At 75.0% G+C, this 113774-nt stretch carries 112 protein-coding genes and 3 tRNA genes (1 of these 115 running past the window's edge); 55 read left to right on the forward strand and 60 right to left on the reverse strand.

Translation table 11 applies throughout. The features are described 5' to 3' along the window. Positions 1–296 precede the first annotated feature (296 nt). Together BLR12_RS12900 and BLR12_RS12905 are read right to left on the reverse strand one after the other, a co-directional pair. Positions 297–941: a LysE family translocator gene (locus BLR12_RS12900; RefSeq protein WP_091378645.1), complete on the reverse strand. Its 645-nt coding sequence runs from the start codon at positions 939–941 to the stop codon at positions 297–299. Positions 942–1283: 342 nt separating this feature from the next. Then, entirely contained in the window at positions 1284–2489 is a 1206-nt protein-coding gene (locus BLR12_RS12905; RefSeq protein WP_091378649.1) for an FAD-dependent monooxygenase, read from the reverse strand. A gap of 106 nt (positions 2490–2595) precedes the next feature. Here BLR12_RS12905 and BLR12_RS12910 point away from each other — a divergent pair, with 106 nt between their 5' ends. Beyond that, on the forward strand, positions 2596–3078 hold the full coding sequence (locus BLR12_RS12910; RefSeq protein WP_143018768.1) for a MarR family winged helix-turn-helix transcriptional regulator: 483 nt from the start codon (positions 2596–2598) through the stop codon (positions 3076–3078). 267 nt (positions 3079–3345) lie between these two features. Then, on the forward strand, positions 3346–3981 hold the full coding sequence (locus BLR12_RS12915) for a dihydrofolate reductase family protein (RefSeq protein ID WP_255363539.1): 636 nt from the start codon (positions 3346–3348) through the stop codon (positions 3979–3981). Positions 3982–4115: 134 nt separating this feature from the next. Here the strand turns inward: BLR12_RS12915 and BLR12_RS12920 are convergent, their stop codons facing one another. Then, the gene (locus tag BLR12_RS12920; RefSeq protein ID WP_091378653.1) at positions 4116–4604 is read right to left on the reverse strand and encodes a hypothetical protein; all 489 of its coding nucleotides are present in this window, start codon (positions 4602–4604) and stop codon (positions 4116–4118) included. Between the two features lie 447 nt (positions 4605–5051). On the opposite strand from BLR12_RS12920, the gene BLR12_RS12925 reads away from it, so the two are divergent. Continuing rightward, positions 5052–5942 carry an alpha/beta fold hydrolase gene (locus tag BLR12_RS12925; protein ID WP_091378656.1) on the forward strand — a complete coding sequence of 297 codons (891 nt, stop codon included), beginning with the start codon at positions 5052–5054 and terminating at the stop codon, positions 5940–5942. 505 nt (positions 5943–6447) lie between these two features. Here BLR12_RS12925 and BLR12_RS12930 read toward each other — a convergent pair. Together BLR12_RS12930 and BLR12_RS12935 are read right to left on the reverse strand one after the other, a co-directional pair. Further along, positions 6448–7023 carry an HXXEE domain-containing protein gene (locus BLR12_RS12930; protein ID WP_091378658.1) on the reverse strand — a complete coding sequence of 192 codons (576 nt, stop codon included), beginning with the start codon at positions 7021–7023 and terminating at the stop codon, positions 6448–6450. After that, positions 7020–7982 carry a cation diffusion facilitator family transporter gene (locus BLR12_RS12935; RefSeq protein WP_255363473.1) on the reverse strand — a complete coding sequence of 321 codons (963 nt, stop codon included), beginning with the start codon at positions 7980–7982 and terminating at the stop codon, positions 7020–7022. The genes BLR12_RS12930 and BLR12_RS12935 overlap by 4 nt, the downstream gene beginning before the upstream one ends. Positions 7983–8155: 173 nt before the next feature. Between BLR12_RS12935 and BLR12_RS12940 the strand changes: the two genes are divergently transcribed. After that, the gene (locus BLR12_RS12940) at positions 8156–8524 is read left to right on the forward strand and encodes an ArsR/SmtB family transcription factor (RefSeq protein WP_218120655.1); all 369 of its coding nucleotides are present in this window, start codon (positions 8156–8158) and stop codon (positions 8522–8524) included. Positions 8525–8657: 133 nt separating this feature from the next. Here the strand turns inward: BLR12_RS12940 and BLR12_RS12945 are convergent, their stop codons facing one another. Continuing rightward, entirely contained in the window at positions 8658–9008 is a 351-nt protein-coding gene (locus BLR12_RS12945) for a hypothetical protein (RefSeq protein WP_143018769.1), read from the reverse strand. 638 nt (positions 9009–9646) lie between these two features. Continuing rightward, positions 9647–10057, reverse strand: coding sequence for a RidA family protein (locus BLR12_RS12950; RefSeq protein ID WP_091378668.1), 411 nt, complete (start codon positions 10055–10057; stop codon positions 9647–9649). Positions 10058–10136: 79 nt separating this feature from the next. Here BLR12_RS12950 and BLR12_RS12955 point away from each other — a divergent pair, with 79 nt between their 5' ends. After that, on the forward strand, positions 10137–10505 hold the full coding sequence (locus BLR12_RS12955; protein ID WP_218120656.1) for a winged helix-turn-helix transcriptional regulator: 369 nt from the start codon (positions 10137–10139) through the stop codon (positions 10503–10505). Between the two features lie 485 nt (positions 10506–10990). Here the strand turns inward: BLR12_RS12955 and BLR12_RS12960 are convergent, their stop codons facing one another. From BLR12_RS12960 to BLR12_RS12970, 3 genes are all read right to left on the reverse strand, one after another. Beyond that, positions 10991–12448: an MFS transporter gene (locus BLR12_RS12960; protein ID WP_218120657.1), complete on the reverse strand. Its 1458-nt coding sequence runs from the start codon at positions 12446–12448 to the stop codon at positions 10991–10993. 125 nt (positions 12449–12573) lie between these two features. Further along, positions 12574–13182 carry an NADPH-dependent FMN reductase gene (locus BLR12_RS12965; RefSeq protein ID WP_091378671.1) on the reverse strand — a complete coding sequence of 203 codons (609 nt, stop codon included), beginning with the start codon at positions 13180–13182 and terminating at the stop codon, positions 12574–12576. Further along, positions 13179–13499 (reverse strand): hypothetical protein, encoded by a 321-nt coding sequence (locus tag BLR12_RS12970; protein WP_091378673.1) that lies wholly within the window; start codon positions 13497–13499, stop codon positions 13179–13181. Before BLR12_RS12970 ends, BLR12_RS12965 begins: the two co-directional genes overlap by 4 nt. Before the next feature lie 86 nt (positions 13500–13585). Between BLR12_RS12970 and BLR12_RS12975 the strand changes: the two genes are divergently transcribed. Next, a complete protein-coding gene (locus BLR12_RS12975) occupies positions 13586–14200 on the forward strand; it encodes a TetR/AcrR family transcriptional regulator (RefSeq protein WP_091378676.1) in 615 nt (204 codons plus the stop codon). A gap of 194 nt (positions 14201–14394) precedes the next feature. On the opposite strand, the gene BLR12_RS12980 is transcribed toward BLR12_RS12975, so the two are convergent. From BLR12_RS12980 to BLR12_RS12990, 3 genes are all read right to left on the reverse strand, one after another. Beyond that, entirely contained in the window at positions 14395–16701 is a 2307-nt protein-coding gene (locus tag BLR12_RS12980; protein WP_091379846.1) for a SpoIIE family protein phosphatase, read from the reverse strand. Continuing rightward, the gene (locus tag BLR12_RS12985) at positions 16698–17303 is read right to left on the reverse strand and encodes a biliverdin-producing heme oxygenase (RefSeq protein WP_255363474.1); all 606 of its coding nucleotides are present in this window, start codon (positions 17301–17303) and stop codon (positions 16698–16700) included. Before BLR12_RS12985 ends, BLR12_RS12980 begins: the two co-directional genes overlap by 4 nt. An 86-nt stretch (positions 17304–17389) precedes the next feature. After that, entirely contained in the window at positions 17390–18520 is a 1131-nt protein-coding gene (locus tag BLR12_RS12990) for a PucR family transcriptional regulator (RefSeq protein ID WP_091378682.1), read from the reverse strand. 115 nt (positions 18521–18635) lie between these two features. On the opposite strand from BLR12_RS12990, the gene BLR12_RS12995 reads away from it, so the two are divergent. Together BLR12_RS12995 and pruA are read left to right on the forward strand one after the other, a co-directional pair. Further along, positions 18636–19571 (forward strand): proline dehydrogenase family protein, encoded by a 936-nt coding sequence (locus tag BLR12_RS12995; RefSeq protein ID WP_091378685.1) that lies wholly within the window; start codon positions 18636–18638, stop codon positions 19569–19571. Between the two features lie 61 nt (positions 19572–19632). Then, positions 19633–21258 (forward strand): L-glutamate gamma-semialdehyde dehydrogenase, encoded by a 1626-nt coding sequence (gene pruA / locus BLR12_RS13000; protein WP_091378688.1) that lies wholly within the window; start codon positions 19633–19635, stop codon positions 21256–21258. Positions 21259–21351: 93 nt separating this feature from the next. Here pruA and BLR12_RS13005 read toward each other — a convergent pair whose 3' ends face one another. Together BLR12_RS13005 and BLR12_RS13010 are read right to left on the reverse strand one after the other, a co-directional pair. Next, the gene (locus BLR12_RS13005; RefSeq protein ID WP_091379853.1) at positions 21352–21879 is read right to left on the reverse strand and encodes a DUF488 domain-containing protein; all 528 of its coding nucleotides are present in this window, start codon (positions 21877–21879) and stop codon (positions 21352–21354) included. A 25-nt stretch (positions 21880–21904) separates the two neighbouring features. After that, positions 21905–22573: a class I SAM-dependent methyltransferase gene (locus tag BLR12_RS13010; RefSeq protein WP_255363475.1), complete on the reverse strand. Its 669-nt coding sequence runs from the start codon at positions 22571–22573 to the stop codon at positions 21905–21907. 122 nt (positions 22574–22695) lie between these two features. Between BLR12_RS13010 and BLR12_RS13015 the strand changes: the two genes are divergently transcribed. Beyond that, positions 22696–23850: an MFS transporter gene (locus BLR12_RS13015; RefSeq protein WP_091378691.1), complete on the forward strand. Its 1155-nt coding sequence runs from the start codon at positions 22696–22698 to the stop codon at positions 23848–23850. Between the two features lie 52 nt (positions 23851–23902). Beyond that, complete coding sequence (locus tag BLR12_RS13020) at positions 23903–24340, forward strand: nuclear transport factor 2-like protein (RefSeq protein WP_218120658.1); 438 nt, start codon at positions 23903–23905, stop codon at positions 24338–24340. Between the two features lie 3 nt (positions 24341–24343). Here BLR12_RS13020 and BLR12_RS13025 read toward each other — a convergent pair whose 3' ends face one another. The 4 genes from BLR12_RS13025 to BLR12_RS13045 all read right to left on the reverse strand — a co-directional run bounded on the left by BLR12_RS13025 (position 24344) and on the right by BLR12_RS13045 (position 27765). Continuing rightward, positions 24344–24682: a hypothetical protein gene (locus BLR12_RS13025; RefSeq protein WP_091379859.1), complete on the reverse strand. Its 339-nt coding sequence runs from the start codon at positions 24680–24682 to the stop codon at positions 24344–24346. A gap of 96 nt (positions 24683–24778) precedes the next feature. After that, entirely contained in the window at positions 24779–25591 is an 813-nt protein-coding gene (locus BLR12_RS13030) for an ABC transporter permease subunit (protein WP_091378695.1), read from the reverse strand. Then, on the reverse strand, positions 25588–26493 hold the full coding sequence (locus BLR12_RS13035) for an ABC transporter ATP-binding protein (protein WP_091378698.1): 906 nt from the start codon (positions 26491–26493) through the stop codon (positions 25588–25590). Before BLR12_RS13035 ends, BLR12_RS13030 begins: the two co-directional genes overlap by 4 nt. A gap of 219 nt (positions 26494–26712) precedes the next feature. After that, positions 26713–27765 (reverse strand): NAD(P)-binding domain-containing protein, encoded by a 1053-nt coding sequence (locus BLR12_RS13045; protein WP_255363476.1) that lies wholly within the window; start codon positions 27763–27765, stop codon positions 26713–26715. Between the two features lie 140 nt (positions 27766–27905). Between BLR12_RS13045 and BLR12_RS13050 the strand changes: the two genes are divergently transcribed. Beyond that, positions 27906–28526, forward strand: coding sequence for a hypothetical protein (locus tag BLR12_RS13050; RefSeq protein WP_091378706.1), 621 nt, complete (start codon positions 27906–27908; stop codon positions 28524–28526). Between the two features lie 353 nt (positions 28527–28879). Here the strand turns inward: BLR12_RS13050 and BLR12_RS13055 are convergent, their stop codons facing one another. Then, positions 28880–29446 (reverse strand): TetR/AcrR family transcriptional regulator, encoded by a 567-nt coding sequence (locus tag BLR12_RS13055; protein ID WP_091378709.1) that lies wholly within the window; start codon positions 29444–29446, stop codon positions 28880–28882. Positions 29447–29604: 158 nt separating this feature from the next. Between BLR12_RS13055 and BLR12_RS13060 the strand changes: the two genes are divergently transcribed. From BLR12_RS13060 to BLR12_RS13070, 3 genes are read left to right on the forward strand one after another with little or no spacing between them, the layout of a single operon-like run. After that, positions 29605–30225 (forward strand): TetR/AcrR family transcriptional regulator, encoded by a 621-nt coding sequence (locus BLR12_RS13060; RefSeq protein WP_143018770.1) that lies wholly within the window; start codon positions 29605–29607, stop codon positions 30223–30225. 57 nt (positions 30226–30282) lie between these two features. Continuing rightward, positions 30283–30669: a DUF6394 family protein gene (locus BLR12_RS13065; protein WP_091379861.1), complete on the forward strand. Its 387-nt coding sequence runs from the start codon at positions 30283–30285 to the stop codon at positions 30667–30669. Positions 30670–30682: 13 nt separating this feature from the next. After that, a complete protein-coding gene (locus BLR12_RS13070) occupies positions 30683–32527 on the forward strand; it encodes a potassium channel family protein (protein WP_091378715.1) in 1845 nt (614 codons plus the stop codon). Positions 32528–32542: 15 nt separating this feature from the next. Here the strand turns inward: BLR12_RS13070 and BLR12_RS13075 are convergent, their stop codons facing one another. Then, positions 32543–33508 carry an aldo/keto reductase gene (locus BLR12_RS13075; protein ID WP_091378718.1) on the reverse strand — a complete coding sequence of 322 codons (966 nt, stop codon included), beginning with the start codon at positions 33506–33508 and terminating at the stop codon, positions 32543–32545. Positions 33509–33656: 148 nt separating this feature from the next. Between BLR12_RS13075 and BLR12_RS24530 the strand changes: the two genes are divergently transcribed. Both BLR12_RS24530 and BLR12_RS13080 read left to right on the forward strand, forming a co-directional pair. Continuing rightward, the gene (locus BLR12_RS24530; protein ID WP_176832498.1) at positions 33657–33827 is read left to right on the forward strand and encodes a hypothetical protein; all 171 of its coding nucleotides are present in this window, start codon (positions 33657–33659) and stop codon (positions 33825–33827) included. Further along, positions 33824–34540, forward strand: coding sequence for a hypothetical protein (locus BLR12_RS13080; protein WP_091378719.1), 717 nt, complete (start codon positions 33824–33826; stop codon positions 34538–34540). Before BLR12_RS24530 ends, BLR12_RS13080 begins: the two co-directional genes overlap by 4 nt. Here the strand turns inward: BLR12_RS13080 and BLR12_RS13085 are convergent. From BLR12_RS13085 to BLR12_RS13115, 7 genes are all read right to left on the reverse strand, one after another. Next, positions 34525–34938, reverse strand: a complete 414-nt coding sequence (locus BLR12_RS13085) for a VOC family protein (RefSeq protein WP_091378722.1) — start codon at positions 34936–34938, stop codon at positions 34525–34527. The two genes, BLR12_RS13080 and BLR12_RS13085, sit on opposite strands and share 16 nt — an antisense overlap. Then, positions 34935–35762 (reverse strand): AraC family transcriptional regulator, encoded by an 828-nt coding sequence (locus BLR12_RS13090; protein WP_218120659.1) that lies wholly within the window; start codon positions 35760–35762, stop codon positions 34935–34937. Before BLR12_RS13090 ends, BLR12_RS13085 begins: the two co-directional genes overlap by 4 nt. 111 nt (positions 35763–35873) lie before the next feature. Continuing rightward, positions 35874–36524: a phosphatase PAP2 family protein gene (locus BLR12_RS13095; protein WP_091378727.1), complete on the reverse strand. Its 651-nt coding sequence runs from the start codon at positions 36522–36524 to the stop codon at positions 35874–35876. Next, entirely contained in the window at positions 36524–37132 is a 609-nt protein-coding gene (locus BLR12_RS13100) for a phosphatase PAP2 family protein (RefSeq protein ID WP_143018771.1), read from the reverse strand. Before BLR12_RS13100 ends, BLR12_RS13095 begins: the two co-directional genes overlap by 1 nt. Positions 37133–37143: 11 nt before the next feature. Then, complete coding sequence (locus BLR12_RS13105) at positions 37144–38226, reverse strand: flippase-like domain-containing protein (protein WP_091378732.1); 1083 nt, start codon at positions 38224–38226, stop codon at positions 37144–37146. After that, positions 38223–38816 carry a hypothetical protein gene (locus tag BLR12_RS13110; RefSeq protein WP_091378735.1) on the reverse strand — a complete coding sequence of 198 codons (594 nt, stop codon included), beginning with the start codon at positions 38814–38816 and terminating at the stop codon, positions 38223–38225. Before BLR12_RS13110 ends, BLR12_RS13105 begins: the two co-directional genes overlap by 4 nt. Continuing rightward, entirely contained in the window at positions 38813–40450 is a 1638-nt protein-coding gene (locus BLR12_RS13115; protein ID WP_255363477.1) for a phosphatase PAP2 family protein, read from the reverse strand. The genes BLR12_RS13110 and BLR12_RS13115 overlap by 4 nt, the downstream gene beginning before the upstream one ends. A 185-nt stretch (positions 40451–40635) precedes the next feature. On the opposite strand from BLR12_RS13115, the gene BLR12_RS13120 reads away from it, so the two are divergent. Continuing rightward, positions 40636–41553, forward strand: a complete 918-nt coding sequence (locus BLR12_RS13120; protein ID WP_091378742.1) for an ABC transporter substrate-binding protein — start codon at positions 40636–40638, stop codon at positions 41551–41553. 79 nt (positions 41554–41632) lie between these two features. On the opposite strand, the gene BLR12_RS13125 is transcribed toward BLR12_RS13120, so the two are convergent. Together BLR12_RS13125 and BLR12_RS13130 are read right to left on the reverse strand one after the other, a co-directional pair. Next, positions 41633–42028, reverse strand: coding sequence for a DUF805 domain-containing protein (locus BLR12_RS13125; protein WP_091378744.1), 396 nt, complete (start codon positions 42026–42028; stop codon positions 41633–41635). Positions 42029–42263: 235 nt separating this feature from the next. After that, positions 42264–42336: transfer RNA gene (locus BLR12_RS13130), tRNA-Lys, on the reverse strand. Positions 42337–42512: 176 nt separating this feature from the next. On the opposite strand from BLR12_RS13130, the gene BLR12_RS13135 reads away from it, so the two are divergent. The 4 genes from BLR12_RS13135 (at position 42513) to BLR12_RS13150 (ending at position 45703) form a co-directional block, all read left to right on the forward strand. Further along, on the forward strand, positions 42513–43691 hold the full coding sequence (locus BLR12_RS13135) for a L,D-transpeptidase (RefSeq protein WP_091378747.1): 1179 nt from the start codon (positions 42513–42515) through the stop codon (positions 43689–43691). 66 nt (positions 43692–43757) lie between these two features. Continuing rightward, on the forward strand, positions 43758–44207 hold the full coding sequence (locus BLR12_RS13140; protein ID WP_255363478.1) for a hypothetical protein: 450 nt from the start codon (positions 43758–43760) through the stop codon (positions 44205–44207). 63 nt (positions 44208–44270) lie between these two features. Then, a complete protein-coding gene (locus BLR12_RS13145; protein WP_091378750.1) occupies positions 44271–45356 on the forward strand; it encodes a WD40/YVTN/BNR-like repeat-containing protein in 1086 nt (361 codons plus the stop codon). Continuing rightward, a complete protein-coding gene (locus tag BLR12_RS13150) occupies positions 45353–45703 on the forward strand; it encodes a ubiquitin-like small modifier protein 1 (protein WP_255363480.1) in 351 nt (116 codons plus the stop codon). Before BLR12_RS13145 ends, BLR12_RS13150 begins: the two co-directional genes overlap by 4 nt. An 82-nt stretch (positions 45704–45785) precedes the next feature. Here BLR12_RS13150 and BLR12_RS13155 read toward each other — a convergent pair whose 3' ends face one another. After that, entirely contained in the window at positions 45786–46031 is a 246-nt protein-coding gene (locus BLR12_RS13155; protein WP_091378755.1) for a hypothetical protein, read from the reverse strand. A gap of 164 nt (positions 46032–46195) precedes the next feature. Between BLR12_RS13155 and BLR12_RS24860 the strand changes: the two genes are divergently transcribed. Next, a complete protein-coding gene (locus tag BLR12_RS24860) occupies positions 46196–47512 on the forward strand; it encodes a methyl-accepting chemotaxis protein (RefSeq protein WP_255363481.1) in 1317 nt (438 codons plus the stop codon). Between the two features lie 74 nt (positions 47513–47586). Here the strand turns inward: BLR12_RS24860 and BLR12_RS13165 are convergent, their stop codons facing one another. From BLR12_RS13165 to orn, 3 genes are all read right to left on the reverse strand, one after another. Further along, entirely contained in the window at positions 47587–49203 is a 1617-nt protein-coding gene (locus tag BLR12_RS13165) for a peptide chain release factor 3 (RefSeq protein ID WP_091378759.1), read from the reverse strand. 285 nt (positions 49204–49488) lie between these two features. Then, positions 49489–49564 (reverse strand) — tRNA-His (locus BLR12_RS13170). A gap of 68 nt (positions 49565–49632) precedes the next feature. After that, positions 49633–50301 carry an oligoribonuclease gene (orn, locus tag BLR12_RS13175; RefSeq protein ID WP_091378762.1) on the reverse strand — a complete coding sequence of 223 codons (669 nt, stop codon included), beginning with the start codon at positions 50299–50301 and terminating at the stop codon, positions 49633–49635. A gap of 147 nt (positions 50302–50448) precedes the next feature. Between orn and BLR12_RS13180 the strand changes: the two genes are divergently transcribed. Beyond that, a complete protein-coding gene (locus BLR12_RS13180; RefSeq protein ID WP_091378764.1) occupies positions 50449–51648 on the forward strand; it encodes a hypothetical protein in 1200 nt (399 codons plus the stop codon). Between the two features lie 106 nt (positions 51649–51754). Continuing rightward, positions 51755–53536, forward strand: coding sequence for a hypothetical protein (locus BLR12_RS13185; protein ID WP_091378766.1), 1782 nt, complete (start codon positions 51755–51757; stop codon positions 53534–53536). 107 nt (positions 53537–53643) lie between these two features. Here BLR12_RS13185 and BLR12_RS13190 read toward each other — a convergent pair whose 3' ends face one another. Then, positions 53644–54240: an SACE_7040 family transcriptional regulator gene (locus tag BLR12_RS13190; RefSeq protein WP_091378770.1), complete on the reverse strand. Its 597-nt coding sequence runs from the start codon at positions 54238–54240 to the stop codon at positions 53644–53646. Positions 54241–54297: 57 nt separating this feature from the next. Between BLR12_RS13190 and BLR12_RS13195 the strand changes: the two genes are divergently transcribed. Next, positions 54298–55911 (forward strand): carboxyl transferase domain-containing protein, encoded by a 1614-nt coding sequence (locus tag BLR12_RS13195; protein WP_091378772.1) that lies wholly within the window; start codon positions 54298–54300, stop codon positions 55909–55911. Positions 55912–55948: 37 nt separating this feature from the next. On the opposite strand, the gene BLR12_RS13200 is transcribed toward BLR12_RS13195, so the two are convergent. Further along, positions 55949–56473: a ferritin gene (locus BLR12_RS13200; protein WP_091378774.1), complete on the reverse strand. Its 525-nt coding sequence runs from the start codon at positions 56471–56473 to the stop codon at positions 55949–55951. 98 nt (positions 56474–56571) lie between these two features. Between BLR12_RS13200 and BLR12_RS13205 the strand changes: the two genes are divergently transcribed. The 12 genes from BLR12_RS13205 (at position 56572) to BLR12_RS13260 (ending at position 70117) form a co-directional block, all read left to right on the forward strand. Beyond that, positions 56572–56757, forward strand: a complete 186-nt coding sequence (locus tag BLR12_RS13205) for a hypothetical protein (RefSeq protein WP_091378777.1) — start codon at positions 56572–56574, stop codon at positions 56755–56757. A 28-nt stretch (positions 56758–56785) separates the two neighbouring features. Beyond that, complete coding sequence (locus BLR12_RS13210; protein ID WP_091378779.1) at positions 56786–58780, forward strand: ATP-binding protein; 1995 nt, start codon at positions 56786–56788, stop codon at positions 58778–58780. A 4-nt stretch (positions 58781–58784) separates the two neighbouring features. Further along, complete coding sequence (locus BLR12_RS13215) at positions 58785–59939, forward strand: acyl-CoA dehydrogenase family protein (RefSeq protein ID WP_091378782.1); 1155 nt, start codon at positions 58785–58787, stop codon at positions 59937–59939. A 174-nt stretch (positions 59940–60113) separates the two neighbouring features. Then, a complete protein-coding gene (locus tag BLR12_RS13220) occupies positions 60114–60773 on the forward strand; it encodes a GntR family transcriptional regulator (RefSeq protein WP_176832499.1) in 660 nt (219 codons plus the stop codon). Between the two features lie 256 nt (positions 60774–61029). Then, the gene (locus BLR12_RS13225) at positions 61030–62454 is read left to right on the forward strand and encodes an MFS transporter (RefSeq protein ID WP_091378783.1); all 1425 of its coding nucleotides are present in this window, start codon (positions 61030–61032) and stop codon (positions 62452–62454) included. Positions 62455–62475: 21 nt separating this feature from the next. After that, on the forward strand, positions 62476–63351 hold the full coding sequence (locus BLR12_RS13230) for a transketolase (RefSeq protein WP_091378786.1): 876 nt from the start codon (positions 62476–62478) through the stop codon (positions 63349–63351). Then, entirely contained in the window at positions 63348–64403 is a 1056-nt protein-coding gene (locus BLR12_RS13235; RefSeq protein WP_091378789.1) for a transketolase family protein, read from the forward strand. The genes BLR12_RS13230 and BLR12_RS13235 overlap by 4 nt, the downstream gene beginning before the upstream one ends. Positions 64404–64418: 15 nt before the next feature. Next, positions 64419–65180, forward strand: coding sequence for an SDR family NAD(P)-dependent oxidoreductase (locus BLR12_RS13240; protein WP_091378792.1), 762 nt, complete (start codon positions 64419–64421; stop codon positions 65178–65180). A gap of 251 nt (positions 65181–65431) precedes the next feature. Continuing rightward, the gene (locus BLR12_RS13245; protein ID WP_176832500.1) at positions 65432–66916 is read left to right on the forward strand and encodes a GntP family permease; all 1485 of its coding nucleotides are present in this window, start codon (positions 65432–65434) and stop codon (positions 66914–66916) included. Positions 66917–66919: 3 nt separating this feature from the next. Then, the gene (locus BLR12_RS13250) at positions 66920–68245 is read left to right on the forward strand and encodes a four-carbon acid sugar kinase family protein (protein ID WP_091378795.1); all 1326 of its coding nucleotides are present in this window, start codon (positions 66920–66922) and stop codon (positions 68243–68245) included. Between the two features lie 34 nt (positions 68246–68279). Further along, complete coding sequence (gene pdxA, locus BLR12_RS13255) at positions 68280–69317, forward strand: 4-hydroxythreonine-4-phosphate dehydrogenase PdxA (RefSeq protein ID WP_091378798.1); 1038 nt, start codon at positions 68280–68282, stop codon at positions 69315–69317. 14 nt (positions 69318–69331) lie between these two features. Next, a complete protein-coding gene (locus tag BLR12_RS13260; protein WP_091378801.1) occupies positions 69332–70117 on the forward strand; it encodes a DeoR/GlpR family DNA-binding transcription regulator in 786 nt (261 codons plus the stop codon). A 75-nt stretch (positions 70118–70192) separates the two neighbouring features. Here the strand turns inward: BLR12_RS13260 and BLR12_RS13265 are convergent, their stop codons facing one another. The 4 genes from BLR12_RS13265 to BLR12_RS13280 form a co-directional block, all read right to left on the reverse strand. Beyond that, on the reverse strand, positions 70193–70555 hold the full coding sequence (locus BLR12_RS13265; protein WP_091378804.1) for a hypothetical protein: 363 nt from the start codon (positions 70553–70555) through the stop codon (positions 70193–70195). Between the two features lie 116 nt (positions 70556–70671). Then, positions 70672–71793 (reverse strand): glycerate kinase, encoded by a 1122-nt coding sequence (locus BLR12_RS13270; RefSeq protein ID WP_091378807.1) that lies wholly within the window; start codon positions 71791–71793, stop codon positions 70672–70674. Positions 71794–71817: 24 nt separating this feature from the next. Continuing rightward, positions 71818–72831: an NADPH:quinone reductase gene (locus BLR12_RS13275; protein WP_091378809.1), complete on the reverse strand. Its 1014-nt coding sequence runs from the start codon at positions 72829–72831 to the stop codon at positions 71818–71820. A 39-nt stretch (positions 72832–72870) separates the two neighbouring features. Then, complete coding sequence (locus tag BLR12_RS13280) at positions 72871–73266, reverse strand: VOC family protein (protein WP_091379869.1); 396 nt, start codon at positions 73264–73266, stop codon at positions 72871–72873. Between the two features lie 201 nt (positions 73267–73467). On the opposite strand from BLR12_RS13280, the gene BLR12_RS13285 reads away from it, so the two are divergent. Both BLR12_RS13285 and BLR12_RS13290 read left to right on the forward strand, forming a co-directional pair. Further along, complete coding sequence (locus BLR12_RS13285; protein WP_091378812.1) at positions 73468–74277, forward strand: alpha/beta hydrolase; 810 nt, start codon at positions 73468–73470, stop codon at positions 74275–74277. Positions 74278–74640: 363 nt separating this feature from the next. Further along, positions 74641–75474 carry an ATP-grasp fold amidoligase family protein gene (locus BLR12_RS13290; protein ID WP_176832502.1) on the forward strand — a complete coding sequence of 278 codons (834 nt, stop codon included), beginning with the start codon at positions 74641–74643 and terminating at the stop codon, positions 75472–75474. A 64-nt stretch (positions 75475–75538) separates the two neighbouring features. Here BLR12_RS13290 and BLR12_RS13295 read toward each other — a convergent pair whose 3' ends face one another. From BLR12_RS13295 to BLR12_RS13325, 7 genes are all read right to left on the reverse strand, one after another. Further along, on the reverse strand, positions 75539–78142 hold the full coding sequence (locus tag BLR12_RS13295; RefSeq protein WP_091378816.1) for a bifunctional FO biosynthesis protein CofGH: 2604 nt from the start codon (positions 78140–78142) through the stop codon (positions 75539–75541). A 215-nt stretch (positions 78143–78357) separates the two neighbouring features. Then, on the reverse strand, positions 78358–79206 hold the full coding sequence (locus BLR12_RS13300; protein ID WP_091378820.1) for an ABC transporter permease subunit: 849 nt from the start codon (positions 79204–79206) through the stop codon (positions 78358–78360). After that, positions 79203–80183, reverse strand: a complete 981-nt coding sequence (locus BLR12_RS13305) for an ABC transporter ATP-binding protein (protein WP_091379872.1) — start codon at positions 80181–80183, stop codon at positions 79203–79205. Before BLR12_RS13305 ends, BLR12_RS13300 begins: the two co-directional genes overlap by 4 nt. Before the next feature lie 19 nt (positions 80184–80202). Beyond that, positions 80203–81273: a hypothetical protein gene (locus BLR12_RS13310; RefSeq protein ID WP_091378823.1), complete on the reverse strand. Its 1071-nt coding sequence runs from the start codon at positions 81271–81273 to the stop codon at positions 80203–80205. After that, positions 81257–81769, reverse strand: a complete 513-nt coding sequence (locus BLR12_RS13315) for a sigma-70 family RNA polymerase sigma factor (RefSeq protein WP_091378828.1) — start codon at positions 81767–81769, stop codon at positions 81257–81259. The genes BLR12_RS13310 and BLR12_RS13315 overlap by 17 nt, the downstream gene beginning before the upstream one ends. A 131-nt stretch (positions 81770–81900) precedes the next feature. After that, positions 81901–82413 (reverse strand): flavin reductase family protein, encoded by a 513-nt coding sequence (locus tag BLR12_RS13320; RefSeq protein ID WP_091378831.1) that lies wholly within the window; start codon positions 82411–82413, stop codon positions 81901–81903. A 124-nt stretch (positions 82414–82537) separates the two neighbouring features. Beyond that, positions 82538–83065: an NUDIX domain-containing protein gene (locus BLR12_RS13325; protein WP_091378834.1), complete on the reverse strand. Its 528-nt coding sequence runs from the start codon at positions 83063–83065 to the stop codon at positions 82538–82540. 58 nt (positions 83066–83123) lie between these two features. Here BLR12_RS13325 and BLR12_RS13330 point away from each other — a divergent pair, with 58 nt between their 5' ends. Continuing rightward, on the forward strand, positions 83124–83918 hold the full coding sequence (locus BLR12_RS13330) for an SGNH/GDSL hydrolase family protein (RefSeq protein WP_091378838.1): 795 nt from the start codon (positions 83124–83126) through the stop codon (positions 83916–83918). A gap of 32 nt (positions 83919–83950) precedes the next feature. On the opposite strand, the gene BLR12_RS13335 is transcribed toward BLR12_RS13330, so the two are convergent. Then, a complete protein-coding gene (locus BLR12_RS13335; RefSeq protein ID WP_091378841.1) occupies positions 83951–85906 on the reverse strand; it encodes a putative bifunctional diguanylate cyclase/phosphodiesterase in 1956 nt (651 codons plus the stop codon). A 216-nt stretch (positions 85907–86122) separates the two neighbouring features. Between BLR12_RS13335 and BLR12_RS13340 the strand changes: the two genes are divergently transcribed. Together BLR12_RS13340 and BLR12_RS13345 are read left to right on the forward strand one after the other, a co-directional pair. Further along, positions 86123–87160 (forward strand): LLM class flavin-dependent oxidoreductase, encoded by a 1038-nt coding sequence (locus tag BLR12_RS13340; protein WP_176832503.1) that lies wholly within the window; start codon positions 86123–86125, stop codon positions 87158–87160. Positions 87161–87222: 62 nt separating this feature from the next. Further along, a complete protein-coding gene (locus BLR12_RS13345; protein WP_143018772.1) occupies positions 87223–87843 on the forward strand; it encodes a hypothetical protein in 621 nt (206 codons plus the stop codon). Between the two features lie 189 nt (positions 87844–88032). Here the strand turns inward: BLR12_RS13345 and BLR12_RS13350 are convergent, their stop codons facing one another. Together BLR12_RS13350 and BLR12_RS13355 are read right to left on the reverse strand one after the other, a co-directional pair. Further along, positions 88033–88701, reverse strand: a complete 669-nt coding sequence (locus BLR12_RS13350) for a DUF4333 domain-containing protein (protein WP_091378851.1) — start codon at positions 88699–88701, stop codon at positions 88033–88035. An 89-nt stretch (positions 88702–88790) separates the two neighbouring features. Beyond that, a tRNA-Arg gene (locus BLR12_RS13355) sits at positions 88791–88863 on the reverse strand. 241 nt (positions 88864–89104) lie between these two features. Here BLR12_RS13355 and BLR12_RS13360 point away from each other — a divergent pair. The 5 genes from BLR12_RS13360 (at position 89105) to BLR12_RS13380 (ending at position 94305) form a co-directional block, all read left to right on the forward strand. Further along, on the forward strand, positions 89105–89611 hold the full coding sequence (locus tag BLR12_RS13360) for a single-stranded DNA-binding protein (RefSeq protein ID WP_091378854.1): 507 nt from the start codon (positions 89105–89107) through the stop codon (positions 89609–89611). 102 nt (positions 89612–89713) lie between these two features. Next, the gene (gene ettA / locus BLR12_RS13365; RefSeq protein WP_091378858.1) at positions 89714–91384 is read left to right on the forward strand and encodes an energy-dependent translational throttle protein EttA; all 1671 of its coding nucleotides are present in this window, start codon (positions 89714–89716) and stop codon (positions 91382–91384) included. 140 nt (positions 91385–91524) lie between these two features. Continuing rightward, a complete protein-coding gene (locus BLR12_RS13370; RefSeq protein WP_218120660.1) occupies positions 91525–91941 on the forward strand; it encodes an acyl-CoA thioesterase in 417 nt (138 codons plus the stop codon). Between the two features lie 154 nt (positions 91942–92095). Next, complete coding sequence (locus BLR12_RS13375; RefSeq protein WP_176832504.1) at positions 92096–93133, forward strand: AMP-binding protein; 1038 nt, start codon at positions 92096–92098, stop codon at positions 93131–93133. After that, positions 93130–94305 carry a thiolase family protein gene (locus BLR12_RS13380; RefSeq protein WP_091379876.1) on the forward strand — a complete coding sequence of 392 codons (1176 nt, stop codon included), beginning with the start codon at positions 93130–93132 and terminating at the stop codon, positions 94303–94305. Before BLR12_RS13375 ends, BLR12_RS13380 begins: the two co-directional genes overlap by 4 nt. Positions 94306–94319: 14 nt before the next feature. Here the strand turns inward: BLR12_RS13380 and BLR12_RS13385 are convergent, their stop codons facing one another. The 8 genes from BLR12_RS13385 to BLR12_RS13420 all read right to left on the reverse strand — a co-directional run bounded on the left by BLR12_RS13385 (position 94320) and on the right by BLR12_RS13420 (position 102482). Continuing rightward, complete coding sequence (locus tag BLR12_RS13385) at positions 94320–94850, reverse strand: MOSC domain-containing protein (protein ID WP_091378868.1); 531 nt, start codon at positions 94848–94850, stop codon at positions 94320–94322. Continuing rightward, complete coding sequence (locus BLR12_RS13390; RefSeq protein WP_091378871.1) at positions 94850–95491, reverse strand: energy-coupling factor transporter transmembrane component T family protein; 642 nt, start codon at positions 95489–95491, stop codon at positions 94850–94852. The genes BLR12_RS13385 and BLR12_RS13390 overlap by 1 nt, the downstream gene beginning before the upstream one ends. Further along, complete coding sequence (locus BLR12_RS13395) at positions 95488–96228, reverse strand: energy-coupling factor ABC transporter ATP-binding protein (protein WP_176832505.1); 741 nt, start codon at positions 96226–96228, stop codon at positions 95488–95490. Before BLR12_RS13395 ends, BLR12_RS13390 begins: the two co-directional genes overlap by 4 nt. Then, a complete protein-coding gene (locus tag BLR12_RS13400) occupies positions 96225–96788 on the reverse strand; it encodes a biotin transporter BioY (RefSeq protein ID WP_091379884.1) in 564 nt (187 codons plus the stop codon). Before BLR12_RS13400 ends, BLR12_RS13395 begins: the two co-directional genes overlap by 4 nt. 84 nt (positions 96789–96872) lie before the next feature. Next, positions 96873–98465 (reverse strand): glycoside hydrolase family 13 protein, encoded by a 1593-nt coding sequence (locus BLR12_RS13405; protein ID WP_091378874.1) that lies wholly within the window; start codon positions 98463–98465, stop codon positions 96873–96875. 53 nt (positions 98466–98518) lie between these two features. After that, positions 98519–98944, reverse strand: coding sequence for a globin (locus BLR12_RS13410; protein ID WP_091378876.1), 426 nt, complete (start codon positions 98942–98944; stop codon positions 98519–98521). Continuing rightward, positions 98941–100257, reverse strand: coding sequence for an MFS transporter (locus tag BLR12_RS13415; protein WP_091378879.1), 1317 nt, complete (start codon positions 100255–100257; stop codon positions 98941–98943). Before BLR12_RS13415 ends, BLR12_RS13410 begins: the two co-directional genes overlap by 4 nt. A 155-nt stretch (positions 100258–100412) precedes the next feature. Next, positions 100413–102482 carry a prolyl oligopeptidase family serine peptidase gene (locus tag BLR12_RS13420; protein ID WP_091379887.1) on the reverse strand — a complete coding sequence of 690 codons (2070 nt, stop codon included), beginning with the start codon at positions 102480–102482 and terminating at the stop codon, positions 100413–100415. A 215-nt stretch (positions 102483–102697) separates the two neighbouring features. Between BLR12_RS13420 and BLR12_RS13425 the strand changes: the two genes are divergently transcribed. From BLR12_RS13425 to BLR12_RS13445, 5 genes are all read left to right on the forward strand, one after another. Continuing rightward, entirely contained in the window at positions 102698–103234 is a 537-nt protein-coding gene (locus tag BLR12_RS13425) for an HNH endonuclease (RefSeq protein ID WP_091378880.1), read from the forward strand. Positions 103235–103349: 115 nt separating this feature from the next. Further along, the gene (locus BLR12_RS13430) at positions 103350–104213 is read left to right on the forward strand and encodes an SCO6745 family protein (protein WP_091378883.1); all 864 of its coding nucleotides are present in this window, start codon (positions 103350–103352) and stop codon (positions 104211–104213) included. A 254-nt stretch (positions 104214–104467) separates the two neighbouring features. Next, on the forward strand, positions 104468–105607 hold the full coding sequence (locus tag BLR12_RS13435) for a hypothetical protein (protein WP_091378886.1): 1140 nt from the start codon (positions 104468–104470) through the stop codon (positions 105605–105607). Beyond that, positions 105595–106266, forward strand: coding sequence for a class F sortase (locus tag BLR12_RS13440; protein WP_091378889.1), 672 nt, complete (start codon positions 105595–105597; stop codon positions 106264–106266). Before BLR12_RS13435 ends, BLR12_RS13440 begins: the two co-directional genes overlap by 13 nt. 57 nt (positions 106267–106323) lie before the next feature. Beyond that, positions 106324–107418 carry a hypothetical protein gene (locus BLR12_RS13445; RefSeq protein ID WP_091378891.1) on the forward strand — a complete coding sequence of 365 codons (1095 nt, stop codon included), beginning with the start codon at positions 106324–106326 and terminating at the stop codon, positions 107416–107418. Between the two features lie 57 nt (positions 107419–107475). Here the strand turns inward: BLR12_RS13445 and kynU are convergent, their stop codons facing one another. Next, a complete protein-coding gene (gene kynU, locus BLR12_RS13450) occupies positions 107476–108732 on the reverse strand; it encodes a kynureninase (protein WP_091378893.1) in 1257 nt (418 codons plus the stop codon). A 33-nt stretch (positions 108733–108765) separates the two neighbouring features. On the opposite strand from kynU, the gene BLR12_RS13455 reads away from it, so the two are divergent. The 3 genes from BLR12_RS13455 to BLR12_RS13465 all read left to right on the forward strand — a co-directional run bounded on the left by BLR12_RS13455 (position 108766) and on the right by BLR12_RS13465 (position 111186). Continuing rightward, a complete protein-coding gene (locus BLR12_RS13455) occupies positions 108766–110199 on the forward strand; it encodes an amidase (protein ID WP_091378896.1) in 1434 nt (477 codons plus the stop codon). A gap of 38 nt (positions 110200–110237) precedes the next feature. Continuing rightward, on the forward strand, positions 110238–110651 hold the full coding sequence (locus BLR12_RS13460) for an aa3-type cytochrome oxidase subunit CtaJ (protein WP_091378899.1): 414 nt from the start codon (positions 110238–110240) through the stop codon (positions 110649–110651). A 61-nt stretch (positions 110652–110712) separates the two neighbouring features. Next, entirely contained in the window at positions 110713–111186 is a 474-nt protein-coding gene (locus tag BLR12_RS13465; RefSeq protein ID WP_091378901.1) for a DUF5130 family protein, read from the forward strand. Between the two features lie 59 nt (positions 111187–111245). Here the strand turns inward: BLR12_RS13465 and pepN are convergent, their stop codons facing one another. Further along, positions 111246–113774, reverse strand: partial view of an aminopeptidase N gene (pepN, locus tag BLR12_RS13470; RefSeq protein ID WP_091378904.1) — the 3' portion only. The gene runs 24 nt beyond the window's last position; only the last 2529 of its 2553 coding nucleotides appear in the window; its start codon lies off the right edge, out of view — the gene reads right to left on this strand; the stop codon is at positions 111246–111248.

The raw sequence follows: 113774 nt of genomic DNA on the forward strand, positions 1-113774 counted from the left end.
TCGGCTGGCTCACCCCCATAGAGTTCGAGAACCGACCATCCATGACCGTGGCATGAAGTCCAGCCAAGCGACTCCACGGAACGCGGGGCACACCACCTCACCTGTGAGGCTGCGGCCTCGCTGGGAGGGCCAGCATCGTGCCCAAGCCGTTCCCCCGAGGAGTTCTCCGGCGGGACGTGATCGCGGTTGCCCGGCAGGGTGATCAGTCGATCACGAAGGTCGCCCAGAGCTTCGGGTCCCACTCGTCCGACGCCTGGGGCCGTCGGACCGAGGCGGCTCCAGCAACACCGTGACCCTCAGGCCGGAGCCGGGCGCGCCCTGTCGGTGGCGAGCTTCACCGCGAGGACGCCGAGCACGCCGCCCATCAGGTAGCGCTGGGCGCGCATCCAGGTCGGCCTGGCCGACAGGAACCGAGCCAGGCCACCGGCGAAGACGACGATCAACGCGTTGACGCTGAGCGCGATGGCGATCTGCGTGCCGCCGAGCACGAGGCTCTGCAGCGCCACGGGCGGACCGCTGGGGTCGATGAACTGCGGCAGCAGCGACACGTAGAGGATCGCGATCTTGGGGTTGAGCAGGTTCGTGAACAGCCCCATGGCGAACAACCGACGCGGCCGGTCCACGGGGAGCTCGCGTGGCGCGAAGGCGTTCGTGCCGCCGGGCCGCAGAGCCTGCCAGGCCAGGTAGAGCAGGTAGGCGGCACCGGCGAACTTCAGCGCTGTGTACGCGGCGGGAACGACGACGAACACCGTGGCGAGTCCGGCCGCGGCCGCTGCGAGGTACACGAGGAAACCGGCCGCCACCCCGAGCAGTGAGATCAGACCGGCCCGCCGGCCCTGGGTGATGGACCTGGACGCCAGGTAGATCATGTTCGGCCCTGGAGTGAGGACCAGACCCAACGCGACGAGCGTGATGCCGAGCACCGCCGACATGGAGACCATGAACTCCCGTCCTCCCGGAGCTGTTGACCCGCGTCGACGGGGACCCTGCCACACGGCCGGTGGGACAACCGCACACGACCAGCCCGAACGCCACAGGCACCGCCAGGCCCCAGGTGTCGGCCATGTCCCTCACCACTGAACATCGAGCACGGCCGTCGCGTCGTCTGCAGCCTGCAGCGGCCCCGCCAGACCGGACTAATCGCTAGGAGCCCACGACGGAAACCTCGCGTCCGGCCGAAGGCCCCTGAGTGTGGCGGCCGTGTACCCCACGGTCAGATGGCTTGGTCTGATCAGAGCCGTCTCGTCGGGAAAGGGATGTCAGGCGGTGGACTGCTGGTCGGCTCAGGGCTGTGTGAGCGCTGAGGGCGAGTAGTCGGGCAGCTCGATGCTGTTCACCGGCGGCGGGGTGACCAGGGGGACGACTCGACTCACGGCGCGGCCGATCGGCCCGCCGATGAGGCGGAGGTTCTGGCGCATCACCTTCCGGCGCCATTCAACGCGGGGGTGTCCGTGATGTGGGACGAAGGTCTGTGCGCGATCGGTCTGGGGGCGCAGGATCTGCTCGTAACGGGTGAACGCTGCCGGGATGTCATCTGGGGTCGCGCCCAGTTCCCCGGCCAGCACGTAGGCGCCGGCCAGCGCGCTGGTCGTGCCGGTGCCGAAGGGGCCGGCACACCAGGCCGCGTCACCGAGCAGGGCCACCCGCCCGGAGTGCCAGGTGGGAAGGCGGATCTGGGCGATCTGGTCGGTGTAGAGCGGGGCGTCGTCGAGTGCGGCGAGGATGCGTGGGGTCTCCCACTCGAGGTCGCCGTACGTTGCTCGCAGGACCCCGACGACGGTGTCCCGGTCGAGGCGGTCCAGCCCCCGGATGTCGGTCTTCAGGCTCAGCATTGCCCGGGTGGTCCCGACGTTGTCCGGGCGCAGGTGGACCAGACGCCCGTTGCCACCGACGTGGATCCGCCACTGCCGGTCGTCGTCCTCGGCGCGGGGGATGGTGAGGTAGGCCGCGAAGAGCCCGAGCTCGTGCACCCCGGTGTCGGGGAACAGCAACCGGCGGGTCCGGGACCGCGAGCCCTCGGCGACCACGACGGCGTCGAACCGGCGGACAGGTGCCTGGTCGAACTCGACATCGACACCGTGCCCGTCGTCGTGCAGGGCCGTGATGTGGTCCCCGAAGACGTACTGCGACGAGCTCGCGGAGTGGTCGTAGAGCACGCGGGCCAGCTGCCCGCGCAAGACCTCCAGCTCTGCGGTGGGGCTGCCGTCGGAATCACCGGCGCCGGCGGGGAACGAGGCGTAGGTGCTGCCGTCCTCGTCGACGAAGGCCATGCCGGTCTCGCGGGTGTGATGGCTCCGGATGTCGTCCTCGAGCCCCATCCTGCGCAGCACCTCGCGCCCGGTGCCGCGCACGTCGACGTTCTGGCCCTCGTCGCGCAGGTGGTCGAAGCGCTCGACCACGGTGACGTCCCACCCGGCTGCGGCCAGCCACGACGCTGCGGTGGGTCCGGCGATGCTCGCACCGGAGATGAGGATGCTCGGCCTGCTCATGGTGGTCCTCTCGACGATCCGGTGTGGTCGGTCCACCACCCTTACCCCGGTCGGTAAACAAGTTAACGATCAGCGGTGATTAGATGCGCGCGTGAGCGAGGAGACGGTGCGCGAGGCCGACGCCGCGGTCCGGAGAGAACCGGCGTTGTCCGATCTGGACGACACCACCCTGGCGGTCCGCCGCCTGATCAGCGCCGCACACGACCTCACCATCCGCACGGCCCACCGCACGGGGATGAACGTCAGCGACATGACTGCGGTCATGCAGCTGAGTGAGCACGGGCCCATGGGCGTCGCCGAGCTCGCCCGGCGGCTCGGGGTCTCCTCGCCGGCCGTCAGCGTGCTGGTCGACCGCCTCGAACGGGCCGGTCACGTCCAGCGGGTCCGCGACACCGTCGACCGCCGCCGGGTGCGCATCACCGACACCCCGGCGGGACGCGCGGCAACGACAGACGCCTGGTTGCCGGCAATCAGAGAGATCGACCAGGTCGGGCGGTCGCTGTCGGACGCAGAACACGTCGCGGCACGTGAGCTGCTCGACCGGCTGACCGCCGCAATGCTCCGCGAGGACCATGCCCCCGGCGCGTGACCGCCGACCCGGGACCGCCCGGTACGAGGCGATCGCACGCACGCGGGGCTGAACGAGGTCCTGACCCGGAACCTCGTGCGGGTGGCGCGCTTCGCCGGGCAGCGCCTGGCCGGCCACGGCTTGCACCCCGCCCTCAGCGCGGCATGATCACCACACCCGACGTGTCCGGGAGACGGGGTCAGGGTCCGTAGCGCGATGAGTCCGTCCTCGCGGCGCAGTCGAACTCATCAGACGAATGCAACCGATGAGGGGTCAGCCGTGACGCAGATGGTCCGAGTGCACAACTTCATGCTCTCCAGTGACGGCTACGGCGCCGGTGAGGGACAGAGCCTGGAACGCCCGTTCGGCCACGCCGACCCCATGCAGCTCGGCGCCTGGGCCTTCGCGACGGCCAGCTGGCCCAACCGGAGCGACCCGGGAGGGAGCCGCGGTCTGGACGACTACATGGTCCGGGACTTCCACCGCAACATCGGCGCCGAGATCATGGGCCGGAACAAGTTCGGCCCGCAGCGCGGTCCCTGGGCCGACCACGAGTGGCGGGGCTGGTGGGGCCAGGAGCCGCCGTTCCACACGCCGGTCTTCGTCATGACCCACCACGAGCGGCCCTCCTTCAGCCTGTCCGACACGACCTTCCACTTCATCGGCGGCGACCCGGCCACCGTGCTGCACCGAGCGTTCCAGGCGGCCGAGGGCAAGGACGTCCGGTTGGGCGGCGGCGCCACCACCATCCGCCAGTTCCTCGACGCCGACCTCATCGACACCCTGCACGTCGCCGTCGCCCCGGTGCAGCTCGGCGCCGGCTCCCGGCTGTGGAGGTCCCCCGAGGAACTCCGTGACCGGTACCACTGTGACGTCGTGCCCAGCCCCAGCGGCGTCGTCCACCACCTCTTCTGGCGGCGCTGACGCGGCCATGGGAGGAATCTGCGACGGCGACGTTCGGACGGGTCAGGCAGGCCGCCTGCGACGTCCTGCACGGGATCGCTGAGCGGCTACCCCCACGTCGTGTTGCGGCCAACCGGCTCGCCCGGCTTCGCGGGTCACCGCCTGCATCCGGACCAGGAACCGGGTCGGTGGCGCTGAGGCTCACCTGGCGGATCGAGTGCAAGGTCCAGGTCGTCGAGGTCGAACCACTGGCCGGATGGTGGTTGGTCGGCCATCGGGTCGGTCCAGCGCAGCCGGACCCGGTCGGGGCGGACCTCCACCAGCCGGGCCTCGTGCCACTCGAACCGGCCGAGCGGGCGGACCCACCACGGTTCGGCGAGGCGGGACAGGCCGAGTACGCGCACGGTCGCCAGTGCCTCGTCGTGGCTGCTGACGCTGCCGAGGGGAGCGCCGAAAGTGGTCACGGCCAGCCAGCCGCCGGAGGTGGGGACCACACGACCCAGGAGCTCGCCGTCCTCGTCGCGGCGGACGTCCTCGGGTGTGGGGATGCCGGGCCACGACTCCTGGACCGCCTGGACGATCGTGGCGGTGGAGTCGCGCAGCCGGGGGAGGTCGCCGTTCGCTGTCCCGCAGGGATCCCCCATGGGAGGGTGCGCGGGCCGGGCGGAACCGACGCCAGATGTGGCGACGCTCCGCACGCCGTTCGTCGAGTGGCCAGGGCAGCACAAGCCGGGGCTCGGCGAGCACACCAGGGTGGTGCCGCCGGGGCGGCTGCGGCCGGCTCCGACGGAACGACGGGGGCCATGGCCGACGAGAGGCAGCCCCCGGAAGACATGGCCGCCCAGGTCGCGGACGGCGGCGCGCGGCCACGCTTGAGGCCCCGATCGTGGGCGTCCGAGAGCTGCGGCAGTGGTCGACCCCCCTTGGCCTCATGACTCCCGAGCGGCGTTTCGCCTGCGCGCATCGGAGTGGCGGGGAGCGGCGATCTCCCAGCAGGAGATCGAGCTGCACTCGACTTCGGCGCCGCGCTGCCTGTCGGCTGCCCGTGAAACGTCGTGGCGCACCCGCGAGCCGGCGTCGAGGATGGGTTGATGTCCGCCGAGCACCTTGGGAGTCCCGCCGCGCCAGCAGAGCGCCTCGTGCGCGTCGATGGTGGTTACGAGCTCTGGGTCCGGGAGAGCGGTGACCCCGCGGGGAGCCCGGTGCTGCTCGTCATGGGTGCGGCCTCCGCCGGGGTCGCCTGGCCGGAGGCGCTGGTGGCGCGGCTGGGTCGCCGCCACCGCGTGGTGGTGTGGGACCACCGCGACACCGGCCGCTCGACCCGGGCGTTCGACGAGCGCCCCTACGCGCTGCGCGACCTGGCCGGCGACGCCGTCGCCGTGCTCGATGCCCTCGGCGTCGACCGGGCGCACGCCGTGGGTATGTCGATGGGCGGCTACCTGGTGCAGCTGCTGCTGCTCGACCACCCTGACCGTCTGCTCTCCGCGACGCTGTTCTGCACCGGCGCCCTGCCCGGGGCTCCCGGCCAGGAGGTGCCCGGACCGTCGGAGGAGTTGCTCGCGCTGTGGGCGACCCTCGGCGAGCCGCGCGATGAGGCCGCCGAGCTCGACTGGCGGGTCGAGCACTGGCGCGTGCTGAACGGTGGCCAGGTCCCCTTCGATGCCGCCGAGTTCCGAGCCATGGAGCAGCGGGTGATCGCCCACGGTGGACCGCCGGATGCCAGTTCGGCCACCGCGCACGCCCGTGCCGGCACCGAGGGGCTCGAGCGCGGCGCCGAACTAGCCGCGGTGACCACGCCGGTGCTCGTCATCGAGGCGCCCGCCGACCCTGCTTACCCGCCGCCGAACGCCGAGCACCTCCAGCGGGCGATCGGCTCCGCGCACCTGGTGCAGGTGCCGGGTATGGGCCACGCGCTGCCCAGCGCCGTGCTGGCTCTTCTCGGCGACGCGCTGGAGACCCACTTCGACGCTGCTGGCCGCTGAGCTCGTCACCCCGCCCCGCCAACGACCTGACCAGCGATCCCGCAGGGATCGGTGACCGGGTCCTGGGCGCGTGCAGTGGGTCGGTGTCGGGAGTGGTCGCCGCGCCGCTGGCTGACCCGACCAGGCTCACGGTCAGCCGAGCCAGTCGATCCGGCCGCCATGGGGCGCGGTGTGCGCCAGCGGCCGACCGTCGAGGGGCAGTACGGCGTACGGTCCCCATCCGCCGGGGTGTGGTTGCCCTGTGCCGGGGACCATGCCGGCCCTCCTTGCGCGATCCAGCGCACCGGCAGGCTGCGCACCCGGTCGACGATCGCCGCGGGGTGGGCCTCGTCGACGTAGGGCAGCCGGGTCGCGCAGGAGCCGCCCAGCAGGCTGGGCGGCCCCTGCGCGGCGATCGCCGCGGCGGCCGCATCAAGCCGCGGCGGCGCTCGGCCTCGACCGGGCCGGGCCGGGCCGGACCAGGGCGCGCCTCGTACCGCGCTGCGCGGCGAGGTGCTGCGCCTGGTCAGTGGAGGAACAGGACACCGATCGCCGCCGCGGCCATCAGAGCGCCCCACCCAGCGGCTGCCGCGGTCTGCCGAGCAGTGAGCAGGTGTTCCCGGCGTGAGCGCTGCAGGACGAGCGCGGTGGCGGGCAGGCCCAGGCACGCGGCGGTGAGCATGCCGGGTGAGTACTCGGAGAAGGCGACCGCGGTGCCCAGGTGGAAGAGGGCATTGAGGCCGAACTGGATCTGGGCGGCAACCGCGAGGACGGTCCATCCGCGGCGCCGCGTGTGGTTACGACTGGCTTGAGCCGCCCGGTAGGAGGCGGTGGAGACGAGCAGCAGCAGCGGAACGTGCGAGGTCGCGAACGCGAGGGTGGTCATCGGGCCGAAGTGGTCGGTGACCCATGCAGCGAAAGTGGGCAGTTCTTCGAGGGTGTGCAGCAAGAAGTAGGCGCTGGGCACGAAGAGCCACCAAGAGCCTCCGAGGGAGCCGTAGCCGGGTTGACCGACGCTGGCCTGGCCACTGCCGACATCGCTGCGACCAGCGGCGCCGGCAGGCACCGGCCCGGTCCGGGAGGTCGTCGTCGTCTCGGTCATCGAAGACCCCGGCTCGAGGGACCGGCGTGCTCACGCGCCGGGCTGGTGGTGATGGTGGCGGCGGTCAGCCGGGGCACGCTGGCGGTCAGGTGCTGCTCGGCGTGCGCGGCCACGCCGTGGGCCTGCATCACGGTCAGGCCCGGGTCGACCGCGAGGTCGACCTCGGCGCGCAGGGTGTGCCCGATCCAGCGCAGACGCAGCTGCGGGACCTCCCGCACTCCGGGCACGGTGGTCACGGCGTGGTCGGCGGCGTCGACCAGGGCCGGGTCGACGGCGTCCATGATCCGGCCGAACACCTCGCGGGCGGCATCTCGCAGGACGGCGAGGATCGCGACCGCGATGAGCAGGCCGATGATCGGATCAGCCAGCGGAAGGCCAACAGCCAGCCCGCCGGCGCTGAGGAGGACCGCCAGGCTGGTGAAGCCGTCGGTACGCGCGTGCAGCCCGTCGGCGACCAGGGCCGCGGACCCGATCCGCCGGCCCACCCGGATGCGGTAGCGGGCGACCAGCTCGTTACCGGCGAAGCCGACCAGCCCCGCAGCGGCCACCGCGAGCAGGTGGGTGACCGGGCGCGGGTCCAGCAGGCGGTCCACCGCGGCCCACCCGGCGAGGACGGCACTGGCGGCGATGGCGATCACGATCAGGATCCCGGCCAGGTCCTCAGCGCGCCCGTAGCCGTAGGTGAAACGGCGGGTGGCCGGCCGGGAGGCCAGGGCGAACGCGACGAACAGCGGCACCGCGGTCAGGGCGTCGACGCCGTTGTGCACCGTGTCGCTGAGCAGCGCCACCGAGCCTGACGCCACGGCGACCACCGCCTGCGCGGCAGCCGTCACTCCCAGTCCCACCACGCTGACCACCAGCGCCTGCCGACCGGCCGCATCCGCCTCGAGCGCGTCGTCGACCCGTTCGGTGGCCTCGTGCCGGTGCCCGCCCAACAGCTCCGAGACAGCGTGTCGCACCCGGCCTGCGATGCCAGGCCCACGCTCGTCCTGGTGGCCAGGTTCATGGCTGTGTCCGTGGTCGTGCACCTGCACGGACGCCGAGATGGTGGGCCGGGACTCTGCGCAGGTCACGGCGAACATTAACCGACATCTTCACAGATGTGCAGATGAACGCGTGAGATGATCGGCGTGTGAGCCACCGGAAGGCCCTGGTCCAGACGCCGGCCACGCAGAGCGGCGAGGCCGAGACGCCCTCAGAACGGCAGGTCCAAGCAGCCGCCGCGCTGTTCGCGATGCTGGCCGACCCCACCCGGGTGAAGTTGCTGTGGTCCCTCAGCGATGGCGAGCTGGACGTCACCACTCTTGCCGAGCGGGCCTGCACCACTCCCACCATCGCCAGCCAGCACCTGGCCAAGCTCCGCCTGGCCGGGCTGGTCACCCAACGCGTCGACGGCCGCCGCCGGCTGTACTCGACCACCGGCACCCACCTGCGCGCCCTGATCCGCGAAGCGCTCTACCGTGCCGACCACGAGGTCACCGGCATCCCCGACCACGCCTGACCCGCATGACCACCGCTGGACGGGCAGGGGCGACCACCCGCCCGGCCCGACCGCGCCACGGAGCACGTCCCAGGCAGGGATCAGCCATCGGCGCGCCAGTCCCCGCGGGGATTGATGCTGAGCACCAGAACTCTCAGCGTCGTGGGCGCATCACCGTGCGAGCCACGATGGTGACCAGCAGCACGAGGACATTGGCGCGCCAGAACCACGTCAGTAGGCCCAGGACGCGTCGCACGCGCGGCGTCCGATCGAGCGTGACAGCTGCCCGCGCCCGGCGTAGCTGCCCCAGCCGGTAGAGCGAGAAGGCCATCCCGCTGAGGGGGTGGGACTTGTCGCTGAGGACACCGAGCGCCCCTTCGAGACCGACTTGCACAGCAAGCAGGGACGCGAGCGGCCGGATCGTCGAGCGGGCGGCTCGTTCGTCCGCACGCCGCCAGGTCAGGAACAGCGGCGCTACGAACGTCAGCGCGGTAGCCGTAGCCATCCAGGCACCGAGGGCAGGCGTTGCCCAGGGGCCACACCGGCGGAGGAACTCGCGCTGCGGAGTCCGCATGAGGCCTGTCCGGCCACGCGAGCGAAGGACCACGGTGGCGATGGTGAGCGCGGGAGTGGCCAGCGCCAGGAACCTCGCATCCTGGGCCCTCGTCACCCACCCAGCATGTCGGCCCACGGGCCGACGACGCCGGACGCCGACGACGCGACCCGCTGTGGATGTCCTCTGCGCCGGTTCGGTGCGCCGTCCCAATGGAGGAAGGCGCTGCGACGGAATCCGAACGAGTCGGGGCAGCAAGCCGGCAGCGGCCCGCAAGGCATGTCGACCGGCATGGATGCCTGATGTCGATGACGACCTCGACCAGGTCTGCCAGCATGGTCGTGCGTTCTCCTGACCGGGGGGACGCAGCAGGTCGCGGTCCGGTGCGGAGATGGCAGGACTGTGACGGACACGCCAGCAGCCACTGGCGGTCGAGCTCCTGATCAGGCCAACGTCTCCGGCCGGGCCGGTGCCGGCAGCAGCGGGCGGACAAGTCGGTTCCAAGGCAGTCCGCCAGTCAGACGAAGGTCACGCCCACTGCTACCGGCCGCCGGCCCATCACTGTCGGACCGACCCGGCCAGCCTCACAGTCAGTCGAATACGGCGTAGGCCTCCACCTCCACGAGCACGTCGGGCTCGAAGAGGTAGTCGACGCCGATGAGCGAGACCGGCGGGAACGGCCGGGGGAGGCCGAGCTCGTCAGCGACGTTGTCGATCCCTTGCAGGAACGGCTCCATCTTGTCGGGGTGCCACTGCGTCGCGAAGAAGCGCAGCCGCACAACGTGAGCGAAGGTGGCGCCGGCGCCGGCGAGCCCACGCGAGGTGTTGCGCAGCGCCTGCTCGACCTGGCCCGTGAGGTCGCCGCTCGCGACCGGGCGGCCCTCCCCGTCCCGGGCGATCTGGCCGGCCACGTGTACGTGCCGCGAGCCGGTCGCGACGGAGACGTGGTGGTACGGCACCGGTTGGAACATGCCCTCGGGGCTGAAGGTCTGCACGCTCATGGGATCCCTCTCGTCGTCGGCTCTGCGGTTTCCCATGGATACCTGGTGGACAGCGGGAACTTCAACGAGACTAGGTGTCGTGCAGGAGACCGATGACCGCCCCGTCATCACCGGTAAGCACCGCGAGCTGCTCGACCAGCTGCTCGACAAGTGGTCGCTGCAGGTGCTCGACCGGCTGTGCGAGCAAGGCTCCCTGCGCTTCAACGAGCTGCGCCGCAGCCTGCCCGGCATCACCCAGAAGTCGCTCACCGTGACGCTGCGCCGGCTCGAACGCAACGGCATGGTCGAGCGCGTCGTAGTCAGTGACCGCCCCGTCGCGGTGGAGTACCGCATCGCGCCGATCGGTCGCACTCTGCAGGACCTCATCGACGCGCTGCTGCTTTGGACCACCGCGAATCTGGCCGGCGTCGAACGGGCTCGCGCGCGCTTCGACGAAGCCGGGAGCTGAGGGTCCTGTCCTACGAATCGCCGACAGCGGCTCGTCGTGCGTCTCGGGGGCAGCGAGGACGGCGGTCCGCCATCGTTGCCCATCGCGCTTCCGGAGCAGCCGACCCGGAAACGATCACCCTGGGTGAGCGTCCAGCGTCCCCCACGGAGAACGTCTCCGTGAGACACGCGGAGCCTCGCGGCCTCCCGACGGTGTCCCTCAGGGGATCGGCGGGTTCAAGCGGTCGTTGCAACGACTGGCTCCTCGGGGTCGGACAGTAGCCGCTGCACCGCTTCGGCCGGGGTGATGAACCCGAGGGTCTTGCGGGGTCTGCCGTTGAGTTCGACGGGCCCTTGCCCGACGACAGCCCTCGTCCCGCCGAGGGAACCGCTACCGAGACGTCATGGTTCGCGGGGAGTAGCCGGCCACCGTTCCGCAGAGGATCGCCGCGCAGGACGCGCCCGAGAGGATCGGTGTGCGGGACGGCGGGGTGGCTTCGACGGCAGTCAGGCCTCTCGGGTGGAGTTCTCGGTGTGAGGTTGTGGTCGTGGGCGCAGGACAACAGCGGCCAGGGCGGCCACCACGACGAGGACGACCGCGCCGGCCGCGCTGGCGGTGTGCAAGCCGTCGGTGAAGGCGATCGCGGCACCCGAGAGGACCGTGGCAGGGAGGTCGCTGGCGACGCTGAGCGCGCCGGCCAGGGTGTCGCGGGCTGTGTCGGCAATCGGTGGTGGCACGCCCTGCAGCGACTCGCTGATCTGGGTGCGGTAGACGGCTGCGGTGAGGCTGCCGAGAGCAGCGATGCCCAGCGCGCCGCCGAGCTCCTGGGTGGTCTCCGACAGCGCGGAAGCGGCTCCGGCGCGGTCGGGCGGTGCTGACGCGGTGACGGTGTCCACCCCTCGAGCGAGGACGGGCATCAGCCCGGCGAACAGCAGGGCGAGCCCGGTCGCGACGACAGCGACCCCGTTGACGGGCGCCTGGGTGAGCACCGCCGATCCACCGGCGGCCACCATCAGCCCGGCGGCGGTGCTGGCTGCGACCGTCAGGCGCTGGCCGAAGGTCTGGACGAGGACGACCGCGGCGATGCCGGCGGCCAGCGGGGGCAAGGTCCACAGGCCGGCGGCCAGCGGGCTCAGACCGAGCACGAGTTGGAGGTGTTGGGCGGTGAGGAAGCCGACGCCGGCCAGGACGACCGAGCCGAGGGTGAGTACGCCGATGGCGACGCTGAAGGACCGCTGCCTGAACAGGCTCAGGTCCAGCAGTGGGCAGGGCAGGCGCCGCTGCCGGCGGGCGAAGGCCACCGCGAGGAGGCCGCCGGCGCCGATCGCGAGAGCGGGGACCAGGAGGCCGGCGCCGGCCGCGGCTTCTTTGAGGCCGTAGACGGCGGCCAGCACGGCCGCCAGCGACAGTGCCGCGCTGGGCAGGTCCACGGCGGCCGAGGAAGGAGCGCGGTACTCCGGCAGCAACACCGGACCTGCCACGAGCAAGGCGGCCATGACCGGGACGCCGAGGAGGAACACCGACCCCCACCAGAGGTCCTGCAGCAGCAGCCCGCCGACGACCGGGCCGATGGAGGCGCCGGTGAGGAAGGCCAGCACCCACACCGACGTCGCGGTCGAGCGCTGCCGTGGGTCGGTGAACATGGTGCGGATCAATGCCAGCGTCGACGGCGCCAAGGTCGCGCCGGCGACACCCAGTGCGGCACGCGCCGCGATCAGCATGCCGGGGCTGGTGGCGAAGGCTGCGACGACCGACGCGAGGGCGAAGGCGGCGGCACCGAGCAGCAGTAGCCGTCGGCGCCCGATCCGGTCCCCGACCGCTCCCATGGTGATGAGCAGCCCAGCGACCATGAACGCGTAGATGTCGACGATCCACAGCATCTGGCTCCCGCTGGGGCTGAGCGCGGTGGTGATCGCCGGAACCGCCAGGTGCAGCACGGTCATGTCCATCGAGACCAACAGCACGGGCAGGGTCAGTACCGCCAGTCCCGCCCACTCCCGGGCTCCAGCCATCACGCCGGCCGAGGACTCGGACGCTGGGCGCGCCGTCCTCGTCTCCGGATCTTGACTCGGGGAGCCGTCGGTGCGGCTCATCCGGGCAACGGTGCACGCACCGTGGCCAAGGCCCGGCACCGGCTCAGGCAGTCCTCGACGACTTCGAGCAGGCTCGCTGCCTGGTGCCCGCGAGCGGTGACCGTGGCCGGGCTGGTGGGGTCGCTGGGGTCGGCGTAGCTGAAGTCCTCGAACACCGACAGTGCCACCTGCGAGCTGATCGGGACGGCCCTGACCTCGGACAGGACGGACTTGAGGTGCTCCACTGCCCGTACCCCGCCGGCCAGGCCGTAGCTGACGAACCCGGCCGGCTTGTCCGCCCACTCGGCGAACAGGAAGTCGATGGCGTTCTTCAGCGCCGCTGGGTAGGAGTGGTTGTACTCCGGTGTGACGAAGATGAACCCGTCGAAGGAGCCGATGGTGGCGGCCCACCGCTGGGTATGAGGGTGCTGGTAACGGCCGAATGCGGCAGGTACCGGCTCGTCCAGCCACGGCAGGGCGACCTCGGCGAGGTCGACGACCTCCAGGAACGCGTCGCCCGCGGCGATGGCCGGGTGGCGGCGCCCGACCTCCAGCACCCAGTCGGCCACGGTGCGGGCCTTGCGACCGGGCCGGGTGCTGCCCACGACCACCGCGATGCGGCTCATGCCGGCCCCTGCCCGGCGCTCAGGGGAGCCGGTGTGTAGCTGCCGACCTCTCGCAGCTCGCTGAGCACCGGGGGGCGCTCGCATCGGGCGTCCAGGGTGGAGCGGAAGCGCTGGAACGCCGCCGAGGCGGCCAACGGCCCGGGACCGGTCGGACCAGTGAGCACCTCGACGAAGCTCGCACCGTCCTCCAACTGGTACGTCGCACACCCCAGCCCGACTGGCGCGAGCCGGCGGAGGTCGGCGTACACCTCGCCCACCAGCTCCAGGTGAGCCGGGACTTCCTCGCGCTTGACGGTGTACTGGATCAGCACCTGCATGACGTGCTCCTCGTATCGGTGGGTTCAATTGACTAGACACAGTGTATTCCACACTGCAGCGTGTCAAGTGAACTAAGATCGGCGGCATGAGCCCACGCGCCTACGAACAGCAGCTGCGCGCTGAGTCCGCAGCCCAGACCCGGCGGCGGATCCTGGACGCGGCCTATGCGCGGCTGCGTGAGGCGCCAGCTGAGCGGGTCACCGTCGAGCGGGTGGCCCAGGACGCGCGGGTCTCCCGCGCGACCGTCTATCTCGTCTTCGGTGGACGCACCGGGCTGTTCGACGCCATCGGCGCCGACCTGCTGCAGCGCAGCGGCTTCGAGGAGGTCATGCGCGCAGTCGACGACCCGGACCCGCGCGCGGCCCTGGAGCGCTTCTTCTCCGCAACCACGCAGATGTACGCGCGCAACCGAGACGTGCTGCGCAGCCTCTTCGCCATGGCCCAGATCGACCCCACCGCCCTCGGCGGCGCCATCACGCGGATGGAGGAAGGCCGCAGCCGCGGCATGCAGCTGCTCGCGAGACGACTAGCCGATGAAGGCCTCGTACGAGAGGGAACTCACGCCGACCAGGCCGCTGACCTGCTCTGGTTGATGAGCAGTTTCGACAGCTTCGACCTGCTCTTCACTGGCCGCGGCCGCACGCCGGGCCAGATCGCCGACACACTCCTGGCGACCCTCCGGCACAGTGTCCTGACCTGAGAGACCAGACAGGTCCAACCCGGTTACTCACGCGACGTGCCGCGCACCATCGACCAAGGAGACGGGCAGCGGCGACGACTGGGACCGACCGAACACCGGCACGACGGCGTCCCGCAGAGGGGCGTTCACCGGGACAGGACAGGGGCACCGTGCCCGTCCGCGACTCACAGCTCGGCCGTGCGGCGGAGCGCCGGTCAACCGCGCAGCCGGACGGCGACCATCGCGACGTCGTCCTCCGCGCCCTCGGGCAGCATCCGGCCGACCAGCTCGTCGCAGACGCAGTCGAGCGGCCGGTCGCGGACGGCGTCCAGCTCGCCGGCCAGCCGCTGCACCCCGAGGTCGAAGACCTGGTCGCGGCGCTCGACGAGCCCGTCCGTGTAGAGCAGCAGCGTCGCGCCGGGCTCCAGCCGCGCCTCGGACTCGGTCCGCCGCGCGCCCGGGTCGACGCCCAGCAGCAGTTCGGCCCGGGGCGTGGTGAGCGTCTGGACGCCGTCCCCCGGCACGGCGACCAGCGGCGGCAGGTGCCCGGCGCTGGACCACGTCAGCCGGGTCCCGCCGGCCTCCGGCGTCAGCCGGCCGACCAGCACGGTGGCCAACGTCTGCAACCCCAGGCCGGCGACGGCGGAGTCCAGCCGGCGCAGGACGGTGGCCGGGCCGTCGGCGCTGTCGTAGGCGATGCCGCGGAGCAGCCCGCGCAGCTGGGCCATCTCGGCGGCGGCCTCGGTGTCGTGCCCGACGACGTCGCCGATGACGACGACGGTCGAGCCGTCGGGCTGCTCGAACACGTCGTACCAGTCGCCGCCGACCTGGGCCTCGCGCGCGGCCGGCACGTAGCGGACGCACACCGCCAGGCCCGGGGACACCGGCGCCTCGGTGAGCATCGAGCGCTGCAGGGTCTCCGCCGCGCGGACGATGCTGCGGCTGCGCGCGTACATCGCCTCGAGCAGGTGGGTGCGCAGCTCCCCGACCTCGGACAGCTCCTGCGCCGTCCACGGCTCGGACCGGTCGCGGACGGTCTCCCGCCACCGCTCGAAGCTCTTGCGCGGGCTCAGCCGCACGGTGTCGCCCTCGCGCTCGGCGATCGCCTTGTTGTGCGGGTCGCCGCCCCAGTCGACGGTGCGGGCGGACTCGGCCCGGTGCCACAGCACGTACTGGCCCTCGGGCAGCGGCAGCACCAGCACGCCGCGAACCGGGCCGAGGTCGGCCCGCAGCTCCGGGGCCTCGCGGGGTAGCGACTCGGTGGCGACCACGTCCGCGTGCCGGGTGGCGGCCCACGCCGCGACCGCGTCGGCGGCGTCGTCGGGCAGCGCCGCGCCGCGGCTGCCGCGGTGGCCCTGCAGGTGCACCGTGACGCCGTCGGCGGCCAGCAGGTCCAGCAGGCTGGGCGTGCCAAGCAGGGTGTCGGCCAGCGGCCGGTCCTCGTCGAGGGTGGCCGCGGTCAGCCAGGCCAGCGTCGAGCGCGCCTGCAGCGCGCGGTGCACCTCGTCCTCCTCGGCGCGGTCGACCAGGCGCAGCGAGAGCGTCGAGCCGAGGAACTCCGCGGCGGCGCGGGTGGCGTAGGGCGGGGCGTGCGGGCCGGAGTAGTGGTGGCAGGCGATGAGCCCCCACAGCCGGTCGTCGCGCAACAGCGAGATGGACATCGAGGCGTGCACGCCCATGTTCTGCAGGTACTCGACGTGGATGGGGGACACGCTGCGCAGCGTGGAGAAGGTGAGGTCCAGCGGCTCCCCGGTCGAGGGCACCAGCGTCGGCCGCAACGGCACCGGCCGGTAGCCGACGTCGGAGATCAGCCGGATCCAGTTCTTCTCGTACAGCGCCCGCGCCTGCGCCGGGATGTCGCTGGCCGGGAAGTGCAGGCCGAGCCAGGTGTTCAGCTCCGGCGCCTTGGCCTCGGCGACGACCTCGCCGTTGTAGTCGGCGTCGTAGCGGTAGACCATCACCCGGTCGAAACCGGTGAGCTCCCGGACCGCCTGCGCGGTGGTGTCGTACAGCTCCTGCAGCGAGGTCGCGCGGTTGAGGTCGGCCACCGTGCCGCGCACGGCCTGGTAGGTGTTCGGGAAGGAGAACGGGCGGGGCCCGTAGGCGGGCTCCAGCTCGACGACCAGCACCGTCGTCGGCGGGGTCACCCCGTCGTCGGGGCCGGTGACGGTGCGGTGCAGCAGCGCGTCGACCGGCACCGGGCTGCCCACCACGTCCAGGGTGATCTCGACCGGGTTGCGCTCGCGCAGGTCGCCGAAGGCGGCGGCCGAGCGGGCCACCGCCCCGGCCGCGACCACGCCGAGGACGTCGGGCAGCCGCCGGCCCAGCGCGTCGCCGGGGGCTACACCCACCAGGTCGGCGAGGTTCTCCGACACCTGCTGGACGACGAGGTCGGGCTCGCTGATGGCCAGCAGCACCCCGCGGGGCTGGATGCTGCCCGGCACGTGGATCGGCTCGCGCTCGCAGTTGGAGAGGTCGATCGGCGCCCCCGCCGGCAGCAGCCCGGTCTCGGACCCGCTCACCGGGCGGCCCCCACCGGCGCGCACCAGTCGGCCAGTGCGCCGAAGGTGCTGCGCGCGGCGCCGACCACCCGGCCGGCGTCCCCGCCCGCCGACACCCGCTCGCGGGTCACCCGGCGGTAGGTGTGCCACATGGCGCCGGTCTCGGTGCCGTAGGGGGAGAAGGCGCCCAGCCGCACGCCCGGGCCCAGGGTGGGCAGCGTGGCCAGGTGCCGGGAGATGAACGTGCCGCCGAGCGTGGACCCCTCCAGCACGTAGAGCCGGCCCAGGGCCTGGTCGGTGTCCTCGACGGCGGGCAGCACCGGCTGCTCCGTGCTGCCGGGGCCGGCGCCCAGGGCGGACAGGTCCGCGGCGAACAGGTGCGCGCGGCGCCGCCGCGCCCAGCCCACGGTCTCCGCATCGGCCGGGTGGCGGTGGGCCCAGGCGTCGAGCCCGGCCTCGGCGGCGGTCCAGAACGCGTGCAGCCGGGTGAGGACGGCGACCAGCCGGTCGCGGCCCAGGTGCGGGTCCATCAGCGCGAGGGTCGACTCCACCTGCTCGTGCTCGACGGCCGTCGCCGTGCGCAGTTCCGTGAGGACGTCGGGGCCCCCCGCGTGTCGAGGCACCGCCTCTCCTCCCGCAGCCATACCGGTTCCGAGACTAGGCGACACCTGCCGCTGCGGCGCGCTGCGACCACGGTGTGTGGGGCCGGTCACCCGCCGGTCAACCGGGCGTTGCGCAGCGAGGCGTGCAGCAGCAGCCGGGCGTCCCCGTCGGCGACGTCCAGGCCGGTCAGCTCCCCGATCCGGGTGAGCCGGGCGTAGAGCGTCTGCCGGTGCACGTGCAGCGCCGCCGAGGCCCGCGCCACGCTGCACCCGGCGTCCAGCCAGGTCTCGGCGGTCGTGGTGAGCAGCGGGGAGGCCAGCAGCGGGCGGACGGCGGGGTCCGGGCCGGGCAGTGCCGCGGCGATCCGCCAGCCGCCCAGCTCGTCCCAGTGCGCCACGGGGGAGAACCGCGGGACGGCTCCGGCGACCCGCGCGGCGGTGCGCGCCTGCTCCCACCGCCCGGGCAACCCGTCGGCCGCGGTCCCGACGGCGGAGAGCCCCGCGCTGCTGCCGGGAGGCAGGCCGGCGAGCGCGGCGGCGGTGACCGCGACGGCCGGGCGCAGGTCCGCCGGCCCGGGCAGCGGGACGGCGACCGCGACCGCGTCCTCCCCGGGCAGGACGGCGGTGACCGCGCCGGCGGCCGGTGCCCGCCACGGCGAGGGCAGCCCCGCGCCGGCCGGGCGCAGCGCCACGAGCACCACGGCGGTCGCGGCGCCCCAGGCCGCCGTGAGCGCCGCCGTCGCCGGCCCGGCCGCCGCCGGGGTGCCGGTGAGCGCGGTGGCCAGCGGCCGGCCCAGGTCGCCGGCGTCCTCCTCGCGCTCGGCCAGCAGCCGCCCGGCCTCGGCCGCCAGCTCCACCGCGCCGGCCAGCGCGGGGTCGTCGGCGGCCGCCGGGTCGGTGCGCCCGCCGTCGAGCAGCCACAGGTAGCCACGGGTGCGCCCGCCGTGCCGGACCGGCAGCACCAGCCGGGTGAGGATGCCGGCGGCCGGGTCGCCCGGGGTCCGCAGCGGGCCCTCGGCGGTCGCGATGCCGAAGTCCTCGAACCGGCGGCGGGTGTCCGGGGTGGAGCCCCGCCCGAGGATCGAGCGGGTCCGGACGGCGTCCATCACCGGGGTCTCCTCGCCCTCGACCGGGTGGGCGCAGAAGGCCAGCAGGGTGAAGTCGGCGTCCTCGAGGGTCGCGGGGGCGCCCAGCAGGGCCGAGACCCGGTCGACCAGCTCCTGCAGCTCGTCGCGCACGCCGCCGTCCCCCCTCATACAGGTGTACGAGGGGAACCGTACGTCCGTCGCTGGTGGGGCGGGCCGCGGCTGCCTAGCGTCAGGGGTGTCCGGTCCCCGGTCGCGGAGGTGGCGCGTGTTCTCGCAGAAGGCCCTGCTGCTCGGCGCCTCGCGGCGGCCCGAGCTGCGCCGGCTGGTGGTCGGCACCCCGGCCACGCGGCGGGTCGTCGACCGCTTCGTCGCCGGTGAGACGCTCGACGAGGCGCTGGCCGTCGTCCGCTCGCTCACCCGCGCGGGGATCGCCGTCACCCTCGACCACCTCGGCGAGGGCGTGACCGACCGGGCCGAGGCGGTGCGCTCGCGCGACGCCTACCTGGCGCTGCTCGACGGACTGGCCCCGCTGGGCCTGGGCCGCGCCGCCGAGGTGTCGGTGAAGCTGTCGGCGTTCGGGCAGGCGCTGCCCGGCGGGGGCACCGACCTGGCGCTGGAGCTGGTCCGCCCGGTCGCCGAGGCGGCGTCGGCGACCGGCACCACGGTCACCCTCGACATGGAGGAGTCGGCCACCGTCGACTCCACCCTCGCCGTCCTCGCCGAACTGCGCCGCGACCACCCGGGCACCGGCGCGGTGCTGCAGGCCGCGCTGCACCGCACGGAGGACGACGCCCGGGCCCTCGCCACCCCCGGCTCGCGGGTACGGCTGGTCAAGGGGGCCTACGACGAGCCGCCGTCGGTCGCCTTCCAGTCGCGGCACGACGTCGACGCCGCCTACGCCCGCTGCCTCGGGGTCCTCATGCGCGGCCCCGGGCACCCGATGGTGGGCACCCACGACCCGCGGCTGCTGTCGGTCGCCCGGCGGCTGGCCGCCCAGCAGGGCCGGAAGCCGGACTCCTGGGAGGTGCAGATGCTCTACGGCATCCGCGCCGCCGAGCAGCGCCGGCTGGCCGCCGAGGGCCTGTGCGTCCGGGCCTACGTCCCCTACGGCGCCGACTGGTACGGCTACTTCATGCGCCGGCTGGCCGAGCGTCCCGCGAACCTGCGCTTCTTCCTGCGCTCCCTCGTCACCACCACCTGATCCCCGGTCCCGCCAATATCGCGATATCGGCGGGACCGGGGTCGCGAACAGGAGAACCCCGATGGACGCCGTCACCTCCGTCCCCGCGCCGCGCAACGAGCCGGTGCTCAGCTACGCCGCGGGCACCCCGGAGCGCACCGAGCTGCAGCAGCGGCTCACCGAGCTGGCCGGCGAGCGGCTCGAGCTGACCATGACGCTGGGGGAGGAACAGCGGATGGGCAGCGGCGAGCGGTTCGACGTCGTGCAGCCGCACCGGCACGCCGCCGTGCTGGGCACCGCCGCGCACGCCACCCACGCCGACGCCCAGGAGGCGGTGGCGTGCGCGAAGGCGGCCGCCCCGGCGTGGCGCGACCTGTCCTTCGACGACCGGGCCGCGGTGTTCCTCCGCGCCGCCGAGCTGCTCGCCGGGCCGTGGCGGCAGACCCTCAACGCCGCGACGATGCTCGGCCAGTCCAAGACCGCCCAGCAGGCCGAGATCGACTCCGCCTGCGAGCTGGTCGACTTCTGGCGCTACAACGTGCACTTCGCCCGGCGGATCCTCGCCGAGCAGCCGGAGTCCTCACCCGGCGTGTGGAACCGCACCGACCACCGGCCGCTGGAGGGGTTCGTCTACGCGGTCACCCCGTTCAACTTCACCGCGATCGCCGGCAACCTGCCCACCGCTCCGGCGCTCATGGGCAACAGCGTCGTGTGGAAGCCGGCCCCCACCCAGCAGTTCGCCGCGCACTTCCTCATGCGGCTGCTGGAGGAGGCCGGGCTGCCGCCGGGGGTGATCACCATGGTGACCGGCGACGGGGTCGCGGTCTCCGACGTCGCCCTGGCCGACCAGGACCTCGCCGGCATCCACTTCACCGGGTCCACGGCGGTGTTCCAGCACCTGTGGCGCACCGTGGGGGAGAACATCGCCGGCTACCGCGGCTACCCGCGCATCGTCGGGGAGACCGGCGGCAAGGATTTCGTCGTGGCCCACCCCTCGGCCGACGTCGACGTGCTGCGCACCGCGCTGGTCCGCGGCGCCTTCGAGTACCAGGGGCAGAAGTGCTCGGCGGCCTCGCGCGCCTACGTGCCGCGGTCGGTGTGGGCGCGGCTGCGCGAGGACCTGGTCGGGGTCACCGAGTCTCTGCCGATGGGCGACGTCACCGACTTCTCGAACTTCATGGGCGCGGTGATCGACCGGAGGTCCTTCGCGAAGCTGTCCGGCGTGCTCGGCCGGGTGGACGACGACCCGGCGCTATCGATCGTCGCCGGCGGGCAGGCCGACGACTCCGAGGGCTTCTTCGTGCGGCCGACCGTCATCGAGGGCACCGACCCCGGGCACGAGGTGTTCACCACCGAGTACTTCGGGCCGATCCTCGCGGTGCACGTCTACGACGACGCCGACTACGACACCGTGCTCACCCAGATGGAGTCGGCGGCGCCCTACGCGCTCACCGGGGCGGTCATCGCACAGGACCGGGCCGCCATCGCGCACGCGCAGCGCTTCCTGCGGTTCGCGGCGGGCAACTTCTACGTCAACGACAAGCCGACCGGCGCGGTCGTCGGCCAGCAGCCCTTCGGCGGCGGGCGGGCCTCGGGCACCAACGACAAGGCCGGCGCCCTGCAGAACCTGCTGCGCTGGACGTCGACCCGGTCGATCAAGGAGACGTTCGCGCCCCCGACCGACCACACCTACCCGTACATGCAGTAAGTGCCGCCCGATGATCAGGTGACCTGATCATGCGGCGTCCTGGCTCACCTCCAGCGGTGAGCCAGGACGCCGGACGGTGATCCAGGCCGCCCCTCACCGGGCGGGCCAGTGGATCTCGCCGTCCCCGCTCAGCACCGCGCCCTCCGAGAGGCGGTGCGGGCTGAGCCGGCCACCGGGCATGAGGTGCTGCACCGGCACGTCCCGGGCGAGGACGGCGACGTCGGCGACGATCCGCCGGTGGCAGCGCCACCACACGCTCTCGCTGCACATCACCGCGACCGTCGCGCCGGCCGCCTCGGCGAGCACCTCGTCCAGCGCCGCGGCGAACTCCGGCGTCCGGGTGTGGGCTGCGTAGGCGGCGAACTGGGCGACGGTCCACCAGCCGTCGGCGACGGGCTCGCCCGCGGGGAGCGCACGGCGCCCGCCCAGGCGCGCGTCCCACCGGTAGCCGACCCCGGCCGCGGGCAGCCACGCCTCCAGCGCCTCCCGCCGGACGTCGGGGTTGGTGCGGCTGCCCGGGAACCGGCGGACGTCGACGACCAGCCCGACCCCTGCCGCGGTCAGCCGGGCGCCGAGGCGGGCGCGGTCGTCCGGGCCGTGGCCGACGGTGAGCAGGGGCACGGGCGGCCTCTCCCCGGCGTGGACGTCAGGCCGGCCGGCGGGCCGCACCGAGGACGTGCGGCGCGGCTGGGAGCGGGACGCGGGAGTCGGGGAAGCGCAGCCGGCGCAGCGCGGTGACCTCGAAGCCGGCCTGCTCGACGAGACCGACCGGGTCGACCGCCGTGTGGCAGCCGCCGGCCAGCAGCGGCCAGACGGTGGCGTCGGCCACCCGCTGCACCGCCCGCAGCCGCCGGGTCGGGGCCAGACCGTGCTCCAGGAAGACCAGCGTGCCGCCGGGGCGCAGCACCCGGCCGAGCTCGGCCAGCCCGCCCGCGCGGTCGGGCAGCGAGCACAGCACCAGGCAGAGCACCGCGGCGTCGAACGCGGCGTCCGGCAGGGGCAGTGCCTCGGCGGTGCCGGGGACCACGGTGACCGGCACCGGCGCGCCCGCGGCCGCCCGGCTCGCGAGCCCGCGCAGGTGCGGTTCGGGTTCCACCGCGGTCACCCCCGTCACCGCCGACGGGTAGCGCGCGAAGTTCCGGCCGTTGCCGCAGCCCACCTCCACCACCCGGCCGGACAACGGGGCGAGCAGCTCGGACCGCAGCTCGCCCAGGCCCTCGGCGTCCATCCCCTCGCTGATGCGCGCGTAGAGGCGGCTGAACACCGGACGGCGGCGGTCGCGGGCCGGGGACGGGACCGGGGCGGGGAGGCTCACCCCCGGATGGTGCACCGGCACCGGCCAGTGCGGCACTCCCCCCGTGCACCCGCGTCGGCGCCGGCCCCCGGTGCCGGTCATGCTGGTCCGCCGGGCGACGGTGCCCGGACGAGGGGAGCGGTGTGGCGCAGGGGACGACGGAGGCGCGGACCTCGCTGTGGCGGTTGCCGGGGGTGCGGTCGCTGGCCGGCCTGAGCGCGCTCGGGTTCACCAGCTACTGCCTGACGCTGGCCTCGCTGCCCGCCTACGCGGTCGCCGGGGGTGCCGCCGTCGACACCGCGGGCGTGGTCACCGCGGTCTTCCTGGTCGCGACCATCGCCGTCCAGTCGGTGGTACCGGCGCTGACCGCCCGGTACGGCGCCGGGCCGGTGCTCGCCGCCGGGCTGGTCGCGCTCGGGGCGCCCTCGCCGCTGTACGTGGTGGACGACGGGCTGCTGTGGCTCTCGGCGGTCTCCGCGGTGCGCGGCGTCGGGTTCGCGGTGCTCACCGTGCTGGGCGCGACGCTGGCCGCCCGGGTGGCCCCGGCCGAGCGGCGCGGTGAGTCGATCGGCATCTACGGGCTGGCCATCGCGGTACCCAACCTGGTGGCGGTCCCGGCCGGTGTGGCGCTGGTGCTGGACGGGCACGTGGGCTGGCTGGCCTGGCTGGCCGCCTCCCCGGTGCTGGCGGTGCCGCTGGTGCCCCGGCTGGTGCGGGCGGTCCGCGGCGAGGTGCCGGCCGGGACGTCGTCCTCCCGGGCGGCGGTGCGCGCCGCGCTCGCGCCGTCCGCGGTGCTGCTGGTGGTCACCCTCGCCGGTGGCGGGCTGGTCACCTTCCTGCCGATCGAGCGGCCCGACGGCGTGCTGGCGACCGCGGCGCTGCTGGTCTTCGGGCTCACCGGCGCGCTCACCCGGTGGCGGGCCGGCGTGCTCGCCGACCGCTTCGGCACCCGGCTGCTGCTCCCGCTGGCCCTGCTGGTGTCCGCGGCGGGGATCGGCGCCGTCGCGCTCGGCCTGGCGGCCGGGGCCGGTTGGGTGCTCGCCGGGTCCGCGCTGTTCGGCGCGGGCTACGGCACGGTGCAGAACCTCACCCTGCTGGCGGCGTTCGCCCGCGCCGGCGCGGGCGGGGCCACCGCCGCCAGCGCCCTGTGGAACGCCTCGTTCGACGCCGGGACGGCGATCGGTGCGCTGGCGCTCGGGCTCGTCGCCGCGGGGTTCGGCCTGCCGTGGACCTACGTGCTGGTCGCCGGGGTGCTGCTGGTCGCCCTGCCGCTCGCACGGTCCGCCGCCCGGGCCTGATCGGGGTCGCCGGCCCCTGCCCACGCAGGCCGGCCGGGTGTAGACGTCAGCGATGAGTGCGTCCGAGGTCCTCGACCTGTTCCGCCGCGCGGTTGCCGACGACGACGCGGTCGCCATGCGGGCGGGTCTGGACCGGGTGCTCGGCCTGACCTCGGGCACGGGCCTGTCGGCCGAGGACGAGTACCGCGTCCGGCACCCCGGCTACGTGATGGAGATGCCGCAGTCGGGCGAGCGCATCCGCGGCCGCGAGGCGATGCGGGCGATGCAGGAGGCGTTCCCCACCCCGCCGCGGATCACCGTGCGGCGCGTGGTCGGTGCCGGCCACGTGTGGGTGCTCGAGGGCGTCAACGACTACGGCGCGGAGGTCTGGCACGTCGCACTCGTCCTGGAGTTCGACGACGACGGGCGGATCGTGCGCGACACCCGCTACTACGCGCAGCCCGTCGAGCCGCCCGCCTGGCGAGCTGCGTGGGTCGAGCCGCTCGGCTGACCGTCAGCCGGCGACCCGCGCGGCGGCCTCGCGCAGCGCGCGGAGGAACAGCACCTCCTCGGCCGAGCGGCGCAGCCAGGCCCGCAGCCCCTCAGGGTCGGTGCGGGAGGCGTCGCGCAGCTTCCCCAGCTCCAGCTGCCGGGTGCTGGCCTGCGCGCGCTGGGCGGGGGGCAGCCGGCGGCCGTCGGCGCGCGCGATCGCGGTCAGACCGGCCCCCACGAACACGAGGTCGCGGATCCCCGTGACGCCGGCGAGCAGCTCGTCGGCCCCGGCGCCGTCGTCGGCGGAGAGGCGGCGGACCAGCTCCTCGGCGGTCTCCCGACCGGCCTGTGCGTCAGTCATGGTGTCCATCGTCCCAGGGCCGGGGATGCCGCTGTCCCCCGCGCACCGACGGCCCTGCAGGACCGGCAGTGCACGAGGGACACCGGCGACGGGCGGCTACGCGTCGCGGCGGCCGAACACCACGGCGCCGACGGCCAGGACGGCGACGACCTCGGCGACGAACACCGCGAAGCCCACCCACGGGTCGAGGAGCAGCGGGTTGAACGACTCCGGTGTCGCGATGGCCGACCCGGCGTTGCCCGGCATCAGCTTGGTCGCCCACTCGCCCCAGGCGCCGGGCAGCACCATCACCAGGTTGCCGACGACGAAGACCAGGCCCAGCACGATCGCCAGCGCCGCGGCGGTGTGCCGGACCAGCAGGCCGACGCCGGCGGCGAACAGCCCCAGCCCGGCCATGTAGAGACCGCTGCCCAGCATCGACCGCAGCACGCCGTCGTCGGTGAGGGCCAGGCCGATGCCCTCGCGGTCGAGGAACCAGTTGCCGCCGAGGTACCCGGCCAGCGCGGTCAGCGTGCCGGCGACGGACAGCGTCGAGGCGAGCACCGCGGCCTTGGCCGCCAGCACCGCGCCGCGCCGCGGGGTGGCCGCCAGCGTCGCGCGGATCATCCCGGTCCCGTACTCGCCGGTGACGACGAGCGCGCCCAGGACGACGGCGCAGACCTGGGCGAAGACGATCCCCCAGGTGACGAACGCGCCGACCGGCTCGCCGACGTCCCCGCGGGCCAGCGCCTCGGCACTGAGCGCGCACACCAGCGTGGTGAGGCCGGCGCCCAGCACGAACATCGCCGCGAGCGACCAGGGGGTGGAGCGGACGGTCCAGAACTTGACCCACTCGGCGCGCAGCGTCGCGGTGGGGCCGGGTGCGGCCGGGGTCTCGGTGCGGGTCCAGGCGTGCGTGCCCACGGTCATCGGGGGGCTCCTGCGTACTCGACGCTGTCGGCGGTCAGGGTCATGAAGGCGTCCTCGAGCGAGGAGCGCACCAGGGTCAGCTCGTGCAGCAGCAGGCCGGACCGGCCGACCAGCTCGCCGACGCCGGCCGGGTCCAGGCCGCGCACCCGCAGCTCCCCGCCGTGCGCGGCGACGTCCAGGCCCTCGCGGCGCAGCAGGGTGGCGACCTCGTCGTGCTGCGGGCTGCGGACCCGCACGTGGGAGGCGGCGTGATCGGCGACGAACTCCGCCGTCGAGCAGTCGGCGAGCACCCGCCCGCGGCCGATGACCACCAGGTGGTCCGCGGTCAGCGCCATCTCCGACATCAGGTGGCTGGAGACGAACACCGTGCGGCCCTCGGCGGCGAGGTCCCGGGCCAGGGTGCGGACCCAGCGGATGCCCTCGGGGTCCAGGCCGTTGACCGGCTCGTCGAGGACGACGACCGGCGGGTCGCCCAGCAGCGCGGCGGCGATGCCCAGCCGCTGGCCCATGCCCAGCGAGAACCGGCCCACCCGCTGGCCGGCGACCGCGGTGAGGCCGACCAGCTCGAGCACCTCGTCGACGCGGGCGCGGGGGATGCCGTTGCTGACGGCCAGCCAGCGCAGGTGGTCGCGCGCCGAGCGGCCCGGGTGCAGCGCCCGGGCCTCCAGCAGCGCACCGACCTCACGCAGCGGCGCGGGGGAGTCGGCGTAGCGGCGGCCGTTGACGGTGACGCTGCCGGAGGTGGGCCGGTCCAGCCCGAGCACCATCCGCATCGTCGTCGACTTGCCGGCGCCGTTGGGGCCGAGGAAGCCGGTCACGCGGCCGGGCTCGACGGTGAAGCTGATCCCGTCGACGGCCGTGCGCTCGCCGTAGGTCTTGGTCAGCCGGTGCGCGGTGATCACGGGGTCACCAGGGTCGGGGAGGTCATGTCCAGCAGGCTCTCGGCCGCCGGCGACCGGGGGTATCCGGGAGCGCCCTGACCCGACCCTGAACGGTCCCGGAGCTCGTCGCGCGAGACGATGCCGGACGCCTGAGCAGTTGCGGTCGCCGACACGTGGCGACACGCCGTCGCCAACGACCACAACTGCTCACTCGGCCGCCCCGGCGCCTGCCGGGCCCTGCTACGCCGAGCGGGGGAGGGGTGCCCCGGCACGCAGCAGCCGGTGCAGCGCCACCGCGGCCTCCCGGCCGGCCCGGTTGGCGCCCACCGTGCTCGCCGAGGGGCCGTAGCCGACCAGGTGCACCCGCGGCTCGCCGGCCACCTGCGTGCCCGCCATCCGGATGCCGCCGCCCGGCCCGCGCAGCCGCAGCGGGGCCAGGTGGCCCAGCGCCGCGCGGAAGCCGGTGGCCCACAGGACGGCGTCGGCGCGGACGGACCGGCCGTCGTCCCACGCGACCCCGTCGGGGGTGAGCCGGTCGAACACCGGCAGCCGGTCGAGCACGCCGCGCGCCCGGGCCTCCCGGACCCACGGCGTCACGACCAGCCCGGTGACGCCGACGACGCTGGACGGGGGGCGGCCCTCGCGGACGGCGTCCGCCACGAGCGCGACGGCGGCCCGGCCCTCCTCGGGCCCGAACGGCTCCTCCCGCCAGACCGGCGGGCGCCGGGTCACCCAGGTGGTGTCGGCGACCTCGGCGATCTCCCCGAGCAGCTGCACCGCCGAGGCGCCGCCGCCCACGACGACCACCGACTGCCCGGCGAACTCCGCGGCGCCGCGGTAGTCCGGCGGGGTCAGCTGGCGGCCGCGGAACAGCTCCTGCCCGGGGTGGCGCGGCACGAACGGGCGGGTCCAGGTACCGGTCGCGTTGACGACGGCGTCGGCGGTCCAGGCGCCGGCCGTCGTCTCGACGCGGAACCGCCCGTCCGGGGTGCGGCGGACGGCGCGCACCCGCACCGGCCGCACCACCGGCAGCGCGAAGTGGCGCTCGTAGTCGGCGAAGTAGGCGGGCACGGCCTCGGCGGCGGGGACGTCGTCCCCGGCGGGCGGGAACGGCAGCCCCGGCAGGTCGTGCACGTGGTGGGTGCGGGCCAGGGTCAGCGACGGCCAGCGGTGCTGCCAGGCGCCCCCCGCGCGCTCCTCGGCGTCCAGCACGACGAAGCCGACGCCCAGCCGGCCGAGGTGGTGCGCCGCGCTCAACCCGGCCTGCCCGGCGCCGACGACCGCAACCTCCACGTCCCTGCCCACGTCCGGACAACCGCGCCGCGGCGGTCCGGCTTCCTTGCGGATCTCTTGCGGGTGCCCGGCGGGTCACCTGCGGATGGGCCAGCAGAGTCGTCCCCGTCACCGAGACGACCAGCACCCGGGAGAGCACCGTGAGCGCCCAGACCGCAGGACAGGCCCGCCGGACGCGGACGCGCATCGCCGCGTCGGTCGTCGTCCTGGGGGCCGCCGCCTCCGTCGCCGGACTCGCCACCTTCGGCACCTTCACCGACAGCACCACCCCGGTGGTCAGCCGCCTCGACACCGGCGTGCTGTCGATCACGCTCACCGAGGCCGCGCACACCGCGACGCTGTCGCTGTTCGACCGGGGCGCGTTCCTGGCCGGTGACGTGGAGAGCTCGCCGGTCGACCTGGTCAACGACGGGACGGCGCCGCTGTCGGAGCTGCGCCTGGGCTCGGTGGCCGCGCGGTCCAGCGTGCTCGACACCGACCGGGTCCACGGGCTCCAGTTGGCGGTGGAGTCCTGCTCGGAGGCCTGGGAGCCTGCCGGCGGCGCCTGGACCTGCGGCGGGACGACGACGCGGCACTACGCCGGGCCGATCGTCACCGACGTCGAGCTGAGCGGTGCGGCGTCGCTGGCGCCGGGCGGCACCGACCACCTGCTGCTCACCGCGAGCCTGCCGTCGACGGCGACCGCCGACCTGGTCGAGGGCGCCACCAGCTCGCTGGACTTCGTCTTCAGCGGCACGCAGCGCGACGGCGCCGCGCGCTGACCCGGCCCCGGAGGGCCATGCGCAGCGGGCCCGGGAGGGCCATGCGCACCGGGCCCGCGAGGGCCATGCGCACCGGGCCCGCGAGGGCCACGCAGACAGCCGGCGTCTCCATCGCACGGGGGGACGGAGCCGCCGGCGGCACGACCGGCGGCGTCGGAGGGGACGACGCCGCCGGGACGGGGGACGACCGGGACACCGTGGGGGACGGTGTCCCGGCCGGGCCGGGCACGCCGCGGGGGAACGGCGCGACCGGCAGCACGACGACCGGCACGGACCGTGGGGGACGGGGGTGCCGGTCGAGGGGGACGTACGGGGCCGGCCGCGGGGGACCGCGACCGGCCCCGTCGCGTCGCTCAGGCCGGCAGGTGCTCGGGACCCAGCCCGGTGACCAGGTGGTCGACCAGCTCGTCGAGGTCCACCGGGCACCGCGGGTTGGCCGCCCGCAACCGGTCCAGGGCCAGGCCGCGCAGGAGCCAGTTGAGCGTGTGCACCCGCGACGCCGCGACCCGGCCGTCGGCCACCGCCCCGGCCAGCAGCGTCCCCAGGACCTGGGCCAGGGGACGGTCGAAGGCCTGGACGACGGCCTGCTTGATCCGCGGCTCCCACTCCGCGGCGCTCAGCACGGCCGCGACCGCCCGCTCGTCGCGGCCCCGGCGGGCCAGCCACGGACGGACCAGCGCGGCGAGGTCGGCGCGCAGGTCACCGGTCGGCTCCGCGGACGGGAAGACCCGCACCGCCTCGAGGGCGGTGACGACGACCTCCACCAGGTCGGCCTCCTCCACCAGGGCTCCGGCGGTGCCGGCCCGGGCGCGGACCTCGGCCAGCGTCAGGCCCTCGTAGCCGACCTCGCTGAGGGCGTCGAGCGCCGCCGACAGGACCACCCGGGAGCTGGGTGAGGCCCAGTCGAAGCGCCGCTCCATCGTCCTCCTCGCCGGGGGTGCCACCCCGCGGTGTGCCGGTGGTGCCCGCACCGTAGGTCTCGGACGGCGGAACGTGCAGGTTCCGTTGCTCTGCGTTCCCCCCGACGGGTGCAGCACTCCGTCCTGCGCTGTTCCACAATGCGGGTTACGTTCGCCTGGTGACACAGTGTGACGTCCCGCCCGCCGTCCGGCCGACCCGTACCCGGGCCGGCGGGCCCCGGCTGGACAGGTCCCGCGACGCGGCGATCGCCTCCGCCGTGGTACAGGTGCTCGGCCGCGCGGGCTACGCGGGCCTGACGATGGACGCCGTCGCCATGGCCGCCGGCGTGGGCAAGGCGACGATCTACCGCCGGTGGTCGAGCAAGGCGGAGCTGCTGCTGTCGGTCATGGACGTCGTCGTCGCCCCGGTGCTCGACGTCCCCGACACCGGGTCGCTGCGCGGGGACCTGATCGCGCTGCTCACCGAGGTCGTGGAGCTCTTCGGCGGCCCGTCGGGGCGGGCGATCCGCAGCCTGCTCGGAGCGGTCATCGACGACCCGGTGCTGCAGGAGGGCTGCCGCCGCCTGCCGCTGGCCAACTGGGATGCCGCGTGGGGGACCGTCGTGGGCCGGGCGGCGGAGCGGGGCGAGGTCGGCGCCGGCGCGGCGGGCACGGTGGCGGCCGAGGTCGGCCCGGCGGTGCTCGCGCTGCGCTGGCTGGTCACCGGCCGCCCCTTGGACGACGCCGTGGTGGCCGAGCTCGTCGACCACGCGGTGCTGCCGCTGTTGCGCCGTCCGTAGCGCCGGAGGCCGCGGACGGGGATGCTCAGCTCCTCGTCGGTGTCGGAGGAGGTCCGGGTGAACCTGGAGAAGGTCGTCTTCGGGTTCTTCGTGCTCCTGGCGGCCACGCTGAACTTCGGGTTCTTCATCGGTGACATCGACCGGCCCGAGCTGCACAACCGCTACGAGCTGTTCGCGGCGGTCGTCGTCAACCTCATCGCCACCGTGCTGAAGTTCGGCGACCGCACGCAGATCGGTGCCGTGCACCTGGCGACGAGCCTCGTGGCGAGTCTCCAGCTGGTCGCGGCGGCCCTCATGTACGGCTACGCCGCGTACGTCTCGACCGCGGGAATGACCCCGGGGTGGACGGCGAGCGTGGTGTCGGTGGCCGGTGGGGCGCTGCTGGCCAACCTCGTCTCCGTGGTCCTGCTGGTCATCGAGACCGTCTCCTTCCACCGCGGATGAGCCGGAGGACGCCGTGGGCAACCCGCTGCTGACGTTCTGGAACCGCCGGGACCGTCGCGAGGAGGAAGAGGAGCGGCGCGCCCGCCGTGCCCGCCTGCTGGCGGCCGCGGCGTCGGCCAACCGGGCCTCCGAGACGGTCTTCCTCATCCTCCGGCGCATGCGGGCGCCGCTGATCGTGCTCATCGCCATCTTCTCCGTGAGCGTGCTGGGCCTGACCCTCATCCCCGGCCAGGACGCCGAGGGCCGGCCCTGGGACATGGGCTTCTTCGACGCCATCTACGTCATGAGCTACACCGCGACCACGATCGGCTTCGGCGAGATCCCGTACCCGTTCACCTACAACCAGCGGATGTGGGTGACCATCTCGATCTACCTCACGGTGGTCGGCTGGGCCTACGCCATCGGCTCGCTGCTCGGCCTGCTGCAGGACCGGGCCTTCCGCTCGGCGCTGGCGCTGCAGCAGTTCACCCGCCGGGTGGCCCGGCTGGCCGAGCCGTTCGTCCTCGTCGCCGGGTACGGCCGGGCCGGGGAGCTGCTCGGTCACTCGATGGACGCGCTGGGCCGCCGGGTCGTCGTCCTGGACAAGGACTCCGAGCGGATCGACGGCCTGGACCTCGAGTCCTACCACGGTGACGTCCCCGGGCTCGCCGCCGACGCCCGGGACCCCGGGCACCTGGGCGTCGCGGGGCTGGACCACCCCTGCTGCGAGGCGGTCGTGGCGCTCACCGACGACGACGAGGCCAACCTGGCGGTCGTGATGACCACCGCGCTGCTGCGCCCGGACCTCCCGGTGATCGCGCGGGCGACGACGCGCGTGATGGCCGAACGGATGGGGGTGTTCGGCTCGCCCAGCGTGGTCAACCCGTTCGATCTCTTCGGCGACCACGTGCAGCTGGCGCTGCGGGCGCCGGCGTCCTACCAGCTGCTGACCTGGCTGGAGAGCGGGCCGGGCGCCCCGCTGCCCCCGCGCGGCGCGCCGCCGGCGAGCGGCCGCTGGATCGTCTGCGGGTACGGCCGGCTCGGCCGGGAGCTCACCGCGGACCTGCGCGCGGAGGGCATCGACGTCACCGTCATCGACCCGAGCCCGCACGACGACGTCGACGACGTCGTGGTGGCCGGTGGCTTCGAGCCCGGGGTGCTGGAGGCGGTGGCGCTGGAGGACGCCGTCGGCTTCGTCGCCGGGACGGACAACGACATCACCAACCTCTCACTGGTGAAGGCCGCCCGCCGGGCCAACCCCCGGCTGTTCCTCACCGCGCGGCAGAACCGGCCCTCGAGCGCGCCGCTGTTCGCCGCGATGGAGCTCGACGCGCTGCTCGTGCCGACCGAGGAGATCGCGCACGAGGTGTACGCCCAGCTGTCGACGCCGCTGCTGTGGCGCTTCCTCCGCGCGATGCCGGCGCTGGGGGACGCCTGGGCCGCGGACGTCGTCGACCGGCTCACCGCGCTGTGCGGGCAGCACCTGCAGGCGCTGTGGAAGGTGCGCCTCACCGAGCGGGAGGCCCCGGCCCTGACGTCGTGGCTGGCCTCGGGTGAGGGGCGGCTCGGTGACCTGCTGCGCAACCCGGAGGACCGCGACGAGCCGCTGCACGCGGTGCCGCTGCTCCTGCTGCGGGGGGACGACGCGACGCTCGCGCCGGGCCCCGACGTCACCCTGGCGCCCGGGGACGAGCTGCTCCTCGCCGGCTGGCCGGCCGCCCGCCGGGCGCTCGACGTCACCCTGCTCGTGGACGCCGTCCTCGAGTACGTGGTGACCGGCCGCAGGGTGCCCTCGAGCTGGCTCTGGCGGAAGCTGGGCCGCCCGGCCCCGGACCCCGAGGAGACCGCGCCCCGGCCCCCCGCGCGCACGCCGTCCTGACGGCGCCGGCGCGGGTCAGTGCCAGGGCAGCCGGCTGCGCCCGGCCCAGTACTCCGGCGCGGGCTCCGGGACGACGAGGTCCGCGACGTCCGGTCCGACGGCCAGCCCGGTGGCCCGCAGGTTCGACTCGAGCTGCGCCACCGTGACCGCACCGCTCAGCACGACGTCGACCCACGGCTGCGCCAGCACCGCGGCGAGGACGACGGCGTCCACCGCGACCCCCAGCTCGCGGGCGGCCCGGGCCAGGCCGGCGGTCGCCGGGGAGCCCGCGGCGGCCAGGCGCCCGTTGGCCAGCGCCTCCTTGACCACGACCCGCGTGCCGGCGGCGTGCGCCTCCGCCAGCGCGTCACCCGCCGACCGCTCGAGCAGGTTCCACGTCGTCTGCACGCTGGTGAACAGCGGCCGCCCGTCCACGGTGAGCGCCAGACCCCGGCGGACGGTGTCGGCCTGCGCCGGTCCGGAGGTCGAGAAGCCCAGCTCCACGCCTCCCGCCCGCACCTCGGCCAGCGCGGCGAGCAGCGCCCGGTCGGTCCACAGCTGGCTGTCGGCCGTGAGCGAGTGGACCTGGTAGAGCCGCAGCCAGGGGCCGAGCAGGTCGCGGGTCTCCGCCCACTGGCGCTCGAACGCCGCGCGGCTGTGCTCCTTCACCTCGTGCTGCCCGGCGTCGGTCCGCCACCCGGCGGTGTACCGGTAGCCCCACTTGCTCGCCACGAACGGCTCGGCGCCCGAGCCGCGCAGCCAGGAGGCCAGGAACTGCTCGGCCCGCCCGTAGGACCGGGCGGTGTCGACGTAGCCGATCCCGGCGGCGGTGGCCGCGTCGAGCAGGGCGTGTGCCCGGGCCTCGAGCGCGGCGGGCGACCGGTCGGCGGGGAGGTCGGCGTCCCGGCCCAGCGTGATGTAGCCGGGGCGGCCGACGGCGGCCAGGCCCAGCCCGAGCTGCGCGGTCCCGGACCGGCTGCGCGGCGACGACGGCAGCGGCATGGTCGTCCTCCCGGGGGCGGTGCTCGGCTCCCGGCGGACGCTAGCGGAGACGCGAGCGACCGGCTGGCGCAGTGCCTCCCGCGGGAGACCGGCCGGTGCTTCACTGGGGTGTCCCAGAGGGCCGACCCGCACGGGCGAGGAGCCGTCGATGCACACGCCGACCGCACCGCTGGAACCCTGGACAGTCCCGGCCGCCGAGCCCTGCGTGGCCGGCGACATCGGCGTCGAGCGCCGGGAGATCGAGTGCGAGCCGGTGGCCGACCCGGCTCCGGCCGCACCGGCGCCCGCACCGGCGCCGGCCGCACCCGTCCCGGCGTGACCCTCCCGGCCGACCCCGCCGCGGAGCCGCCGGCGCTGGTGCCGGGGGAGCTGCGGGGCTACCGGCGGTTCCGCCTGGCCGAGGACGGCCTGCGCCCGCCGGTGCACGTCGCCGCCGGCCCGTGGGACTGGCCGGTCGAGCGGGCCCGCTGCGCGGTGGACGACGCGCACGTGCCGCCCGCGCGGGGCTGCGGCTGCGGCCTCTACGGCTGGTACCACCCCACGTCCACCGGCCTGGGGACCGGCTGGGGGGACGTGACCGCGGTGGTCGCCGCCCGCGGCCGCATCGTCCTCGGCGACTCCGGCTTCCGGGCCGCCGCGGCGCGCGTCCAGGCCGTCAGCCTGCCGCACCGCGCCCGCCTCGCCCCGCGCCGGCGTCGCCGGTGGGAGCGGCTGCTGGCCGAGCGGTACCCGGGGGTGCCGGTCTACCGGTCCCGGCGGCGCATGCTGCGCCGGCACCCGCCGCAGGACCTGTCCGCGCTGGGCATCGCCGTCCGGCCCAGCGCGGCCGCGCGGTACCGCTGGGCCGCCCTGCTGCTGTGGCTCGGCGGCGTCCTGGCGCTGTGCTCGGTGGCGGTGGTCCCGCGGCCCGTGCTCGTCGGGATCGACTCGGCGCAGTGGCTCGGCGTCCTGGCCGGCTTCGTCCTGTGGCAGGCCGCGCTGGGCTGGCTGGTGTCCCGGGCGTCCCCGCTGCCCGGTCAGGCGCCGCGGTAGGTGCCGACCGTCCAGAGGTTGCCGTCGGCGTCGCGGACGCCGAACTCGTGGGAGCCGTAGTCGGTGTCGTGCAGCTCCTGCAGCACCTCGACCCCGGGCAGGCCGCGGACGCGCTCCCAGGCGGCGTCGACGGTGGCCGGCTCGGCCGCGACCACGTAGACGCCCTGGGGTCCGAGGGCGCCCCAGTCGCCGGGCTTGCCGCGGCTGCCGAACATGACGCCGCCGCCGTCCGGCCAGCGGGCCTCGGCGTGCGCGACGGTGCCGTCCTCGTCGCGGTAGCAGGCGGTCACGGCGAAGCCGAGCCCCTCGGTGAGGAAGCGGATGCCGGCGTCGACGTCGGTGAAGCCGACGCTCGGCCAGACGGTGGGCGCGGGGGTGGTGGTCGTCGGTGGAGTCATGACCCGGAGCCTCCCGCGGCTGCGGCGTCGGTGTCTTGGACGAACGGGAGCTCCTCGCGCAGCCAGGTGCCGATGCTGCACCCGGCCAGCGCCCGCCACTCCCGGGCCAGGTGCGGCTGGTCGGCGTAGCCGCACCGGGTGGCGACCTCGGCCAGCGGCGGGCGGCCCGGGTCGACCAGCATCCTGCGCGTGGCCTCGAAGCGGGCGATCCGGGCGGCCTGCTTCGGCGTGACCCCGGTCGCCAGCCGGAACCGCTCGGCGAGGTGCCGCCGGCTCCAGCCGACGTGCGCGGCCAGCTCCTCGACCCGGCAGCGGCCGGCGCTGCCGTGCACCAGCCGCCAGGCCTCGCGCACCTCGGGCGGGACGGGGACGACGGGGCCGGAGAGCCGGTCGACCAGCGCGGCGTCGAGCCGGGCGAACCGCTCCGCCCACCCGTCGGCCGCTACCAGGTCGTCGACGAGCCGGTCCGCGGCCCGGCCGAGGAGGTCGGCCAGGTCGACGGTGCGCCCGGCGAGCTCGACCGCGGGCACCCCGAGGAGGGCCTGGGCCCCCACCGGGGTGAGGGCGTACTGCAGGCCCTCCTGCGGGCGGCCGGCGTCGATGAGGGCCGGCCGGGTGTGCAGGCCGCCGACGACGGCGTGCGCGGCCACCGCGGGCCCCGGTCCGGTGACCCGCAGCGGTGCGGCGAGCTCCACGACGAGGGTGAGGTGGGCCGACGGCAGCCCGCGGTGCAGCCCCGTCGGCATCGCGGGGGAGGAGTAGCCGTGCGCGGCCGCGACGACGGGCCGCAGCGGCGCCTGGAGGACGTGGCGGTGGGCGGGCACGGGCCGGGCCTCCTCCCGTTCGACGGCCGGTGGTGCGGTCATCCTGCCGCGCCGGCCGCACGCCGCGAGGTGCCTCCCGCGCGCGAGAGGCACCTCGCGGGCTGCTGCCCGTCACGGGGTCGGGGGCGCCGGGGAGCCGATCCGGCTGCGGAGCGCCATGAGCAGGGCCGGCCAGCCCAGGGCCAGGCCCGCCCCGAGCAGGGCTCCCGCGACGGTGTCGCTGAACCAATGCGCCCGGAGGTAGACCCGCGAGAGCGCCATGAAGGCCGCGAACGCCACCGCGCGCACCTCCCAGCGCCAGCGGCTCGCTCCCGGCCGGGCGAGGACCAGCACGAGACCGACCGCGGTCACCGCGCCGGCGATCGCGTGCCCCGACGGGAACGCCGCGGCGGAGGTCTCGATCAGGCTGCCGGGCGGTCGGTCCCGGCCGTAGGCCGCCTTGACCGGCCCGATCAGCAGCTCGCTGGTCAGCACGGCCAGCGCGAAGGCCGCCAGCCGCAGCCAGTGCCGCCGCCAGGCCAGCAGCGCCATCGCCGCCACGCGCAGCGGCCAGTTGACCGCGCCGCTGCCGAGCCAGGACAGCGCGACGGCGACCGCGGTCGTCGGGTCGTTGCGGACGTCGCCGGCGAGGTCCCAGACCGCGTCGTCCACCGCCTGCACGGCCGGCCGCGTGGCCGGCAGGGCCACCAGCACGCCGAGGACGACCGCGCCGGCGAGCAGGCTGCCGCTGACGAGCAGGGCGCGCCGCGAGTCCACGAGCATCAGGCGGGCCGCCCGATCAGCAGCCGCACGCACCCGGCGACCGCGAGCCCCAGACCCGCCCCGCCCACGACGTCCAGCGGCAGGTGGGCGCCGACGTGCACGCGGGCCAGGCACACGGCCAGGGCGAGCGCGACGCACACGAGCCGGCCGCGGGTACCCAGCCACGGCCAGGCCAGCGCCACCAGCGCGACCGCCACCGCGGCGTGCCCGGAGACGAAGCCACGGCCCTGCGCCTCGGCACCGCGGACGACCACGTCGGCGAGCAACCCGTCCGGTCGCCCCCGGACGACGAGGTCCTTGACCCCCTTCGCCGCCAGGTAGGTGCCGACCCCGGCGAGGAGGATCCCGGCGGCCAGCCGCCAGCGGCGCAGTCCGGCGGCGAGCACCGCGGCGGCCGGCACCACCAGCAGGTTGCCCAGCTGCATGGCCGGCCAGACCAGCCAGAACGGCAGCACGGTCGGGTCGTTGAGCACCCGGAAGACCGCGGTCTCGGCGGCGCCGACCCCGGCGCGCTCGACGGGGAGGGCCGCCAGCACGAGCAGCACGGCGCCGGCGGCGGCCAGGGCCAGGTCGGCCCAGCTCCGCAGCCCGCCGTGTGGCGCACGCACCGCCGGTGTCGTCACACCGTCTCCGGGACCAGCTCCGTGCGCGGCGCGGAGTTCGGCGTGCGCCGCCACGACCTGTTCCGCCGCCAGAACACGTAGGTGGCCAGGCCGAGCGGGATCGGCAGGACGTAGGTCAGCGCGCGGTGGACCAGGACCGCCGCGGCGACCGAGGCCCGGGCGCCGCCGGCCGCGGCCAACCCGGTGATCAGGGCCAGCTCGACCACGCCGAGCCCACCCGGGGTGAACGGGACGGCGGTCAGCAGCCGGGCGAAGGCGAACACGGCCAGCGCCTCGGTCCAGCTCACCTCGCTGCCGTCCACCCCGACGGACCGCAGCGCGAGCAGCAGGACGAGGAACAGCGACAGGTGGCTGACGACGGTGGCCAGCGTGATCCAGTGCCAGCGGGCGTGCAGCAGCAGCGCCGTCCGGTCGCGGAACCGGCTCGTGGCCAGGTCCCAGCCGTGTACCGGCGGGCGGTGCAGCAGGCGCAGCAGCGCCGAGGCGACCCGGCCGGCGGCCGCCCCGATCCGGGCGGCGGTCTCCCGGCTGCGCAGCAGCAGCCCGAGGACCACGACGGCGGCGGCGAGCCCGGCCACGCCGGCCAGCCCGGCGGCCAGGCGCCCGGTGGTCGGCGGGGCGGAGAAGGCCAGCAGGGTCAGCGCGAGCACCGGCGTCCCCAGCTTGACGAAGTTGTTCCACAGCCCGGAGACGAGCAGGGACACCGAGGTGCGCGACCGGGAGAACCCCCACGAGGAGTTCATCGCGTAGGTCAACCCCAGGGCCAGGGCCGCCCCGCCGACCACGGTGTTGGAGACCGCCGTGGTGGTCTGGCTGGACACGGTGGCCTGCCGCAGGCTCAGCCCCGGCATCGTCGCGACCATCACGAACTGGTAGGTGGCGAGGTTCCAGGCGGCGGCCAGCAGGAGGACGGCGACCTCGACGGTCGTCATGCCGCGGACCGCGGCCCAGACGTCGGACAGGCTGGTGAACTGCGGCAGGAACCAGGCGAAGACGGCGACGAGGAGCGCGACCGACAGCAGCGGTCCCAGTGCCCGGCGCCACCACGGCCGGCGGAGCCGCTGTCCGGTGGCGGTCACGGCCCGCCCTCCACCGCCGGGGCGTCGAGGTGCAGCCGGCCGCCGCTGGTCACGTGCACGTGGTCGGCCACGTCCGCCCGGCTCACCACGTCGATGCTCTCGGTGGCCACGGCCAGCGGCTCGGCGCGGTAGTCGCCGGAGAGCCGGAACGCCATGGAGAGGCACCCGCCGTCGAAGACGTAGAACCGGGTGCCGACGTACTCGGGACGGACCTGGGTCACCCGCTCCAGGCGGCGCAGGCCGTCCCGGTCGCTCGGGATCTCGGTCGCCCCCCGGGTGTCGCAGGACGCGGTGAGCCGCGTCTCGATGGCCCGGACGCCGTCCCGGTCCGAGCCCAGCCAGAACCCGCCCGACCCGTTGCGGACCTCGACGCCGGACAGACGCCAGCCCAGCGGGACGGCGTCCAGGCACGGCACCCACGAGGCGGTGGGCACCGACTGCGCCATGAGGACCACCCCGCTGGCGGGGCCGCCGTCGTCCCCGGCCCGGCAGGCCAGCTCGGAGCCGCCCACGGAGACCGGCAGGGCGCACCCGGCCAGCAGGGCGGCTCCGAGGGCCGCCGTCGCGGGGGACCGCCACCGGCTCCTCACAGCGGGGACCGCACGATCAGGTCGAGGACGAAGCCGGCGCCGAGCACCAGGCACAGCAGGGTGACGGCGGTCAGGCCCACCCGGCGCCAGCTCCAGCGCTGGATCCGCACCGGCGGCAGCCGGTAGGGCAGCAGCCGGAGGAACTCCGCGTGCAGGTCCCGGCCCTGCTGGCGGAGCATCCGCCGCAGCTGGCTGGGCATGGTCAGCCCGCGGGTCGCGGCGAAGGCCTCGGCGATCTCCTCGTCGGAGAAGTACAGGCGGGCGCGGCGGTACACCCGGTCCGCGTCGGTGCGCAGCGCCAGGACCAGCATCGTGTTGGCGAGATCGACGGCCTGCCGCCACGGGCTGGGCCGCACCTCGGCGAACGCCGAGTCGATGAGGAACAGCGTGCCGTCGCGGACCAGCACGTTGGCCGGCTTGACGTCGCGGTGCGCCACCCCGATCTCCCACATCCGGCGCACCACCGCCAGGCCCTGGTCGATGACCCGGTCGTCGATGTCGGCCTCGCCGATCTCCCGTGCCCCGGCGAGGAACTCGGTGACGAGCAGGTACTCGCGCTCGGGGGTGATCTCCACGATCCCCATGGGGTGCGGCACGGGCAGCCCGGCGTCCCACAGCACCCGGAGGACGTAGTCCTCGTACTGCACCAGGCGCCGGACGCTGTGGTACGGCTTCTCGTCCTCGAGCCGGCCGTACAGCAGCGTGCGGCCCAGCTTGAACCAGCGGTCCGAGCGCAGGTGCGTCGCCGCGTAGAGCTTGCCGAAGACGCAGCTCTCGCCCCCGTCCCGCTCCGGATCCGCCTCGACCGTGATCTTCAGCGGGGTGGAGCCACCGGAGCCGGCCAGGCCGAACGGGGTGACCTCCGTGGCGACCAGGCCGAGCTGGTCCTGCAGGGCGCGGACGATCGCCTCGCCGCGGCTGCCGGTCACGTCCAGGTGCGCCGGTCGCCCGCGGGCGTACCGCACCGGGTACACCTCGTTGGGCGTGAGCAGCCGGAAGGCCGCCAGCGGTGCGGCCACGCCGAGGACCACGCCGGCGAGGACGTCGGTGGGGTGGTCCTGCGCGAGGTACAGCCGTGACGCGGCGGTGACCGCGAGCAGGCCGACGACGACCCACTTGCCGACCGTCCGCCACCGACCGGCCGGCACCAGGGCGTACAGGGTGCTCACCAGGAAGGCCGCGAGCACGGTGACCGGCACGGACGGCATGGAGAAGCCCGACCACGGGCCGAGGACCTCCACCCCGTAGGGCCGGGGCCGCTGCAGCGTGGTCGCGGCGGTGTCGGCGAGGTTGGCCACGACCAGGCCGACACCGAGCCAGACCAGCAGGTGGCGCCACCGGCGGCACGCCACGAGGACCACCATGTTGACCAGCCAGACCACCTTGAGCGCCACCGGGGTCGCCAGCCCGCCGGCGACCTCGGCGATCCGGGTGAGGCCGGGCGAGCGCAGCTCGCCGACGGCCTGCAGCACGCGGGTGTCGACCAGGTCGACCACGGCGATGTGCCCGGTGGCGGCGCCCACGCCCCACAGCACGGCGACGACGATGCTCGAGCCGAGCCACCACCTGCCCGAGGCGTTGAGGTGGCGGGGCAGCGGCGGGGGCTCCCCGGACGGCCGCCTCCGCCGGCGCACGCGCGCGATGGGAGGCGGCGCCGGCCGGACACCCGGTCGCGGGTGCGCCGTCACGGGCGGCGCCTGCGGCAGGGACGCCATACCGGCGAACGGTGCTCCCGGAGGCGGGTCCTGACCATCCCCTTTGGTCCCTGTTGCCGACTACGGTGCGCGGAGGTCCACCCCGGCGTGGGGGAGGAGGCGCCGTGCGACCTCGCCGCGCCCGGCTCGCCGGCGTCCTGGCGGTCCTGCTCGGCACGCTGGTGCTGGCCTGTGGCGGCCCGGCGGCGCCCCCCGCCCCGGCGACGGGGCCGCCGGTCGAGGTCGTGCGGATCGCGTCCTACGACTTCCGGGAGAACCAGATCCTGGCCGAGGTGTACGCCGAGGCCGCCCGTCGCGCGGGCCTGCCCGTCGAGGTCGACCACGGCATCGGCACCCGGGAGGTGGTCGCGCCGGCGCTGCAGCAGGGCGTGGTCTCCGCCGTCATCGACTACCTGGGGACGGCGCTGGCGTTCGCCCGTCCGCAGAGCACACCCGGGGGGCGCTCACCGGGGGAGCTGCACGCCGCCCTGCGGCTCACCCTGGGGCCGCACGGCGTGGCGGTGCTCCGCGCCGCCCCGGCCGAGGACCAGAACGGCTTCGCCGTCGCCGCCTCCTTCGCCGAGCGGCACGGCGTGCGGCGGTTGTCGGACCTCGTCCCGCTCGCGCCGGAGCTGCGCTTCGGGGGTCCCCCCGAGTGCCCCGAGCGGCCGTTCTGCCTGCAGGGACTGCGCGAGGTCTACGGCCTGGAGTTCGGCGAGGTGGCGGCGATGCCCTCGCGGGCGGCGACCGTGGAGGCGCTGGTCTCCGGTCAGATCGACGTCGGCCTGCTGGAGACCACCGACGCCCGGCTGGCGGTCGCCCCGGTCGTGCTGCTGGCCGACGACCGGGCGCTGCAGCCGAGCGAGAACGTCGTGCCCCTGGTGCGCACCGACGTCCTGGAGCGCTGGGACGGCCTGCGGACGGCGTTCGACGCGCTCAGCGCCCGGCTGACCACCGACGACCTCGTGCAGCTCAACCGGGCCGTGGAGCTCGACGGCCTGACCCCCGCCGAGGCCGCCGCACGGTGGTGGGACGGCGGCTGAGCGGCCCGGCCGGACCGGACCGCGACGAGGGCGGGCCTCCCGACCGGGGAGACCGCCCTCGGGGGTGCTGCCGGGTCGGTCAGGACCAGGCGGCCGGCGGCTGCTGCGGCCACGCCGGGCCGCCGACCGGCTGCTCGGGCGAGGGGCCGAAGCGGTTCGGCCCGGGCTCGCTGCCGAGGCAGGCGAGGACGAGCAGCACGATGCCGCCGAACGGCACCAGGGACAGCAGCATCCACCAGCCGCTGCGGCCGGTGTCGTGCAGCCGCCGCACGCTGACCGCCAGCGTGGGCACGAGCAGCGCGAGCACCGTCAGCAGGGTGAGCACCGGGATGCCGAGCACGGCGTCGACCACCGAGGCGGCCACGTAGACCAGCACCGTGAACAGGGCGAAGTACCAGTACTCCGAGCGGCGGGCCCGGCCGGTGAACCCGGCGTACTGCTGGAAGACGCTGCGCACGGCGTTGCCGAAGGTCATGGATCCCCCGTCGTAGGTGAGGTCGGTCTGCGCGGATCGTCCGCGGCCCCGGCGGCGGCGCGCCAGCGATCCGGCCGGTGAGCAGCCCGAACGGGGGAGGCGTCGGGAGGTGCACGGTGTGCGCTGGTGCGCGGTTCGGGCGTCCCGTGCTGCGCACCGGCGCACACCGTCGGCCGGGCCCCGGAACGGGACAGCGGCCCCGTCCCGGAAGGCAGGAGCCGCTGGTCGGAGTGGGTGCGCCATCAGGGACTCGAACCCCGAACCCGCTGATTAAGAGTCAGCTGCTCTGCCAATTGAGCTAATGGCGCGTGTCTTCCGGTTGCGCCGGGCGACAGCCGAGAACGATACCAGCGTCCTGCGGCCCGCCGGTGTGGTGGTCCCGGAGGTCGCACGCCCGTCCCGGTCCTCGTCGACGTGGACACTGGTGGGTCGGTGCAACCAGTCGTCGGGGCCGGCGGCTGCCCACGACGCGGAGAGGATCGCGATGAGAGGCACGTCGGCGCTGGTCACGGCCGGGGCGCTGGTCCTGCTGGCCGGCTGCCAGGGCGGCGACGGCGGCGGGACGGCGGCGGCGCCGACGACCACCGCGCCGCCGGAGCCGGTCGCGGTCGAGGTGTCGCCCGCCGACGGTGCGACCGACGTCTCACCCACGGTGCCGCTGGAGATCGCCGTCAGCGGCGGCGAGCTGACCGGCGTCAGCGTCGTGAACGGTGCCGGCGCCGAGGTCCCCGGCTCGGTGGCCGACTCCGCCGGGGACCCGGCCGTCGACGTCTGGACGCCGGACACCCCGCTGGCCTACGGCGCCGGCTACACGCTGACCGCCACCGCGCAGGGGGCGGACGCCGGGACCGCCGAGGCCGCCACCACGTTCACCACCGTGACGCCGCAGACGCAGCTGACGCCGTCCATCGGCCCGCTCGACGGCCAGACCGTCGGCGTCGGCATGCCGATCCGCGTGTACTTCGAGGAACCGGTCACCGAGAAGGCCGCCGTCGAGCGCGACCTCGTCGTCACCAGCTCCACCCCGACCGACGGCGTGTGGAACTGGTTCAGCGACACCGAGGTGCACTTCCGCCCGTCGCAGTACTGGCCCGCGAACACCGACGTCACCCTCGAGGCCGACCTCTACGGCGTCCACCTCGGCAACGGCGTCTGGGGGGAGACCGACCGCACCGTCTCCTTCCGCGTCGGCGAGCGGCACGTGTCGATCGCCGACGCGAGCACCCACCGGATGGAGGTCTACGACGGCGACCAGCTGGTGCAGACCTTCCCGATCAGCGCCGGCAGCCCGGACAACCCCAGCTACAACGGGCCGCACGTGGTCACCGAGATGAACCGCCACCGGGTCATGGACTCCAGCACCTACGGCGTCCCGGTCGACAGCCCCGACGGCTACCGCACGCCGGTCGAGTACGCCGTCCGGCTCTCCGACAGCGGCGAGTTCGTGCACGCCGCACCGTGGTCGGTGGCCCAGCAGGGCCGCGAGAACGTCTCGCACGGCTGCATCAACGTCTCCACGGAGAACGCCCGCTGGTTCTTCCAGTTCTCCCAGCCCGGCGACGTCGTGGAGATCCGGAACTCCGACGCGGGCACGCTGCGGTCGCCGATCGACGACTGGACCATCCCCTGGGAGCAGTGGCGGGCCGGTAGCGCGCTGACCTGAGACAACGGCCGTTTCCCGGAGTCGATCACGGGGAACTGACCACTCCCCGAGCGCGAGGAGAGTGCCGTGGACACCTGGGTGATCGTGCTGATCGTCGTCGTCGTGGTCGCGCTGCTCGTGGCGCTGGCGCTGGCCATGGCCAAGCGCAACCGCATCAACGGCGCCCGCAAGCGGGAGCAGGCGCGCGAGCACCTGCGCGAGGCGCAGCTGCGGGGCGTGCAGGCCGAGAAGGAGCAGGCGCTCGCCGAGGAGCAGGCGGCCCGGGCCCGGCGCGAGCGCGCCGAGGTCGAGGAGCGCACCCGGCTCGCCGAGCAGGAGGCGCGGGAGCGGGCGGCCACGGCGAAGGAGCACGCGTCGGCGGCCGAGCAGCTGCGCGCGAAGGCCGAGAAGCTCGCCCCGGGCCTGGCCGACCAGCCCGGCCGGCGCGCCGACCGGGACGGCGACGGTCACCCCGACGGCAGGGGCCCCGGGGTGCCTGGTCCCGACCAGTCGACCGGCGGCGCCACCCGCCGCTGAGTTCCCACCCCCCGGGCGGTCTGACCTCCGGGGGCGACCCACGCCCCGACCTGGAGGGGCGCCATGACCGACCTGCTCGCCATCGGCACGCGCAAGGGACTGTGGCTGGCCCGCAGTGACGACGGCCGCCGCACCTGGACGCTGGGCGAGCCGCACCTGCTCGCCCAGGAGGTCGCGGCGGTCTCGATCGACACCCGGGGTCCCGCACCGCGGGTGCTCGCCGGCATCCAGTACGGGCACTGGGGCCCGACGGTGATGCGGTCCGACGACCTCGGCGCGAGCTGGCAGGAGACCGAGGCCGGCGCCATCCGCTTCCCCGGGGACACCGGCGCTGCGCTGGCCCGCGTCTGGCAGCTGCGCCCGGACAGCGCCGACCGCCCCGGCGTCGTGTGGGCCGGGTGCGAGCCGCACTCGCTGTGGCGCAGCACCGACGGCGGTGCCACCTTCGACCTGGTCCGCGGACTGTGGGACCACCCGCACCGGCCGACCTGGGAGCCCGGTGGCGGGGGAGGGGCAGTGCACACCGTGCTCCCCGACCCGGCCTCGGACCGGGTGACGATCGCCATGAGCACCGGCGGGGTCTACGTCAGCGAGGACCGCGGCACCAGCTGGACGCCGCGCAACTCCGGCATCAGCGCCGTCTTCCTGCCCGAGCCCCCGCCCGAGTACGGCCAGTGCGTGCACAAGGTCGCCGTGGACGCGGCCGGCCCCGACCGGATGTACGCGCAGAACCACTTCGGCGTCTTCCGCACCGACGACGCCGGCAAGGCGTGGACGTCGATAGCCGAGGGACTGCCCGCCGACTTCGGCTTCCCGGTCGTCGCCTCGCCGGCCACCCCCGGCACCGCCTGGGTGGTGCCGCTGGTCGCGGACATGCAGCGCGTGCCGCCGGAGGGCCGGCTGCGGGTGCACCGCACGCGCGACGCCGGGGAGACCTGGACCGAGCTCGGCACCGGCCTGCCCGACCGGTTCTGGGCCGCCGTGATGCGCGACGGGTCCTGCGCCGACGAGGGCGACCCGACCGGGCTCTACGTCGGCACCCGCGACGGCTGCGTCTACGCGAGCGCGGACGAGGGCGAGACCTTCACCCTGGTCGCCGACCACCTGCCCGACGTGCTGGTGGTCCGGGCCGCGCGGATCGGCTCGTGAGCGAGCTCGCGCACGGGCGCAACGAGGCCACGAGCGCGGCCGACGAGCGCCGGAGAGGAGGGCGCATGAGCGTCGAGGTGGTGCTGCCGGGTGTCCTGGCCGACCTCGCCGGCGGCACCCGGCACCTGGAGGTCGAGCCCGGTGGCGGCACGCTCGGCGACCTGCTGGACACGCTGGCCGCCGTCCACCCGGCGCTGGCCCGCCGGATCCGCGACGAGGCCGGCGCGCTGCGGCGCTTCGTGAACGTCTACGTGGACGGCGACGACGTCCGGTACGCCGGCGGCCTGGCCGCCCCGGTGCCCGAGGGGGCCGTCGTCCAGGTGCTGCCCTCGGTGGCCGGCGGGTGAGCGGACAGGGGCGTGCGCACCGCAGCGAGCGCCGGCGAGCGACGAGCGGAGGGCTCCGCGGGAGCGAGCGGGCGCTGCTGGGTCACAGGGCGGCCAGCGCGGCGCACTCGGCGCACAGCTGGGAGCTGTCGTACTCCTCCGGCGGCCAGACGATCTGCTCGTCGACGGCGACGTAGGCGCCGCACAGCGCCTTGCGGCTGCGCCCGTTCACCTTCCCGATGGTCGCGTGGGCGGGGCCGATCTGGCGCGGGACCAGTCCCTCGGCGCTGCCCACCGAGCCGACCATCACGACGGCGTGAGCGGTCCCGTAGGAGTAGGCGAGAGTCATGGGTCCAGGGTCGCCAGCCGGGGCGGCGGCGGGCGGCAGGGCGCAGGTGCGTGTCCGGTGCACGCGCCCCACCCGTCCCGCCCGTCGCGGAGGCGTGCCCCCGTGGGCGGATCGGGTACCGGTTCGGACTCAAGACGGGCAGGTCGGCGGCCGAAGTGGCGTCCGTGACCAACTCCGTGGACGACGCCACCCGGAGCGGGGTCTGGGCGGCAGTGCCGCGCGGTACCCGGCTCGACGCCCGCAGCTTCTCGGCCCGCCACCGCGTGACGACCGGCGTGCTCGCCGCCCACCTGCCGGTGCTCGCCGTCCTCGGCCTCGTGCGCGGGGTGGGCGGGTGGATGCTGTGGGGCCAGCTCGCCGCCATCGCCGTCCTGGTGGTGCTGGGACTGGGACTGCGCGGCCAGGTGGCCCGGGCGAGCGCCGTCGGCCTCGGCCTGATGGTCGGCGCCGACGTCCTGGTCCACGTGGGTGGCGGGCTCACCGACCTGCACATCTGGTTCTACGTGCTGCTCCCGCTGGTGGCGCTCTACCAGATGTGGACGCCGTTCCTGATCGCCGTGGGCTTCGTGGCGGTGCACCACGCCGTCACCGGCATCTGGCTGCCCGAGTCGGTGTTCTCCGAGCACGCCCATCACGACCCGCTCGCGTTCGTCGCGCTGCACGCCGTGTTCGTGCTGGTCGAGGCGACGTTCCTGGCCTACGGCTGGAAGTTCGTCGAGGAGGCCGACCGGGAGCGCCGCGCGCAGCGCCGGCTGGCCGGCGAGCAGCAGGCCGCCCAGGCCCGCGCAGAGCTGGAGCTGGCCGAGGAGCGGGCCCGCACGGCCGACGACGCCGCCCGGCAGGCCCAGGAGCAGCAGGACCGCGCCGCCCGGCTGGAGTGCCACCTCGCCGGCCTCGTCGACGCGGGCCGGCGGCTGGACGACAACGTCGCCACCGCCACCGAGGTGATGCAGGGGCTGCGCGCGGCGATCGGCGAGATCGCCGCCGCGGCCAGCGGCGCGAGCACCACCGCGAAGCAGGCGAGCGCGCAGTCGCGCACCGGCGCCGAGACCGTCGACCGGCTGGCCGGCACCATGGCCGAGATCGACCAGATCGCCGGCAGCATCTCCGCCATCGCCGACCAGACCAACCTGCTGGCGCTCAACGCCACCATCGAGTCCGCCCGCGCCGGCGAGGCGGGCAAGGGCTTCGCCGTCGTCGCCGGGGAGGTCAAGGACCTCGCCACCGAGACCGCCCGGGCCACCGAGCGGATCCGCTCCGTCGTCGACGCCGTGCGCCAGGAGGTCGAGACCGCCGGCGCCGCCCTGGGCGGGGTCGAGGAGGTCATCCGCGGCGTCGTGGACGCGCAGAGCACCATCGCCGCCGCCGTCGAGGAGCAGAGCGCGGCGACCGCGCAGGCGCAGGAGGCGATCACCGGCGCCTCGCGCGAGGCCGCGTCGATGGCCGCGGACCTGCAGCGGATCGTCGCCGGCGGGCACTGAGCCGGCCGGGCCGTGCCGGGGCCGCTGACGGCAGGGGTGGCGGTGTGCGGGTCTCCGGGTCGGGACGCCCGTCGTCAGCCGAGCTGGGCGGCGACCAGCGGTTCCAGGGTGAGGTCCGGCTTGCCCTCCCGGAGCACGCGCAGCACCCACTTCGTGGTGAACAGGGCGAGGAGCTCGCCGTCGGAACGGCGCAGCACCTCGGTGCCGCTGCTGGCCGTGATGCGCGCGACGGAGGCCTCGTCGGTGCGCACAGCGAGGCTGTAGGGGAGCGGCTCGAGGTGCACCGGTGCACCGAACTCCTGCTCCATGCGGTGGCTGGCCACCTCGAACTGCATCGGGCCCACCACGGCGAACACCGGCGCCTGGTCACCGCGCCGATCGGACCGCAGCACCTGGACGACGCCCTCGGACTCCAGTTGCTCGATCCCGCGGCGGAACTGCTTGTGCCTGGCCGTCTCGATGCTGCGGACGACGGCGAAGTGCTCGGGGGCGAAGGTCGTCAGCGGCGGGAAGCTGACCGGCCGCTCGGTGAAGAGGGTGTCGCCGACGTGCAGCGCCGAGGCGTTGACCAACCCGACGACGTCACCGGGGAACGCCACGTCGATGCTCTCCCGCTCCCGGCCGAAGACCTGCTGGGCGTACTTGGTGGCGAACGGCCGGCCGGTGGCGTCGTGGGTGACCACCATGCCGCGCTCGAAGACCCCGGAGCAGATGCGGATGTAGGCGAGCCGGTCGCGGTGGGCGGCGTCCATGCCCGACTGCACCTTGAACACGAACCCGCTGAACGGCGCGTCGACCGGGCGCACCGCCCCGTCGGCGTCGGGCCGGCCGGCGGGTGCCGGTGCCAGGTCGACCAGCACGTCGAGCAGCGTGCCGACGCCGAAGTTGGAGACCGCCGAGGCGAAGAGCACCGGTGTGGTGACGCCGGAGAGGAACAGCTCCTGGTCGTGCTCGCCGGCGGTCGCGGCCAGCAGGTCGACCTCCTCCTGCGCCTGGGCCCAGGCGTCGGGCTCGGATGCGGCGGCCTCGGCCGCGGAGAGCTGTTCCTCCGGGGCCACCGTGGCGCCGCCGGCGGTCCGCGTGAAGCGCCGGTAGCTGCCGTCGCGCCGGTCCAGGACGCCGCGGAAGTCGCCGGCGATGCCCACCGGCCAGGTCAGCGCGGTCGGTGTCAGGCCGGTGCGCTCGACGACCTCGTCCATGAGCGCCAGGGCGTCCTTGCCCGGGCGGTCCCACTTGTTGACCACGGTGATCACCGGGATGCCCCGGTGCCGGCAGACCGCGAACAGCTTCATGGTCTGCGCCTCGAGGCCCTTGGCGGCGTCGATGAGCATGACCGCGGCGTCGACCGCGGTGAGCACCCGGTAGGTGTCCTCGGAGAAGTCGGCGTGCCCCGGGGTGTCGAGCAGGTTGACCACGGCGTCGCGGTAGGCGAACTGCAGCGCCGCCGACGTGATCGAGATGCCGCGGGCGCGCTCCATGTCCATCCAGTCCGACACCGTCCCGCGCCGCCCCGCCTTGCCGTGCACCGCACCGGCCTGGCCGATGACGCGGGCGTGCAGGGCCAGCGCCTCGGTCAGCGTGGACTTCCCGGCGTCGGGGTGGCTGATCACGGCGAAGGTGCGCCGCCGGGCGGCCTCGGCCACCACGTCGGTGGAGGTCGCCTCGGGTCGGCTCGCGCTCGGGGCGGTCATGAGTGGGTCTCCCTCGTGTCGTGCAGGCGCTGCTCGTGCCGGCGGAGGTTCTCGGCGGGCCCGGCGGTCGTCCACCGCGGCCACGCGCGGTCGGCCGGCCCGGGGTCCGCCGCTCCAGCGGCTCCCGCCGCACGGGTCGGTGGCGTGCGGCGGTCGCCCAGTCGGTCCGGCAGCAGGAGGACGTCCCCGCATCCCCCTCCAGGGTGGCGGGGGGTGGCGTGCCCCCGTGCCACCCCGGGAGAGGACGAGGCCCCGGTCAGTCGCCTGACCGGGGCCTCGTCTCCGTGGGGTGAGTGACGGGGCTCGAACCCGCGACACCCAGGATCACAACCTGGTGCTCTACCAGCTGAGCTACACCCACCACGTCTCCCGGACGCACCGCAGGGGAGCGGGTCGTCCGGGAACCGGCGTCAACGATACCGGAGGCGCTCAACCGTCCGACGCGGCCCGTCCGGGCGGCGCGACGTCCTCCCCGGCGAGCAGGCCGGCGAAGGTGCCGGCGACCCGGGTGGCGGCCGCCTGCGCCTGCGACTGCGACGGCCCGGGGGCGTCGACGAACAGCGTCTGCCGGTAGTAGGCCAGCTCGCGCACCGACTCGATGATGTCGGCCAGGGCGCGGTGGGCCAGGCCCTTCTGCGGCTGGGCGAAGTAGACCCGGGGGAACCAGCGGCGGGCCAGCTCCTTGACGGAGGAGACGTCGATCATCCGGTAGTGCAGGTGGTCGTCGAGCTCGGGCATGTCGCGGGCGAGGAAGCCGCGGTCGGTGCCGATCGAGTTGCCGCACAGCGGCGCCGTGCGCCGCTCGGGCACGAACCGCTTCACGTAGGCCAGCACCTGCTGCTCGGCCTCGGCGACGGTGAGCGTCGAGGCCCGCACCGCCTCGGTGAGCCCCGACTTCGCGTGCATCTCGGTGACGACGTCGGCCATGTCCTCCAGGTCGGCGTCCTCGGCGGAGATCACCAGGTCCAGCCCGGGGTCCAGGACGTTCAGCTCGGAGTCGGTGACGAGCACCGCGACCTCGATGAGCTTGTCCCGGGTCAGGTCCAGCCCGGTCATCTCGCAGTCGATCCAGACCAGGTGTCCCGCGCTGTCCGCCACGAGCGCCGACCCTACGTCCCACCCACCCCGGCCGCCCGCAGCCCAGGCGGTACCGCATCCGCCACTCCGGTGCCACTCGGAGGCCGGGGGAGCGGCGCTCGCGCGGCTACGCTCCGCCGCGACCACGCCGAGCCCAGGAGTCCGCCCGTGCCACCAGCACCCGTCGCGCCCGGCCGGCCGGTCCCGCCGGCCCCCGGCTCCGCGACCGCCGCGCTGCGCCGTCCCGTCGAGACGCTGCGGTGGCTGTGGCCCACCTACGTCACCCCCGGACGTCCCGGGCGGCCGACGACCCAGCAGGAGCTGCGGTGGCTCTACGCCGCCTGGCTCGGCGCCTTCGGGCTCAAGATGGTCGGCTCCTCGTGGGACGTCTCCTGGCACTTCCGCTGGCTGCGCGACGACCTGGCCCCGCCGCACCTGCTCAACTCCGCCGGCACGGTCGTCGTCGTCGCGCTGGTGCTCTTCCACGGCTACACCGGCTACGGCGTCGACCGGCGCGCGCTGCGGCTGATGCAGGCCGGCACCGCGGTCTTCCTCGTCGCCATCCCGGTCGACCTGGTCAACCACCGTGTCAACGGCCTGGACATCACCAGCTGGAGCCCCAGCCACGCGCTGCTCTACCTGGGGACGGCGGTCATGCTCGCCGGGGCGCTGCGCGGCTGGTGGCTGTACGCCGCGCCGGGCCGGGTGCGGGACGCCGTCGCGCTGGGCCTGTGGCTGTTCTTCGTGGAGAACGCCGTCTTCCCCAACCAGCACCAGGAGTACGGCGTCCTCTCGCTGCGCGACCACCTGGCCGGCCGGACGACGGCCGAGCAGCAGCTGCTCGACTTCGTCGCCGCCCAGGGGCAGACGCCCACGACGTTCATGCTGCCCGTGCCGGCCTGGGTGCACCCGGCCTGGCTGCTGTGCGCGGGGCTGCTGTCCCTCCTCGTCGCCCGCCGGGTGACCGGCCTGCGCTGGGCCGCCACCACGGTCGCGGCCGGCTACCTGGCCTACCGCGCGGTCGCGTGGCTGGGTCTGGTGGCGATGGACTTCCCGCCCTCGGTCCTGCCGCTGGCCCTGCTGGCCGGCGCGGTCGCCGTGGACGTCGCGGTGTCCCGGGGTCTGCCCGGCTGGGCGGCCGGCACGCTGGTCGCCGGCGTCACCTACCTGGCCGGCGCGCTGCTGGCGGCGGTCGGTGCGCTCCCGCCGTGGGACTGGCGGCCCGCCGTCGTGCTGGCCACCGTGGCCGGGTCCACGCTGCTGTGCGGAGCGCTCGACGCCGTCGTCCGCAGCCGGTCGCTGGCCGCCTGGCTGGCCCCGCTGGAGGACGACCACGGGTCCGTCGCCCTCGGCGCGCCGACCCGCTGAACGTCCGGGACCGGCCCGTCACATGACGTAGCGTCGGGCCGAGCCCGTCGGCGGAACGGCGCTCCGCCGCTCGACCGCCCCCTGCCACCCCGCCCCGGAGGACGACGTGCTTCCCCTCACCCCCACGCCGCTGCAGACGGCGGGGGAGCGTGCGCTGTTCGCCGAACTGGCCCGCTGGGACACCGGCGGGGCGGTCCGGGGCGCGGTCGTCGCCTCCCTCCCGGTCGTCGACGGGCCGGTGGGCCGGCGGCTGGCCGACGCCGTGCTCTTCGTGCCCGAGGGGCTGGCCGTCGTCCGGGTCGCCGAGGTGGTCCGGCAGCGGGGCGTGGTCACCGCGCTGCCCGAGGGCTCCTGGACGATCGGGCCCGAGGCCGGCCGGCCCGGCGAGGTGCTGCAGCTGTCCGGCGGCGGGTCCACGCCCCTCGACGGGCTCATGCGCGCCGGCATGGACGCCGCCGTGCGGCTGCGCCGCGCGGGCCTGGAGCCCGGCCGGATCGCCCGCCTGACCGTGCTGGTCGGCGACCTCACCGGCCTGGTCCCGGCCGATGGCGACCTGGGCGAGGGTGACCAGGTCGCGCTGCTCGAGCCGCGCTCGCTGCTGCTCGGCATCTCCCGCGCCGCCCGGTACAGCGGGGTCGCCAACCCCCGGCTCTGGACGACGGCCGACGTGCGCGCCGCCCTGGACGCCCTCGAGCTCGACGGCCGGACGCCGACCACCCAGGAGCTCAACGGCGAGGGCTTCCCCTACTCGCCCTACGTGCTGCGCACCCCGGAGCTGCTCGCCCCCGCCGCGATGGCGGCCGCGGCGCACCAGGCCGCACCCCACCCGGCCGTGCCGCAGCAGGCGGTCGCGCTGCCCTCCACGGTGCCGGCGCCGCACCAGCCGGCCCCGCACACCGCCCCGCCCGAGCCGATGCGCCCGCTGGTGGACCCCGCTGCGGCCGCCGCGGTGGCGGCCGCGGCCATCCGGGCCGACGAGGAGGCCGCCCGCGCGGCCGCGCCTGCCCACGGGAGCGCGCAGGACCTCGCCGTCCCGGCGCACGCCGCCCCGTCGCCGCCCGCCGCGCCGCAGACCCTGGTCGGGCCGACGGTGGGCGTGCGCGGGAAGACCGGCGGCATCGGCGGGCTGTTCGCCGACGACCGGCCGGCCGCCGAGCCGGTCCCCGTCGCGACCGTGGCCGCGCCCGGGCCGGTGGCTGCCGGTGCGACCGCTGCCCGGCCGCCCGGCGTCCCCCTCGTCGGGCCGCGCCGGCGCCGGCGGTCCCCCCGGCGGACCGCGGTGCTCGTCGCGGCGGCGCTGCTGCTCGTCGTCCTCCTCGGGGTCGGCCTCACCACGCTGTTCGGTGGGGACGGCGAGGCGGACGCCGGCATCTCGCCCTCGGTCGCTGGGGAGACCGCGGCCCCGGCCGCCGGGCCGCAGCCGGGGGACAGCGAGACGGTCGACGGGCTGACCTTCGTCGCCCAGCGCGTGCAGACCGACCCGACCTGCGTCGGCAACTCCTACGGCGCGGTGGCCGACTTCTTCGCCGGCAGCGACTGCGCGGGTCTCGCCCGGGCGCTGTACTCGACCGACGTCGGCGGCCGGCCGGTCGTCGTGTCGGTCTCGGTGGCCGACATGGGGGACGCCGAGGGGGCGCGGGCGCTGCGCGCGCTGGCCGACCAGAACGGCAGCGGCAACGTCAGCGACCTGCTGCGCGAGGGCGTCCGCTACCCGGGCGGCCCGGAGTCGCTCTCCGGCGCGGAGTACGCCAGCGCGGTCGACGGCAGCACCGTGAGCATCGTGGAGACCGCCTGGGCCGGCCCGGGGGCGGGCGGGTCGAGTGCCGACCTGGACGTCGTCGCCGCCACCGCGCTGGTGCTGCCCATGCCGGAGCCGGCCGCCGGTTGAGCCGGCGCTGCAACGATCAGCTGAGCTCACCTCCCCGGCTCCTGGCTCAGCACCCAACGTGAGCCAGGACCGTGGACGATCAGCTCACCTGATCATCGACGGGCGCCTCAGGGGGTCGTGGCGGCGGACTCGGCCATCGCGGCGAGCAGCGCGGCCATCCGGCGGCGCGGCAGCCGGCCGGCGCTGTGCGGCGTGGAGTTGACCAGCCCGAAGACGGCGTGGGCGCGGGCCCGGTTGGTCGCGGCGTCCGACTCGGTGTGCACCCGGCCCAGCACCTCGACCCACACCTCGACGTAGCGGCGCTGCAGCCGGCGCACCTGGGCGGCGTCGTCGTCGGCCAGCGAGCCGAGGTCGCGGTCGTGCACGGTGATGAGCGCGGGGTTGTCCAGCGCGAAGTCGACCTGGAACGCGATCAGCGTGCGCAACTGGGCCAGCGGGTCCTCCCCGGCGGCGGCCACCCGGGCGGTGCCGCCCTCCAGCAGCCGCTCGCTGATGCGCAGCAGCATCTCGGCGAGCATCGCGTCCTTGCTGGCGAAGTGCCGGTAGATCGCCGGCCCGGTCACCCCGACGGCCGCGCCGACGTCGTCCACCCCCACGGCCCGCGAACCGCGCTCGGCGAACAGCTGGGCCGCGGCCCGCAGGATCTGCTCGCGGCGCGACGGGCGGGCCGCGTCCGAGTGCAGCGCGGTGTTGGCGTCCGTCACGGCCGGGATGTTAACGCTCGTTGACCCCGTGCGTGAACCCTCGTTAACATCCCGGCCGTGGACGCCCCCGTGCTGGCCGGCAGGCCGACGACCGACGCCGGAGCCGCCGCGCGCAACGCCGAGGCGCACACCGCGCTCGCCGCCGACCTGGCCGCGCAGCTGCGCCGGGTGGCCGACGGGGGCGGTGAGCGGGCGCGTGAGCGGCACACCGGGCGGGGCAAGCTGCTGCCGCGGGAGCGGGTCGACGCGCTGCTCGACCCCGGCAGCCCGTTCCTGGAGCTCTCGCCGCTGGCCGCGCACGGCATGTACGGCGGCGAGGCGCCGGCGGCCGGGATCATCACCGGCATCGGCCGGGTGGCCGGGCGGGAGTGCGTGGTGGTGGCCAACGACGCCACCGTCAAGGGCGGCACCTACTACCCGATGACGGTGAAGAAGCACCTGCGCGCGCAGGAGGTGGCGCTGCACAACCGGCTGCCCTGCGTGTACCTGGTCGACTCCGGCGGCGCCTTCCTGCCGATGCAGGACGAGGTCTTCCCCGACCGCGAGCACTTCGGCCGGATCTTCTACAACCAGGCCACGATGTCCAAGGCCGGCATCGCGCAGGTCGCCGCCGTCCTCGGGTCGTGCACCGCCGGCGGTGCCTACGTGCCGGCGATGAGCGACGAGGCGGTCATCGTCCGCGAGCAGGGCACGATCTTCCTCGGCGGCCCGCCGCTGGTGAAGGCCGCGACCGGTGAGGTGGTGACCGCCGAGGAGCTCGGCGGCGGCGACCTGCACAGCCGGGCCAGCGGGGTCACCGACCACCTGGCCGAGGACGACGCGCACGCGCTGCAGCTGGTCCGCCAGATCGTCGGCACCCTCGGCCCGCGCGGACCCCGGCCGTGGGACGTCGAACCGGCCTGCGAGCCGCTGTTCGACCCCGCCTCCGTCTACGAGGTGGTGCCGCCCGACCCGCGCACGCCCTACGACGTCCGCGAGGTCGTCGCCCGGCTGGTCGACGGCAGCCGGTTCGCCGAGTTCAAGCCGCTCTACGGGCAGACGCTGGTCACCGGCTTCGCCCGGCTGCACGGCCACCCGGTCGGCATCGTCGCCAACAACGGCGTGCTGTTCGCCGAGTCCGCGCTCAAGGGCGCGCACTTCATCGAGCTGTGCGACCGGCGCAGCATCCCGCTGCTGTTCCTGCAGAACATCTCCGGCTTCATGGTCGGCCGCGACTACGAGGCCGGCGGCATCGCCAAGCACGGCGCCAAGATGGTCACCGCCGTCGCCTGCGCCCGGGTGCCCAAGCTGACCGTGGTCATCGGCGGCTCGTTCGGCGCCGGGAACTACTCGATGTGCGGCCGGGCCTACTCGCCCCGCTTCCTGTTCACCTGGCCCAACGCGCGCATCTCGGTGATGGGCGGGGAGCAGGCGGCCTCGGTGCTGGCCCAGGTGCGCCGCGACGGCCTGGAGGCCCGCGGCCAGGAGTGGCCGGCCGAGGAGGAGGAGGCGTTCAAGGCGCCGATCCGCGAGCAGTACGAGTCCCAGGGCCACCCGTACTACGCCACCGCCCGGCTGTGGGACGACGGCGTGATCGACCCCGCCGACACCCGCACGGTCCTCGGCCTGACCCTGTCCGCCTGCGCCAACGCCCCGCTGGAGGAGGTCGGCTATGGCGTCTTCCGGATGTGACCGCCTTTATCGCGATATCGGCGGTACGGCGGGCCGCTCAGGCCCCCGCGACCGGTGGTGCGGTGGGGTCGGCGGCCTCGGCGGTGACCTCGCGGAGCACGTAGTCCTCGATCGTCTCGAGGTCGTGGGTGGAGCGCTTCACGATGGTGAGCAGGTCGCTCATCTTGCTGACCTCCTCGATCTGCTCCTTGATGAACCACTGCATGAACTGGTCGGAGGCGAAGTCGTTCTCCCGCCGGGCGACGCCGATCAGCGCGTTGATCTGCTCGGTGACGCGCTTCTCCTGCTCCAGCGCGAGCGCGACCGGGGCGACGACGTCGGCGAACTCGTTGACCGGCGCGGGGATGCCCGGGATGCGGACGGGCGCGTCGGAGTCCAGCAGGTAGCGGACCATCATCATGGCGTGCTCGCGCTCCTCGAGCGCCTGGTCGAAGAAGAGTTGCGCCGTCCGGGGCATGGTGAGCTCGTCGAAGTAGACGGCGCACGCCACGTACTGCTGGTGGGCGGCGTACTCGTTGCCGATCTGCGTGTTGAGCAGCTCGACGAAGGCGGGGGCGGCCATCGGGTCTCCCGGGCGTGTGAGGTGGCGTTGATGGCACGGTATCCGCTGACCCGCCGGTGGCCGTGGACCGGCCGGGAAGGGAAGGCTAACCTCACCGTGTGGGGAAGTCCGGGCGGATGCCCAAGAAGAAGTGCTGTCAGGACAGGCCGCGGTGCAAGCGGTGCCCGCTGCGGGCCCTCGCGGAGGGGACGCTCCCGGCCGGGTACACCGTCAAGAAGCGCCGCCTGGTCAAGGTGGGCAAGGCCGACCAGGTCCTCGCGAAGAGCACCCGCAAGGCGGCCTGAGCCCACCCCCGGTCGGGGGTGCTGAGCGGTGTTCGAGACCGTCCTCGTCGCCAACCGCGGCGAGATCGCCGTCCGGGTCGTCCGCACCCTGCGCGCCATGGGCATCCGCTCGGTCGCCGTGCACAGCGAGGCGGACGCCGGGGCGCGGCACGTCCGCGAGGCCGACGTCGCCGTCCCGATCGGCCCGGCACCCGCGGCGCAGAGCTACCTGTCGATCGACCGGGTGCTCGACGCGGCGGTCCGCACCGGCGCCCAGGCGGTGCACCCGGGCTACGGCTTCCTGTCCGAGAACGTGGAGTTCGCCCGCGCCTGCGAGAAGGCCGGCGTCGTCTTCATCGGCCCGCCGGTCGCCGCGATCGAGGCGATGGGCGACAAGATCCGCGCCAAGCGGACCGTGATGGCCGCCGGTGTCCCCGTCGTCCCCGGGCGGACCGAGCCGGGCATGTCGGACGACGAGGTCGCGGCCGCCGCCGTCGAGGCCGGCTTCCCGGTGCTGCTCAAGCCCAGCGCGGGCGGGGGCGGCAAGGGCATGCGGGTGGTGCGGTCGGAGGGCGAGCTGGCCGGCCAGATCGCGGCCGCCCGCCGGGAGGCCCGCGGCTCCTTCGGCGACGACACGCTGCTGGTGGAGCGGTACATCGGGTCCGCCCGGCACATCGAGGTCCAGGTCTTCGGCGACGCCCACGGCACCGTCGTCCACCTGGGCGAGCGGGAGTGCAGCCTGCAGCGCCGGCACCAGAAGGTGATCGAGGAGGCGCCGTCCCCGCTGCTGGACGACGCCCAGCGCGCCGCCATGGGCGCGGCCGCGGTCGAGGCCGCCCGCGCGGTCGGCTACACCGGCGCGGGCACGGTGGAGTTCATCGTCGACGCCCACCGGCCGAGCGACTTCTTCTTCCTCGAGATGAACACCCGGCTGCAGGTCGAGCACCCGGTCACCGAGATGGTCACCGGCCTGGACCTGGTCGAGCTGCAGCTGCGGGTCGCCGCGGGGGAGCGGCTGCCGCTGACCCAGGACGACGTCCGCCTGTCCGGGCACGCCATCGAGGCGCGGCTCTACGCGGAGGACCCGGCCCGCGGCTTCCTGCCGCAGACCGGCACCGTGCTCGGCCTGCGCGAGCCGGCCGGGGCGGGCGTCCGCCTCGACAGCTCGCTGGCCGTCGGCTCCGTCGTGGGCACCGACTACGACCCGATGCTGGCCAAGGTGGTGGCGCACGGCGCGGACCGGGAGACTGCGCGCGCCCGGCTGGTCGGCGCGCTCGGGCACACCGCCGTCCTCGGGGTGCCGACCAACACCGCCTTCCTGCGGGCCCTGCTCACCGACCCCGACGTGGTCGCCGGGCGGCTGGACACCGGCCTCATCGAGCGGCGCGGCGAGGCGCTGACCGCAGCCGAGCCGGTGCCGCCGGCGGTGTACGCGGCCGCCGCGCTGTACGAGCTGCTGGAGGCCGAGCCGGCCGGTCCGGTGGTCGACCGGTGGGACGTCCCCGACGGCTGGCGGGTGGGCGAGCCGGCCTGGACGGTGCGCCGGCTGCAGGCCGCCGGCGGCGAGCCGGTGACGGTGCGGGTGCGCGGCCGGTCGGCGTCGGCGGAGGTGTGCGTGGGGGACGGCGCTGCGGCGTCCGCATCCGCGACCCGGGACGGCGACGAACTGACCGTCACCCTCGACGGCGTCACCTCCCGGTACGCCGTCGTCCACGCCGGCGGGCAGGTCTGGCTGGCCGCCGACGGGAGGGTGACCGCGCTGCGCGAGCACGAGCGGCTGCACGCGGCGGCCGAGGGCGCGGCCGGCGACGGCGTGGTGACCGCGCCCATGCCCGGGACGGTGACGCTGGTGCAGGCCGCGGTGGGCGACCGGGTGGAGGCGGGGACCCCGCTGCTGGTCGTCGAGGCGATGAAGATGGAGCACGTGCTGACCGCACCCCTCGGCGGGACGGTCACCGAGCTCGGCGTGACGGCCGGCCACCAGGTCCGGCTGGACGAGCGGGTGGCCGTGGTGACCCCACCGGCCGCCGACGAGGAGGGGTGACCGAGTGCTGGACTACCGGCTCGACGAGGAGACCGAGGCGCTGCGCAAGGTCGTGCGCGAGTTCGCGCAGGACGTGATCGCACCGCAGATCGGCGCGTTCTACGAGGCCGACGAGTTCCCGACCGCGATCGTGCGGCAGATGGGGGAGCTCGGGCTGTTCGGCCTGCCCTTCCCCGAGGAGTACGGCGGGTCGGGCGGCACCTACTTCACCCTCTGCGTGGCGCTGGAGGAGCTGGCCCGGGTCGACTCGTCGGTGGCGATCACGCTGGAGGCCGGCGTCTCGCTGGGGGCCATGCCGATCTACCGGTTCGGCACCGAGGAGCAGAAGCAGCAGTGGCTGCCGCGGCTGTGCGGCGGCGAGGCGCTGGCCGCGTTCGGGCTGACCGAGGCCGGCGGCGGGTCGGACGCCGGCGCCACCCGCACCACGGCGCGGCTGGAGGACGGGCACTGGGTGGTCAACGGGTCCAAGGCGTTCATCACCAACTCCGGCACCGACCTGACCGAACTGGTCACCGTCACCGCGGTCACCGGCACTCGGCCGGACGGCGGCAAGGAGATCTCCGCGATCGCCATCCCGTCGGGGACGCCGGGCTTCAGCGTCGGCAAGCGGTACTCGAAGGTCGGCTGGAACGCCTCGGACACCCGGGAGCTGTCCTTCAGCGACTGCCGGGTGCCGGCGGAGAACCTGGTGGGGGAGCGCGGCCGCGGCTACGCGCAGTTCCTGTCCATCCTCGGCGAGGGCCGGATCGCGATCTCCGCGCTGGCCGTCGGGCTGGCGCAGGGCTGCGTCGACGAGTCGGTCAAGTACGCGGCGCAGCGCGAGGCGTTCGGCCAGCCGATCGGCCGCAACCAGGCGATCCAGTTCATGATCGCCGACATGGAGGTGCGGGCCTCCACCGCGCGGCTGGCCTACTACCGGGCCGCGGAGAAGATGCTGCGCGGCGAGCCCTACGGGCGCGAGGCCTCCATCGCCAAGCTCTACAGCTCCGAGGTCGCGATGGACAACGCCCGCTACGCCACCCAGGTGCACGGCGGCTACGGCTTCATGAACGAGTTCCCGGTGGGCCGCTTCTACCGCGACGCGAAGATCCTGGAGATCGGCGAGGGCACCAGCGAGGTGCAGCGGATGCTCATCGCCCGCGACCTCGGCGTGGGCTGAGGCCGCTCCTCCCGCCCGGCGAGATCGCCGGTCTCGCACGCACCCGGCCCGTCGAGCGTGCGAGACCGGCGATCGGGCCGCTCCTGCGGTGGGCCTCTGCCACGCCCACCCGCTCCTGTCGACAGTCGACCTGCCGACACCGCGGCTAGAGTGACCTCGACGAGGAGGTGCACCGTGAGCGTCGAATCACTGTCCGCACTGGACCGCAGCACGCTGCGGGAGCGCGCTCTCGAGGCACTGCGATCGGCCGTCCTCTCCGGCCGGTACCGGCCCGGGGACCACCTGGGCGAGGTGGAGCTGGCCGGTTCGCTGGGGGTCAGCCGGGGCACCGTGCGTGAGGCCCTGCGGCACCTCCAGCAGGAGGGCCTGGTCACCGCCGGCAACCGCGGGATGCTGCGGGTCAACAGCCTCACCTCCACCGAGGTCCACGAGCTCTTCCGGGTGCGTGCCGCCCTGGAGGGGCTGGCCGTGCGGGAACTCGTCGCCTCGCCACGGCGTGAGGCAGCGGCGGGTGCCCTGCGGACGGCACTGGAGCGGCTCTCCGACGAGGACGAGCCCGCGGCGCGCATCGAGGCCGACCTGGCCTTCCACCTGCTGCTGTGCCAGCTGTCGGGCAACTCGATGCTCGTCGAGGCCTGGCGGCGGCTCGAGGGCCGGATGCGGGTCGCGATCCTGAACGGCTCGGACTGGCAGGCGCCGATGATGGCCCGCGACCGGCACGCCCCGATCGTCGACGCGATCGAGCGCGGGGACGCCGACGCGGCCGTGCGGGTCGTCGACGAGCACATGACCGCCGCCGCGCAGCACTTCGCCGAGGCCACCGAGTCCGCCTGACGTAGGGCCCTCCTGCCCCCCCACCGCTCGCACGTTCGCGGCGGGACGCTGCAGGAGGGCCGCCCGTCCTCGCCATCCCCTCGCACGCCCGGGGCGGTCCCCTGGAGGGGGCTGCCGGTGCCTCAACCTGCGCGGATGCACCCGCCGAGAAGTGACCCTTGACACCGTGACCCGCGCCACCCACTCTAGTCGCCAGTTGACTGTTAACAGTCGACGGACAACGGGGATCCGACGCACCCCCTCACTGGAGGTCACCATGACCGAGCGGCATCCACCCCTCCGTGATCCACACCTCGAGGAAGTCGCTGCCTGGCACCCGATCGAGGGCACCCCGACCAAGAAGAAGGTCGCGATCGGGTGCTCCGTCGGGGCGACGATCGAGACCTACGACTTCATCGGCTTCGGCATCGCCGCGGCGCTGTACTTCAACACCGCCTTCTTCCCCGCGAACGACCCGCTGTCGGGCACGCTGCTGTCCTTCGCCACGCTGGGCATCGGATTCGCGGTGCGCCCGCTCGGCGGGATCATCGGCGGCTACCTCGGCGACAAGATCGGCCGCAAGCCCGTCCTCGTCGGCTCCCTGCTGCTCATGGGCATCGCGACGGTGCTCATCGGCCTCCTGCCCACCTACCAGCAGGTCGGCGTCTGGGCCGGGGTCCTGCTGGTGATCGTGCGGGTCGTGCAGGGGCTCGCGTTCGGCGCCGAGTGGGGCGGGGCGATCCTCATGTGCTTCGAGCACGCCCCGTGGCGGAAGAAGGGTCTCTACACCGGCATCACGCAGGCCGGCTTCCCGGTCGGGCTGCTGCTGGCCAACCTGGCCTTCCTGGTCAGCGTCCCGCTGGGCGGCTCGTGGGCGTGGCGGGTGCCGTTCCTGCTGTCGGCCGTGCTGATCGTCGTGGGCATCGTGATCCGGCTCAAGGTCGAGGAGTCGCCCGAGTTCGAGGAGCTCAAGGAGGAGGGCGAGCTCTCGAAGAACCCGCTCCTCGAGGTGCTCCGCGACGACTGGCGCAACATCCTGCGCGCCTTCTGCCTGCGGATCACCGAGACCGCCGGCTACGCGGTGTCGGTCACGTTCATGCTGTCCTACGTCGCTGCGGAGGGGCTGGCCGACCGGTCGGTCACCCTCACCGCGACGATGATCGCCGCCGGTATCGGCATCTTCGCCACCACCTACTGGGGCGCGCTCACCGACCGCGTCGGACGACGCCCGGTGTACCTGCTGGGCACCGCGCTGCACCTGCTGTGGGGCATCCCGCTGTTCCTGGTGGTCAACACCGGCGCCGCCGTGGCGATCGTCATCGCGTTCGTCATCAGCTACGCGGTCCTGCAGAACTCGCTGGCCGGGGTGCAGGGCGCCTGGTTCTCCGAGCTGTTCGCGGCCAAGACCCGCACCACGGGTGCCTCCCTGGCCTACCAGATGTCGGCCGTGGTCTCCGGGTTCACCCCGCTGATCACCACCGCGCTCTACGCGGGGTACGGCTGGATCGGCCCGGCGCTGCTGTTCAGCGGCTACGGCCTCCTGGGCCTGGTCGCCGCCTCGGTGACCAGGGAGACCTGGGGCCGGGTCGAGCGGGAAGAGGTCGCCGAGCTCGAGCGCACCCTCGCCGCCGGAGCCACCGTCCCCACCCCCCGCCCCGGGACGCACGAGCACCGGCCGACGGCCGACTCGGCGACCGACTGACCCCCGAAGGAGGAACGAGTCATGACCTCGCTGAGCACACCGCAGACAGCACGAGCGACCGACGACCGGGCGGAGCGGATCGAGCGGATCCGCCAGGCCGCGTACCGCATCCGCCGCAACGCCCTGGACATGGGGAAGGTGCAGGGGCAGGGCTACATCGGGCAGGCGCTGGGTGTGGCCGACGTCCTCGCGGTCGTCTACGCCGACCAGCTGCGCTTCCGCCCCGAGGACCCGCACTGGCCCGACCGCGACCGGTTCCTGCTCTCGATCGGCCACTACGCCATCGCCCTCTACGCGGCGCTGGCCGAGGCCGGCACCATCCCGGCCGAGGAGCTGGAGACCTACGGCTCGGACGACTCCCGGCTGCCGATGTCGGCCATGGCCTCCTACACGCCGGGCGTGGAGATCTCCGGCGGCTCCCTGGGCCACGGGCTCCCCGTGGCCACCGGGATGGCGCTCGGGCTGCGCCACCAGGGCAACGGGGCCCGGGTCTACAACCTGCTCTCCGACGGCGAGCTGGACGAGGGCTCGACCTGGGAGGCGGCGCTGGCCTGCGCCCACCACGGCCTGGACAACGTCACCGCGATCGTCGACGTCAACGCGCTCCAGGCCGACGGGCCCACCGCCGGCGTGCTGCGCACCGAGCCGGTGACCGACAAGTGGCGGGCCTTCGGCTGGCACGCCCTGCGCGTCGACGGCAACGACGTCCCCGCGCTCGTCGACGCCTTCGACGAACTCCGCGCGCACCGCGGCTCCCCCTCGGTGCTGATCTGCGACACCCGCATCGGGTGCGGTGTGCCGCTGCTGGAGACCCGCGAGAAGGCCCACTTCATGCGGGTGGAGGAGCACGAGTGGCAGACCGCCCGCGACCAGCTCCAGGGAGGACTGGACCGATGACCAGCACTGCACCGAAGAAGCGGCTGACCACCTCGGCGATGATCGCCTCGTTCGCCGACCCCGGTCAGCGCACCACCAGTGCGCCCTTCGGGCACGCGCTCAACCGGCTGGCCGAGCAGCGGCCCGAGGTCGTCGGGCTGTCGGCGGACCTCGCCAAGTACACCGACATGCACGTGTTCCGCGACGCCCACCCGGAGCGCTTCTTCCAGATGGGCATGGCCGAGCAGTCGCTGCTCGGGACGGCGGCCGGGATGGCGGAGGTCGGCCTGGTGCCGTTCGCCTCCACCTACTCGGTGTTCGCCACCCGGCGGGCCTACGACTTCCTCTGCCTGGACATCGCCGAGCCGAACCTGAACGTCAACGTCGTCGGCGCCCTGCCCGGCCTCACCACGGGGTACGGGCCGAGCCACCAGGCCACCGAGGACCTGGCGATCCTCCGCGGCTGCCCGAACCTGACGATCGTCGACCCGTGCGACTCGGTCGACATCGAGCAGGCCGTGCCAGCACTCGCCGACGCACCCGGCCCCACCTACCTCCGCCTGCTGCGCGGGGCGGTGCCGACCGTGCTCGACGAGTACGACTACCGGTTCCAGCTGGGCAAGGCCGCCGAGCTGCGCACCGGCCGGGACGTCGTCCTGATCTCGACCGGCCTGATGACCATGCGGGCGCTGCAGGCCGCGGCCCGGCTCGAGGCCGACTCCGTCGACGTCGCCGTCCTGCACGTGCCGACCATCAAGCCGCTGGACACCGAGGCGATCCTGCGGGCCGCGCGCACCGACCGGCTCGTGGTCACGCTGGAGAACCACACCGTCGTCGGCGGTCTCGCCGAGTCGGTCGCCTCGACCCTGGCCTTCGCCGGGGCGGGCACCCGCGTGGTGCCCATCGCCCTGCCCGACGAGTTCCTCGCCGCCGGGGCGCTGCCCACCCTGCACGACCGCTACGGCCTGTCCACCGACGCCGTCGTCGCCCGCGTCAAGGCCGAGCTCGGCGGCTCCGCCGAGCACCACCCGCCCACGGCCTGGCCGGCCGACCCCACCCCCGCCACCGTCTGACCCCCTGGAGGAACCATGTCCGTCTCCGACAAGACCGCCGTCGTCACCGGCGCCGGCTCCAGGCGCGGCATCGGCCGTGCCACCGCCCACGCCCTCGCCGCCGCCGGCTGGAACGTCGCCGTGCTCGACCTCGACGAGGCCAGCGCCAAGGACGCCGCCCACGAGGTCGCCGAGCGCAACGGCGTGCAGGCCGTCGGTGTCGGCTGCGACGTCACCGACGAGACCTCGGTGGAGAACGCGCTCGCCGTCCTGGACGACGCGCTGCCTCCTGTCGGTGCCGTCGTCAACAACGCCGGCATCACCTCGCCCACGCCCTTCCTGGAGGTCAGCGGCGAGGAGTGGGACCGCATCTTCGCCGTCAACGTGCGGGGCGCGTTCAACGTCACCCGGCGCCTCGCGCCCGGCATGGCCGAGCGTGGCTTCGGCCGCATCGTCTTCCTCTCCTCGGTCTCGGCCGAGCGGGGCGGCGGGGTGTTCGGCGGGGTGGCCTACTCCGCCGCCAAGGCCGGTCAGCTGGGCTTCACCCGGGCGCTGGCCCGCGAGCTCGGGCCGCACGGGGTGACGGTCAACGCCGTCGCCCCCGGGCTCATCGACACCGACATCACCGGCGGCGCCCTGGAGGGGGAGCGCAAGACGCAGCTGGTCGCCGGGATCCCCGTGGGCCGCAACGGCCGGGTCGCCGACGTCGCCGACCTCATCACCTACCTGTGCCGGGAGGAGACCGGCTACATCACCGGAGCCACCTACGACGTCAACGGCGGCTCGCACATCCACTGACCGGTCGGGGTCGGTCCCGCCCGACCGCGACCTGCCCCGACGAGATCGCCGATCTCGCACGGCCGCCGACCCGGGACCGTGCGAGATCGGCGATCTCGTCCTCGCGGACAGTGACGGGTCGCGTCCAGTTGCGCGAACTGCGCAACTATTTGCGTTGAACGCTTGATCTGTGCAGGTTGCGGCTGTCAGGCTCCATGGGCTCCCAACGGCGGGAGCGCCCCCGACGGCGGGGGAGACGGTGGAGGTTCTGCATGGACGTGCAACTCCTGCTGGCCCTGGTCCTGGGCATCGCGACGATCGTGGTGCTGGTGCTGCGCACCCGGCTCGACGCCTTCGTGGCGCTGCTGATCGCTGCCCTGGTGACCGGCTTCGTGGCCGGCTCGCCGGTCGGGGAGACGATCACCTCGATCACGACCGGCTTCGGCAACACCCTGGCCTCGATCGGCATCGTGATCGGCCTCGGCGTGGCGATCGGCAAGATGCTCGAGGTCTCGGGCGCCGCCGCCAGTCTCGCCCAGGTGTTCGTCAGGGCGCTGGGCAAGGGCCGTGAGCACTGGGCGATGGCCGGCACCGGCGCGGTCGTCTCGATCCCGGTGTTCTGCGACTCCGGCTACGTGATCATGAACCCGCTGGCGCGGTCCATCGCCCGGCGGATCAAGGGCCGCTACGTCACCCTGGCCCTGGCCCTGGGCTGCGGCATGACGCTGACCCACCACCTCGTGCCGCCGACCCCCGGCCCGCTCGGCGTCGCCGGCATCCTCGGCGCCGACCTCGGCGGTCTCATCCTGGCCGGTCTGGTGTTCAGCCTGCTGCTCCTGCCCATCGTGATCCTCTACGCGACCTGGATGGGCCCCAAGCTGGAGAGCGAGATCAGCGAGCCCGTGCGGGCCGCGGTCTACGCCGGCACCCCCGCCACGGCGTCCGGTCCCGGTGCGGGCGGCACCGGCACGGTCACCGCCGACGACACCCCGCTGGGCGAGCCGCTGGGGGAGGACCCGGCCCACCAGCTGGGTACCCCGCCCCCCGGTGCCGGGCCGCACCGGGTCGGCGCCGGACTGGCCTCGCTGCCACTGCTCGTGCCGCTGCTGCTGATCGTGCTGAACACGGTCACCACGGCCATCGACCGCAACTCGCAGGGTGCGCTCGGCCCGGACGACGAGTACGTCCCCTCCGGCATCGCCTCGATCATGGCCTTCGTCGGGAACCCGGTCGTCGCCCTGGTCATCGGCATCGTGCTGGCCGTCTACCTGCTGCTGCCCCGCTGGACGCCGCGCAAGCAGGTGCACACCTGGCTCGCCGACGCCGCCGCCTCGGCCGGCCTGATCATCCTGATCACCGGCGCGGGCGGTGCCCTCGGTCAGGTGCTGCGCGACTCCGGCGTGGGTGACGCCCTCGCCGAGGCCGTGGCCAGCATCTCGCTGCCCAGCGTGCTGGTGCCCTTCCTGGTCGCCTCGCTGGTGCGGCTGGCGCAGGGCTCCGGCACCGTCGCGATGATCACCGCCGCCTCGGTCACCGCCCCGCTGATCGGCGCCCTCGGCCTCTCGCCGCTGCTGGCGGCGCTGGCGTGCTGCGCCGGGTCGATGGTGTTCAGCTACTTCAACGACTCCTACTTCTGGGTCGTCACCCGGTTCACCGGGCTGGAGGGCACCGCGGCGCTGCGCGGCTGGTCGGGGATCACCACCGCGGTCTGGGCGGCCTCGCTGCCGCTGCTGCTCATCGCGAGCCTGTTCCTGTAAGCGATGGCCTCCGTCCTCGTCGTCGCCGACGACCTCACCGGTGGGAACGCGACCGCCGCCGACTTCGCCGCCGTCGGACTGCGGGCGGTCACGGCGAGCGCGGTCGACCGCCCGGACGTCGTCGCCGAGATGGTGTCGCGCTTCGACGTGGTGGTCGCGACCACGGAGGCCCGGCACGCCCCGCCGGAGGACGCGGCGGAGCGGGCGCGGGCCGTGGTGCGCGCGGGCTGGCCGGTGCGGCTGGTGTGCAACCGCATCGACAGCACGCTGCGCGGCAACGTCGGCGCCACCACGGCCGCGGTCCTCTCGGAGGTGCGGGAGCTCACCGGCCGCCGGGTCGTGGCGCTGTGCGCCCCGGCCCACCCGGGCGCCGGGCGGCACACCATCGGCGGGCACCAGCTGCTCGGCGGCCGGCGGCTGGAGGAGACCGAGGTGGCCCGCGACGCGCGGACGCCGATGCGCTCCTCGGACGTGGCGGCGATCCTGCGGCAGCAGGCCGAGCTCACCGCCCGGTCGGTGCCGATGGCCGCGGTCACCGGGCCGTCCGGGGAGCTGGTCGAGCTGCTGCGCGCGGCGCTGGACGACGGCGTCGACGTGCTGGTGGCCGACGCCACCACCGTGGAGCACCTGGACCGGGTCGCCACCGCGGCGGTGGCAGCCGCCGACGGGCTGGACCTGGTGTGGGTGAGCAGCGACCCGGGTCCGGGCTCGGTCGCGCTGGCCCGCGCGCTCGGCCTGGACCGGGCCGCGACCGGGGCGCCGCTGCTGGCGGTGTCGGGGTCGGCGACCGACCTCACCCGCCAGCAGCTGGGCGCGCTGGCAGGGGAGGAGCACGTCACCGTGTACCGGGTGCCGACCCTTCCGGACAGCGCCGTCCCGGACGTCGACGCCACGAGCCGGCTGCTCGGGGAGGCGCTGGCGCAGGCCGGTCCCGCGGACGTCGTCGTCCTGGCCACCGTGCTCGACGACACCGACGTCCACCGCATCACCCCGGAGGACGCCGACCGGATCCCGCGCGAGCTCGCCCGGGCCGTGCGCCGCAACCTGGAGGCGCACGCGGTGGGCGGGCTCTACACCACCGGCGGCGACGTCACCGCCGCCGTCCTGGCCGAGCTGGGCTCCTCGGGCCTGGAGATCTGGGAGGCGGTCGTCCCGCTGGCCGTCGCGGGCACCGTCGTCGGCGGCTCCTGGGACGGCCTGCACGTGGTGACCAAGGGCGGGCTGATCGGCGACGCCGACACCGCCGTCCTGTGCATGGAACACCTGCGACGGGCCGTCGAGCGCGACCGACGGCACGTCACCTCCGCCGAGCCACGCACCCGCTGGTAGCACGACGACCACCGAGACTGGAGACGAGACAGACATGACCCGACACGTCCTCGCCGTGACCCTGGGCGACCCGGTGGGCATCGGCCCCGAGATCGTCGCCCGCACGCTGGCCGAGCAGTCCGGTGCCGAGGGGCACCACGGGGTGGCCGTCGGCGACGCCGCCGCGCTGCGCCGCGGTGTCGAGGCGATGGGCCTCGACGTCGAGGTGCGCACCGTCGAGGGCTACGCCACCGCACCGGCCGACGGCGTCATCGACGTCGTCGACACCGGCGTGCTGGGCGACGACGTCCCCGCGTGGGGGCAGGTCGACGCGCGCGCCGGGCGGGCCGCGGTCGCCGCCATCGAGGAGGCCACCCGGGCGGCCATGGCCGGGGAGGTCGCCGGCCTGGTGACCGGCCCGATCAACAAGGAGGCCATCTGGGCGGCCGGCTCCAAGCACCTGGGCCACACCGAGATGCTCGGCGAGCTGACCGGGGTGACGCAGCAGGACACCATGTTCGTCGTCCGCAACACCGCGGCCGAGGGCCACCACCTGCGGATCTTCTTCACCACCCGGCACGTCGCGCTGCGCAAGGCGCTGGACCAGGTCACCCAGGACCGGGTCGAGGAGTCGATCGACCGCGCGCACACCGCGCTGACGGTGTTCGGCGTCGAGCGGCCGCGGCTGGCCGTCGCCGCGCTCAACCCGCACGGCGGGGAGAACGGCAACTTCGGCGACGAGGAGATCGTGCACATCGGCCCGGCCGTCCAGGCGGCGCGCTCCCGCGGGCTGGACGTCGCCGGCCCCGTCCCGGCCGACTCGGTGTTCCACCAGGGCCTGGTCGGGCGGTACGACGGCGTCCTGTCGCACTTCCACGACCAGGGCCACATCCCCGCCAAGACCTTCGACTTCGACGGCACCATCTCGGTGACCGTCGGGCTGCCGGTGCTGCGGACGTCGGTCGACCACGGCACGGCCTTCGACATCGCCGGCACCGGGAAGGCCGGGCACGGGACGATGCTGTCGGCCTACCTGGCCGCGGTCGACTACGCCCCGTTCGTCGACAACATCCGCGCCGCCTACGGGCGCTGACCGCAGGAGCCGCCGTGGACGAGACCGGGACGCGTCGCGCGACGCGGGAGCGGCACGAGGCGCTGCTCGCGCTGCTCCGCGCCGGCGTGGACAGCGTGGAGACCCTGGCCGACCAGGCCGGGGTCTCCCCGTCCACGGTCCGGCGGGACCTCGCCCGGCTCGAGCGCGACGGCAGCATCGCCCGCACCTACGGCGGTGCCCTGGTGCGGGACGAGGTGTTCCACGAGCGGCCCTTCGGGGAGAGCGCCCAGCTCAACGCCGAGGCCAAGGCGGCGATCGCCGCCCGGGCGGCCGAGCTGGTCCCGGCGGAGGGGACGGTGTTCCTCGACGCCGGGACGACGTGCCTCGCCCTGGCCCGGCTGCTGGTCACGGCCGGCCCGCTGACGGTGGTGACCCGGGGGCTGGAGTCGGCACTGCTCCTGTCCCGGGCGGCCGGCGTCCGGGTGATCGTCGTCGGCGGGCAGGTGCAGCCGCTCAGCCACGGCGTCGTGGGCCCGCTCGCGTCGGTCGCGCTGGACCGGCTGGCCTTCGACGTGGCCTTCCTGGGTGCCGACACGGTCGACCCCGAGCGCGGGCTGGGGGAGCCGACCGTCGAGGAGACCCACGTCAAGGAGGTCGCGGCGCGCCAGGCCCGCCGCGTCGTCCTGCTCGCCGACTCCTCGAAGCTGGAGGCGGCGAACGCACCGGCCTGGACCCGGGTCGAGCCCGGCTGGACGCTGCTGACCGACGCGGCCGCGCCCGCGGCGGTGGTCGCCGCCTTCGAGGGGCGCGGGGTGACCGTGGTCGCCGCGGGCGGCTGATCCTGGGCAGGGCGGAGGTGCCGTTCGCGCGCGAACGGCACCTCCGGGCGGGCCCCGCCGGAGGTGGAGTGCCGGTCAGCGGGGCTCGGTGCCCGGCGCGGCCGGTTGCGGGACCCGCGCGGGCAGCTCGGACTGCACCCGCCGCCAGTGGTAGAGGTACAGCGGCGCGGCGATGAGCAGCGTGGTGGCCGAGCCGACCACGCCCAGGACGTCGTTGCGCAGCTGGGACTGCCGGGCGAGCTCCTCCTGCCGCTGCAGCTCGGCCGCGCTGAGCCCCTCCGGTGGCACCGCGAGGCCGTAGTAGCCGGGGTCGGGGTAGAACAGCCCCACCGTGCTGCGGGTCAGCTCCACCGCGGCGAACAGGGCGATCACCAGCGTCACCAGGCAGACGAGGTAGAGGTAGAGGCTGCGGATGGTGAGGCGCTCGGGGAGGGCCACGGCGATCGTCCTCTCGACGGCCGGCGAGGGCTGCGCCGGAACGCGCCGGATCCTCCCGCAGGCACCGGGGAGCGCGGGCTCCGGCGCGTCGCCGTGATCGGATCGCGACCGCCGCGCTACAGCCGGTCGGCCGCGATCCGCGCCGCCAGGCGCTCGAGCAGCGGGCCGGCCTCTGTCATGCAGCGCTCGGGGTCCGGCTCGAGGTCGGTGAGCGCGTGCGCGGCGTCGATGCCGGCCTGCTGCAGCGCCGCGTCGTCCAGGTCGCGCTGCCCGCACACCGCCACGACCGAGGGGACGCCGGCCGCCCGTGCCCGCCGGGCCACCCCGACCGGCGCCTTGCCGCGCAGGCTCTGCTCGTCCAGCGACCCCTCACCGACCACGACCAGGTCCGCGCCGGCCACCAGCCGGTCGAAGCCGAGCAGGTCCAGCAGCAGGTCGATGCCCGGGCGCAGCTGCGCCCCGAGGACGGCGAGCGCGGCGAAGCCCACCCCGCCGGCGGCACCCGCGCCCGGCTCGTCGCGCCGGTCACGGCCGGTGGCCTCGGCGACCGCGTCGGCCAGCCGGGCCAGGCAGCCGTCGAGGAACACGACGTCGTCCGGGCCGGCGCCCTTCTGCGGGCCGTAGACCGCCGCGGCGCCCGACGGTCCGGTCAGCGGGTTGTCCACGTCGCAGGCGACGACGACCTCGGCCCCCTGCAGCGCGGCGGCGACCCCGCCGACGTCCACCCGCGCCAGCCGCTCCAGCCCCGCGCCGCCGGGCCCGACGGGAGCGCCGTCCGCGTCGAGCAGCTCGGCGCCCAGGGCCTGCAGCATCCCGGCGCCGCCGTCGGTGGTGGCGCTGCCGCCGATGCCCAGGACGATCCGGCGGGCGCCGGCGGCCACGGCCGCGGCGACGAGCTCGCCGGTGCCCCGGCTGGTCGCGGTGCGCGCCCGGCGCAGCCCACCGGGGAGCCGGGCGAGCCCGGAGACGTCGGCCATCTCCACGACGGCGACGTCCCCGAGCCGGGCGTAGGCCGTCTCCACCGGCTCGCCGGTCGGGCCGGTCGCGGTCACCGGCACCGCCTGGAAGCCGGCGGCGAGCGCGGCGGCCAGGGTGCCGTCACCGCCGTCGGCGACGGGAAGCGAGTCCACCTCGACGTCCTGGCGGCCGGCGGTGAGGCCGCGTGCGACCGCGGCCGCCACCTCGGTGGCGGTCAGCGATCCCTTGAACTTGTCCGGGGCGACGAGGACGCGAGGCACCGCCCGATCCTGTCAGCCCGCCGATCAGGCCGTGACGTCGATCAGCACCTTGCCGACCGCGCCGTCCTCGACGGCCTGGTGCGCCTGTGCGGTCTCGGCCAGCGGGAAGACGTGCAACGGCAGCCCGGCGTCCGCACCGACCCGCACGGCACCGTCCAGGACGGCGGCGTTGACGTCCTCCACGGCGATCGCCTTGGCCCGCTCCGGCTCGGTGTAGACGAGCACGAACTGCCAGCGGGCGTTCGGGACCATCTGCGCGCGCACCGGCACGGTGACCTCCGCCCCGCCGTCGTCGGCGTACATCGCCACCGCGCCGTGCAGGCCGATCACCTGCGCGTCGACGGCGGCGTTGGTCGCGGCGGAGACCTCCACGATCGCGTCGACGCCCTTCGGCGCGACCTTGCGCACCTCCGCGACGACGTCCTGCCGGCGGTAGTCCACGACGTGCGAGGCACCGGCCGCGGCGGCCAGCTGCGCCTTCTGCGGGCTGCTGACGGTCGCGATCACCGTGGCGTCGGCCCAGCGGGCGAGTTGGACGGCGGCGTTGCCGACCGCGCCGGCGCCGCCCTGCACGAGGACGGTGTGCCCGGTGAGCGCCCCGGGCCCGAGCCGGTCGGGCAGCGACTCGGCGACGGTGAGGCAGCGGTGCGCGGTGAGGAACGGGATGCCCAGCGCCGCGCCCAGCTCGAAGGACGGGCCGGCTCCGAGCAGCACCACCTGCCGCGCCGGCACGACGGTGTACTCCGCCGCCGTCCCGTGCGGGCGCTCCCAGGCCGCCTCCCAGACCCACACCCGCTCGCCGACCAGCACCGGGTCCACGCCCTCGCCGACGGCGTCGACGGTGCCCGAGCCGTCCTGGTCGGGCACCTGGCCGCCGGCGGGCGGCCCGGCGGTGCGCCGGCGCTTCCAGTCGGTCGGGTTGACGCCGGAGAAGGCCAGCCGCACCCGCACCTCGCCCGGGCCGGGCTCGAGGTCGGGGCGCTCGACCAGCTGCAGGACGTCGGGGTCGCCGTTCTCGGTGTAGACGATGGCTCGCACGGTCCACTCTTACCCGGTCCGGCTCCGGCGCGCGCGGGCTCAGGGCAGGTTGAGCTGCCAGGACACCCCGAAGCGGTCGTTCACCCAGCCGAACCGGCGGCTGAAGCCGTGGTCGTCCAGCGGCATCAGGACGGTGCCGCCCTCGGAGAGCCCCGCGAACAACCGCTCGAGCTCCTCGGCCGACCCGGTGTCGACGAAGACGGAGAAGGACGGCGTGAAGGTGAAGTCGTGGACCGGGGGGCTGTCGAAGCAGCGGAAGACCTGCCCGGCGATGGAGAAGGTGGCCTGGGAGACCGTCCCCTCCGCGCCGGGCCCCTCGGCTCCCCACCGGGTGAGGGTGAGGAGGCGGGCGTCGTCGAACAGCGACGTGTAGAGCTCGATCGCGCGTTCCGCGTCGCCCGTGAACATCAGGAAGGGGGTCACCTGCTCCGCCATGCCGGTCACCGTAGGGGCAGCCACCGACGCCCTCCCGGCACCATGACGGCCATGCCACCCCGCGCATCCGGGGGACCCGGTGGAGGACGAGCCGGCAGGTCCCCGAGGAGGTCGCCCGCCCGGACCGGGCAGGACGTCGGGGGACGCCCCCGGCGGCCGGTCGACCGGGACGCCGTCCGGTCGCGCGCACGGGGACGGCGGGTGCTCCGCGGCGTCGTGTCCGTCGTGGTGCTGTTGACTCTCCTGGTGGGCCTGCTGTGGACGTTCCAGCGCTCCCTGATCTACCTGCCCGACGACGGTCCGGTGGGCGCCGCGGGCACCGTCCTCCCTGGTGCCCGCGACGTCGCGCTCACCACCGACGACGGACTGGCCCTCGCCGCCTGGCACCTGCCCGCCGCGGCTCCGGGTGCGCCCACGGTCCTGGTCGCCAACGGCAACGGCGGGCACCGTGGGCTGCGCGCCCCGCTGGCGCGGGCGCTGAACGCCGAAGGGCTGTCGGTCCTGCTGTTCGACTACCGCGGGTACGGCGGGAACCCCGGGAGCCCGAGCGAGGCCGGCCTGGCGCTCGACGTGCGCGCGGCGCGGGACTTCCTGGTGGCCGACGTCGGCGTACCGCAGGAGCGACTCCTGTACTTCGGCGAGAGCCTGGGCGCCGCGGTGGTCACCGAGCTCGCCACGGAGCACCCGCCGGCCGGGCTGGTCCTCCGCTCGCCGTTCGTCGACCTGCCCTCGGTCGGCCGGGTCCACTACCCCTTCCTGCCCGTGGGCCTGCTGCTGCGCGAGCGCCACCCGGTCGCCGAGGCCCTCGCCACCGTGCGGGTCCCGACGACGGTCGTCTACGGCAGCCGCGACACGATCGTGCCGCCGGAGCAGAGCCGGTCCGTGGCCGACGCGGCGGCGCAGCTGCACCGGGTGGTCGAGGTGCCGGGCGCCGACCACAACGACCCCGTGCTGCTCGACGGCCCGGAGGTGGTCGGAGCAGTGGTGGAGCTGGCGCGCCCGGCCGGCTGACCGGGCTCAGGCAGGCATGGGGGACGGCGTCGGCGCGGTGCCGGGTGCCCACCGGCGGGCCGTGCGGCCGATCGGCAGGGCCTCCGCGGCGATGACACCCCCATGGCCACGAAGACCGCGCCGAGCAGGACCCAGTCGCCGGGAGTCAGGTGGTGCGTCACGCCGAGGTCGGGCGGTCCACCGGGGGACGCGGTGCCCGCCACGGTCGAGGTGCAGGAGGCCAGCACGCCCACGACCGCGGCCCAGCTTCCCGCCGCCGTCCGCGTCGCCACCCTCCTCGAGCGGGAGGTAACCGCCGGCGGACGGGGCACGCCACCCGCACCTCGCGTTGCCGGGAGGTCGGATCGCTGGTGGGGTCGGGCGGTGTCCGCCCTCCTCCCGGCGCCGGTGCGCCGGAGCCTGCTGTACCGGCGGACCACCGGCCGGTTCCCGCGGCTGCTGCGGCCGCGGACCTTCACCGAGAAGCTCAACTGGCGGATCACCGTCGACCGCCGGGAGCTGCTCGCGCCCACCTGCGACAAGCTGGCGATGAAGGAGCACGCCCGCACGCTCGCGCCCGGCCTGGTGCGCGTCCCCCAGACGCTCTGGTCGGGCACCGACGTGGCCGGGCTGGCGGACGTCGACCTGCCCGGCTCCTGGGTGCTCAAGCCCAACCACTCCTGCATCCGCCGGCTCTTCGGCCGGGGCCCCGCCGACGTCGCCGACCTGCGCCGGCGCACCGCGGGCTGGGTCGAGGAGCGGTACTGGCGCACGAGCGAGGAGTGGGCCTACCGGCGGGCGCGGCCGGCCCTGCTGGTCGAGGAGTTCATCGGCGTCCCGGGCACGGTGCCCGCCGACCTCAAGGTCCTCGTCGTCGGCGGGGAGCCCCGGCTGGTGGAGCTGCACACCGGCCGGGGCGACGACCACCGCGTCCGCCTCTACTCGCCGGCGTGGGAGCCGCTGCCCTGGACCATCGGCTACCGCCCCGGCCCGGACGCCGCCCCGCCCGAGCGCCTGGAGGACCTGCTCAAGGCGGCCACCGCGCTCGCCGACGGCTTCGACATGCTGCGCGTCGACTGCTACGAGGTGGACGGCGAGCTGTGGTTCGGCGAGCTCACCCCGTACCCGGGCGCCGGCCTCTCGCCGCTCGAGCCGGAGCTCGACGCGCAACTCGGTGCGGCCTGGGCGCTGCCTCCACTCCGGCGCACCCGCGGCTGACCCAGGCCCGCTTCCCGGGACCCGCCCTGAGCCTGCGAAGGGTGGGGAGGAAGGGGGTCCTTCTTCAGGCCGGGGTGATCGAGAGGTCCAGTGCGCGGCGGCCCTCCTCGGAGCGGGCGGTGGCCAGCCGCTCGGCCGACGGGGTGCCGTACTCCGTCGTCCGCTGCCGGGCGGGGCGGCCGATCGCGGCGGCCGTCGACTCCAGCTGGGCGATGGTCTTCAGCGAGCCGTTCTCGCTGCCGGCCATCCGGCTGATGGTCTCCTCCATCAGCGTGCCGCCGAGGTCGTTGGCCCCGCCCTGCAGCACCGCCCGGGTGCCGGCCTCGCCGAGCTTCACCCAGGAGGTCTGGACGTTCGGGATCCGACCGTGCAGCAGCAGCCGGGCCACGGCGTGCACGGCGCGGTTCTCCCGCACCGTGGGCCCGGGGCGGGCGACGCCGGCCAGGTAGATCGGCGAGCTGTGGTGCACGAACGGCAGCAGCACGAACTCGGTGAACCCGCCCGTCTCGTCCTGCACCCGGGCCAGCGTGCGCAGGTGCGCGACCCAGTGGGCGGGGGTGTCGACGTGGCCGTACATCATCGTCGACGTCGTCGGCAGGCCCACCCGGTGCGCGGTGGTGACGATCTCCAGCCAGGTCGCCGTCGGCAGCTTGCCCTTGGTGAGCACCCAGCGGACGTCGTCGTCGAGGATCTCCGCCGCCGTCCCCGGCACGCTGTCCAGCCCGGCCTCGCGAGCGGCCACCAGGAAGTCCTCGAACGACAGCCCGGTGCGGGCCGCGCCGTTGACGATCTCCATGGGGGAGAACGCGTGCAGGTGGATGCCGGGCTGCCGGCGCTTCACCTCGCGCGCGAGGTCGAGGTACGCGGTGCCGGGCAGGTCGGGGTGGATGCCGCCCTGCATGCAGATCTCGGTGGCCCCGGCGGCCCACGCCCGGTCGACGCGGGTGCCGACCTCCTCCAGCGACAGCGTGTAGGCGTCGGCGTCGGTGCGCCGCTGGGCGAAGGCGCAGAACCGGCAGCCGGTGTAGCAGACGTTGGTGAAGTTGACGTTGCGGTTCACGACGTAGGTGACGTCGTCGCCGACCGTGTCCCGGCGGACGGCGTCGGCCAGCGCGCACAGCGCCTCGAGGTCGGCACCGTCCGCACCCAGCAGCGCCAGGTACCCGTCGTCGGTCAGCCCGGCCGGGTCGACCTCCGCGTGCCGCAGGGCGGCGTGCACCGCCGGGTCGCCGGCGGCCAGCGCGGTCGACGTGCCGTCGCGGGCGCTCTCGGTGCGCGAGCGCAGCTCGGCCCAGTCGCCGTAGACCGCGTCGAAGTCGCTGCGCCGGTCGCCGGTCCGCCCGGAGGTGTCCACCTCGACGTGCAGGTCGACCCGGCCCGACGACGTCCACGCCTCGTCGGGCTCCTGCCACGGCAGCCCGGCCGGGACCCGGCCCTCCACGGCCAGCCCGTCCGGCCCGGCGAGCGCGGCGACGTGCGGGCGCACCCGCGGGTCCAGCCACGGCTCGGGGGAGAGCACGTAGGGCGGCTGGGCGGCCAGCCGCTCGCGCAGCTCGTAGCCGGCCTCGGCCGACAGCGCGGCCAGCTTGTCGGTGTTCGGCCAGGGCCGCTCGGGGTTGACGTGGTCGGGGGTCAGCGGGGAGACCCCGCCCCAGTCGTCGACCCCGGCGCGCAGCAGCAGCCCGAGCTCGGTGGAGTCCGACAGGTTCGGCGGCGCCTGCACCCGCGCACTCGGGCCGAGCAGCAACCGGGTCACCGCGACCGCGGCGACGTACTCCTGCAGGTCCAGGTCGTCGTGGGCGGCCATCGCCGTCCGCGGCTTGGCCCGGAAGTTCTGGACGATGACCTCCTGCACGTGCCCGTGCCGCCGTGCGGCGGCCCGGATCTGCAGGACGGCGTCCACCCGCTCGGCGGGTTCCTCGCCGATGCCCAGCAGCACGCCGGTGGTGAAGGGGACGGCGGAGCGGCCGGCGTCCTCCAGCACGCGCAGCCGGACGGCGGGCTCCTTGTCGGGGCTGCCGAAGTGCGGGCCGCCCCGCTCCGACCACAGCCGGGTGGCGGTGGTCTCCAGCATCATCCCCATCGACGCCGACACCGGCTTGAGCCGCTGGATCTCCTCCCAGGTGAGCACGCCGGGGTTCAGGTGGGGCAGCAGCCCGGTCTCCTCCAGCACCCGGATCGCCATCGCCCGCAGGTAGGCCAGCGTCGAGTCGAACCCGTGCGCCTCCAGCCACTCGGCGGCCACCGGCCAGCGGTCCTCGGGGCGGTCGCCGAGGGTGAACAGCGCCTCCTTGCAGCCGAGCGCGGCGCCGGCGCGGGCGACGTCGAGCACCTCGTCGGGGGAGAGGAACGGCGCCTTGCCCTCCGTGCGCAGCGCGCCCGGCGTCGTCACGAACGTGCAGTAGTGGCAGCGGTCGCGGCACAGGTGGGTGAGCGGGATGAACACCTTGCGGCTGTAGGTCACCACCCCCGGCCGCCCGGCCGAGGCGAGGCCCGCGTCCCGCACGCGCCCCGCCGCGGTCAGCAGCCGGTCCAGCGGCTCGCCCTCGCCCAGGCCGCGGGCGTGCAGCAGCGTCTCGGCCTCGACGGCGTCGAGGGAGACGCCGCGCTCGGCGCGGGCCAGTGCGCGGCGCACGGCGGACGGCGAGGGGTTCAGCGGCTCGGTCATCGCTCCGACGCTATCCCCGCGACGTGACGCGCGCGTTCCCCGCCTCGCAGGGGCCCCGACCCGGGTCCCGCGGGCCCCCGCCGCTCGTCCTGGACCTGCGGCCGTCCCTCCCGACGATCATGGAGCCGTGGTGTCGACCCGGCGGGTCCGTCCGGCGCGTCGCCGCACCGACTTCCATGACCAGCTCCCCCGGACGGTGGGGCGGACAGCGGCTCTCAGATGTCGCGCCGGGAGAAGGACATCGCCGTGAGCCCCCACACCACGGCGATCCACACCGCCGCCCAGGCCAGGTAGGCGACGGTCAGGGGGCCATCGCTGAGGAACGGGAACCCGGCCTCGCCGGGGCCCATCTGCACCAGGGCGATCGGGTCCTGGAAGGCGTTCATCGCCCCGCGCCACAGGCCGTCGGTGGGCAGGACGACCCGCGACACGGTGCCCACCCGCTCGACGCCCTCGTTGCCCAGCGCCCCGCCGATCCCGCCGACCACGCCCGCGACCCAGGTCGCCCCGAAGAGGCCGACCGCGATGATGCCCGACGCCATCGGGGAGACGACGCTGGACAGCAGCAGGGCCAGCGTCAGCAGCACGACGGTCTGGGCCGCGAGCAGCGCGAGTCCCCCGGCGGGTGCCGGAGGCCAGTAACCGACCGCTGCGCGGACGACGAGGATCTGGGCGAGGCCGGCCAGGACCACGTAGCCGGAGCCGAAGGCGACCAGGCCCAGCCACTTGCCGAGCAGGACGGCCGAGCGGCGGACCGGCCGGGCGAGCACCGCCAGCGCCTGCCCCGACTCCACCTCGCCGGCCAGCGTGGGCCCGGCGAGGAACGCGGTGCCGATCGCCGCGATGAGGCTGAACCCGAACATGATCAGGTTGAGCAGCACCGAGGCCACGAGGCGGGCCTCGCCGCTGGTCATGGTGCCCAGCTCGGTGTCCAGGCCGATCAGCTTCGAGAACCCCCAGCCGCTGAGCGCGAGGAGCGCGACCGTCAGGACCAGCAGCGCCCAGACGACCCGCCGCCGGAAGGCCTCGCGCAGGGTGAGCCCGGCGACGGTCAGCGCGGTCACCGGGCCGACACCTCGGGCTCGTCGTGGCGCAGGATGCCGAGCAGGCGCTCCTCGAGGCTGATCCGGACCGGCTCGACGGCGTGCACCCGGACACCGAGCCCCACCAGGTCGCGCACCAGGTCCGGCACGGTGACCCCGTCGTCCTCCGCCGGGAGGGCCACGGTGAACCAGTCGCCGGTCCGGGTGAGCGATCCGGCCGCGCGCAGCCGGTCCTCGGCGCGGCCGTCGAGGCCCCCCAGTCGCAGCCGGACCTCGCGCTGCCCGAGCAGCTCCGCCAGGGTGCCCGACGCGGCCACCCGGCCCCGGTCGAGGATCACCACCCGGTCGCAGACGCGCTCCACCTCGCCGATGAGGTGGGAGTTGAGCAGCACGGCGACGCCACGCGACCTCAGCGAGAGCACGATGTCGCGGACGTCGACCCGGCCCAGCGGGTCCAGCGCGCTGGTCGGCTCGTCGAGGACGACGAGCTCGGGCCGGGCGACCAGCGCGACGGCGAGCCCGAGCCGCTGCTGCATGCCCTTCGAGAAGCCCCCGACCCGGTCGCCCGCGCGGTCGCCGAGGCCGACGAGCGCCAGGCACTCCCGCCGCTCGGAGGCACCGACCGGCACACGGGCCAGCCGGACGTGCAGGTCCAGCACCTCGGCCGCGGTCAGCCACGGCTGGTAGCGGAACAGCTCGGGCAGGTACCCGACGGCGCTGCGGGACCGGGGGTCGGTGACCCGTCGTCCCAGCAGCAGCACCTCGCCGGCGTCGGGCCGCACGAGGCCCAGCAGCATCTTGATGACGCTGGTCTTCCCGGCGCCGTTGGGCCCGAGCAGGCCGAGCACCTCGCCCCGGGCGACCGAGAAGGAGACGTCGTCGACGGCGGTCCGGCGTCCGTACCGCTTGTGCAGGCCGGAGCACCAGACCGCCGCGGACGGCGGCAGACCGGTGAGCTCGCCGGCCGCGGGACGCGCGGCGGCGGTGTCGGAGGTCATCCCGCGGACGGTAGCGGCGTCACCGGAGCTCACGGGCGACCGACAGCAGCTCGTCGGCGCTCACCGACCCGGCGACCCCGGTCATCACGCCGTCCTCCACCCAGACCACCGCGGCGAGCAGGCCGTCGCGGGAGGTGAGCACGGTGGCCTCCGCGCCCCCCACGTCCGCCGTGGAGCTGGTCACCAGGTCCGCCGGGACGGGCAGCGGCAGGGTGGCCGCGTCGGTGGAGAGGTCGCGCAGCTGGTCGGCCAGACCGTCGGGCAGGCCCGGGAGGGACAGCAGGTAGTCGCGGACGGTCTCGAACGGCACGCCGGAGGAGTAGACGGTGGGCGCGACCACGCGGGCGACGACGAGCGTCGGCACCCCGGTGGGCTGGGTCCAGACCGCCGCGACGCCCGGGCCGGCCTCGATCCGGAGCGTGCTCCCGTCCAGTCCGGCGGGCGCGGGCGGCAGGACCTCGCCCTCGGCAGCCGCCGCCTGCGCGGCCTTCTCGGCCGAGAAGGTGAACGTCGCGCCGACGGTGCCGGCCGCCTGGTGGACCGGCTCCCCGGTCACGCCCTCGGGCAGCTCGGCGACCTCGGGGACGGCCAGCCCGGTCCGCGCCTGCGCCGTCGCGGCGTCGGCCACCTGCTCGGTGCCGGGTTCCCGGGTGACCTCGAGGTCGCCGTAGGCGGAGAGGTCGGGCAGCTGGACGAGCTCGGTGGAGGTGACCTCGACCGGGTCGACGCGCTCGGTCTGGAAGATCGGCAGCCAGTCGTTGGCCGCCGCCACCCCCGCCCCGGTCACCAGCAGCACCGCGCTGAGGGCCGCGACGGCCGGACGGCGCACCGCCGCGCCCCACCGGCTGCGATCGACGCGCGCCCGTCGTGCCGGGGCCGCCGGGGTGGTCGACAGCCGGGCCCAGCCGGCATCCGTGTCGACCGGGGCCGGTGTGGTGAGCGCGGCGCCGACGAGCCGCGCCTCGGTGCGTGCGGTGTCCACCGCGCGCAGGCAGGTCGGGCAGCCGGCGACGTGGGCGCGGTCGGCGTCGGTCACGCCGGCCGGCTCGTCGACGAGTCGGCGCAGGACGCCCTCACTCGGGTGACGCATGGCGGTTCAGCTCCTTGAGCAGGACGGACTCGGCGCGGCGCACGGTGGTGCCCACGCTCCCGGGGGACATCTCGAGGGCGGCCGCGACCTCGGCGTAGCTGAGGCCGCTGTGCCGCAGCACCAGCGCGGCCGCCTGCTTGTGCGGCAGGCGGGCGAGCGCGGCGCGGACGGAACTCCGTTCCTCGCGGGTGATCACGAGGTCGGCGACGTCGGGGACGACGGCCGGACCGTCGCCGGCGGCCTCCTCGCGGGCACTGCGACGGCGGCCGGAGCGCAGCAGGTTCAGCGCGGTGTGGGTCGCCGCCACGGTCAGCCAGCCGCCGGCGTCACCGGCCGGCACCGCGGAGCGCCCGAAGGAGAGGAACACCTCCTGGGCGACGTCCTCGGCCTGGTCACGGGAGCCGAGCACGCGAGCGGCGACGGCGACGACCCGCGCGTAGTGGCCGCGGAAGACCTCCTCGAGGTCCGTCCGGACGTCGACCCGACCCCGTGGCATGCCCGCGCCCCGCTCAGTCCAGGGCCGGGCCGCGCCGCGCGGCCCGGGGAGGGGCACTGGTGCGGTGACCGATGGCCGTACGAGTTCCACACCCGTAGAGCACCACCGGGGCCGCGGATGTGACAACGCCGTCAGCCGCGGCCGGCGGGCTCCCCGCTCGCGTCGACGTAGCGGCCCCGGTGGCGGAGCAGCGGCACCGCCGACGCGTCGCCGGGCAGCACGTCGTCGGCGGAGAGCAGCGCCAGCACGTGGTCGCCGGCCTCGACCAGCCGCTCCAGCCGGCAGTCCAGCGCGACCAGGCCGCCGGTGAGCACGATCCCCCCGCTGCCCTCCGCCCGGTGCCACGGCACCGACTCGAGCAGGTGGCGGGCGCTGGGCCGTCCGGCGGAGGAGAACCGGCTCGCGACGATGGCGTGCTCGGCGGCGAGCACGGTGAGCGCGCAGCGGCCCACCTCCTCGAGCACCTCGGCCGGGTAGCCGCCCGCGGACAGGCCGACGGCGACCAGCGGCGGCTGCGCGGACACGCTCATCACCGAGGAGACGGTGGTGCCGACGTCGTCGATGCCGTCCCGGACGGTCAGCAGGCACACCCCGGCGGCGTACTGGCGCAGTGCCTCGGCGAACGTGGCGGGGTCGACCGGCATGGCCGCCAGTCGACCACACGCGCTCTCGACGCCGACCGTGTGCGCCGGAGCGTGGTTCCAGAGCCGGGAACTGCGCTCCTGCGCACACCGTCGCCGGGCCGGGGCATCGCCCGGTCGACCGCAGTCAGCCGCGGTCGAGCAGCAGCAGGCCGTAGGCGGCCAGGCTGGGCCCGTCGGTGAACCGGCCGTCGCGGACCATCGCCCGCAGCTCCGCCTCGGTCACGAAGGCCTGCCGCATGTCGGCCTCGGTGGCCTCGCGCGCGGTCGGGCCCGGGGTCAGCCCGGTGGCCAGCCAGACGTCGAACTCCTGGGTCGACAGCCCCGGCGCGAGGTCCAGGTGCCCCAGGTGGCGCAGGGACCCGGCGCGCAGGCCGGTCTCCTCGGCGAGCTCGGCGCGGGCCAGCTCCTCGGCCGAGCCGCCCGGCCCCGCCGTCCAGGTGCCCTGCGGGAACTCCCAGGCCCGCCGCCCGACCGGGTACCGGTACTGCTCGACCAGCCAGAAGCCCTCGCGCTCGTACGGCAGCACCAGCGCGAAGTGCGGCTTCTCCACCACCCCGTAGATGCCGGCGCTGCCGTCGGCGCGCTCGACCTCGTCCTCCCGCACCCGGATCCACTGATTGCGGTAGACCTCCCTGCTGCCCGTCGTCCGCACCCGGCCAGCCTCCCAGGGCGGCCGGCGGTGTGCCCGGTCACCGTGCTGGAGTGGAGGCGTGCAGCTCGGACCCTCCCGGACCACCTGGCGCCGCTACGTCGCCCTCGGCGACTCCTTCACCGAGGGGCTGTCCGACGCCGACCCGGAGCGCCCGGGGGAGTACCGGGGCTGGGCCGACCGGCTGGCCGGGCACCTCGCGGCCGCGGCCGACGGCGAGCTGGAGTACGCGAACCTGGCCATCCGCGGGCGGCTGCTCGGGCAGGTGCTCGCCGAGCAGGTGCCGGTCGCGCTGGCCGCGGAGCCCGACCTGGTCAGCCTGGTCGCCGGCGGCAACGACCTGCTGCGCCCCGGCGCCGACCCCGACGGGCTCGCCGCCGCCCTGGAGGCCGCCGTCGCCCGCTTCCGGGCCGCCGGTGCCGACGTCCTGCTGGCCACCGGGGTCGACCCGCGGCAGACGCCGATCCTGCGCCGCACGCGCGGCCGGGTCGCGGTCTTCAACACCTCGCTGTGGTCGATCGCCGCCCGGCACGGCGCCGTCGTGCTGGACCAGTGGGGTGCGGCCTGGATCCAGGACTGGCGGATGTGGGACGGCGACCGCATCCACCTCACGCCCGAGGGCCACCGCCGCACGGCGCTGGCCGCGGCGACCGCCCTGGGCCTGCGGGTGGACGACGACTGGCGCACCCCACTGCCCCCGCAACCGCCGCGCGCGCTGCGGGCGGCGCTGGCCGAGGAGGCGGCGTGGGTGCGCGGCTTCGTCGCGCCGTGGATCGGCCGGCGGCTGCGCGGCCGCTCCTCGGGGGACGGCCGAGCCGCCAAGAGGCCGGTGCCGCTGGCGCTGCCGCGCGGCTGAGAGAGGACCCCCTTGCAGGGGGCCACGAGACGCTAGTCCGCGTCGAGCCGGCGGTCCTCGGTGGGCGGACCCTCGGTGGTCGGCTCGGCCCCGGGCAGGTCCTCGGCCATCAGGTCGTCGACCGACATCGCCCGGGTGGTCGGCGGTCCGGGGGCCGGGACGGGCGGCAGCCCGGAGGTGACGACGGCCTCGCCGGCCAGCACGTCCTGCACGGTGACCTCGCCCGGCGGCAGCGTCCCGGTCAGGTCGACGTCCCCGGTGCTCGGGATGGTGGTGGGCAGCGGCGCCGGCCGGCCGAACGCGTAGCCCTGGGCCATCTCGCAGCCGTGCTCGCGCAGCCAGTCGGCCTGGTCGAGGTCCTCGATGCCCTCGGCGATGACCTGCAGGCCCATGCCGAGGCCCAGCTGCACCAGGCCCTGCACGAGCGCCGCGGTGGAGGGTTCGGTGACGACGTCGGCGACGAACGAGCGGTCGATCTTGACGGTGTGGATGGGCAGCCGGTGCAGCGCGGTGATCGCCGAGTAGCCGGTGCCGAAGTCGTCCAGCGCCAGGGTGACCCCGGCGTCGGTCACCTCGGACACCGCCTGCAGGGTGGCGTCGGCGGCGAACAGCGCGGTCGACTCGGTGATCTCCAGCTCCAGCCGCTCCGGCGGCAGCCCGGACCCGGCGAGCGCGTCGGCGACCAGGTCGGCGAAGCCGGGCTCGGCCAGGTGCCGGGCGGAGATGTTGACGTGCACCCGCAGCCCGGCCGGCCACCCGGCGGCGTCGAAGCAGGCCTGCCGCAGCACCCAGGCGCCCAGCCGGGAGGTGAGCCGGTTGTCCTCGGCCGCGGCGAGGAACGCGCCGGGCGGCAGCAGTCCGCGGGTGGGGTGCTGCCAGCGGATGAGCGCCTCGTAGCCGAGCAGCGTCTCGTCGGCCAGCGACACGATCGGCTGGTAGAACAGCCGCAGCTCGTCGGCCTCCAGCGCGTTGCGCAGGTCGGCCTCCAGCTGCAGCTGGTCGACCTCGCTGTCGGACAGGCCGCCGTCGTGCACCTCGATGCGCGCCCGGCTGCCGTCGGCCTTGGCGCGGGTGAGCGCGGCGTGCGCCTGGCGCAGCAGGTCGTCGGGGGCGACGTCGGAGCCCAGCGTGAGCCCGACGCTGGCCGACAGCACGATCTCGCGCTTGCCGATCAGGAACGGGTCGTCGAGCACCGCGAGCAGCCGGTCGGCCATCGTGCGCAGCCCGTCGAGGTCCTCCACGTCCTCGGCCAGGATGAGGAACTCGTCGGCACCGAGGCGGACGGCGGTGTCCTCCACGCGGGTGCTCCAGCGCAGCCGGTCGGCGACCTGGATGAGCAGCTGGTCGCCGGCCTCGACGCCGAGGACGTCGTTGACCGCCTGGAACCGGTCGAGGTCCATGTGCACGAGCCCCACCTGCAGCCCGCGGCGGCGGGACAGCGCGAGGGCGTGGTTGAGCCGGTCGCCGAGCGCGCGGCGGTTGGGCAGGCCGGTCAGCGGGTCGGTGAACGCCCGGCGGACCAGGTCCTCCTCCGCGCGGCGGCGGTCGGTCACGTCCACCAGCGAGAGGACGACGAACTGCGGCGTCCCGCTGCTGGTGTGGACGACCTCGTGCGACTGGGTGGCCCAGACCTCGGAGCCGTCGGCGTGCCGCAGCCGGCGCTCGCCGTCGACGCCCAGCCAGGGGTCGAGCGGGCCCTCGCCGCGGTCGGGCACCGGGGCCTCGTCGGGGTGGGCGAGCAGGTCGACGTGCCGACCGACCACGTCCTCGGGCGCGCGCCCGGTCATGGCGCACAGCGCGTCGTTGACGACGAGCAGGTGGCCGTCGAGGTCGACGAGGGCCTTGGGGATCGGCGCGGTGAGGAAGAGGGCGCGGAACAGCTGGCCGCGGTCGGCGAGCAGGGTGTCGATGGCGCGGAGCTTCGAGCCGGCGGCGGCGTCGAGGGTCCCCGCCGGGGGACGCGACACGTCGGGGGCGCTCGGGTTCACCCGGACAGGGTGCGGGACCGGAGCCGTCGAGCGAGGGAACCCGTCGACGGAGAGTCGTGGTCATCCGGTCACACATCGTCACTTCCCGTTCACGGGGAGGCAGGAGTGACGGGTGGGGCGCGCGCGGGTCGCCGTCCGGGTGGTCGCCGGCGCGGGCGGGAACACGCGCGGGGCTCCCGGTGCTCGACCGCAGCAGGGAGACGAGAGGTGAGGGTGATGGAGAAGCGCATCGGGTTCCTGTCGTTCGGGCACTGGCAGCCGATCCCGGGCTCGCAGGTGCGGACCGGGCGGGACGCGCTGGTGCAGAGCCTGGAGCTGGCCGTCGCCGCCGAGGAGATCGGGCTGGACGGCGCCTACGTGCGGGTGCACCACTTCGCCCGCCAGCTCGCCTCGCCGTTCCCGCTGCTGGCCGCGATCGCCGCGCGCACCCGCCGCATCGAGATCGGCACCGGCGTCATCGACATGCGCTACGAGAACCCGCTGTACATGGCGGAGGAGGCCGCGGCGGCCGACCTGCTGAGCGACGGCCGGCTGCAGCTCGGCGTCAGCCGGGGGTCACCGGAGACGGCGCTGCGCGGCTCGGAGGCGTTCGGCTACCTGCCATCGGAGGGGTCGTCGGACGCCGACCTCGCCCGGCAGAAGACGGCGCTGTTCCTCGCCGCGATCCGGGGTGAGCGGCTGGTGGACGCCGACCCGCGGATGACCGGCGGGGTGCCGGGCGGGCTGGCCGTCCAGCCGCAGTCGCCGGGCCTGGCCGACCGCATCTGGTGGGGCGCCGGCACCCGGGCGACCGGCGAGTGGGCCGCCCGCCAGGGGCTGAACCTGATGAGCTCCACGCTGCTGAGCGAGGACACCGGCGTGCCCTTCGACGAGCTGCAGGCCGACCAGATCGCCCGCTACCGCGCCACCTGGGCCGAGGCCGGCTGGGAACGGACGCCGCGGGTGTCGGTGAGCCGCAGCGTCATGCCCGTCACCACCGACCTCGACCGGCAGTACTTCGGCGAGCGGTCCGGTGAGGACCAGGTCGGCCTGCTCGAGGGCGTGCGCGCCCGGTTCGGCAAGAGCTACGTCGGCGAGCCCGACCAGCTGGCCGAGGAGCTCGCGAAGGACGCCGCCGTCCGCGAGGCGGACACCCTGCTGCTCACCGTGCCGAACATGCTCGGTGTCGAGTACAACGCGCGGCTCCTGGAGACCGTGGCCCGCCACGTCGCCCCGGCGATCGGCTGGGTCCCGCCGGAGCAGCGCGGCCGCTGACCCGTCACCTGGCCGGGTGACGCACGGGCGGCCGACCGCCGCCGGTCGTCATGCTGCCGCCGATGTCCGACGACCAGCGCCCGCCCGCGGATGCCGACGCCGAGGCCGACCGCCTGCTCTCCGGCGGGCCGGACGACGCCGCCCGGTCGCGGCTGCACCGGCAGCGGCGGGTGCCGGCGGTGCTGGGTGTGGCTGTCTTCGGCGCGTTGCTCCTGCTGCCGGTGGTCGTGCTGGTGGACGACGGCGGGTCCTCGGCCGAGCCGCCGCTGTGGCAGGCGGTGGCCGGCTTCGCGCTGATGACGCTCGGGATCGTCGTCTCGCTCGTCTCGGTCACCCGCACGCTTCGAGGGCTCCGACGACGGCGGGACCGCGGCACACCGCTGCTCGCCCGCACAGCCGGGCGGCAGGTGGAGCTGCGGGCGCAGGTCCGTGGCCAGGCTCCCGTCGACCCGGCTCGCACCGCACTGGCCCGGCGGCTGGCCGAGGAGATGGTGCACCAGCGTCTGCTCGTCGGGAACAGCGTCGGGCTGACGTTCCTGTGGGTCGGCCAGGCGATGGCGTTCCCGGCCTGGTGGCGGGTCGGGATCGCCGTCGCCTTCGCCGTGCTGATGACGGTCTCCGGTGCGGGGCTCACGCGTGACGCGCGCAGTGCGCGTGCCTTCCTCGCCGCGCACCCGGACTGATCCGGAGCCGCCCCCGCTGTCCACGGCTCGACCCCTGTGGTCCGCGGCTCCCGGGTGGTCCTCGCTCTCCGGGGATCATGCCCGACTCCGGGAGCGCGAGGAACGCCCTTGGAGCGTGAGCACACCGACGGGCACGCGTGGACGCGGTGGCGCCGGCCGGCGCCACCGCGTCCACGGGTCCTGCTGGGGTCACACGGGCTCGTAGCTGACGGCCCCGGCCTCGTCGACCGTGGCGAGGACCGAGATGCCGTCCGTGGGGTCGGTCGCGTTGGTCACCGTGCAGGGGATCGGCGTCCCGAAGCCCTCGACCAGGAGGGTCCGGCCGTCCGCGTCGCAGGTCGCGACGACCTCGACCTGGGCCTCGGCGCCCACCTGCTCGACCAGCGCGGCCTCCACGTTGGCGATGACGACGAAGTCCTCGACGCTGGCGATCTGCACGTTGCCCTCGTCGTCGGTCTGCTCGACGGTGTAGGACACCGGCTGGCCGTCGAGGGTCGCCGTGCAGGTCGTCGTCGTGCCCGCCTCGAGCGGCACGTCGTCCGGGCAGGTGACCTCGGACGGCGCCAGGCCGAACTGCTCCTTGGTGATCCGGGTGATCTCGCGCTCCGCCTCCGCGGTGTCGAGCAACCGGCTGCCGAACAGGAACAGCGCGCCCACGGCCAGGCCGCCGATCACCAGCAGAGTGGTCACCACCGCGGCGACCACGGCGCCGGTGCGGCGGCGCGGGGGAGGCGGCACCGGGGCACCGGAGCCGGCGGGCGGCGGGCCGTACGGCCCGGCCGGCTGGCCCGGCGCGGTGTTCGGCGGGTACGGCGGCTGCGGGGTCGGGTACCCGGGGTGGCCGGTCTGCGGGCTCATGTCCTCGTCCTCCTGTGGCGGGTGGCGGAGGAACGGTCCCGCGCAGCACTCAAGAGGGACTTGCCGCTCACTGGTGCCGCACTTGTGGGCGCGCCCGGCAGGGATCGAACCTGCGACCGGCGGTTTAGAAGACCGCTGCTCTGTCCGCTGAGCTACGGGCGCTCGGCGTCCGATCATCGCACCCCCGCCTCCCCGGTCCAGCCGCCGCGGGCGGTCGGCCCTGCTCGCGCGGGGGAGTGCAGGCCCGGCGTCGGACGTTCCCGGCCCGCCCGTCCACAGGGGCACCGGCCGTCCACAGATGCCCGCCGCCGGTCCCGTGCCGAGCGGCCACGGCCCACGGTCGGAGCACGCCGGCACCGCGCCGGTCCCCGCCGGTCCCGGCGGACAGCCCCTGAGGAGCACCGTGAACGACACCCACGTCACCGTCGTCGGCAACGTCGTCGACTCGCCGCGCCGCGTCAGCCTGGAGAGCGGCGCCGTCACCAACTTCCGCCTGGCCGCGACCGCGCGGCGCTTCGACGGCCAGACCCAGGAGTTCGTCGACGCCGGCACCTTCTGGGTCGACGTCGAGTGCTGGAACGACCTGTCCGGCAACGTCTCCGGCAGCGTCAGCAAGGGCGACCCGGTCATCGTGCAGGGCACCCTGACCACGCACAGCTGGGAGGGCGAGAACGGGCGGCGCAGCACGCCCCGCATCCGTGCCGCGGCCGTCGGCCACAACCTGGCCCGCGGCACCGGGGTGTTCAAGCGCAGCCGGTCGGCTCGCCAGGTGGAGTCGGTGCCCGTGCCGGCGGCAGCGGGCGACGCCCTCTCCGACGACCTGGTGGCCGGCCGGGACTACGAGACGGCCCCGGAGGCGTTGCACCATGCGGACACCGCCGACCTCGCCATGGAGCCCGCGCACGCCTAGTCGGCCGGGCTGGGAGGATCGGAGGGGAGAACGCACGGGGGCGGGCCGGCACACGGCCGGCCCGCCCGCCACTCGCGAACCGACGGAAGGCCTCGAAGCCCAGTGGCTCAGTACATCTACACGATGGCGCGTGCGCGCAAGGCGCACGGCGACAAGGTGATCCTGGACGACGTCACCCTGTCGTTCCTGCCCGGCGCCAAGATCGGTGTCGTCGGCCCGAACGGCGCCGGCAAGTCGACCGTCCTCCAGATCATGGCCGGCATGCAGCAGCCCTCCAACGGCGACGTGATGCTGGCGCCGGACGCCACGGTCGGCATCCTGCTGCAGGAGCCGCCGCTCAACGAGGAACTCGACGTGCGCGGCAACGTCGAGGAGGCGGTCAAGCCGCTGCGCGACGCGCTGACCCGCTTCGAGGAGGTCAGCGCGGCGATGGGTGAGCCCGACGCCGACTTCGACACGCTGCTGGCCGAGCAGGGCGAGCTCATGGAGGTCATCGAGCAGCACGACGGCTGGGAGCTCGACGCCCGCATCGAGCAGGCCATGGACGCGCTTCGCTGCCCGCCCGGCGACGCCGACGTCACCGTCCTCTCCGGTGGTGAGCGCCGCCGCGTCGCGCTGTGCAGGCTGCTGCTCGAGGCGCCGGACCTGCTGCTGCTCGACGAGCCCACCAACCACCTCGACGCGGAGAGCGTCGCCTGGCTGGAGCAGCACCTGGAGAAGTACGCCGGCACCGTCGTGGCCGTCACCCACGACCGGTACTTCCTGGACAACGTCGCCCAGTGGATCCTCGAGCTCGACCGGGGCCGGGCCTACCCCTACGAGGGCAACTACTCCACCTACCTGGAGACCAAGGCCGCCCGGCTCAAGGTCGAGGGCGCCAAGGACGCCAAGCGGCAGAAGCGGCTGGCCGAGGAGCTGGAGTGGGTGCGGTCGGGCGCCAAGGCCCGCCAGGCCAAGAGCAAGGCGCGCCTGCAGCGCTACGAGGAGATGGCGGCCGAGGCGGACAAGTTCCGCAAGCTGGACTTCGAGGAGATCCAGATCCCGCCGGGCCCGCGGCTGGGCAGCGTCGTCGTCGAGAGCCACGACCTCACCAAGGGCTTCGGGGACCGGGTGCTGATCGACGACCTGTCCTTCACGCTGCCCCGCAACGGCATCGTGGGTGTCGTCGGCCCCAACGGCGCAGGCAAGACCACCCTGTTCAAGATGCTGGTCGGCGAGGAGAAGCCGGACGACGGCGAGATCAAGGTCGGCGAGACGGTCAAGGTCTCCTACGTCGAGCAGAACCGCTCGGGCATCGACCCCAAGAAGACGCTGTGGGACGTCGTCTCCGACGGCCTGGACCACATCAAGGTCGGCAACGTCGAGATGCCCTCGCGGGCCTACGTCGCCGCGTTCGGCTTCAAGGGCCCGGACCAGCAGAAGCCGGCCGGCGTGCTGTCCGGCGGTGAGCGCAACCGCCTCAACCTGGCACTCACCCTCAAGCAGGGCGGCAACCTGCTGCTGCTCGACGAGCCGACCAACGACCTGGACGTCGAGACGCTGACCAGCCTGGAGTCCGCCCTGCTGGAGTTCCCGGGATGCGCCGTTGTGGTCAGCCACGACCGCTGGTTCCTCGACCGCGTGGCGACGCACATCCTGGCCTACGAGGGCGACTCGAAGTGGTTCTGGTTCGAGGGCAACTTCGCCGACTACGAGAGGAACAAGGTCGAGCGGCTCGGCCCGGAGGCCGCGCGCCCGCACCGCGCCACCTACCGGAAGCTCAGCCGCGACTGAACGAGGACCCCGCTGCAGGGCCGTTCCAGCACGTCCCGGCGGCCGGCCGGAGCACCCGCTCCGGCCGGCCGCCGCCGTCTGCGGCCCCGGTCCTGGCACCGGCAGTCCGGGCTCTCGCCCCATGCGGCAGGGTGTCGGGGGTGAGGCACACCGTGGCGGTCCCCATGCGCTGGTCGGACATGGACGCGTACGGCCACGTCAACAACGTGGTGTTCCTGGCCTACTTCGAGATGGCCCGCGTCGACCTGTTCTTCGACCGGGCGTCGCTGGAGGAGCAGACCGGCCTGCGCCAGGGCACCGTCGTGGCCGCCCACGACGTCCAGTACAAGCTGCCCGTCGTCTACTCCCGGGACCCGCTCGAGGTGCACATCTGGGTGTCCGGCATCCGCGCCGCCGCCTTCACCTGCCACTACGAGCTGTTCGACCACGGACGGCAGGCGGTCACCGGCAGCACCCTGCTGGTCCCCTTCGACTTCGCCATCGACCGGCCCCGCCGGCTCACCCCGGACGAGAAGGCGTTCCTCGCCCGCTATGCCGACGAGCAGGCCTCGGCCTGACGGTCGCCGGCAGGTGCGGTCGCCGGCAGATGGTGCGCGGCGGGCCGCCGCGGGCGTCGACTACCGTGTGTCCCCCCGTGCCACAGGTGCCGGCGTGCTGTCCGGCGAGGGTGGCGGCGACGACCCGCCGGATCGGAACGGAGGTGGACGTCGCATGCACCCGCCGATCCGCGACGTCGCCGCGGCCGCCGACTCGGTGGTGGCGGTCTTCGAGGCGCACGCGGACGGAGCGCTCCTCGCGCTGAGCACCTCCGGCACCACCGGCCGCCCCCGGGTGGTGCTGCGCTCGACCGCGTCCTGGTTCGACTCCTTCCCGCACGTCTCCCGGCTGGCGGAGATCGACGCGTCCTCCCGGCTCTGGGTGCCCGGCCCGCTGTCGGCGACGATGAACCTGTTCGCCGCGGTCCACGCCAGGGCGGTGGCCGCCGCGCTGGTCGCGACACCCGAGGACGCCACGCACGCCGTCCTCACCCCTGCGGCTCTGGCGGCGGCCCTGCGAGACGGCCTCGACCTGCGCGGTCGCCACCTCGTCGTCGCCGGCGACCGGCTGCCCCGCCGGCTGGCCTGCCGCGCCGGCGCGGCGGGTGCCCGGGTCGGCCACTACTACGGGGCGGCGGAGCTGTCGTTCGTCGGCTGGGGCACCGACGAGGAGGACCTGCGCCCCTTCCCGGGCGTGGAGGTGCAGGTCCGCGGCGGCCGGATCTGGGTGCGGTCGCCCTACGTCAGCCTGGGCTACGCCGGCGCCGACGGGCCGTTCACCGTCGCCGACGACGGGTTCGCCACCGTCGGCGACGCGGGCCGCCTGTGCCGTGGAGTGCTGACGGTCACCGGCCGCGGGACGGAGGCCGTGCTGACCGGTGGCACCACCGTGCTGGTCGACGACGTCGAGCAGGCGCTCCGCCCGGCGGCCGGAGGTGAGGTCGTCGTCGTCGGCGTCCCCCACGCCCGGTTGGGCGCGGTCGTCGCCGCCGTCCTGGGGGACCCGGAGGCCGTGTCGCGGACCCGGCGCGCGGCGCGGGAAGGGCTCCCGCCGGCGCACCGGCCGCGGCTGTGGTTCTCCCTCCCGGACCCCCCGCTGACGGCCGGCGGCAAGGTGGACCGGGCGGCCGTGGCGGCACTGGCGGCCGCCGGCCGGCTGCCGGCCGCGGGACCGTGGCGTGCAGCAACCGCCCGCCGGCAGGCCCGGTCGTGAGCGGTGGGGCGGGCGGAGCCGTCGCCGAGGCGCCGGTCATCGTCGCGGCACGGCGGACGCCGATCGGGACGGCGCAGCGGTCGCTGGCGGCGCTGACCGCGCCCGACCTCGCTGCGGCGGTGATCGCCGATCTCGCCGCCGACCTCGCCGCCGCACCGCCGGAGCGCGGGGTCCCGGGCATCGGTGAGGTCGTCCTCGGCAACTGCACCGGACCCGGCGGGGACGTCGCCCGCGTGGCGGCGCTGCAGGCGGGACTGCCCGACACCGTGCCGGGCCTCACCGTGGACCGGCAGTGCGCCAGCGGCCTGGCCGCGGTCGTGCTGGCCGTCGCCGTGCTGCGCAGCGAGCCGGGGGTCGTGCTGGCCGGGGGAGTGGAGTCCGCGTCCACCGCGCCCTGGCGCTTCTGGCCCCCGGCGGACGGTGGGGCGCCGACCCGGTACGAGCGGGCGCCGTTCGCGCCGGCGACGGTCGGGGACCCCGACATGGGACCCGCGGCCGACCTCCTCGCTCGCGACAGCGACGTGTCCCGGCGCTGCCAGGACGAGTACGCCGCCCGGTCGCACGCCCGTGCGGCGGCCACCCAGCGTGCGGGCGGGTTCGACGCGGAGATCGTGCCCGTCGGCGGCGTGGCCCGCGACGAGCGGCCGCGCGCCGGGCTATCGGTGGACCGGCTGGCCCGGTTGCGCCCGGCCTTCGGCCCCGGCGGCACGGTCACCGCGGGCAACGCCTGCGGCGTCAACGACGGCGCGGCGCTGGTCACGGTCGTCGACGCGGAGACCCACCGCCGGCTCGGGGTGCCCGGGCTGCGGGTCCTCGCCACCGCCACGGCCGGGGTCGACCCGAACCGGCCAGGCCTGGGCATCGTCCCGGCGGCCCGGCTCGCCCTGGACCGGGCCGGGCTGGGGCTGGACCAGGTGGACGTCGTCGAGTTCAACGAGGCCTTCGCCGGGCAGGTGCTGGCCTGCTGCGCCGGTCTGGGCCTGGACCCCGCGCGGGTCTGCCCCGAGGGCGGAGCGCTGGCCCTGGGGCACCCGTGGGGAGCATCGGGCGCGGTCCTGGCGGTGCGGCTGTTCACCCAGCTGGTCCGCCGGCCCGGCGGCCGTCACGGCCTGGCCGCCATCGCGGCGGGCGGTGGCCAGGGCGTGGCGATGGTGGTCGAGGCCTGCCGCTGAGGTGCCGGCCGGCGTCAGCCCCGCCGCGGTACCGGGCGGTCGGCCCCGGTCGGCGCACCCCGCCGGGCGGCTTCGGCGTCGGGGACCGGACGGACGACGTCACCGTCCCGGATCGGCCCGCCGACGAACACTGCGGCGTTGATACCGCCCCGGTGCACCATCGCCTTGACCAGCCGCGCCCCGGTCAGCCGCTCGAGGTGCGTGCACGGCGGGCAGCGCTTCATGCCGAACAGCAGCGCGTCCCCCACGGCGAACCACCGGCCCACGAGCGCCGGCAGGTCGATCCCTGTGGTCACCAGGTTGCGGCGGGTGTCGCCCGGGGTGAGCGGCACACCCACCTCGGCGGCGACGGCGTCGACGTCCGCGGCGTCGATGAGCGTCAGCTGCTTCTCCAGGTCCGGGTACTGCGCCCACGTGCCGCCGCCCAGCGCGTAGCGGTCACCGGCCAGCCCGCGCCCGGCCAGCAGCTCCGCCTCGGCCACCCGCCGCATCGGCCCGGCTGCCGCGGACGTCAGCCAGATCGCGGTCAGTCGCCCGTCGTCCATCACACCCTCCTCGACCTTCGCACCGGCACGTCGTCCGCACCGCGGGCGTCCAACGCCTCGCTCACGTCGTGCGCCATCTGCAGCACCTGGACCAGCAGCGGCGCCACCGTCGTCCGCAGCGCCCGCACCCCCCGCGGAGACCCGCCCCGGGCGGCCTGCGCCGCCCGGATCCGGTCGGCCCGCTCGATGAGCACCGGGATGAACCGCAGCGCCATGGTGATCGCCAGACCCACCCGCTCCGGCCGGACGCCGACCAGCCGCAGGGGGCCGCAGATCCGCTGCACCACCGCCGTCATCTCGGTCACCCGCGTGGTCGCCGTCACCACCGCCGCGGCCAGCACCAGCGTCAGCAGCCGCAGCACGGTGTGCGTGCCGGTGGGCACGTCGGTGGTCAGCGCGTGGACGACGAACAGCGCCGCCAGCCACCACCGGACCGCCAGCGCCTGCCGGGCGAGGACGGCGACCGGCAGCCGGGCCACGCCGAGACCGACGGCCATCGTCCCGAGCAGGGCGGCGCCGGCCACCGTCAGGGTCGGCCGGGCGAAGAGCAGGACCGCCAGCGCGGCGAGGGCCAGCAGCTTCACCCCCGCCGGCAGCCGGTGGACGACGCTGGCCCGCGGGACGTACAGCGCGAGCGTCACCGGCCGGCCATGAGCGTGCGGTACGCGGCCACGGCCGGGCCGGGGGGAGCGTCCTCGACCACCCGGCCGCCGTCGACCACCAGCACCCGGTCGAATCCGTCGAGCAGGTCCAGCTGGTGGGTCACCACGACCACCTGCTGCTCCAGCCCGGCGATCAGCTCCGCCACGCGGCGGGCGTTCACCAGGTCCAGCAGCGTCGTCGGCTCGTCGAACACCACCCGGGCCGGCCGCATGACCAGCACGCCGGCGATGGCCAGCAGCTGCTTCTGGCCGCCGGAGAGCAGGTGGGCCGGGTGGTCGGCGTGGCCGGCCAACCCGTAGCGGGCCAGCACCTCGGCGACCCGGGCGGCTCGCTCGTCGGGGGGCACGCCCTGGTTCTCCAGCCCGTAGCCGACGTCCTCGGCGACGGTGGGGTGCACGATCTGCGCATCGGGGTCCTGGAAGACGAACCCGACCCGGCGGCGCACGGCCCGCACCTGCGTCCGGGTGTCCAGCCCGTCGACGATCACCTGCCCGCCGGTGGGCACGACGAGACCGTTGAGCAGCCGGGCGAAGGTGCTCTTGCCCGACCCGTTGGCGCCGATGACGCCGATCCGCGGCTCGGTCAGCCGCAGGTCGATCCCGGCGAGCACCACGCGGTCGCCGTAACGGTGACCGACGCCCCGCAGCTCGATGCCGCGTCCGGGGTCGGCGACGTCGGCGTCGGCGGGGGCGGCACCGGGACGGCGGAACCTCACCGGGTGGCGGCGGCCCGGCGTGGGCGTTCGATGACCGGGTAGCTGCGCCGCACGACGTCGGCGATCGCTGCCGCGACGAACGCCTTCACCAGGTCACCGGGGATGAACACCGCGGCGCCGGTCCACAGCGCGTCGTCCCACGCCAGGCCCGCGACGGCCTTGAGCACCGGGACGCCGACCGCGTAGATGACCACGATGCCGCCGACGACGTTGATCAGCGTGCCGCGCAGGACGGTGTAGCGGTGCCACGAGCGCTCGGTCAGCCAGCCGATGACGAAGGCGGCCACCGGCCAGCTGAACAGGTAGCCGGCCGATGCCCCGGCGAAGGGCGCCAGGCCGCCGCGGCCGCCGGAGAGCAGCGGCAGCCCCACCGCCACCAGGACCAGGAACAGCAGCACGGCCAGGAAGCCGCGGCGGGCGCCCAGGACCGACCCGGCCAGCATGACGCCGAGGGTCTGCGCCGTGATGGGCACCGGGCCCACGGCGATGGCCGGCAGGGTCCCCAGGACCGCGGTGATCGCGGCGAAGAGGGCGATGTAGGCGAGGTCCCTGGTCTTCACGTCGGTCTCCTCCCGGGCACGGTCCACCCGCGCGACTCCCGGCGGAAGGTACCGGAGACCCGGGGCGTTGCCGCCGCCCGCCTTTCAGGCGTGCAGCCACACCGCCGCGTCGTGGGGCAGGACGCCGTCCCCGGTGTCGGCACTGGCCAGCAGCACCCGGCCCTCGGGCAGCGGCACCGCCGCACCCGAGAGGTTGAGCAGGCACACCAGACCGCCCGGACGGCGGAACGCCAGGCAACCGTCGGGTGCCGGTACCCACTCGAGCCCCTCGCCGGCGAAGACCGGCGACGTCCGGCGCAGCTGCAGGGCCGTCCGGTACAGCGACAGCACCGAACCGGCGTCGGCCGCCTGCGCCTCGGCGGTCAGCGGCTCCCAGCCCTCGGGCATGGGCAGCCACGTCTCCGCGCGGGAGGAGAACCCGTACGCGGCCTCGCTGCCCGACCACGGCACCGGGACGCGGCAGGCGTCCCGCCCGCGCTCGGTCCGTCCGGACCGCTCCCAGATCGGGTCCTGCAGCACCTCGTCGGGCAGGTCGACGTCGGGCATGCCGAGCTCGTCGCCGTTGTAGAGGTAGGCCGCCCCGGGCAGGGCCAGCTGCAGCAGCGCCGCGGCGCGCGCCCGGCGGGTGCCGACCTCGCCGCCTCCGTATCGGGTCACGTGCCGTGGGCGGTCGTGGTTGGACAGCACCCAGCAGGCCGGCGCCGGGGTACCGGCGACGGTGGCCAGCGAGTGGACGACGGCGTCCCGCAGCTCGTCGACGTCCCACTCGGCGGTCAGCAACTTGAAGTTGAAGGCCAGCTGCAGCTCGTCGGGGCGCAGGTAGAGGGCCAGCCGCTCGTCCTGGGAGACCCACACCTCCCCGACGGCCATCGTGCCGGGGTACTCGTCGAGGACGGCGCGGATCCGCCGGTGGACGTCGTGCACCCCGTCGTCGTCGAAGCGGTGGTCGCCGGGCCCGTGGTCGGCGAGCAGGCCGGTGTCCTCCATCGGCTGCATGTCCGGCAGCCCGGCGGGCTTGGCCATGCCGTGGGCGACGTCGACGCGGAAGCCGTCGACCCCGCGGTCCAGCCAGAACCGCAGCGTCGCCTCGAGGTCGGCGAGCACCTCGGGGTTCGTGAAGTCCAGGTCGGGCTGCTCGGGCGCGAAGATGTGCAGGTACCACTGGCCGTCGTCCACCCGGCTCCAGGCCGGCCCGCCGAACACCGAGGGCCAGTTGTTCGGGGGTTCCGCACCGTCCGGCCCGCGCCCGTCGCGGAACAGGTAGCGCGCCCGCTCGGGCGAACTGGGACCGGCGGCCAGCGCGGCCTGGAACCAGGCGTGCCGGTCGGAGGTGTGGTTGGGCACCAGGTCCACGGTCACCCGGATGCCGAGCGCGTGGGCCTCGGCCAGCAGCGCGTCGAACCCGGCGAGGTCGCCGAACACGGGCTCCACGTCGCGCGGGTCGGCCACGTCGTAGCCGTGGTCGGCCATCGGCGAGGGGTAGAACGGCGTGATCCACAGCGCGTCGATCCCGAGCGCGACCAGGTGTGGCAGGCGGGCGCGGATGCCGGCCAGGTCGCCCACGCCGTCGCCGTTCCCGTCGGCGAAGCTGCGGATGTAGACCTGGTAGAAGACCGCGTCGCGCCACCAGTCGGCGTCGGTGCGGCGGGCAGCGGGCAGGGACGTGTCGGGGCTCACCGGGCTCCTGGGGGTTTACGGTGTGCCGCCCGGTGTCGGACGGCGGTGGGGTGTCAGGCGGGGGAGAGTCCACCGGGCGCGTCGTCGGGCCATCGGTTCTGCATGCTGCGGGCGGCCATCTCCATGTAGCCCCAGAGCGTCGCGTCCTGCTCGGGGGTGAGCTCCAGGGAGTCGACTGCCTCGCGCATGTGGTGCAGCCACGCGTCGCGCTCGGCGGCGCCGATGGCGAAGGGCGCGTGGCGCATGCGCAGCCGGGGGTGGCCGCGATGGTCGGAGTAGGTGGTCGGGCCGCCCCAGTACTGCTCCAGGAACGCGCGGAGCCGGATTTCGGCGCCGTCCCAGTCGTCCTGCGGGTACAGCGGCGCGAGCACCGGGTCGGTGCGGACCCCGGCGTAGAAGCGGGCGACGAGCCGGGCGAACGTCGGGGCGCCGCCGACCTCCTCGTAGAAGGTCCGCGCCGACGGCAGGGAGCGGCTCATGACGTCGATGGTCCCGCAGTGGGCCGGTCGGCTGCCACGTGACCCTGGGTACGCGCGTAGCCGAGCAGCGGCGGCACGACGGCCAGCAGGCCCAGCCCGCCGATGAGGGCGATGACCCAACCGGGGGCCACACCCTCGGCCGCCGCCCCGGCGGCGAGCACGCCGATCCCCTGGACGCCGTACAGCCCGCTGACCGCGACCCCGAACGCGCGCCCCCGGTAGGCCTGCGGCACCGCCTGGACGAAGGCGACGTTCAGCGGGATCGTCCAGGCCGCCCCCAGGCCCGCGACGAACAGCAGCGCTACGACGGCGGCGTAGGCGCCCTGCCCCGGCGCCCACCACACGGTGACCAGCCCGGCCAGCAGCACCGGGACGAGGGACAGCACGACCAGCGGCGGCACCAGCTGCTCGCTGCGCCGCTGGGTGAGCCCGCGCGCGATGAGCAGGCCGCCCACGGTGACACCGGCGGGGTTGGCCGCCAGCAGGACGCCGATCTGGGCCTCACCCTGTCCCAGCTGCGTGACCAGCGGCGCGGCGACGCCCTCGGGCGCGGTGCCGAAGAGGGTGCCGACCCAGGTGACGGCGATGATCGCGCGCAACCGCGCGGACCGGCCGATGACCCGCATGCCCTCGGCGGCGTCCCGCCACATCGACCGCGGGCCCTCCCACGCGCCGCCGTCGTCCGGCGCGGGGCGGCGCTGCAGCCGGGCCCACAGCCAGACGGCCGAGACGGCGAACGTGGCCGCGTTGACCAGCAGCGCGGCGGACGGGTGCAGGACGGCGACCAGCGTGCCGCCCAGCACGAACCCGAGGACCTGGGCCACCTGCGAGCCGACGTTGGTCAGCGACGTGGCGAGGGCGTACCGGTCGCCGTCGAGGACGTCGGCCATGAGCGCCGACCGCGCCGACTCGAACGGCGGCCCGCACGCCGCCACGACGAACAGCAGACCCAGCAGCACCGGCAGCGGCGTCCCGGGGACCGCCATCCCGGCCACCAGCACGGCGCGGGCGACGTCGCTGGCGATGAGCACGCGGTGCCGGGGGAAGCGGTCGGCCAGCGTCGACAGCAGCGCCCCGCCCAGCAGCCACGGCAGGTAGCTGATGGCGAAGGTGACCGCCGACAGCAGCGGCGACTGCGTGCGCTGGTAGACGAGCACGGTCAGCGCGACGCGGGCCAGCTCGTCGCCGATCGTCGACAGCAGGTACGTGCCGAACAGCGGGCGGAACTCGCGGACGGCGAACAGCTCGCGGAACGTCGCCGGGCGCGGTGACGCGCCGGCCGGGCGCTCGCCGGCCGGCCGGCCGCCGCTCAGCGGGTGCCCGCCGGAGTGCCGGTCCTGCCGTCGTCAGCGGCAGTGATCACGGACGGTGAAGCGTTCATCACGCCGATACTCTCAGGTTCTGGAAGCGGAACGGCTGGTGTCGACCCCCTGCCCCCGGTGTGGCGCCGGACACGCGCCCACAGGGGTCAGCCGGTCGGCCCGGTGTGCGCGGCGAGGAAGGCCAACTGGTCGGCGGCCAGGCCCACGGTGCGGCTGACCGCGCGGGCGCCGTGCCCCACCGAGGTCTCCCGCCGGAGCAGCACGGGCGCGTCGGCCGACGTGGCGTGCTGCAGCGCCGCGGCCAGCTTGCGCGCGTGCAGCGGGTCGACCCGGGTGTCGGACTCGAAGGTCGTGAACAGCACCGCGGGGTAGGCGGTCCCCTCCACCACGCGGTGGTAGGGCGAGTACCCCAGCAGCCAGCCGAGCTCGGTGGGGTCCTCGGCGGTGCCGTACTCGTCGTTCCACGTGCGGCCCAGACCGAAGCGCTCGTAGCGGACCATGTCCAGCAGCGGCGCGCTGCAGACGACGGCGGCGGCCAGGTCCGGGCGCTGGGTGAGGGTGGCCCCGACCAGCAGGCCGCCGTTGGAGCCGCCCATCACCGCCAGCCGCGCGGGCGTCGTCCACCCCTCAGCGACCAGGTGCTCGCCGGCCGCGGCGAAGTCGTCGAAGACGTTCTGCTTGCGCTCGCGCATGCCGGCGCGGTGCCACTGCTCGCCGTGCTCGGAGCCGCCGCGCAGGTTGGCCACCGCCCACACCCCGCCCGCCTCGACCCAGGCCAGGGCCTGGGCCGAGTAGCCGGGGGTGAGGGCGACGTTGAACCCGCCGTAGCCGTAGAGCACCGTCGGCCGCGGGCGGTCGGGCGCGCCGGCCTGGGAGAGCACGAACAGGTGCACCGGGGTCCCGTCGGCCGACGTCGCGTGCGTCTCGACCACCCGGATCGCCGGCACCTCCCCGGCCACCGGTGCCTGCTCCCAGCCGGTCAGGCCGGCCGGGTCGGCGGCGTCCCAGCGCAGCACCGAGGGCGGGGTGGCGTGGTCGGTGAAGCCGACCCACGCGCTGCTGCCCCCCTCCGGCGGTGCGCTGACGCCGGACACGCTGCCGGCCCGCAGGGCCGTCACCCCGGCCTGACGGCCCGAGCCGTCGGCGGCCCACACGGACAACCGGTCGGTCGCGTCCACCGAGTGCACGGCGAGCACCTGCAGGTCGCCGTGCGGGCCGTCGACGAGCGCGACGTCGGTCAGCACGCCGTCCTGCTGCTCGGGGACGACGTCCCGCCAGGACCCCGGCGCCCAGGTCGCCGGGTCGGCGGGGTCGGCGACCGCGAGCCGCCAGCGTGGCGTGCCACGGTCGCTCATCAGCCACAGCCGGCCGTCGCGGGCGACCCACGCCGCGGTCTGCGCGTCCACGCCGACCTGGAGCTCGCGCAGGACGCCGTCCCCGGCGAGGTCGGCCAGCCACACGTCGTCCCGCGGGGCGGTGCCCACCGAGGCGGAGACGACCAGCCAGCGGCCGTCGCGGCTGGTGCGGGCGCCGAAGTAGGTGGCGGGGTCGCTGCCCTCGCCGTGCACCAGCACGTCGCCGTCGGCGTCGGCCCCCACCCGGTGACGCCAGACCCGCCGGTGGAACTGCTCCTCGCCGGCGGGGACGCGCTCCGGCGCCAGCCGGCGGACGTAGAACAACTCGTCCCCGCCGGGCAGCCAGGCGACGGGGGAGTAGCGGCAGCGGTCGATCGGACCGTCGAGCTGCTCGCCGGTGGCGACGTCGAGCACGTGCAGCCGCGACTCCTCGTCACCGCCGGTGGAGAGCTGGTAGGCCAGCCGGTCGCCCTCCCAGGACGGCGACCAGGCGTCGAGGGTGGTGGTGCCCGCGGGGTCGACCGCCATCGGGTCGACCAGCACCCGCTCGCTGCCGTCGGGCTCGCGCACCCGCAGGACCGCGTGCTCCTGACCGGGGTCGCGGCGGGTGGAGAAGGCCCGCCCGTTCCGCCAGACCGGGACGCCGACGGCGCCGGCGTGCACCAGCTCGGCCAGCCGCGCGGCGAAGCGGTCGCGCAGCGGCAGGACGGCCAGGGCCTCGGCGGCCAGCTCGTCCTGCGCGGCGGTCCACGCGACCGTGCGCGGGTCGGCGGCGTCCTCCAGCCAGCGGTAGGGGTCGGCGACGGCGTGTCCGTGGAGGTGCTCGACGAGGTCGAGCCGCTCGGCGTGGGGGTGGCGCACGCCGTCCACGGTAGTGAGGGCGGGGGACCGTCCCGGGGGCCCGGCGGTACATCCCGGGAGCGCTCGAGCGGGTTCGCAGGTCAGAATGGGGGCGCCCACGGGTCGCACAGCACCCGGCGCGCGGCCCCGGGCGCCGGAGGTGCCCCGTGCCACGACCCGCCCACGGGTCGCCCGCAGGCCAGCCAGGTCCGCGGCGCGACCACCACTCCCATCCGGTGCCGCCCGTCCCGGCGCGGTCCACCGCCGCTGCGACGCTGCTGCTCAACGCCACCTACGAGCCGTTGTGCGTGGTCTCCAGCCGCCGCGCCATCGTGCTCGTCCTCGCCGACAAGGCGGTCTCGGTGCACAGCGCACCGGAGGAGGTGCACGCCGAGACGGTGACCCTGGCGGTGCCGGTGGTCGTGCGCCTGACCCGCTACGTCCGCGTGCCCTACCCGGCCCAGGTGCCGCTGTCCCGGCGCGCGGTCTTCCACCGCGACGCCTCCACCTGCGTCTACTGCGGCGGGTCGGCCACGAGCATCGACCACGTCGTCCCGCGCAGCCGCGGCGGCACGCACACCTGGGACAACGTCGTCGCGGCCTGCCGGCGGTGCAACCACACCAAGGCCGACCGGTCGCTGGCCGAGATGGGCTGGAAGCTGCCGAACCCGCCGCGGACGCCGAGCGGTGCGGCCTGGCGGCTGCTCGGGGCGCGCACGGTCGACCCGCGCTGGCGGGAGTGGCTCGGCATGCCGGAGAGCGTGTCGGCGTGACCTCGCGGCGCACGGCGCGGCGGCCCTCCGCCGACTCTCGCGCCGTCGTTCCCGCTCTCGCGCCGTCGTGCCGGCGCGAGAGCGGGAGGAGCAGCGCGAGAGTGCGGGTCGTCGCATGACCTCCCCGGGCACGGCCCGGCGGCTGTGGGCGATGGGCGAGCCGTTCCACGCGCTCACGTACTTCACCGACGAGTGCCGGACGGCGGCCGAGGCGACCGGCCTGCGCGGTTTCTGGAGGACCTACTTCGCCCTGCGCGCCGCGCCGCTGGGCCCGGTCGGCCCGGCCGTGGTGACGGCGGCCTTCTACAACTTCGCGCCGGCGTTCGTGGCCCGGCGGGTGCCGGAGGTGTGGGCGGTGGCCGATCCCGCCACGGTGCTGGAGGCCCGGCTGGCCGGGGTCGACGCCGCGGTCCGCCGGGTGCTGGGGGAGCAGTGGCCGCGCTCGGCCGCGGCCGCGGAGGCCGCTGACCTGCTCGTCACGGCCGCCGCCGCCGTGGACGCCCCGGGCCGGCCGCTGGCCGCGGCCAACGCCGCGCTCCCGGTGCCGGGGGAGCCGCACCTGGCCGCGTGGCAGTCACTGACCACGCTGCGCGAGCACCGCGGCGACGGGCACAACGCCGCGCTGCTCCAGCGGGGGATCTCGGGCGTCGGCGCGCACGTGCTCGCCGCCGCGGCCGGCCGGACGCCGCGGGAGTGGCTCGTGCGGGCCCGCGGGTGGGACGACGCCGCGTGGGACGCCGCCGTCGAGCAGCTCGCGCCCCGCGGCTGGCTGGACGGCGGGGAGCTCACCGCGGAAGGCGCCGCGATCGTCGCCGCGGTCGAGGCCGACACCGACCGGCTGGCGCTGGGCCCCTGGCGGGCTCTCGGCGACACGGGGTGCGACCGGCTGGCCGAACTGCTGGGGCCGGTGCGCCGCGCCGTGGTGGGCGCAGGTGCGTGGCCTGCCGGGAACCCGATCGGTGTTCCGGAGCCGGGCTGACGCCGCTTCGTCTGTAGTTGTCAGGCGCTCGGCACGTGTCCCGTCTCTTCCTGACATGAGATCAGGGGCTCAGGGGATCCAGGTCTGAGCAGGAAGTGACGGACCCGGACGCGTCCCAGGTCACACTCTGGTCACACGGGATCACACGTGCCCCGCGACGCGTGTCCCATCCGCGACCAGGGTGTTCCGGGACCGTACGTTCCGCCGGCAGCCAGCGCCGCCCGGGCGCTGCGGTCGCCGGAAGGTGTCCTCCCATGTCTCGCACCACCCACAGCCGCCGGCCGCTCCAGCGCCTCGGCCTCGTCGGCGTCGGTTCCGCCATCCTCTTCGTCGGGATCGCGGTCCCTGCCGGAGCTGCTGAGAACGTCGTCCTCCCCCTCGAGCCCACCGAGGTCGAGCTGGGCGCCTTCCCCGTCGAGAACCTCGGCGCCATGGACCCGATGGCCGACCCGTTTGCCGCGCCCACCCTGACGCCCGTCGGGGTGCAGTACAGCGGTACGATCGTCGTGACCCTCCCCGCGGAGCTCGACGACTCCGCCGTCGAAGCCACGCTGGTCTTCGACGACAACGGCGATGGCGTCCCCGAGGCGACGTACGACTCGACCCTGGCCCCCGCCGACCCGAACTACCTCGCCATCAGCGGCGAGGGCACCGGCAGCATCCAGGTCACCCTGCCGGCCGACGACCCGGTGGCCGGCGACGCCGCCACCCTGTTCCTCGAGCCGCTGGCCTCCACGCTGAGCCCGGCGTTCACCTACTACGACCCGGTGTTCTACGAGCTGGCCTTCGATGCCTCCGCGCCCAACCCGCAGACCGTGTCGCCCGTGCTGGTCGCGTTCTCGCAGGTGCCCTGTGCGATCTCGTCCGCCACGCCCTGCCCGGTTCCGGTGACGGCCGGTTCGACCGTCACGCTCGACCTGACCGCGACCTCGGTGCTGCGGGAGCTGGGCCTGACCGACCTCACCGGTGTCCAGGTCGGTCTTGCAGCGCTGGACGCCAACGGCGATCCCACGGGCGCGGCCGTGGAGCTCACGGTCCAGGTCACCGGCTCGACGGCGAGCTTCATGATCCCGGCGGGCACGGCGGCCGGTTCCTACGCTCTGGTGGTCGCCCAGGAGGCGTCCTCGGGCGCCGTCTCCGTCGTGGGCGCGGAGATCACCGTCGCGGCGGCCGCGGCCGTCGCCGCGCCGACCACGGCCGCGCCGACCACCGCGGCCCCGGTCAATGCCGGGCTGCGCTCCAACACCGGCGTCGAGGCCGTCGAGACCGGCTCCACCGGCACCGTCGCGGTCGCCGCGGGTGCCGGGATGCTGCTGCTGGCCGGTGCCGGCGGCGCCGCCGTCGCCCGCAACCGGCGCCGTGCGGCCGCCGAGGGCGGCACGTGCGAGGCCTGACCCGGCCGGGCCGGCGCACCGCCGCGGTAGCGGCGGTCGCCGCCCTCGGGATCTCCGGGGGCACGCTGCTCGCCGTCGGCCTGGCCGACGGCGAGCAGCCGGCCGCCGCCACCGGGTCCGCCCCGGTGGCGGCGGCCACCACGGCCCCGCCGCCGGAGGAGGCCCCGCCGACCCTGCCGCCCGAAGGGGTCACGCTGCCGACGCCGTCGTCCGACGTGCACGTGACCGTCGACGGGCTGGAGATGGACCTGCCCGTGCTCCCGCTGACCCCGCGCGGCGGGGCGATCAACCCGCCGACGCTCACCGCCGCCTACTGGATCCAGCCCTACGGGGAGCCGGTCGGCAGCGCCGAGCAGGCGGACAACACCCTCTACCTCGCCGCCCACTCGACCGGCACCGGCGAGTACGGCTTCGACCCGCTGATGGAATCCGACGGCGGTGGCAGCACCCTCGCCGCCGGCGACGAGATCGAGGTCAGCACCCCCGACGGCACGGTCAGCTACACCGTGGAGCGCACCGAGCGGTACGCCAAGGGCGAGCTCCCCGGCGCAACCGAGGTGTGGGAGGCCTCGCCGGGCCGGCTGGTGCTCATCACCTGCTTCCAGCGCGGCGGCGGCCGCGCCTCCACCGAGAACCTCGTCGTCTTCGCCGAGGCCTGACCGACCCGGGTCTCGCGTCAACCACACCCGCACGCCCGGCTCCAGAGAGGCAGTCCCATGTCAGTCCGCTCACCCCTCCCCCGGCGTCGCGCCGCCCGGCTCGGCCTCGTCTGCGCCGGCTCCGCCCTGGTCGTCGTCAGCATCGCGCCGGCCGCCGGCGCCGCGACCGACGTCCGGATCCCTCTCGACCCCTCGACGGTTGAGCTGATCGGCTACCCGGACGAGCGCCTCGGCACCCTGGACCCGATGGCCGACCCGGCCGTCGAACCTTCCCCGATGCCCGTGGACGTCGACTACAGCGGGACGATCACGGTGGACCTGCCCGCGGAGCTCGATGCCTCCGCCGTCGTGGTCCACCTCGATTTCGATGACGACGGAGACGGGAGCCCCGACGTCAGCTACTCCTCCGCTTCCGGCGCCACCAACCCGCTGACCGTCACCGGGCAGAGTTCCGGCAGCGTCGAGGTCACGCTGCCGGCCGACGACGGCGTGGGTTCCCAGGTCGCCAGCCTGACGCTTGCCGGGATCACCCCGACCCTCGGTCCGGCGTTCACCTTCATCGGCCCGATCCGCTACGACCTCGCGTTCACCGGCTCGGCTCCGGCGCAGACCGTGTCTCCGGATCTCGTCGCCACCTCGTTCCTGGCCTGCCAGGACCTGTGCGTCCTCCCGACGCCGGTGACCGCCGGCTCCACCGTCACGCTCGACCTGACCGCGGGGTCGGCGCTGCGCGAGCTCGGCCTCACCGACCTGACCGGCGTGCTGGTCGGCCTCCAGCCGCTGGAGGGGTACGGCAACCCCACCGGCCCGGCGGTGGCCCTCCCCGTCCAGGTCACCGGGTCGACGGCGACCTTCGTCGTCCCCGCCGGCACCGCGGCCGGCTCCTACGGCCTGGTCGTGGCCCAGCCCACCGCGTCGGGGCTCTCGGTCGTCAGGGTCCAGATCACCGTCGAGGCGCCTGCCGCTCCAGCCACCACCGCGACCAACGCAGGGCTGCGCTCGGACACCGGCGTCGAGGCCGTCGACACGAGCCCGGGGACCCTCGCGGTCGCCGCGGGTGCCGGGATGCTGCTGCTCGCCGGTGCCGGCGGCGCCGCCGTCGCCCGCAACCGGCGCCACCCGGCCGCCGCGGACGCGACGCGCGGGGCCTGACCCGCTCGACACCGGGGCGCACGGAGGGTCCTCCGTGCGCCCCGGTGCGTCTGCACGTCAGGTGACGCGGGCGCGCTCGGTGGGGTAGCCCTCGTGGGCGCCGGTCTCCAGCACCTCGCGGAGGCAGGCCATCGCGTCCCAGACGTCCACGAAGCGGGTGTACAGCGGCGCCGGGCCGAGCCGCACCCGGTCCGGCGTCCGGAAGTCGGGGACGACGCCGCGGTCGACCAGCGCCTGGGTGAGCTGCCAGGCCCGCGGGTGGGCCAGGGTCACGTGCGCGCCGCGGCGGGCCGGGTCGCGCGGCGAGGCCAGCGCGACCCCGTGCGGCCTCAGCCAGGCGTCGGCCAGGGCGACGACGAGCTCGCCGAGCGCCCGGCCCTTGGCCGCGAGCCGGTCGACGTCCGCCTCGGCCACCAGCCGGGCGCCCACCTCCACCGCGACCGTCGCCAGCACCGGCGGCGTCCCGAGGGCGAAGCGACCGATCCCCGGCGCCGGGTCGTAGGCCGGACCCATGGCGAACTGGTCGCGCTGGCCGAACCAGCCCCAGATCGGCTGTCGCAGCTGGTCCTGCAGCTCGCGGCGCACGTAGAGGAACGCCGGCGCCCCCGGCCCGCTGTTCAGGTACTTGTAGGTGCACCCGACGGCGAGGTCCGCGCCGTTCGCGGCCAGCTCGACCGGCACCGCACCGGCGGCGTGCGAGAGGTCCCAGAGCACCAGCGCACCGGCGTCCCGCGCGACACGGGTGACGGCGCCGACGTCCACCAGCGCGCCGGAGCGGTAGGCGACCGCCGAGAGGACGACGACGGCGACCCGTTCGTCCAGCGCCGCGGCCAGCACCGCCGGGTCCAGCCCCTCGTCGATGTCGGCCGGCACCTCGCGGACCGTCATCCCGCGGGCCTGCGCCACCCCGGCGACGACGTAGCGGTCGGTGGGGAAGTCGTCGGCGCAGCAGACCAGCACGTCGCGGCCGGGCCGCGCGTCCGCGGCGGCCACCAGCAGCTCGTACAGGTCGACCGTGGTCGAGTCGCCGACCAGCACCTCCCCGGGCCGCGCGCCGAGCACGCCCTCGGCCAGCAGGTCGCCGACCCGGGTGCCGGCGTCGATCCACGAGGACCACGAGCGCACCAGCCCGCGGCCCCACTCCTCCTCGACCACCCGCGCCAGCGCCGCCGGTGTCTCCTCCGGCATCCGGCCCAGCGAGTTGCCGTCGAGGTAGAGCAGGCCGTCGTCCCCGGCACCGGCGAACCGGGCGCGGAAGGCGGCCAGCGGGTCGGCGGCGTCGAGGGCCTCGGCGGCGGCACGGGTCAGGTCCACGCCGCCGTGTCTACCCGTCTAGCGTCCGGATCCGTGACCTCGGGGACCCAGTTGCACGACCTGACCGCGCTCGAGCAGGCCGCCGCCGTCCGGGCGGGGGAGGTGAGCCCGGTCGAGCTGGTCGAGCACGCGCTGCGCCGCGTCGAGGCCCTCGACGCCGGGCTCGGCGCCTTCCTCACCGTGACCCCGGAGCGCGCGCTGGCCGCGGCCCGGCGCGCCGAGCGCCGCGTGCGCGACGGCGGCGGGCTGCCGCCGCTGCACGGCGTCCCCACGGCCATCAAGGACCTGAACAACACCGCCGGCGTCCGGACGACGTTCGGCAGCACCGTCTTCGCCGACTCCGTGCCCCCCGTCGACGACGCCGTCGTGACCCGGCTGGCCGAGGCCGGGACGATCAGCATCGGCAAGACCAACACCCCGGAGTTCGGCTTCCCCTGCTACACCGACAACGCGCTGGTCGGCCCGGCCCGCTGCCCGTGGGACCCCACCCGCTCGGCCGGCGGCTCCAGCGGGGGAGCGGCGGTCGCCGTGGCCGCCGGGATGCTGCCGTTCGCGCAGGGCAGCGACGGCGGTGGGTCGATCCGCATCCCGGCGAGCGTCAACGGGCTGGTCGGGATCAAGCCGACCCGCGGTCGGGTCAGCAACGCGCCGTACGGCAGCGAGGTCACCGGCCTGGGCACCAACGGCCCGCTGGCCCGCACCGTCCGCGACGCCGCCGCGGTGCTCGACGCGATGGCCGGGCCGGTGACCGGCGACCCCGCCTGGGCGCCGCCGCTGCCGCCGGGGGAGACCTTCCTCGCCGCGGCCGGCCGCGAGCCGGGCCGGCTGCGGATCGGCCGGCACCTGGAGTCGCCGATGCCCGACGCCGGGCTGGAGCCGGCGGTGCAGGCGGCCCTCGACGACGCCGCCCGGCTGCTCCAGGACCTCGGCCACGAGGTCGAGGACGTGCCGTCCGGACTGCTGGGCCCCGACGTCCTCGGCGCCTTCGAGCGGGTCTGGACCCTGTCGGGGACGCTGCTGCCGGTGCCACCGGGGCAGGTGGGGGAGCTGCAACCGCTGACCCGGGAGCTGCGCGCCCGCGGCCTGGCGCTGACCGCGCAGCAGGCGATGGAGGCGCTCACCGCGCTGCGGCTGTTCGCCCGCCGTTTCGTGACCGCCACCGACCGCTACGACGTCCTGCTGGCGCCGGTGACCACGATGACGCCGCGGCCGCTGGACTGGTTCGGCGCCGACGGGGACGGCGCGGCGGACTTCGAGCGGCAGAAGCGCTACGCCGCCTTCACCGCCGTGTTCAACGTGACCGGCCAGCCCGCGGTGAGCGTGCCGCTGTCCTGGACGCCCGAGGGGCTGCCGGTCGGCACGATGCTCGTCGGGCGCCCCGCCGACGAGGTCACGCTCGTCTCCCTGGCCGCCCAGCTGGAGGCGGCCCGGCCCTGGAGGCACCGACACCCGCCGTCCTGGGACTGAGCAGGAGAGCGACGGCGCCTGCCGGTAGGTTGAGGGACGTGACCGTCGTCGAGACCATCCTCGTCTACGTGGTGGCCCCGCTGGCCGTGGTGGCCGTCCTCGCCCTGCTGACCCTCGTCCCCGGGCGGAGGAAGAAGCCGCGCTGGAAGCCCGGCCAGGCGTGGGAGCACGAGCCGGTCTGGTATGAGCCGCACCCGGCCGCCGGTGGCGGCCACGGCCCCACCGCGGCCCACGGCCCGGCCGGCGTCCCCGGTGACGGCACCACCGCGCTGGGCTCGTCGATGTACCCCGAGCAGCACGGCGAGCGCAACACCGGCCAGCCCGGTGCCCCGACCGCGCCGCACGGTGCCGGCGTCGCCGACGGCGGGCACGGCGCCCGCGGCTCGCACGCCATCAGCGCGGCGGCCCTGACCGCGGCCCGCCCCCTCGGCGGCGCCCGCGGGACCTGGTGACCGGCGTGCCCCCGCGCCGCACCACCCTCGACACCCCTGCGAGCCCCCACGGAGGCCGGAGATGACCCGCGTGCTCGAAGGGACGTCGCACGACACCGCGACGTCCGCCGGCACCATGGCGACGCGCGCCGACGAGGCCGAGGCGCCCGACACGATCTTCAGCTACCGCGAGCTGCTGCGCATCGACGAGGCGCTGACGATGTCCTCCCGGGAGACCGGGCTGCGCTTCACCCTCTACATCGGTGACCTCGGCCCGCAGACCCGCGCCCGTGCCGAGGAGCTCTTCGAGCGTTCCGGGCACTCCGGCCACGACCTCCCGGAGTCTGTGCTGATCGCCGTCTCGCCCGGTCAGCGGGTCGTCGAGGTCGTCACCGGCGCCGCGGCGGCCCGCCGGCTGCCCGACCGGGCCTGCGCCCTGGCCGTGCTGTCGATGACCAACGCCTTCGCCTCCGGCGACCTGGTGGGCGGCATCGTCAACGGGCTGCGCCAGCTGTCCGACCAGGCCGGCCACCCGCGGGGCCTGCGCACCCATTGACGCGCCGGACGTGAGAGGCCCAGGACCCGGCGGGTCCTGGGCCTCTCACGTCCGGCGGTTCAGCCCTGCTCGGCGGCGTCCCGCTCCCGGGCGCGCAGCGAGCGCGCGATGCCGTCGCGGCCCTCGGCGACCAGCCGGCGCAGCGCCGCGGGGTGGTCGTCGCCGGCCAGCCACGCGTCGGCGGCCTGCACCGTGCGCAGCTCGACCACCGGCGGGAACAGGTACTGCACCGCGTTCTTGGCGATCTCGCCGGGACGGCGGTCCCACAGCGGCCGGATGTCGGTGAAGTACCGCTCGACGTAGCCGGCCGTGAGCGCGCGCTGGGCCGGGTGCCAGAAGCCCTGCAGCATCGCCTCGTGCACCGCGTTGGGGACGGTGTCGTCGTGGAAGGCCCGGGTCCAGGTCTCCTCCTTGGCCTCCGCCGTCGGTCGCAGCGCCCGCGCGGTCGCGGCCCGCCGCTGCCCGGTCGCGGTGGCGTCGCGCGCCTCCTCGGTGGCGATCTCGGCGTCCCCGGCCGCGCCGATGGCGACCAGCCCGTGCAGGAACGCCCAGCGGGCGTCGGCGTCGACCGGCAGCCCCTCGACCACCCGCGAGCCGTCGAGCAGGCCGCGCAGGACGGCGGCGTGCTCCTCGGTGCGGGCCGCGCCGGCGAGGGTCCGCGACCACTGCAGCTGGGTGTCGCTGCCGGGCCCGGCCGCCTCCAGGGCCGCCAGCGCCTTGTCCGCCAGCGCGCGCCAGCCGGTCTCGACCCAGCGCGGGTCGGTGTAGTTGGCCAGCGCGGCGGTCACCCGGCCCAGCAGCGACTGGACGACGCTGATCTCGGTCTCGGCGTCCACCCCGGCCAGCACCAGCGCCACCCAGTCCCGGGCCGGCAGCTCGGCGTCCCGGGTCATGTCCCAAGCTGCCGACCAGCACAGCGCGCGCGGGAGCGGGTCGGGGATGGCGCCGATCGACCCCTGCAGGGTGGCCAGTGACCGGTCGTCCAGGCGCAGCTTGGCGTAGGTCAGGTCGTCGTCGTTGACCAGCACCAGGTCCGCGGCGGGGTGCCCGGCGAGCTCGGCGACCTCGGTCAGCTCGCCGTCGACGTCCAGCTCGACCCGGGTGCGCCGGACCAGCCCCTCCGGCCCCTCGTCGTACAGGCCAACGGCAAGCCGGTGCCGGCGCAGCACCGGGTGCTCGGGGACGGCGGTCTGCGCGATGGCGAAGCGGCGGTAGCGGCCGTCGTCGGAGAGCTCGAGGACCGGCCGCAGGGTGTTCACCTGGCTGGTCTCCAGCCACTGGCGCGACCACTCGGACAGGTCGCGGCCGGTGGTCTCCGACAGCGGGTCGAGCAGGTCCGACAGCGTGGTGTTGCCGAACGCGTGGGTGCGGAAGTACTGGCGGATCCCGGCCAGGAACTCGTCGCGGCCGACGTAGGCGACCAGCTGCTTGAGCACCGAGGCGCCCTTTGCGTAGGTGATGCCGTCGAAGTTCACCTCGACCGCGGCGACGTCGACCATGTCCGCGGCGATCGGGTGGGTCGAGGGGAGCTGGTCCTGCGCGTAGGCCCAGGCCTTCTCGGTGTTGGCGAACGTCGTCCACGCGGTCGTGTACTCGGTGGCCTCGGCCTGGCACAGCGTGGAGATGTAGGTGGCGAAGGACTCGTTGAGCCACAGGTCGTCCCACCAGCGCATGGTCACGAGGTCGCCGAACCACATGTGCGCCAGCTCGTGCAGGATCGTCTCCGCGCGCCGTTCGTACTTCGCCCGGGTGGCCCGGGACCGGAAGACGTAGTCCTCCAGGATGGTCACCGCGCCGGCGTTCTCCATCGCCCCGGCGTTGAACTCCGGCACGAACAGCTGGTCGTACTTGTCGAACGGGTACGGGAAGTCGAAGACCCGGTGGTAGAAGTCGAAGCCCTGCTTGGTGACCCGGAACAGCTCGTCGGGGTCCAGGTGCTGGGCCAGCGACGCGCGGCAGTACAGCCCCAGCGGGATGCCCTCGTGGGAGTCGGTGACCCGGGCGTACGGGCCGGCGATCACCGCGAGCAGGTAGGTGGACAGCCGCTCCGTCGGCGCGAAGTGCACCAGCTGCGAGCCGCCGGGCCCGGGCTCGATGGTCCGCTCGCCGGTGTTGGAGACGACCTGCCAGTCGAACGGCGCGGTCACGTGCACGGTGTAGGTCGCCTTGAGGTCGGGCTGGTCGAAGCAGGTGAACACCCGCTTGGCCTCGGCCGGCTCGAAGTGCGTGTACAGGTAGACCTGCCCGTCCTCCGGGTCGACGAAGCGGTGCAGCCCCTCGCCGGAGTTGGAGTACCGGCAGTCGGCCTCGACGACGAGGGTGTTCTCGGCGGCCAGCCCGGGCAGTCGCAGGCCGCCCTCCTCGGTGTACGTGGAGACGTCGAGCGGCTCGCCGTTGAGCGTCGCCGACCGGACCTTCTCGGCGACCAGGTCGATGAAGGTGCCGGCGCCGGGCTCGCGGCAGGTGAACCGCACCGTCGTCGTCGACCCGAAGGTGTGCTCGCCGGCGTGCCCGGCGCCGTCGGTCAGGTCGAACCGGACGTCGTAGCCCTCCACGGCGAGCAGTCGGGCGCGGGCGGCGGCGTCATC

The sequence above is a fragment of the Geodermatophilus sp. DSM 45219 genome, assembly GCF_900104025.1.
Lineage (GTDB): Bacteria > Actinomycetota > Actinomycetes > Mycobacteriales > Geodermatophilaceae > Geodermatophilus.

Coding starts and splice junctions, on each gene's coding strand:
- BLR12_RS12900 (WP_091378645.1), bottom strand. CDS start 941: ATGGTCTCCATGTCGGCGGTGCTCGGCATCACGCTCGTCGCGTTGGGT.
- BLR12_RS12905 (WP_091378649.1), bottom strand. CDS start 2,489: ATGAGCAGGCCGAGCATCCTCATCTCCGGTGCGAGCATCGCCGGACCC.
- BLR12_RS12915 (WP_255363539.1), top strand. CDS start 3,346: ATGGTCCGAGTGCACAACTTCATGCTCTCCAGTGACGGCTACGGCGCC.
- BLR12_RS12920 (WP_091378653.1), bottom strand. CDS start 4,604: ATGGGGGATCCCTGCGGGACAGCGAACGGCGACCTCCCCCGGCTGCGC.
- BLR12_RS12925 (WP_091378656.1), top strand. CDS start 5,052: ATGTCCGCCGAGCACCTTGGGAGTCCCGCCGCGCCAGCAGAGCGCCTC.
- BLR12_RS12930 (WP_091378658.1), bottom strand. CDS start 7,023: ATGACCGAGACGACGACGACCTCCCGGACCGGGCCGGTGCCTGCCGGC.
- BLR12_RS12945 (WP_143018769.1), bottom strand. CDS start 9,008: ATGGCTACGGCTACCGCGCTGACGTTCGTAGCGCCGCTGTTCCTGACC.
- BLR12_RS12950 (WP_091378668.1), bottom strand. CDS start 10,057: ATGAGCGTGCAGACCTTCAGCCCCGAGGGCATGTTCCAACCGGTGCCG.
- BLR12_RS12965 (WP_091378671.1), bottom strand. CDS start 13,182: ATGAGCCGCATCGCGGTGGTCGTGGGCAGCACCCGGCCCGGTCGCAAG.
- BLR12_RS12970 (WP_091378673.1), bottom strand. CDS start 13,499: ATGCAGGTGCTGATCCAGTACACCGTCAAGCGCGAGGAAGTCCCGGCT.
- BLR12_RS12975 (WP_091378676.1), top strand. CDS start 13,586: ATGAGCCCACGCGCCTACGAACAGCAGCTGCGCGCTGAGTCCGCAGCC.
- pruA (WP_091378688.1), top strand. CDS start 19,633: ATGGACGCCGTCACCTCCGTCCCCGCGCCGCGCAACGAGCCGGTGCTC.
- BLR12_RS13020 (WP_218120658.1), top strand. CDS start 23,903: ATGAGTGCGTCCGAGGTCCTCGACCTGTTCCGCCGCGCGGTTGCCGAC.
- BLR12_RS13025 (WP_091379859.1), bottom strand. CDS start 24,682: ATGACTGACGCACAGGCCGGTCGGGAGACCGCCGAGGAGCTGGTCCGC.
- BLR12_RS13030 (WP_091378695.1), bottom strand. CDS start 25,591: ATGACCGTGGGCACGCACGCCTGGACCCGCACCGAGACCCCGGCCGCA.
- BLR12_RS13055 (WP_091378709.1), bottom strand. CDS start 29,446: ATGGAGCGGCGCTTCGACTGGGCCTCACCCAGCTCCCGGGTGGTCCTG.
- BLR12_RS13075 (WP_091378718.1), bottom strand. CDS start 33,508: ATGCCGCTGCCGTCGTCGCCGCGCAGCCGGTCCGGGACCGCGCAGCTC.
- BLR12_RS24530 (WP_176832498.1), top strand. CDS start 33,657: ATGCACACGCCGACCGCACCGCTGGAACCCTGGACAGTCCCGGCCGCC.
- BLR12_RS13085 (WP_091378722.1), bottom strand. CDS start 34,938: ATGACTCCACCGACGACCACCACCCCCGCGCCCACCGTCTGGCCGAGC.
- BLR12_RS13095 (WP_091378727.1), bottom strand. CDS start 36,524: ATGCTCGTGGACTCGCGGCGCGCCCTGCTCGTCAGCGGCAGCCTGCTC.
- BLR12_RS13125 (WP_091378744.1), bottom strand. CDS start 42,028: ATGACCTTCGGCAACGCCGTGCGCAGCGTCTTCCAGCAGTACGCCGGG.
- BLR12_RS13135 (WP_091378747.1), top strand. CDS start 42,513: ATGAGAGGCACGTCGGCGCTGGTCACGGCCGGGGCGCTGGTCCTGCTG.
- BLR12_RS13145 (WP_091378750.1), top strand. CDS start 44,271: ATGACCGACCTGCTCGCCATCGGCACGCGCAAGGGACTGTGGCTGGCC.
- BLR12_RS13155 (WP_091378755.1), bottom strand. CDS start 46,031: ATGACTCTCGCCTACTCCTACGGGACCGCTCACGCCGTCGTGATGGTC.
- BLR12_RS13165 (WP_091378759.1), bottom strand. CDS start 49,203: ATGACCGCCCCGAGCGCGAGCCGACCCGAGGCGACCTCCACCGACGTG.
- BLR12_RS13200 (WP_091378774.1), bottom strand. CDS start 56,473: ATGGCCGCCCCCGCCTTCGTCGAGCTGCTCAACACGCAGATCGGCAAC.
- BLR12_RS13225 (WP_091378783.1), top strand. CDS start 61,030: ATGACCGAGCGGCATCCACCCCTCCGTGATCCACACCTCGAGGAAGTC.
- BLR12_RS13230 (WP_091378786.1), top strand. CDS start 62,476: ATGACCTCGCTGAGCACACCGCAGACAGCACGAGCGACCGACGACCGG.
- BLR12_RS13235 (WP_091378789.1), top strand. CDS start 63,348: ATGACCAGCACTGCACCGAAGAAGCGGCTGACCACCTCGGCGATGATC.
- BLR12_RS13240 (WP_091378792.1), top strand. CDS start 64,419: ATGTCCGTCTCCGACAAGACCGCCGTCGTCACCGGCGCCGGCTCCAGG.
- BLR12_RS13245 (WP_176832500.1), top strand. CDS start 65,432: ATGGACGTGCAACTCCTGCTGGCCCTGGTCCTGGGCATCGCGACGATC.
- BLR12_RS13250 (WP_091378795.1), top strand. CDS start 66,920: ATGGCCTCCGTCCTCGTCGTCGCCGACGACCTCACCGGTGGGAACGCG.
- pdxA (WP_091378798.1), top strand. CDS start 68,280: ATGACCCGACACGTCCTCGCCGTGACCCTGGGCGACCCGGTGGGCATC.
- BLR12_RS13280 (WP_091379869.1), bottom strand. CDS start 73,266: ATGGCGGAGCAGGTGACCCCCTTCCTGATGTTCACGGGCGACGCGGAA.
- BLR12_RS13295 (WP_091378816.1), bottom strand. CDS start 78,142: ATGACCGAGCCGCTGAACCCCTCGCCGTCCGCCGTGCGCCGCGCACTG.
- BLR12_RS13305 (WP_091379872.1), bottom strand. CDS start 80,183: ATGACCTCCGACACCGCCGCCGCGCGTCCCGCGGCCGGCGAGCTCACC.
- BLR12_RS13310 (WP_091378823.1), bottom strand. CDS start 81,273: ATGCGTCACCCGAGTGAGGGCGTCCTGCGCCGACTCGTCGACGAGCCG.
- BLR12_RS13315 (WP_091378828.1), bottom strand. CDS start 81,769: ATGCCACGGGGTCGGGTCGACGTCCGGACGGACCTCGAGGAGGTCTTC.
- BLR12_RS13320 (WP_091378831.1), bottom strand. CDS start 82,413: ATGCCGGTCGACCCCGCCACGTTCGCCGAGGCACTGCGCCAGTACGCC.
- BLR12_RS13340 (WP_176832503.1), top strand. CDS start 86,123: ATGGAGAAGCGCATCGGGTTCCTGTCGTTCGGGCACTGGCAGCCGATC.
- BLR12_RS13345 (WP_143018772.1), top strand. CDS start 87,223: ATGTCCGACGACCAGCGCCCGCCCGCGGATGCCGACGCCGAGGCCGAC.
- BLR12_RS13350 (WP_091378851.1), bottom strand. CDS start 88,701: ATGAGCCCGCAGACCGGCCACCCCGGGTACCCGACCCCGCAGCCGCCG.
- BLR12_RS13375 (WP_176832504.1), top strand. CDS start 92,096: ATGCACCCGCCGATCCGCGACGTCGCCGCGGCCGCCGACTCGGTGGTG.
- BLR12_RS13385 (WP_091378868.1), bottom strand. CDS start 94,850: ATGGACGACGGGCGACTGACCGCGATCTGGCTGACGTCCGCGGCAGCC.
- BLR12_RS13410 (WP_091378876.1), bottom strand. CDS start 98,944: ATGAGCCGCTCCCTGCCGTCGGCGCGGACCTTCTACGAGGAGGTCGGC.
- BLR12_RS13430 (WP_091378883.1), top strand. CDS start 103,350: ATGACCTCCCCGGGCACGGCCCGGCGGCTGTGGGCGATGGGCGAGCCG.
- BLR12_RS13435 (WP_091378886.1), top strand. CDS start 104,468: ATGTCTCGCACCACCCACAGCCGCCGGCCGCTCCAGCGCCTCGGCCTC.
- BLR12_RS13445 (WP_091378891.1), top strand. CDS start 106,324: ATGTCAGTCCGCTCACCCCTCCCCCGGCGTCGCGCCGCCCGGCTCGGC.
- BLR12_RS13465 (WP_091378901.1), top strand. CDS start 110,713: ATGACCCGCGTGCTCGAAGGGACGTCGCACGACACCGCGACGTCCGCC.